This window comes from Streptomyces flavusporus (genome assembly GCF_046267975.1).
Lineage (GTDB): Bacteria > Actinomycetota > Actinomycetes > Streptomycetales > Streptomycetaceae > Streptomyces > Streptomyces flavusporus.
This window is the reverse complement of record NZ_CP176503.1, coordinates 7,712,672-7,826,858: the sequence shown is the minus strand read 5'-3', so window position 1 is coordinate 7,826,858 and position 114,187 is coordinate 7,712,672. Positions and strand designations below refer to the sequence as shown.

General features: G+C 71.3%; 93 protein-coding genes, 1 tRNA gene and 4 pseudogenes (2 of these 98 cut by a window edge). 44 read left to right on the top strand and 54 right to left on the bottom strand.

Annotated elements, in window-relative coordinates:
* Window positions 1–961: the 5' portion of a M20/M25/M40 family metallo-hydrolase gene (locus ACKTSN_RS36855; RefSeq protein ID WP_409473063.1), read on the bottom strand. Its footprint begins 365 nt before the window's first position; the window shows 961 of its 1,326 coding nt (coding positions 1–961); it begins with the start codon at window positions 959–961; the stop codon falls past the left edge of the window.
* A gap of 197 nt (window positions 962–1,158) precedes the next feature.
* Between ACKTSN_RS36855 and ACKTSN_RS36850 the strand changes: the two genes are divergently transcribed.
* The 3 genes from ACKTSN_RS36850 to ACKTSN_RS36840 all read left to right on the top strand — a co-directional run bounded on the left by ACKTSN_RS36850 (window position 1,159) and on the right by ACKTSN_RS36840 (window position 6,851).
* A tRNA-Leu gene (locus ACKTSN_RS36850) sits at window positions 1,159–1,246 on the top strand.
* Window positions 1,247–1,539: 293 nt separating this feature from the next.
* Window positions 1,540–5,406, top strand: a complete 3,867-nt coding sequence (locus ACKTSN_RS36845) for a Pls/PosA family non-ribosomal peptide synthetase (RefSeq protein ID WP_409473062.1) — start codon at window positions 1,540–1,542, stop codon at window positions 5,404–5,406.
* A 65-nt stretch (window positions 5,407–5,471) separates the two neighbouring features.
* Window positions 5,472–6,851, top strand: coding sequence for a M1 family metallopeptidase (locus tag ACKTSN_RS36840; RefSeq protein WP_409473061.1), 1,380 nt, complete (start codon window positions 5,472–5,474; stop codon window positions 6,849–6,851).
* Window positions 6,852–6,864: 13 nt separating this feature from the next.
* Here the strand turns inward: ACKTSN_RS36840 and ACKTSN_RS36835 are convergent, their stop codons facing one another.
* From ACKTSN_RS36835 to ACKTSN_RS36740, 20 genes are read right to left on the bottom strand one after another with little or no spacing between them, the layout of a single operon-like run.
* A complete protein-coding gene (locus ACKTSN_RS36835; RefSeq protein WP_409473060.1) occupies window positions 6,865–7,749 on the bottom strand; it encodes a peptidoglycan-binding protein in 885 nt (294 codons plus the stop codon).
* Complete coding sequence (locus ACKTSN_RS36830) at window positions 7,749–9,299, bottom strand: DUF6519 domain-containing protein (protein WP_409473059.1); 1,551 nt, start codon at window positions 9,297–9,299, stop codon at window positions 7,749–7,751. Before ACKTSN_RS36830 ends, ACKTSN_RS36835 begins: the two co-directional genes overlap by 1 nt.
* 54 nt (window positions 9,300–9,353) lie before the next feature.
* Window positions 9,354–11,618: a hypothetical protein gene (locus ACKTSN_RS36825; protein ID WP_409473058.1), complete on the bottom strand. Its 2,265-nt coding sequence runs from the start codon at window positions 11,616–11,618 to the stop codon at window positions 9,354–9,356.
* Entirely contained in the window at window positions 11,618–15,379 is a 3,762-nt protein-coding gene (locus ACKTSN_RS36820; protein WP_409473057.1) for a putative baseplate assembly protein, read from the bottom strand. Before ACKTSN_RS36820 ends, ACKTSN_RS36825 begins: the two co-directional genes overlap by 1 nt.
* Window positions 15,376–18,510: a putative baseplate assembly protein gene (locus tag ACKTSN_RS36815; RefSeq protein WP_409473056.1), complete on the bottom strand. Its 3,135-nt coding sequence runs from the start codon at window positions 18,508–18,510 to the stop codon at window positions 15,376–15,378. The genes ACKTSN_RS36820 and ACKTSN_RS36815 overlap by 4 nt, the downstream gene beginning before the upstream one ends.
* Window positions 18,507–18,884 (bottom strand): GPW/gp25 family protein, encoded by a 378-nt coding sequence (locus tag ACKTSN_RS36810; RefSeq protein WP_385513029.1) that lies wholly within the window; start codon window positions 18,882–18,884, stop codon window positions 18,507–18,509. The genes ACKTSN_RS36815 and ACKTSN_RS36810 overlap by 4 nt, the downstream gene beginning before the upstream one ends.
* Entirely contained in the window at window positions 18,881–19,216 is a 336-nt protein-coding gene (locus tag ACKTSN_RS36805; protein WP_409473055.1) for a hypothetical protein, read from the bottom strand. Before ACKTSN_RS36805 ends, ACKTSN_RS36810 begins: the two co-directional genes overlap by 4 nt.
* A 20-nt stretch (window positions 19,217–19,236) precedes the next feature.
* On the bottom strand, window positions 19,237–19,773 hold the full coding sequence (locus tag ACKTSN_RS36800) for a phage baseplate assembly protein V (protein ID WP_409473054.1): 537 nt from the start codon (window positions 19,771–19,773) through the stop codon (window positions 19,237–19,239).
* A gap of 30 nt (window positions 19,774–19,803) precedes the next feature.
* Complete coding sequence (locus ACKTSN_RS36795) at window positions 19,804–20,943, bottom strand: hypothetical protein (protein WP_409473053.1); 1,140 nt, start codon at window positions 20,941–20,943, stop codon at window positions 19,804–19,806.
* Window positions 20,936–21,301: a hypothetical protein gene (locus ACKTSN_RS36790; protein ID WP_409473052.1), complete on the bottom strand. Its 366-nt coding sequence runs from the start codon at window positions 21,299–21,301 to the stop codon at window positions 20,936–20,938. The genes ACKTSN_RS36795 and ACKTSN_RS36790 overlap by 8 nt, the downstream gene beginning before the upstream one ends.
* Before the next feature lie 10 nt (window positions 21,302–21,311).
* Entirely contained in the window at window positions 21,312–21,998 is a 687-nt protein-coding gene (locus ACKTSN_RS36785; protein WP_409473051.1) for a hypothetical protein, read from the bottom strand.
* 18 nt (window positions 21,999–22,016) lie between these two features.
* Window positions 22,017–22,697 carry a hypothetical protein gene (locus ACKTSN_RS36780; protein WP_409473050.1) on the bottom strand — a complete coding sequence of 227 codons (681 nt, stop codon included), beginning with the start codon at window positions 22,695–22,697 and terminating at the stop codon, window positions 22,017–22,019.
* Window positions 22,698–22,719: 22 nt separating this feature from the next.
* Window positions 22,720–29,553, bottom strand: a complete 6,834-nt coding sequence (locus tag ACKTSN_RS36775; RefSeq protein ID WP_409473049.1) for an eCIS core domain-containing protein — start codon at window positions 29,551–29,553, stop codon at window positions 22,720–22,722.
* Entirely contained in the window at window positions 29,550–29,828 is a 279-nt protein-coding gene (locus ACKTSN_RS36770) for a DUF4424 domain-containing protein (protein WP_224738386.1), read from the bottom strand. Before ACKTSN_RS36770 ends, ACKTSN_RS36775 begins: the two co-directional genes overlap by 4 nt.
* Window positions 29,819–31,789, bottom strand: a complete 1,971-nt coding sequence (locus ACKTSN_RS36765) for an ATP-binding protein (protein ID WP_409473048.1) — start codon at window positions 31,787–31,789, stop codon at window positions 29,819–29,821. The genes ACKTSN_RS36770 and ACKTSN_RS36765 overlap by 10 nt, the downstream gene beginning before the upstream one ends.
* Window positions 31,790–31,822: 33 nt before the next feature.
* The gene (locus ACKTSN_RS36760; protein ID WP_409473047.1) at window positions 31,823–32,686 is read right to left on the bottom strand and encodes a DUF4255 domain-containing protein; all 864 of its coding nucleotides are present in this window, start codon (window positions 32,684–32,686) and stop codon (window positions 31,823–31,825) included.
* Between the two features lie 46 nt (window positions 32,687–32,732).
* On the bottom strand, window positions 32,733–33,470 hold the full coding sequence (locus tag ACKTSN_RS36755) for a hypothetical protein (RefSeq protein ID WP_409473046.1): 738 nt from the start codon (window positions 33,468–33,470) through the stop codon (window positions 32,733–32,735).
* Complete coding sequence (locus tag ACKTSN_RS36750; RefSeq protein WP_409473045.1) at window positions 33,463–34,185, bottom strand: hypothetical protein; 723 nt, start codon at window positions 34,183–34,185, stop codon at window positions 33,463–33,465. Before ACKTSN_RS36750 ends, ACKTSN_RS36755 begins: the two co-directional genes overlap by 8 nt.
* Window positions 34,186–34,208: 23 nt before the next feature.
* On the bottom strand, window positions 34,209–34,733 hold the full coding sequence (locus ACKTSN_RS36745) for a phage tail protein (RefSeq protein WP_004003113.1): 525 nt from the start codon (window positions 34,731–34,733) through the stop codon (window positions 34,209–34,211).
* A gap of 40 nt (window positions 34,734–34,773) precedes the next feature.
* Window positions 34,774–36,639: a phage tail sheath C-terminal domain-containing protein gene (locus ACKTSN_RS36740; protein ID WP_409473044.1), complete on the bottom strand. Its 1,866-nt coding sequence runs from the start codon at window positions 36,637–36,639 to the stop codon at window positions 34,774–34,776.
* Between the two features lie 362 nt (window positions 36,640–37,001).
* Between ACKTSN_RS36740 and ACKTSN_RS36735 the strand changes: the two genes are divergently transcribed.
* Window positions 37,002–37,439 carry a YchJ family protein gene (locus ACKTSN_RS36735; protein ID WP_409473043.1) on the top strand — a complete coding sequence of 146 codons (438 nt, stop codon included), beginning with the start codon at window positions 37,002–37,004 and terminating at the stop codon, window positions 37,437–37,439.
* Here ACKTSN_RS36735 and ACKTSN_RS36730 read toward each other — a convergent pair.
* Window positions 37,436–38,717: pseudogene (locus ACKTSN_RS36730) on the bottom strand (RNA-guided endonuclease InsQ/TnpB family protein). The gene ACKTSN_RS36735 and the pseudogene ACKTSN_RS36730 overlap by 4 nt on opposite strands.
* 225 nt (window positions 38,718–38,942) lie before the next feature.
* On the opposite strand from ACKTSN_RS36730, the gene ACKTSN_RS36725 reads away from it, so the two are divergent.
* On the top strand, window positions 38,943–39,140 hold the full coding sequence (locus tag ACKTSN_RS36725) for a hypothetical protein (protein WP_409473042.1): 198 nt from the start codon (window positions 38,943–38,945) through the stop codon (window positions 39,138–39,140).
* A gap of 76 nt (window positions 39,141–39,216) precedes the next feature.
* Here the strand turns inward: ACKTSN_RS36725 and ACKTSN_RS36720 are convergent, their stop codons facing one another.
* Window positions 39,217–40,614: a GntP family permease gene (locus tag ACKTSN_RS36720; RefSeq protein ID WP_409473041.1), complete on the bottom strand. Its 1,398-nt coding sequence runs from the start codon at window positions 40,612–40,614 to the stop codon at window positions 39,217–39,219.
* 66 nt (window positions 40,615–40,680) lie between these two features.
* Window positions 40,681–41,208, bottom strand: coding sequence for a gluconokinase (locus tag ACKTSN_RS36715; RefSeq protein WP_129797016.1), 528 nt, complete (start codon window positions 41,206–41,208; stop codon window positions 40,681–40,683).
* A 141-nt stretch (window positions 41,209–41,349) separates the two neighbouring features.
* Between ACKTSN_RS36715 and ACKTSN_RS36710 the strand changes: the two genes are divergently transcribed.
* Window positions 41,350–42,051 (top strand): FadR/GntR family transcriptional regulator, encoded by a 702-nt coding sequence (locus ACKTSN_RS36710; RefSeq protein ID WP_129797015.1) that lies wholly within the window; start codon window positions 41,350–41,352, stop codon window positions 42,049–42,051.
* Between the two features lie 10 nt (window positions 42,052–42,061).
* Here ACKTSN_RS36710 and ACKTSN_RS36705 read toward each other — a convergent pair.
* Together ACKTSN_RS36705 and ACKTSN_RS36700 are read right to left on the bottom strand one after the other, a co-directional pair.
* Window positions 42,062–42,684: pseudogene (locus ACKTSN_RS36705) on the bottom strand (cytochrome b/b6 domain-containing protein).
* Window positions 42,668–43,393 carry a molybdopterin-dependent oxidoreductase gene (locus ACKTSN_RS36700; RefSeq protein ID WP_409473040.1) on the bottom strand — a complete coding sequence of 242 codons (726 nt, stop codon included), beginning with the start codon at window positions 43,391–43,393 and terminating at the stop codon, window positions 42,668–42,670. Before ACKTSN_RS36700 ends, ACKTSN_RS36705 begins: the two are co-directional and overlap by 17 nt.
* Before the next feature lie 122 nt (window positions 43,394–43,515).
* Between ACKTSN_RS36700 and ACKTSN_RS36695 the strand changes: the two genes are divergently transcribed.
* The 8 genes from ACKTSN_RS36695 to ACKTSN_RS36660 all read left to right on the top strand — a co-directional run bounded on the left by ACKTSN_RS36695 (window position 43,516) and on the right by ACKTSN_RS36660 (window position 50,521).
* Window positions 43,516–44,031, top strand: a complete 516-nt coding sequence (locus tag ACKTSN_RS36695) for an NUDIX hydrolase (RefSeq protein ID WP_409473039.1) — start codon at window positions 43,516–43,518, stop codon at window positions 44,029–44,031.
* 31 nt (window positions 44,032–44,062) lie between these two features.
* A complete protein-coding gene (locus ACKTSN_RS36690) occupies window positions 44,063–44,455 on the top strand; it encodes a YidH family protein (protein ID WP_409473038.1) in 393 nt (130 codons plus the stop codon).
* On the top strand, window positions 44,452–44,775 hold the full coding sequence (locus ACKTSN_RS36685) for a DUF202 domain-containing protein (RefSeq protein WP_409473037.1): 324 nt from the start codon (window positions 44,452–44,454) through the stop codon (window positions 44,773–44,775). The genes ACKTSN_RS36690 and ACKTSN_RS36685 overlap by 4 nt, the downstream gene beginning before the upstream one ends.
* 61 nt (window positions 44,776–44,836) lie before the next feature.
* Window positions 44,837–46,099: an IS701 family transposase gene (locus ACKTSN_RS36680; protein ID WP_409467247.1), complete on the top strand. Its 1,263-nt coding sequence runs from the start codon at window positions 44,837–44,839 to the stop codon at window positions 46,097–46,099.
* Between the two features lie 185 nt (window positions 46,100–46,284).
* The gene (locus ACKTSN_RS36675) at window positions 46,285–47,547 is read left to right on the top strand and encodes an IS701 family transposase (protein WP_409467247.1); all 1,263 of its coding nucleotides are present in this window, start codon (window positions 46,285–46,287) and stop codon (window positions 47,545–47,547) included.
* Window positions 47,548–47,806: 259 nt separating this feature from the next.
* Window positions 47,807–48,103, top strand: coding sequence for a hypothetical protein (locus tag ACKTSN_RS36670; RefSeq protein ID WP_224734082.1), 297 nt, complete (start codon window positions 47,807–47,809; stop codon window positions 48,101–48,103).
* A 174-nt stretch (window positions 48,104–48,277) separates the two neighbouring features.
* On the top strand, window positions 48,278–49,300 hold the full coding sequence (locus ACKTSN_RS36665) for a phosphotransferase family protein (protein ID WP_409473036.1): 1,023 nt from the start codon (window positions 48,278–48,280) through the stop codon (window positions 49,298–49,300).
* Between the two features lie 6 nt (window positions 49,301–49,306).
* Window positions 49,307–50,521, top strand: a complete 1,215-nt coding sequence (locus ACKTSN_RS36660) for an acyl-CoA dehydrogenase (protein ID WP_409473035.1) — start codon at window positions 49,307–49,309, stop codon at window positions 50,519–50,521.
* Between the two features lie 54 nt (window positions 50,522–50,575).
* On the opposite strand, the gene ACKTSN_RS36655 is transcribed toward ACKTSN_RS36660, so the two are convergent.
* The 3 genes and pseudogenes from ACKTSN_RS36655 to ACKTSN_RS36645 form a co-directional block, all read right to left on the bottom strand.
* Complete coding sequence (locus tag ACKTSN_RS36655; RefSeq protein ID WP_409473034.1) at window positions 50,576–51,169, bottom strand: TetR/AcrR family transcriptional regulator; 594 nt, start codon at window positions 51,167–51,169, stop codon at window positions 50,576–50,578.
* A 26-nt stretch (window positions 51,170–51,195) separates the two neighbouring features.
* Window positions 51,196–52,827 (bottom strand): annotated as a pseudogene (locus tag ACKTSN_RS36650) (class I adenylate-forming enzyme family protein).
* Window positions 52,824–53,588: an SDR family oxidoreductase gene (locus ACKTSN_RS36645; protein WP_409473033.1), complete on the bottom strand. Its 765-nt coding sequence runs from the start codon at window positions 53,586–53,588 to the stop codon at window positions 52,824–52,826. Before ACKTSN_RS36645 ends, ACKTSN_RS36650 begins: the two are co-directional and overlap by 4 nt.
* 188 nt (window positions 53,589–53,776) lie before the next feature.
* On the opposite strand from ACKTSN_RS36645, the gene ACKTSN_RS36640 reads away from it, so the two are divergent.
* Window positions 53,777–55,015, top strand: a complete 1,239-nt coding sequence (locus ACKTSN_RS36640; RefSeq protein ID WP_409473032.1) for an exo-beta-N-acetylmuramidase NamZ family protein — start codon at window positions 53,777–53,779, stop codon at window positions 55,013–55,015.
* 57 nt (window positions 55,016–55,072) lie between these two features.
* Here ACKTSN_RS36640 and ACKTSN_RS36635 read toward each other — a convergent pair whose 3' ends face one another.
* Window positions 55,073–57,871, bottom strand: a complete 2,799-nt coding sequence (locus tag ACKTSN_RS36635) for a penicillin acylase family protein (RefSeq protein ID WP_409473031.1) — start codon at window positions 57,869–57,871, stop codon at window positions 55,073–55,075.
* Between the two features lie 230 nt (window positions 57,872–58,101).
* On the opposite strand from ACKTSN_RS36635, the gene ACKTSN_RS36630 reads away from it, so the two are divergent.
* Window positions 58,102–58,704, top strand: coding sequence for a hypothetical protein (locus ACKTSN_RS36630; RefSeq protein WP_409473030.1), 603 nt, complete (start codon window positions 58,102–58,104; stop codon window positions 58,702–58,704).
* A 102-nt stretch (window positions 58,705–58,806) separates the two neighbouring features.
* Here the strand turns inward: ACKTSN_RS36630 and soxR are convergent, their stop codons facing one another.
* Complete coding sequence (soxR, locus tag ACKTSN_RS36625) at window positions 58,807–59,316, bottom strand: redox-sensitive transcriptional activator SoxR (protein WP_409473029.1); 510 nt, start codon at window positions 59,314–59,316, stop codon at window positions 58,807–58,809.
* 105 nt (window positions 59,317–59,421) lie between these two features.
* Between soxR and ACKTSN_RS36620 the strand changes: the two genes are divergently transcribed.
* Window positions 59,422–59,883: a MaoC family dehydratase gene (locus ACKTSN_RS36620; RefSeq protein WP_409473028.1), complete on the top strand. Its 462-nt coding sequence runs from the start codon at window positions 59,422–59,424 to the stop codon at window positions 59,881–59,883.
* Between the two features lie 3 nt (window positions 59,884–59,886).
* Here the strand turns inward: ACKTSN_RS36620 and ACKTSN_RS36615 are convergent, their stop codons facing one another.
* The 3 genes from ACKTSN_RS36615 to ACKTSN_RS36605 form a co-directional block, all read right to left on the bottom strand.
* Window positions 59,887–60,531 (bottom strand): TetR/AcrR family transcriptional regulator, encoded by a 645-nt coding sequence (locus ACKTSN_RS36615; RefSeq protein WP_385512998.1) that lies wholly within the window; start codon window positions 60,529–60,531, stop codon window positions 59,887–59,889.
* A 130-nt stretch (window positions 60,532–60,661) separates the two neighbouring features.
* Complete coding sequence (locus tag ACKTSN_RS36610; protein ID WP_409473027.1) at window positions 60,662–60,949, bottom strand: YiaA/YiaB family inner membrane protein; 288 nt, start codon at window positions 60,947–60,949, stop codon at window positions 60,662–60,664.
* Window positions 60,950–61,008: 59 nt separating this feature from the next.
* A complete protein-coding gene (locus ACKTSN_RS36605; protein ID WP_409473026.1) occupies window positions 61,009–62,160 on the bottom strand; it encodes an acyl-CoA dehydrogenase family protein in 1,152 nt (383 codons plus the stop codon).
* 87 nt (window positions 62,161–62,247) lie between these two features.
* Here ACKTSN_RS36605 and ACKTSN_RS36600 point away from each other — a divergent pair, with 87 nt between their 5' ends.
* Window positions 62,248–62,889, top strand: coding sequence for a TetR/AcrR family transcriptional regulator (locus tag ACKTSN_RS36600; protein ID WP_409473025.1), 642 nt, complete (start codon window positions 62,248–62,250; stop codon window positions 62,887–62,889).
* A gap of 46 nt (window positions 62,890–62,935) precedes the next feature.
* A complete protein-coding gene (locus ACKTSN_RS36595) occupies window positions 62,936–63,649 on the top strand; it encodes an ArsR/SmtB family transcription factor (RefSeq protein WP_409473024.1) in 714 nt (237 codons plus the stop codon).
* Between the two features lie 63 nt (window positions 63,650–63,712).
* Here the strand turns inward: ACKTSN_RS36595 and ACKTSN_RS36590 are convergent, their stop codons facing one another.
* The 8 genes from ACKTSN_RS36590 to ACKTSN_RS36555 all read right to left on the bottom strand — a co-directional run bounded on the left by ACKTSN_RS36590 (window position 63,713) and on the right by ACKTSN_RS36555 (window position 74,186).
* Window positions 63,713–65,032: an MFS transporter gene (locus tag ACKTSN_RS36590; RefSeq protein WP_409473023.1), complete on the bottom strand. Its 1,320-nt coding sequence runs from the start codon at window positions 65,030–65,032 to the stop codon at window positions 63,713–63,715.
* A 192-nt stretch (window positions 65,033–65,224) separates the two neighbouring features.
* Window positions 65,225–66,310 (bottom strand): Zn-dependent alcohol dehydrogenase, encoded by a 1,086-nt coding sequence (locus tag ACKTSN_RS36585; RefSeq protein WP_409473022.1) that lies wholly within the window; start codon window positions 66,308–66,310, stop codon window positions 65,225–65,227.
* A 14-nt stretch (window positions 66,311–66,324) separates the two neighbouring features.
* Window positions 66,325–67,713 (bottom strand): aldehyde dehydrogenase family protein, encoded by a 1,389-nt coding sequence (locus ACKTSN_RS36580; protein ID WP_409473021.1) that lies wholly within the window; start codon window positions 67,711–67,713, stop codon window positions 66,325–66,327.
* A gap of 118 nt (window positions 67,714–67,831) precedes the next feature.
* On the bottom strand, window positions 67,832–69,076 hold the full coding sequence (locus ACKTSN_RS36575) for an MFS transporter (protein ID WP_409473020.1): 1,245 nt from the start codon (window positions 69,074–69,076) through the stop codon (window positions 67,832–67,834).
* A 28-nt stretch (window positions 69,077–69,104) separates the two neighbouring features.
* Complete coding sequence (locus ACKTSN_RS36570) at window positions 69,105–70,508, bottom strand: CitMHS family transporter (RefSeq protein ID WP_409473019.1); 1,404 nt, start codon at window positions 70,506–70,508, stop codon at window positions 69,105–69,107.
* Between the two features lie 133 nt (window positions 70,509–70,641).
* Entirely contained in the window at window positions 70,642–72,894 is a 2,253-nt protein-coding gene (locus ACKTSN_RS36565) for a molybdopterin oxidoreductase family protein (RefSeq protein WP_409473018.1), read from the bottom strand.
* A gap of 114 nt (window positions 72,895–73,008) precedes the next feature.
* Window positions 73,009–73,626, bottom strand: a complete 618-nt coding sequence (locus ACKTSN_RS36560) for a TetR/AcrR family transcriptional regulator (protein ID WP_224734104.1) — start codon at window positions 73,624–73,626, stop codon at window positions 73,009–73,011.
* The gene (locus ACKTSN_RS36555; RefSeq protein WP_409473017.1) at window positions 73,623–74,186 is read right to left on the bottom strand and encodes a hypothetical protein; all 564 of its coding nucleotides are present in this window, start codon (window positions 74,184–74,186) and stop codon (window positions 73,623–73,625) included. The genes ACKTSN_RS36560 and ACKTSN_RS36555 overlap by 4 nt, the downstream gene beginning before the upstream one ends.
* 165 nt (window positions 74,187–74,351) lie before the next feature.
* Here ACKTSN_RS36555 and hmgA point away from each other — a divergent pair, with 165 nt between their 5' ends.
* The 3 genes from hmgA to ACKTSN_RS36540 are packed head-to-tail and all read left to right on the top strand — an operon-like array spanning window position 74,352 to window position 77,618.
* A complete protein-coding gene (hmgA, locus tag ACKTSN_RS36550) occupies window positions 74,352–75,668 on the top strand; it encodes a homogentisate 1,2-dioxygenase (RefSeq protein WP_409473016.1) in 1,317 nt (438 codons plus the stop codon).
* A gap of 28 nt (window positions 75,669–75,696) precedes the next feature.
* Window positions 75,697–76,446: a GntR family transcriptional regulator gene (locus ACKTSN_RS36545; protein ID WP_409473015.1), complete on the top strand. Its 750-nt coding sequence runs from the start codon at window positions 75,697–75,699 to the stop codon at window positions 76,444–76,446.
* Between the two features lie 26 nt (window positions 76,447–76,472).
* Window positions 76,473–77,618 (top strand): type ISP restriction/modification enzyme, encoded by a 1,146-nt coding sequence (locus ACKTSN_RS36540; protein ID WP_409475007.1) that lies wholly within the window; start codon window positions 76,473–76,475, stop codon window positions 77,616–77,618.
* Between the two features lie 170 nt (window positions 77,619–77,788).
* On the opposite strand, the gene ACKTSN_RS36535 is transcribed toward ACKTSN_RS36540, so the two are convergent.
* Both ACKTSN_RS36535 and ACKTSN_RS36530 read right to left on the bottom strand, forming a co-directional pair.
* Entirely contained in the window at window positions 77,789–78,235 is a 447-nt protein-coding gene (locus ACKTSN_RS36535) for a lipoprotein (RefSeq protein WP_409473014.1), read from the bottom strand.
* 1 nt (window position 78,236) lies between these two features.
* Window positions 78,237–79,169 carry a trypsin-like serine protease gene (locus ACKTSN_RS36530; protein WP_409473013.1) on the bottom strand — a complete coding sequence of 311 codons (933 nt, stop codon included), beginning with the start codon at window positions 79,167–79,169 and terminating at the stop codon, window positions 78,237–78,239.
* Window positions 79,170–79,403: 234 nt separating this feature from the next.
* Between ACKTSN_RS36530 and ACKTSN_RS36525 the strand changes: the two are divergent.
* Window positions 79,404–81,031 (top strand): annotated as a pseudogene (locus ACKTSN_RS36525) (IS200/IS605 family accessory protein TnpB-related protein).
* A 91-nt stretch (window positions 81,032–81,122) separates the two neighbouring features.
* Here the strand turns inward: ACKTSN_RS36525 and ACKTSN_RS36520 are convergent.
* Window positions 81,123–81,836 carry a TetR/AcrR family transcriptional regulator C-terminal domain-containing protein gene (locus tag ACKTSN_RS36520; RefSeq protein WP_409473012.1) on the bottom strand — a complete coding sequence of 238 codons (714 nt, stop codon included), beginning with the start codon at window positions 81,834–81,836 and terminating at the stop codon, window positions 81,123–81,125.
* A 63-nt stretch (window positions 81,837–81,899) separates the two neighbouring features.
* Here ACKTSN_RS36520 and ACKTSN_RS36515 point away from each other — a divergent pair, with 63 nt between their 5' ends.
* The 3 genes from ACKTSN_RS36515 to ACKTSN_RS36505 are packed head-to-tail and all read left to right on the top strand — an operon-like array spanning window position 81,900 to window position 83,798.
* Window positions 81,900–82,838 carry an ATP-binding cassette domain-containing protein gene (locus tag ACKTSN_RS36515; RefSeq protein WP_409473011.1) on the top strand — a complete coding sequence of 313 codons (939 nt, stop codon included), beginning with the start codon at window positions 81,900–81,902 and terminating at the stop codon, window positions 82,836–82,838.
* Entirely contained in the window at window positions 82,835–83,617 is a 783-nt protein-coding gene (locus ACKTSN_RS36510) for an ABC transporter permease (RefSeq protein WP_409473010.1), read from the top strand. The genes ACKTSN_RS36515 and ACKTSN_RS36510 overlap by 4 nt, the downstream gene beginning before the upstream one ends.
* On the top strand, window positions 83,598–83,798 hold the full coding sequence (locus ACKTSN_RS36505; protein WP_409473009.1) for a hypothetical protein: 201 nt from the start codon (window positions 83,598–83,600) through the stop codon (window positions 83,796–83,798). Before ACKTSN_RS36510 ends, ACKTSN_RS36505 begins: the two co-directional genes overlap by 20 nt.
* A gap of 39 nt (window positions 83,799–83,837) precedes the next feature.
* On the opposite strand, the gene ACKTSN_RS36500 is transcribed toward ACKTSN_RS36505, so the two are convergent.
* The 3 genes from ACKTSN_RS36500 to ACKTSN_RS36490 form a co-directional block, all read right to left on the bottom strand.
* A complete protein-coding gene (locus ACKTSN_RS36500; protein WP_129797053.1) occupies window positions 83,838–84,107 on the bottom strand; it encodes a hypothetical protein in 270 nt (89 codons plus the stop codon).
* Between the two features lie 116 nt (window positions 84,108–84,223).
* A complete protein-coding gene (locus ACKTSN_RS36495) occupies window positions 84,224–85,036 on the bottom strand; it encodes an anti-sigma factor (RefSeq protein ID WP_409473008.1) in 813 nt (270 codons plus the stop codon).
* Window positions 85,033–85,575: a sigma-70 family RNA polymerase sigma factor gene (locus ACKTSN_RS36490; protein WP_409473007.1), complete on the bottom strand. Its 543-nt coding sequence runs from the start codon at window positions 85,573–85,575 to the stop codon at window positions 85,033–85,035. Before ACKTSN_RS36490 ends, ACKTSN_RS36495 begins: the two co-directional genes overlap by 4 nt.
* Window positions 85,576–85,780: 205 nt before the next feature.
* Here ACKTSN_RS36490 and ACKTSN_RS36485 point away from each other — a divergent pair, with 205 nt between their 5' ends.
* The 4 genes from ACKTSN_RS36485 to ACKTSN_RS36470 all read left to right on the top strand — a co-directional run bounded on the left by ACKTSN_RS36485 (window position 85,781) and on the right by ACKTSN_RS36470 (window position 92,293).
* Complete coding sequence (locus tag ACKTSN_RS36485) at window positions 85,781–87,310, top strand: DUF4331 domain-containing protein (RefSeq protein ID WP_409473006.1); 1,530 nt, start codon at window positions 85,781–85,783, stop codon at window positions 87,308–87,310.
* 102 nt (window positions 87,311–87,412) lie between these two features.
* Window positions 87,413–88,954 carry a tetratricopeptide repeat protein gene (locus tag ACKTSN_RS36480; RefSeq protein ID WP_409473005.1) on the top strand — a complete coding sequence of 514 codons (1,542 nt, stop codon included), beginning with the start codon at window positions 87,413–87,415 and terminating at the stop codon, window positions 88,952–88,954.
* Window positions 88,951–90,591 carry a nickel transporter gene (locus ACKTSN_RS36475; RefSeq protein WP_409473004.1) on the top strand — a complete coding sequence of 547 codons (1,641 nt, stop codon included), beginning with the start codon at window positions 88,951–88,953 and terminating at the stop codon, window positions 90,589–90,591. Before ACKTSN_RS36480 ends, ACKTSN_RS36475 begins: the two co-directional genes overlap by 4 nt.
* Before the next feature lie 58 nt (window positions 90,592–90,649).
* A complete protein-coding gene (locus ACKTSN_RS36470) occupies window positions 90,650–92,293 on the top strand; it encodes a serine/threonine-protein kinase (protein WP_409473003.1) in 1,644 nt (547 codons plus the stop codon).
* Window positions 92,294–92,296: 3 nt separating this feature from the next.
* Here the strand turns inward: ACKTSN_RS36470 and ACKTSN_RS36465 are convergent, their stop codons facing one another.
* A complete protein-coding gene (locus ACKTSN_RS36465; protein ID WP_409473002.1) occupies window positions 92,297–93,100 on the bottom strand; it encodes an SGNH/GDSL hydrolase family protein in 804 nt (267 codons plus the stop codon).
* A gap of 315 nt (window positions 93,101–93,415) precedes the next feature.
* Between ACKTSN_RS36465 and ACKTSN_RS36460 the strand changes: the two genes are divergently transcribed.
* The 7 genes from ACKTSN_RS36460 to ACKTSN_RS36430 all read left to right on the top strand — a co-directional run bounded on the left by ACKTSN_RS36460 (window position 93,416) and on the right by ACKTSN_RS36430 (window position 102,939).
* A complete protein-coding gene (locus ACKTSN_RS36460) occupies window positions 93,416–94,624 on the top strand; it encodes a S8 family peptidase (RefSeq protein WP_409473001.1) in 1,209 nt (402 codons plus the stop codon).
* Window positions 94,625–94,877: 253 nt separating this feature from the next.
* Window positions 94,878–95,222 (top strand): hypothetical protein, encoded by a 345-nt coding sequence (locus ACKTSN_RS36455; protein WP_385512972.1) that lies wholly within the window; start codon window positions 94,878–94,880, stop codon window positions 95,220–95,222.
* A 1-nt stretch (window position 95,223) separates the two neighbouring features.
* A complete protein-coding gene (locus tag ACKTSN_RS36450; RefSeq protein WP_409473000.1) occupies window positions 95,224–96,324 on the top strand; it encodes a GNAT family N-acetyltransferase in 1,101 nt (366 codons plus the stop codon).
* Between the two features lie 323 nt (window positions 96,325–96,647).
* Window positions 96,648–97,469, top strand: a complete 822-nt coding sequence (locus ACKTSN_RS36445) for a glycosyltransferase family 2 protein (RefSeq protein ID WP_409472999.1) — start codon at window positions 96,648–96,650, stop codon at window positions 97,467–97,469.
* A complete protein-coding gene (locus ACKTSN_RS36440) occupies window positions 97,466–98,455 on the top strand; it encodes a glycosyltransferase family 2 protein (RefSeq protein ID WP_409472998.1) in 990 nt (329 codons plus the stop codon). The genes ACKTSN_RS36445 and ACKTSN_RS36440 overlap by 4 nt, the downstream gene beginning before the upstream one ends.
* Window positions 98,448–99,248 (top strand): polysaccharide deacetylase family protein, encoded by an 801-nt coding sequence (locus ACKTSN_RS36435; protein WP_409472997.1) that lies wholly within the window; start codon window positions 98,448–98,450, stop codon window positions 99,246–99,248. Before ACKTSN_RS36440 ends, ACKTSN_RS36435 begins: the two co-directional genes overlap by 8 nt.
* On the top strand, window positions 99,241–102,939 hold the full coding sequence (locus ACKTSN_RS36430; RefSeq protein ID WP_409472996.1) for a polysaccharide biosynthesis C-terminal domain-containing protein: 3,699 nt from the start codon (window positions 99,241–99,243) through the stop codon (window positions 102,937–102,939). Before ACKTSN_RS36435 ends, ACKTSN_RS36430 begins: the two co-directional genes overlap by 8 nt.
* Window positions 102,940–102,944: 5 nt before the next feature.
* On the opposite strand, the gene ACKTSN_RS36425 is transcribed toward ACKTSN_RS36430, so the two are convergent.
* Window positions 102,945–104,357, bottom strand: coding sequence for a GH39 family glycosyl hydrolase (locus ACKTSN_RS36425; RefSeq protein ID WP_409472995.1), 1,413 nt, complete (start codon window positions 104,355–104,357; stop codon window positions 102,945–102,947).
* Between the two features lie 168 nt (window positions 104,358–104,525).
* Between ACKTSN_RS36425 and ACKTSN_RS36420 the strand changes: the two genes are divergently transcribed.
* A complete protein-coding gene (locus tag ACKTSN_RS36420; protein ID WP_409472994.1) occupies window positions 104,526–105,620 on the top strand; it encodes a DUF5925 domain-containing protein in 1,095 nt (364 codons plus the stop codon).
* Between the two features lie 39 nt (window positions 105,621–105,659).
* Complete coding sequence (locus tag ACKTSN_RS36415) at window positions 105,660–106,433, top strand: DUF72 domain-containing protein (protein WP_409472993.1); 774 nt, start codon at window positions 105,660–105,662, stop codon at window positions 106,431–106,433.
* A 56-nt stretch (window positions 106,434–106,489) separates the two neighbouring features.
* On the opposite strand, the gene ACKTSN_RS36410 is transcribed toward ACKTSN_RS36415, so the two are convergent.
* Window positions 106,490–106,858, bottom strand: a complete 369-nt coding sequence (locus ACKTSN_RS36410; RefSeq protein WP_409472992.1) for a GntR family transcriptional regulator — start codon at window positions 106,856–106,858, stop codon at window positions 106,490–106,492.
* Between the two features lie 71 nt (window positions 106,859–106,929).
* On the opposite strand from ACKTSN_RS36410, the gene ACKTSN_RS36405 reads away from it, so the two are divergent.
* Together ACKTSN_RS36405 and ACKTSN_RS36400 are read left to right on the top strand one after the other, a co-directional pair.
* The gene (locus ACKTSN_RS36405; protein ID WP_409472991.1) at window positions 106,930–107,856 is read left to right on the top strand and encodes a GNAT family N-acetyltransferase; all 927 of its coding nucleotides are present in this window, start codon (window positions 106,930–106,932) and stop codon (window positions 107,854–107,856) included.
* Window positions 107,837–108,337: a DUF402 domain-containing protein gene (locus ACKTSN_RS36400; RefSeq protein ID WP_409472990.1), complete on the top strand. Its 501-nt coding sequence runs from the start codon at window positions 107,837–107,839 to the stop codon at window positions 108,335–108,337. The genes ACKTSN_RS36405 and ACKTSN_RS36400 overlap by 20 nt, the downstream gene beginning before the upstream one ends.
* 11 nt (window positions 108,338–108,348) lie before the next feature.
* On the opposite strand, the gene ACKTSN_RS36395 is transcribed toward ACKTSN_RS36400, so the two are convergent.
* On the bottom strand, window positions 108,349–108,966 hold the full coding sequence (locus tag ACKTSN_RS36395) for a class I SAM-dependent methyltransferase (RefSeq protein ID WP_409472989.1): 618 nt from the start codon (window positions 108,964–108,966) through the stop codon (window positions 108,349–108,351).
* Window positions 108,967–109,105: 139 nt separating this feature from the next.
* On the opposite strand from ACKTSN_RS36395, the gene ACKTSN_RS36390 reads away from it, so the two are divergent.
* The 3 genes from ACKTSN_RS36390 (at window position 109,106) to ACKTSN_RS36380 (ending at window position 112,101) form a co-directional block, all read left to right on the top strand.
* Window positions 109,106–109,240 carry a hypothetical protein gene (locus ACKTSN_RS36390; RefSeq protein ID WP_263493943.1) on the top strand — a complete coding sequence of 45 codons (135 nt, stop codon included), beginning with the start codon at window positions 109,106–109,108 and terminating at the stop codon, window positions 109,238–109,240.
* A 420-nt stretch (window positions 109,241–109,660) separates the two neighbouring features.
* A complete protein-coding gene (locus ACKTSN_RS36385) occupies window positions 109,661–110,884 on the top strand; it encodes an IS110 family transposase (protein ID WP_409467819.1) in 1,224 nt (407 codons plus the stop codon).
* 236 nt (window positions 110,885–111,120) lie between these two features.
* Complete coding sequence (locus ACKTSN_RS36380) at window positions 111,121–112,101, top strand: lytic polysaccharide monooxygenase auxiliary activity family 9 protein (RefSeq protein WP_409472988.1); 981 nt, start codon at window positions 111,121–111,123, stop codon at window positions 112,099–112,101.
* A gap of 734 nt (window positions 112,102–112,835) precedes the next feature.
* On the opposite strand, the gene ACKTSN_RS36375 is transcribed toward ACKTSN_RS36380, so the two are convergent.
* On the bottom strand, window positions 112,836–113,708 hold the full coding sequence (locus tag ACKTSN_RS36375) for an esterase/lipase family protein (protein WP_409472987.1): 873 nt from the start codon (window positions 113,706–113,708) through the stop codon (window positions 112,836–112,838).
* 146 nt (window positions 113,709–113,854) lie between these two features.
* Window positions 113,855–114,187, bottom strand: partial view of a MarR family winged helix-turn-helix transcriptional regulator gene (locus ACKTSN_RS36370; protein WP_409472986.1) — the 3' portion only. 111 nt of this gene lie beyond the right edge of the window; the window shows 333 of its 444 coding nt (coding positions 112–444); its start codon lies off the right edge, out of view — the gene reads right to left on this strand; its stop codon occupies window positions 113,855–113,857.

Genomic DNA, 114,187 nt, shown 5'->3' with positions numbered 1-114,187 from the left:
GGAACCGTCCGTCGACGTGGGCGGTGGCCTGGCCGGGGATGACGTTGACCTTGTAGCCGGCGCCGAGCATGGTGGGCGCGGCCGAGTTGCGCAGGGTGGCGCCGATCATCTTGGCGATGCCGCCGAGCTTGGCGAGGGTCTCGTCCATGTTCTCCGGGTCGAGCTCGGTGCCGAGCGCGTCGGAGAGTTCGTCGAGGAAGGACCGCACGGTCTTGGTGACCCGCACCGGCCACTTGTGCCGGCCGAGCCGTCCGACGGCCTCGCACAGTTCGGTGATCGCGTTGTCGTCATTGGTCATCGAGCCGTGGCCGGCGGTGCCGTCCACGGTGAGCCGCATCCAGTGCATGCCCTTCTGGGCGGTCTCGACGAGGTAGAGCCGCAGTTTCTCGTTGACGGTGAAGGAGAATCCGCCGACTTCACCGACGGCCTCGGTCACGCCCTCGAACAGGTCGGGGTGCTTGTCGACGAGGTGGCGCGCGCCCCAGGTCCCGCCGGCCTCCTCGTCGGCCAGGAACGCCAGCACGATGTCCCGCGGAGGCTTGCGGCCGGTGCGCAGCCGGTCGCGGACGACCGCGAGGGTCATCGCGTCCATGTCCTTCATGTCGACGGCCCCTCGGCCCCACACGCATCCGTCGGCGATCTCGCCGGAGAACGGGTGGTGGGTCCAGTCGGCCGCGTTGGCCGGTACGACATCGAGGTGCCCGTGGATGAGCAGCGCGGGCCGGGACGGGTCCGCACCCTCGATGCGGGCCACGGTGGAGGCGCGGCCCGGGTGGGATTCCAGGATCCGCGGTTCGAGGCCCACTTCGGCGAGCTTCTCGGCGACGTACTCGGCCGCCTTGCGCTCGCCCGGACCCGAGTGGTCGCCGTAGTTGCTGGTGTCGATCCGGATCAGCTCGCGGCAGAGGTCGCCGACCTCGTCCTGGCCGGTGACGCCTTCGGTCGTGCCCGTCTGGCTCACGCTGTTTCCTCCCGCAGTCGCCGCTGGTGGTCCCCCTCATCCTCCCCCCGAGGCGGGTCGCGCCCCAAGACCGGTCCCGGCCCGTCACACGGCGTTCACGACGGCCAGGGGACGCACGGGGTGTGATCGGCCACCCTCGAAGGCCTGGTAATGTTTACGTCGTCGCCGCGGGGGAAACCCAGCGCGACAGACACCTTGTCCGGGTGGCGGAATGGCAGACGCGCTAGCTTGAGGTGCTAGTGCCCTTTATCGGGCGTGGGGGTTCAAGTCCCCCCTCGGACACCAACGAGACCCCTGTTCACCAGGGGTCTTTTGCTTTGCCGGAGGCACGGGCCGACGGTGTGCACCGCCCGCTGTGTGGGCCATCTCTCCCCCGGCGGAAGATCCCGAGGTCATGGCATACGCCAGGCTGCCCATGAGTACCCGAACGACCACCCCAAGTGGCCGACAAGCAACGTGAAACCTGACGTCGTACTAAAATTTCCGGCTTGTTACGGAGCTGGAGCCGGACAACCCCAGGCAGACCTGCGGGCCCGCCAGCGCCCCGGAGGCTTCCGGGATCGAGACGCGAGGACCCGATGGCAGCCATACAGGAGAGCAGTGCTCTCGGCCTGCTCGACGAAGAGATCCGCGAGCGGCTCGGTGACACGGCACGTTTCTCCGGGGGGCCGGCGGCCTCCCCGCGCACCCTCGTCGACGTCTTCGACGCGTCCGTGCGGGCCTACCCGGACGAACTCGCCCTGGACGACGGCACCACGCGTCTCACCTACCGTGCGCTGGCCGTGGAGGTGGAGCGACTGCGGGGCCGGCTCGCGGCGGCCGGGGTGGGGCTCGGGGACCGGGTGGGAGTGCGGGTTCCGTCCGGCACGAACGGTCTCTACGTGGCGATTCTCGCCGTGCTCACGGCCGGTGCCGCCTACGTCCCGGTGGACGCCGAGGATCCGGACGAGCGGGCCGAGTTGGTGTTCGGGGAGGCGGACGTACGGGCCGTCATCGGGGCCGGGCACGAGGTGACCGTGAGCGGGCGGTCCGGGACTCCCGCAGGCCGGCCCGGCGTCGAGCACGACGCGTGGATCATCTTCACCTCCGGGTCGACCGGGAAGCCCAAGGGCGTCGCCGTGAGCCACCGCAGTGCCGCCGCCTTCGTGGACGCCGAGGCCGCGCTGTTCCTCGCGGAGGATCCCATCGGGCCCGGGGACCGGGTCATGGCGGGGCTGTCGGTGGCGTTCGACGCGTCCTGCGAGGAGATGTGGCTGGCGTGGCGGTACGGGGCCTGTCTGGTGCCCGTGCCCCGGTCGCAGGTGCGCAGTGGTGCCGATCTCGGGCCGTGGCTGGTCGAGCAGGAGATCACCGTCGTGTCGACCGTGCCCACGCTGGCCGCGCTGTGGGAGCCGGAGGCCCTGGGCGACGTACGGCTGCTGATCTTCGGCGGTGAGGCCTGCCCGCCCGAGCTGGTGCAGCGGCTGGTGACGGAGGGGCGCGAGGTCTGGAACACGTACGGGCCGACCGAGGCGACCGTCGTGGCCTGTGCGTCGCTGCTGGGCGGCGAGGAGCCGGTGCGGATCGGGCTGCCGCTCAGGGGGTGGGAGCTGGCCGTCGTCGACGAGGCCGGGGAGCCCGTGCCGATGGGTGGCAGTGGGCAGTTGGTGATCGGCGGCGTCGGGCTCGCCCGGTATCTTGACGCCGAGAAGGACGCGGAGAAGTACGCGCCGCTTCAGTCGCTGGGGTGGGAACGGGCGTACCGGAGCGGCGATCTGGTGCGGGCCGAGCCCGAGGGGCTGGTCTTCCTCGGGCGGGCCGACGAGCAGATCAAGCTCGGCGGGCGGCGGATCGAGCTCGGTGAGGTGGACGCCGCCCTGCAGGCGCTGCCCGGGGTCGCGGGTGCCGCGGCCGCCGTGCGGACCGCGCGGAGCGGAAACCAGCTCCTCGTCGGCTATGTCGTCACCCAGGACGGATGGGACGCGGGAGCGGCGGTGGAGCGGCTGCGGGCCGAGCTGCCCGCGGCGCTGGTGCCGCTGCTCGCGCCGGTCGACGACCTGCCGACCCGCACGTCCGGCAAGGTCGACCGGAACGCGCTGCCGTGGCCCCTGGAGGGGCTGGACACCGGTGGCAGGGCGGAGCGGCTGTACGGCACCGAGGCCTGGCTTGCCGAGCAGTGGACGGAGGTCCTCGGCATCCCGGTCGGCGCGGCCACCGACGACTTCTTCGCGATCGGCGGCAGCAGCCTGGCCGCCGCTCAGCTCACGACGCGGCTGCGCACCCGTTATCCGAGCGCGGCGGTGCTCGACATCTATCAGCAGCCCACGCTGCGCAAACTGGCCCGTCGGCTCGAGGAGTCCGCGCAGGAGGACGGCGCCGCGCGGGTCGTGGCGCCGGTTCCGCGGCGGGCGCAGACCGTCCAGCTGCTGCTGCTCGTGCCGCTGTTCACGCTGCTCGGGCTGCGCTGGACCGTCGTACTCGCCGCGCTCGGGAACGTCCTGACCGCCTACTCCTGGCTGCCGACCGCCCCTTGGTGGCTCGTCGGGGCCGGTGCCGTGCTGTTCTTCAGTCCGCCGGGGCGGCTCGGGATCGCCGCGGGCGGGGCGCGGCTGCTGCTGCGCGGTGTGCAGCCGGGGCGGTATCGGCGCGGTGGGAGCGTTCATCTGCGGCTGTGGGCCGCGGAGCGGCTGGCGGAGGTCAGTGGGGCGACCTCGCTGACCGGTTCGTGGCTGGAGCGGTACGCGCGGGCGCTGGGCGCCAAGGTCGGACCGGACGTGGACCTGCACTCGCTGCCGCCGGTCACCGGCATGCTCAAGCTGGGCCGGGGCGCGGCCGTGGAGTCCGAGGTCGATCTGTCCGGGTACTGGCTGGACGGCGACCGGCTGGAGATCGGGCCGGTCAAGGTCGGTGCGCATGCCGTCGTCGGCACGCGCAGCATGCTCTTTCCGGGCGCCCGCGTGGGCAAGCGGGCCGAGGTGGCACCCGGTTCGGCCGTCGCCTGGCAGGTTCCGACCGGGCAGCGGTGGGCGGGTGCGCCCGCGGTCAAGCTCGGCAAGGCCAAGCGCACCTGGCCGAAGGGGCGGCCGGGGCGGGGTGCGTACTGGCGGGTGATGTACGGGGTGACCGGCGTCGCGCTGAGTGCGCTGCCGGTGGTCTCGGCCGCTGTCGCACTGCTGGTGGCGGGCCTGTTCGTCGGCCCGGACGCCGGGCCGGCCGAGGCCGTGCGCGGGGCCGCGCTCGCGCTGGTGCCGGCGACGCTCGCCTTCGGGCTGGCGTATGCGCTGCTGATCCTGGTCGCCGTACGGCTGCTGAGTCTGGGGCTGGGCGAGGGGACGTATCCCACGCACAGCCGGACCGGCTGGCAGGCGTGGACCGTCACTCAGCTGATGGACCGCTCCCGGGACACGCTGTTCCCGCTGTACGCCGGGCTGGTCACGCCGGTGTGGCTGCGACTGCTCGGGATGCGGATCGGGCGCGGTGCGGAGGTGTCGACGGTGCTCGCGCTGCCCAGCCTGACCACGGTGGGTGAGGGCGCGTTCCTCGCCGACGACACGCTGACAGCGCCGTACGAGCTCGGTGGTGGCTGGATGCGGATCGGGCGCGCGGAGATCGGGCGGCGGGCGTTCCTCGGCAACTCGGGGATGACCGCGCCTGGGCGCAGCGTGCCGGACGGCGGTCTGGTGGGCGTGCTGTCCGCGACACCGAAGAAGGCCAAGAAGGGCAGCTCGTATCTCGGACTTCCGCCGGTGAAGCTGCCGCGCAGTGCGGCCGACGGGGACCGGAGCCGGACCTACGATCCGCCGGCGCGGCTGCTGTGGGCGCGTGGGCTGGTGGAGCTGTGCCGGATCGTGCCGGTGTTCTGCTCGGCGGGGCTGGCCGTGCTGACGGTGGCGGCGCTGTGTGCGCTGGGCGGCTGGGCGTGGCTGTTTGGCGGGCTGGTGCTGCTCGCGGCGGGCGTCGTGGCGGGTGCGGTCTCCGTCGTGGCGAAGTGGGTGCTCGTGGGGCGGCACCGCAGCGGGGAGCATCCGCTGTGGAGCGGGTTCGTGTGGCGCAACGAGCTGGCGGACACGTTCGTGGAGGTGCTGGCCGTGCCGTGGCTGGCGGGGTCGGTGCCGGGTACGCCGGTGATGACGGCCTGGCTGCGCGGGCTCGGGGCGCGGATCGGCAGGGGTGCCTGGGTGGAGAGCTACTGGCTGCCCGAGGCGGATCTGGTGACGCTGGAGGACGCGACCACCGTGAACCGGGGCTGTGTGCTGCAGACGCACCTCTTCCACGACCGGATCTTGCGGACGGATACTGTGGTTCTCCGTGAGGGCGCGACACTGGGTCCTGGCGGAATCGTCCTGCCCGGCAGCACGATCGGGGCCCGTACGACGCTGGGTCCCGCGTCGTTGGTGATGGCTGCGGAGTCCGTTCCCGACGACACCCGCTGGCTGGGCAACCCGATCGAGGCATGGCGCCGCTGAGTGCTCTTACGGCGACGGGGGGCGAGGGACGTCGTACGAGCACAGCGCAGGGAGCAGACGCAGCAGTGGCAGTTCAGCAGTCCGTGGGAGCGGACCCGTACTTCCCCGGCAACGGTGATCCCCGTTACCGGGTGCACCGCTATGAACTCGCGCTGGACTACCGCCCGGGACCCAACCGGCTGGCCGGCACGGCACGGATCAACGCGATAGCGGGGCGGGCGGCGCTCGCCGAGTTCCAGCTCAACCTGGCCGACTTCAGGATCGGCCGGGTTCGGGTGGACGGGCGGCAGGCGCACTACACCCACCGGGGTGGCCGGCTGCGGGTCCGGCCCGCCAAGCCGCTGCGGGCCGGGGCCGCGTTCACCGTGGAGGTGCACTGGTCGGGCAACCCCAAGCCGGTGAACAGCCCCTGGGGCGGGCTCGGCTGGGAAGAGCTGGCGGACGGGGCGCTCGTGGCGAGCCAGCCGGTCGGGGCGCCGTCCTGGTACCCGTGCAACGACCGGCCGGCCGACAAGGCGTCGTACCAGATCTCGGTCACCACGCCGTCCGCGTACGCGGTGGTGGCGGGCGGGCGGCTGCTCACCCGGACGACGAAGGCCTCGACGACCACCTGGGTGTACGAGCAGTCGGCGCCGACGTCCAGCTATCTGGTGGGGCTGTCCGTCGGGAAGTACCAGACGGTGCTGCTGGGCGATCCGGGGCCGGGCGGTGTGCCGCAGCACGGGCACATTCCGGCGCATCTGCTGCCGGAGTTCTCGCGGGACTTCGCGCGCCAGCCGGCGATGATGGAGCTGTTCCAGGAGCTGTTCGGGCCGTATCCCTTCGACGAGTACGCGGTCGTCGTGACCGAGGAGGAGCTCGACGTCCCCGTCGAGGCGCAGGGGTTGTCGCTGTTCGGCGCCAACCACGTGGACGGGGCGCGGGGTTGGGAGCGGCTGGTGGCGCACGAGCTGGCGCATCAGTGGTTCGGGAACAGTGTGTCCATCGCGGACTGGCGGCACATCTGGCTGAACGAGGGGTTCGCGAAGTACGCCGAGTGGCTGTGGTCGGAGCGGTCGGGCGGGCGGACGGCGCAGCAGCACGCCGCGGCCGCGCACCGGTTGCTCGCCGGGAAGCCGCAGGATCTGAAGCTGGCCGATCCGGGGCGCAAGCTGATGTTCGACGACCGGCTGTACCAGCGGGGCGGGCTCACCGTGCACGCGGTGCGCTGCGCGCTGGGCGACGAGGCGTTCTTCCGCATGCTGCGGGGCTGGGCGGGGCTGCATCGGGGCGGTGCCGTGACGACGGCGACGTTCACCGCGCACGCGGCGCGGTTCGCCGCCGAACCACTGGACGACCTGTTCAGGGCGTGGCTGCAGGAGACGGCACTGCCTGCGCTGCCTGAGCAGGAGATACGGATTCCGGTGCGGCCGGCCCATCCACCGACCGGCACCGGCCCCGCGTAGCTCGTCCAGGTTCCTACGAGTTGGGCACCTTCAGCTTGTCCCAGCTCACCTTCCCCGGGATGCCGTCCGCGTCCTTACCCGTGAAGCCGAGTTTCTGTTGCCAGGCCTGGTAGGAGCGGCGGTCGGCCTCCGTCCACTCGGGGCCCGGGCCCTCCTCGTAGCGGCTGCAGCCCTCGGCGACGAGACGGCGGCCCATGGCGGTGATGATCGGGGAGTTCTGGCCGACGTGGAAGAAGCCGCTGCCGGGGAAGGGCTCGTACGTCGGCTTGGGCTGCGGTTGCGGCTTCGGGTCGGGCGCCTGGGGCTTGCCGCCGAGCCGCTGGGCGATGCGCCTGCGCATGCTGTCCATCGTGAAGCCGCGCGGGTCCACCTTGCCCGGCTGCCACTCCTTGTGGCCGATGACGGAACGTTCGGACCAGCCGTGGTGGCGGCAGATCGCGGCGGCCACCTTCTCGATGGCCTCCTTCTGAGCCTCCGGCCAGGGGTCCTTGCCATTGCCGAGGTTGATGCACTCGAAGCCGTAGAAGTGCCGGTTGCCGTCGGTGTCGGCCTCGTTGTCGGGCGGCAGTTTCGTCTCGTTGATCACCGCGCGCAGGACGTCGCTGTCGCCGAGCCCGGCGTGGTTGGCGCGGCCGTTGCCGACGAGGTGGATGTGGCCCTTCTTGTCGATGACGCCGTGGCAGAGAGGGCCGGGGAGGCTGGAGTAGCCGTCGTAGCAGATGTCGACGGACGCGGCGGTGCCGGAGGTGACGGTGTGGTGGATCATCACGCCGTTGACCGGGCCCCAGGGGCCCTTGCTGTTGCGGTTGTGGTTGCGCCAGTTGCGGACCTCATGGACCGTCAGGCCCTCCGCGCGCAGGATCTCCACCATCTTGGACGCGCTCAGTGGCTTTGCCATCACTCGTCTCCTTCCACGGCGGCCTCCGCCTGTGCTGTGGTCTGCGACCGTCCGCCGGAGGGGTCGGACTCGGCCGCCAGTTCCTCGCGGCGGGCCTGGTCCTCCGCCGCGAGCGTCGCCTCGTCCGCCGCCGGCATGCTGCTGGCCAGCGGGCCGAAGGCGAGGCGCAGGTCGACCGCGCTGCCCTCGCCCTTGATCAGGGCCAGCGGGGCGTGGTGGCGGGCGATACCGGCCGGGGCCTGGAGCAGGGGGCGGCGGGCCGGGTCGGCGGGCCACTCGACGCTGCCGGTGGCGGTGCGGGCGGGGATGATCCAGTGGTCGCCGGTGCGGTAGCTGCCGCCCTTGGCGAAGTAGACCTCGACGCCGTCCTCCAGGGGCAGCCACTCCCCCTCGGTGACCGGAACGGCTCCGCCGCGCAGGGCGGTCGTACGGCCCTTGCGCCTCGGGCCCTCGTGGTGGTCCCAGCGGCGCAGGAAGGGGTGGAGGTGGGGCAGGCGGCCGACGCCCGGTGCCGGTTCGGCGGAGAGGCGGACGCGGCGGCCGGGGAGGTCGAGTTCCTCGACACGGAGCAGAGGCAGGGGTTCCAGGCGGGAGGCGTGGGCGGTGTCCGTGAACTCGACGTGGTCGCCGACGTCGAGGTCCAGCTTCTCGTCGTGGCCGAGGGACGCCAACTGCACCCAGGTACCGTCGAGTTCGTCCACCGGGAAGACCACGGAGCCGTTCTCCCGGGACCACTTGAAGGTGGCGTCCTTCGCCTCGCCGCCGGCGTGTACCTCGACGCGGTACAGCTGGTTCTCGGGGCCGCGGTAGCGGGCGTCGGGTTTGACCAGGCAGGGGTCCTCGTCGGCGTGGTCGGGGCGTTCGCTGCGGGCGGCGAGGTGGGCCGAGGGGGAGGACCGGCGCTGCGCCCAGCGGGCGAAGGCGGCGCGGACGACCTCCTTGGACGGGTCGGCCTCCTCGATCTCGAGGGCGGCCAGGGACAGCGGCAGGACCTGCCAGACGACCTTGACGCGGGCGGCGGTGTCGGGCATCGCCGCGCCGAGCGCCACCTCGCGCAGCGCCGGGTCCTCGGCCGCGGTCACCGAGCGCTCCCAGACGTGCAGGTAGACCACGAACGGGGACTGTGCGGGCGAGGGCAGCCGGTCGCCGGGCTTCTCCGGGTCCCGGAAGCCGTCGGGCTGGTCCCAGTACGTCCAGTGCGCGGGCGGCTGCTCGCTCTCCTGCCCCTGGGAGTCCTCGTCGGGCACCGGTGTGCCGGGAGCCGGGCGGCTCGCGTCGCACAGGATGCCGTCGACGTAGTAGCGGCCGCCGTGGATGTGCAGGGTGTCCAGGTCGTGCTTGCCGCCCACGTACTCGATACGGAATCCGGCGGCGTCGCGCGGTCCGCCGTGCGGTCCGATCAGGTCGGCGGCGAGGGTGCGGGCCTGGTGGAGCTGGATCGCGGTCTGCTCGTTGGTGTCGGCGTCCAGCTGGACGCGGCCCTGCTGGGCGACGACCGCGGAGTAGTGCCGTTCCGGGCGGAACGTGAGGCGGGAGAGGTCAGCGTGCATGAAGGGGGTCCCCCTGGTTCAGGAATGTGCGTGTCAAGTCGGTGGCGGTGCGGCTCACGTCACGAAGAAGATCCCGACGTCCGTGCCGGCGGGCGTGTACTCCGCGAGGCGAGCGCGCAGGCCGTCCTCGCGCTGCGGCCGGTACAGGTCGTGGAAGGCGCCCATCTCGGCGCCGTCGTCGGCGCCGCGCCGGATCTCCTCGGCGATGGGGGTCCCCCCGCTCATGGGGGTCCCCCCGCTCGAGCGAAGCCGAGAGTGGGGGAGAAGCCGAGAGTGGGGGAGGTCGGCCAACTGCCCGTACCAGGGCGTCCCGTAGCGCTGGGAGACGAACAACGGCCGCACCTGACCGGTCAGATCCGGCTGGCAGCGGTACCTGCGCGGCGTACGCGACCCGCTGGGGACGTACGAGAAGCGCAGACAGCCGATGCCGCGGCGGGCCACGTGCAGGCGTCCGGTGAAGAGCGAGTTCTCGGCGATGCGGACGGCGTGCGTGTGGATCTCGCCGATGACGGTCGTGCGGTGCAGATGGAGCACCGCGTGGGCGTGCCGGCAGTCCGGTGCGGACAGGGCCTCGCGGTCGTCGGCGGTGGCGTCGAGGATGCTGTCGCGCAGATGGATGTCGAGGGGCTCCTCGGTGACCTCGTCGCCGATGACCTCGATGGTGCCGAGGATGCTGTGCTCGACCTGGAGGCAGGCGGTGGTGCGCTCCAGGACGATGCTGGGCTCCTCGGGCGAGTGCGGGTCGCACTCGGGTTCCAGGGACCAGCCGGGGACCAGGGTGCTGTGCCGGACCACGACGGCGCCCATGGGGCCGGTGACGTTGATGCCGCGGCCGGAGACGAGGAGCCCGTCGAGGGTGACGCGGGGGCGTTCGTGCGGGGCGCAGTCGTCGGACACCGCGCGGATGTTGAGGGCGTCGGGGCGGTTGCTGTACCAGTCGAGCAGGCGGATGACCGGGCGGGTGCCCTCGGCGGCGCGCAGCTCCAGCCGGTCGCCGGGGTCGAGGTCGAAGTCCAGCTGCTCCTGGTAGGCGCCGCTGTGTGTGATCTCGATGATGCCCTCGGGGCCGGTGCGATCCGCCCGGCGGTCGTGCTGCCAGGCCCGGTAGGCGTCCATGATCTGCCGGTACGGCTGCCCGGGCCCGACCCGGTAGAAGGTCGCGTCGGGGCGGGGCACGCGGTCGTCCCGGGTGTACTCGCCGCCGCCCAGGTCGGCGCCGGACGCGTAGTGGTAGTCCACCCAGACGCCCTGGCGGGGCGCGGAACGGGAGCCGAAGGCGATACGGCCCAGCTCCGGGTCGACGGCCACCTGGCCTCGCCTCGGCCGGTAGCGCCAGTCGGACAGGTCGGCGACGACGATGTCCGAGGGCGGCACAGGCTTGTCCTCGCCGTCGCGCCGGATGACGAAGCTCTTGCCGGGGCCGTAGTGGTCCAGCAGCCGGTCGTGGAGCTGTCGGCGGCGGATGAACGCCGGGACGTTGTCGACGGTGGCGGTGGGGGTCCCCCCGCTCGAGCGAAGCCGAGAGTGGGGGAGGGTGGGCGACGGCTCCGGGAAGGGCTTGGTGACCAGCGGGGTGTCGTTGCCGAGGATCGAGAAGGTGTAGAGGTTGCGGGCTCGGTCGACGCAGTAGGCCGGGGCGGACGTGAGCGAGTGCGCCTTGAGCCGCCAGACGAAGAGGGCGACTCCTGCCGGGGTCCAGCCACCCTGTCGGTGAGCGGAGTTCGCCCGTCGTACGTCCGCCGTACGGGCCGTCAGGGAGAACGGTCCCGGAAGGTCGAGCGCGGCACCGTCGCGGACGTCGGCGAGACGGCCGCGCTCGATGCGGTGACCCGCGCCGAGCTTCACGGGCTGGTGGTGGGCCACGAGCCGGGACAGCTCCACCGCCCGCGCGGGCCAGTCGGCGACCTGCTCGGACAGCTCCTCCAGCAGGTGCAGCGTGCCCTTGCGGCGGCGGCTCGCGACGGTCGCCGCCACGTCGCGGCGCGGGGCGACGGCCTCGGCGAGCGCGGGGCGGCCCCCGTCGTGCAGGCCGGTGGTGAGCACGCGTTCGTAGCCGGGCAGGGTGCGGTAGCCGACGAGGTCGCCCAGGTACGGCAGCACCCAGGGCGCCGCGGTCTCCACGAACAGGTCCTCGTAGCTCTGCTCGACGCCGTCGCGGACGCGGTCCAGCTGCTCGGCCATGACGGCGAGCAGGGCGCGCAGAGGTCCGCCCTCCTCGGCGTCGCGCAGCAGGTGCCAGCGGGGCAGCAGCGCGGCGAGCGCGTCGGGATCCCTGGATGCCGCCGCTCCCGTGCTCTCGAACTCGACGTCCGGGGACATCACTTGACCTCCGTCAGTATCAGGGTGTCCGCGGCGCGCGGCGACAGCAGGGCGAGCTGGGCCGGGCGGATGCCGCGGAAGACGTACACCGACCGGCCCCTGGGCAGGCGCCGGGTGTCGGTGATGTCGGGGTTGAGGCGCAGGAGTTCGGCGAGCGGGATGCCGTGCCGGGCGCAGATCGCGGAGAGGGTCTCGCCGCCGGCGGCGCTCACGGTGTGGATCCGCTCGTCGTAGGTCGCCGGGTGGGCCGACACGTGGGGTTTGGGTGTGCCGGGGTGGGCGAACAGCTCGGTGAGCTGTTCGGGGGTGGCGGACGCGGGGACGCCGGTGAAGACGTCGACGTCCACGTAGTCGACTCCGGGCACGGAGTGGGCGGCGGCGAGGACCTCCGACAGCCGCGCCGGCTGTCCCAGCTCCCGGCCCTCGAAGCCGAGCCGGCGCAGCAGGGCCTGGCGCAGGCGCGGTGCGACCGTCTGCCAGGCGTGGTCGGGGGCGACCTTGACGCGGGCGGCGAGGAGCAGCAACACCAGTTCGCGGACGTCCACGCGGACGGGGAGGTTCGGGTCGCCGTACTCGGTGAGGGCGCTCCGCAGGGCGCGGAGCGTGTCCGAGTCGTCGGCGATCGGCACATCGTCCGTGCCGGCGACCGTGACGTGCAGGACGCGCCGCCGGCCGTCGAAGAGTTCGCGTGCGGCGGCCCGGCCGATGCCGGCGCGGGAGCGGGCGAAGTCCTCGTAGTCGCCGACCGAGACGAGCCGGTCAAGGGCGGAGACGGCAAGGGGGATGGTACGGCGGGTCAGGCCCGGTCCGTCCCCGTCCGAACCGCCGGTCGCCGGGCGCGGGTTGGTGACCGCGGTGACGCCCAGCGGTCGGGTGAGGGGCTGGGTGATGCGATCGGCGGCGACGTTGGCCGCGCGGCCGGTGCCGAAGCGGTAGCGGGCGCGGACGTTCTCGTGGCCGGTGGGCAGCCGGGCGCCGTTGATCCCGTCGCCGAAGGTCACCGTCGTACGGCCGTCGGCGGTGCTGCCGGTGATGTAGACGCGCTCGCGCGGGCCGCGTCCGGCGAGGCTGTCGACCTCGTGCCAGAGCACGCCGTCGATGCGGATCTCCAGGACCGGTGTGGCGCCGAGAGGGTTGTCGTCGGCGAGCCAGGTGAGCGGGGTCTGCCAGAGGGCGAAGGTCTGGTTGACGCGGTCGGAGTCGCCGCTGCCGATGGCCTCCTCGCGGCTCTCGCCGTGGGTGGCCTCGACGACGTTGCCGAGGATCCGGACGGTGTCGCGGCGGTAGCGGTGGGCGAGGTCGGCGGTCAGGGTCAGCCGGGTGTGGACGTGGTCGCCGGGGAGCTGCGGGTCGACGGCCGGGTCGGCGGCGGCGATGGTCACGACCTCGGCGGCGGTGACGCCGGCCGCCCCGGGGATGTCGCTGCGCTCGCCGGCGACGACGAGGGTGCGGCCGGGGTGCAGTCCGTCGTACAGCTCGGCGAGTTCGATCTCGTTGCCGTGCACGTCCTCGCCGAGCGGTTCGTCGGCCAGGCGCAGCGGTTCGCCCGCCGCGTGCACGGTGGTGTCGCGGATGTGCGAGAGGAGGACGTCGAACTCGTCCAGCCAGGGGTCGGCGAGGGTGAGTTCGGTGCCGCGGCCGGTGATGCCGTAGTTGGTGTACGCGGCGGTGCGGGCTGCGACGACCTGGGTGGTGACGAAGGCGAGCTTCGCGTCGCCGGGTATGCCGCCCTGGGCTCCCTTGGCGGGGCGCCGGATCGCCACCCAGCTGCCGACGGTGATGCCGTGGTGGACGGTGTCGAGCTGGAGCACACGGCGGTTGACGGGCTGCGGTTTGCTTGCGATGACCACCTCGACGTTGGGCTCGGCGCTGCCCACCGTGTACCGGATGCTCACCTCGTACTCGCCGTGCGTGAACTGCTCCGCGCCGCCCGGCCGCAGGGCGATCTGCTCGGAGGTGCCGTTGTGCACGCCGACGTGGACCAGACCGTCCGCGTCGGGCCGGGACACGAACAGGGTGCGCTCGGGCAGACCGGAGTGCAGACGGGCGGTGACGCCGGGGTCCTGGGAGTCGGTGGGGCGTCGGTTCAGCCAGCTCAGGTCGCGGTCCTGGCCGGAGCGCACGGACAGGTCGACCTGGCCGGTGCCCAGCGGGAAGGTGATGAACTGCGGGACGGGCAGGTTCTCGGCACGCTGGTCGGAGCTGCTGCCCTCGACGTACTGGAACTCCGCCCGGACCGGGACCTTGCCGCCGGTGTCGTACACGACGCGCAGGGTGACCAGCGCCGCGCCGGTGAGCGGCCAGTCCGCGGTGCGGATGACGCGGCCGCGGTTGTCCTGCACCGGCTTCAGCGGGGCGGTGGCGCCGAAGGGGGCGGCGGCGGTGCGCATCGCCAGCAGCTCGCGCAGGAGCTGCGGAGTGCCGGGGGCGGCGGCGGTGCGCCAGGCCGGGTAGAGGGTGCCGAGGTTCGGGTTGAGGACGGTGAGGAGGCGGGCGGTGTCGGTGCCGGGGTGGTGGGGGCGGGCGCGGGTGGCCGGCCCGGGGGTGGGAGTGGAGGTGCGCAGGGCGGGGAGGACGGCGGACAGGGCGCGGAGGGCGGCTTCCTGAGGGCCGGGGGTGGCCTGTGCCTTGGCCTCGGAGGGCTCGTCGGGTTGGGCCGGTGCCAACTCCATTGCCCGCTCCGCGAGTTCCGCGAGCACCGCCTCCAACTGCTCGAACCACGCCGCCACGTCCTCGTACGGCTCCGCCAGCACCTGCGCCTCACCGAGTCGTGCGACGGGCTCCGCGAGGCGGGCCGCGAGCCGCTCCGGGGTCGTGAGGTCATCCAAGTCGGCCCTCAACGGGGCGAGTACCTGGTCCTCGAAGTCCTCGATGAGGCGGCTGACCGGCCGCGGATTGGGCACCTCGGATGTGGGCGGCTCGTCGCCGGGCTCGCCGGGGGTGGCGGGCTCCGCGCTCCAGCGGCGTACCTCGTCGATGAGCTCCTTCAGCGTCGGCGGGGCCGACCTGGGCAGGGAGATCGCCGTGATCCCGTCCTCCCGGTCGACGCGGGCCGTGGCCACGGGCAGCAACGTCCGCTCTCCGCCCGCCTGTTCACCGAAGACGAAGAGGAGCTGGTCCCCGGTCTGCAGGGAGTTGGCCGTGCCCTCGACGAACAGCTCCGAGCGGCGCTGAAGGTCCTCGGGGGTGACCAGGGAGGGGCGCCGGCGCCTGACCTTCAGCTCGTTGAAGTCCCAGCGGGCCGTCAGGTCGTGGCTGGTCTCGAAGGTCAGGGACTCCTCGTCGGCGGAGGCGGGCACGCTGTGGCTGCGTGCCCCGCGCGGGATCAGGACCGGCAGGGTCTCGGCACGCGGGTCGCGTTCGAGGGTGTACGCGAGATGGGTGGCCGCGGCCGCCCCGGGGCGGGGCCGGTGGCCGACGAGCCGACCGAGCAGCACCAGGGAGCGGTGCTCGTCGGCGGTGCGGATGTAGGCCTCGTCGGCGATGCGCTCGGAGTGGAAGGTGAGCAGGTCGCCGAGGACGGCGGTGGCGTCGAGCAGGCCGATCGCCGGGTCGTCCGGGGTGCGGACGGTGAGGCCGCCGAGGGCCGGGTACGCGGGCGAGGCGAGCCGGTCGAGCAGGGCGGTGAGGAAGGAGCCGTACTCGCCGACGCGGTAGTCGAGGGCGGTGCGGCCGGGAGGATTGTGCAGGGGGGCCGGGGCCAGGCGCTCGGCGTGGCCGCCGCGGCAGGCGCCGCCGCAGGTGCATGCGTCAGCCGTCATCGGGCGCCTCCCAGGGAAATCGCCAGCCGGCCGTTCTCCGGCCGGTCGGGGTCGTTGTCGCAGGTGGCGATCTCCAGCGGGCCGAGCCGCAGCACGCCGTCCTCCCTCTCTCCTCGGTCCTGCTCGAACAGCCGGCGCAGCCGGGTGACGTGCACGCTCTCGACGCCCGGGACGGCCGCGGCGACGGCGACCAGCCGGCTCAGCCGGACCGGTTCGCCGAATGTCAGCGCGTCCGGGTGGAAGAAGCCGCGGGGGCCGGCGCCGAGCACCCGGTACAGCTCGGCCAGGATCTGCCCGTGCTGGTGTCCGGGCGCGGCGCACACGGTGAGCGCGATGTCGAGCGGCACCAGCCGGGCGGGGCCGACGACGAGGTCGTGGCCGATGCGCCGGTACGTCTCCAGGGACTGGGCCACGGCAGCGAGCAGCTCGTCCGACGGGGTGCCGTCGCCGCAGGCGTCGACGGCGATGTGCGCCTCCTGGACGCTGCCGGTCCAGCGCAGCTCGGCGGCCGCGCGCTGCACTCCGGGCAGGGCGGAGGCGAGGGCCGCGTAGTCCTCGGCGGTCACCGCGCGCAGGCGGGTGCGGCGCAGGTCGAGCGGGGCCAGCTGGCGTACCTGTTCGACGGGTTCGGGTTCGGTGCCGCCGGTGGCGGGCAGCGGGTTGCGGACCACGGCGGCGGGCGGTTCCTCGCAGTCGTCCGCGACGACGATGTGGTTGATGGCCTCCGCGCCGACGTTGCCCGCGCTGCCGCCGCCGAGACGGTAGTGGATCCGCAGGCGGGCACCCGGGGTGGGGCGGGCGCCGTGCCGGCCGTCGCCGAACCGGAGGGCCAGCCGGCCGTCGTCCTCGAGTTCGCCGACGAAGTGACGGTCGCGGGGGGCGCTGTCGAGCAGGTCGCGGCGGGGCTGCCAGATCTCCTCCCCGTCCTGGATGCGTACGGCGGGCAGGGCCCGGCGCGGGTCCTGGGTGAGGGCGCCGATCGCGGAGCCCCGCAGCACCGGCTCGTCGGGGTGCAGTCCGGCCGCGTACGCCGGTCCCCAGCTGTGCGCGATCTCCCACGCGATGTGCCCGTCGAGAACCGTGCCCGCGCGGGCGCGTGCGGCGAGGACCTCGGTGCGGCGGAGCTTGGCGTCGAGCAACTGGTCGCTGCGGTGCAGGAGTTCGCGCAGCGCCCGGACGGGATGGAGGCGCAGTTCGAGGCGCTCCAGGATCTTCAGGCCGTAGATGACGGCGAGTTCGGAGATCTCCTCGTCGCCGAGCCCGTCGCGGTCGCGGGCGCTGCGCCACAGCTCGACGAGTCGCTGTCGGACCCGCCCCGGGATGGCGGCGATCCGCTCGGCCTGGCCCGCGGCCACGGTCCGGGCGTCGGGGAACGGCACGGCCTGGGCGACGGGGGCGCGGCCGAGGACCGGGCGGAAGCGGGGCCGGATGCCGGGGTAGAGGGACTGCGCGAGCAGTGTCCGCAGGGCGGCGGCCTGGGCGTAGGCCGTGCCCGGCACGACACGCTCGTGGCGCTGTCCGGCGCGTTCCAGGCCGAGTCCGGCGCGGGTGGTGGCGGCGAGTCCGACCACGTCGTGGAGTTCGCGTACGTCGTCGGGGGTGAGGGCGTCACCCGACTCCGCTCTGTTCGTGAGGAAGTTGATGAGCCGCGCGGGCGCGTTGCCCTCCGTCCGGTCGGCGCAGCCGAAGGCGAGCGAAGCGAGATGGGGGTACCCCCGGCCGGAGGCGGGGGGAGGGTCGCAGGGGGCGACGACGGCGGGCTCGGGCGGCACAGTGGCTGTCTCCGGGACGGGCAGGGAGCGGCCGTGGTCGACGAGGACGACGTTGCCGCGGGCGAGGGTCACGTCGTCGACCGGGAGGCAGTCGCGGCCGCCGCGGGTGCTGAGGCGGAACGGGAAGCTCAGGGCGTCCTCGGCCGCCCAGGTGACCTCCAGGACGGGCTGGTCCTCGATGCGGTCGACGGCCGGGAGCACGGAGGTCAGACGGACGGCCTGCCGGTGGCTCGGGTCCGCGTCGCCGGGGGTGCCGGTGCGCGGGCCCTTCACCTCCTCCAGGACGAGCAGGTCGCCGGGCTTCAGGTCGAGCCGGCGTTCGCGGCAGGTCTCCGGGTCCACCCACTCGTCGCGCAGGGTGGCCGAGGTGGCGCCCTTCGGCAGGGCGCACACCTCGCCGCCCCACGTCCACAGCCGGATCGCGTTGTGCGCGACGCGCAGCTCCAACTGGTCGGCGGTGACCACCGGTTCGAAGACCTCAACCGAACCGCGCTCGTCGAGGTCGGCCAGGTCGCCGTCCCCGATGACCGTGCCGGGTTCGGGGCGGTCGTGCGGGTCGAGGGCGCGGACGTCGACGGAGGCGAAACGGTAGGTGCCGGGAGCGAGCGTGTGGTCACCGGCGGTTTCGACGGTGACGTAGGCCCGGGCGGTGCAGCCGTCGTGCATCGCGTAGTCGATGAGCCGCATATGGCGGCGTACGGAGACCCGGCGGCGGGCGGTGTCGAGGTAGGCCTCGGTGGCCACCGCGTCCTGCTGGTAGCTGATCTGGTCGCCGGTGTACGCCAGCAGCTCGACCAGGGTCATGCCGAGGTCGGCGGGGTTGCGTTCGGCCCAGTCGGGGGTGGTGAGCGCGAGGCGGTCGAGGAGCAGCTTGCGGATGGTGTCGTAGTCGCGCGCCGTGTAGTCGATGACGGGCGCGGCCGGGAAGGCCGGTTCTTCGGAGTGGTCGTCCTTGCAGTCGAAGGGAGTCGGGCAGTCGGGCCGGAAGGAGAAGGACGCGCTGTGGTAGCGCTGGTCGAAGCCGCGGAAGGGCTCGGTGCCGGGGCGGCCGTACGGGTCGGTCTCCACCAGGGAGAGGCGGTAGCGGGAGGTGTCGCCGGCCCGGTCGAGGGTGACGTAGAGCCGGTCGTCGAGCTCGGGGTCGTCCTCGCGTTCGATGCTGACGTCGATCGCGGTGATGCCGGTGATGCGGCGGCCGCCGTCGATGCGGACGTTCTCCGGGGTGAGGCCGTGCGGGGCCTTGCCGAGGAAGGTGACCGTCAGGAGCAGTCCGTCGTCGCTGACCTCGACGGCGTCGACTCCGTTGAGCTGGGCCGCTCTCACCTTGTTCCGGCGGGATGCGGTGGCGCCGGTGGTCATGCGGCCCTCCCTGCGAAGACGTCGTCGCGGCGGGTGCCGGTGGCGCGGACGACGTACGACAGGTACACACGGACGACGGTGTCCTCACTGACCACGTCGAGGGCCTCCACCTCGATGAGGTCGCCGAGCCAGCGCTGCAGGGCGGCCTGGACGGACAGTTCGAGGGTGTTGATCAGCTCGGGGCTGTTCGGGGCGAAGACCAGGTCGAGGAGTCCGCAGCCGAAGTCGGGGCGCATGACGCGCTCGCCGGGGCTGGTGAACAGGAGTTGCTCGATCAGGTCGTGGACGTGGTCGCCGTGCCGGGCGTGGGCGGTGCGGCCACGGCGGTCGGCGCGGAAGGGGAAGGCGATGTCGGTGGTTTTCGTGGCGCTCATCGGACGGTGACCTTTCGCTGCGCGGCCTGGACGACGGGCGGTCCCTGCGGCATCAGGGCCGCGGTGAAGCACTGGGCCGCGGAGGTGTCGAGCAGCACGGGCGCGCCGTCGACCGTGACGCCGGTGCTGTCGGCGGTCCAGCGGACCGAGACGCAGGGCATGGGCACACCGTCGACGGTGTGCGGGCAGCCGGTGACCACATAGCTGTGGGCGGCTGTGGCGACGGGGACACCGTCGCTGAACACGGCCCCGGTCGGTGTGGTGGCGGCGGTGACGCGACCGCCGTGCGGGCAGCCGATCACGGCACCGGCGTCGAGCAGACTCGCGGACAACGTGTTTACTCCCCCGTCTTCTATCGCTTCGAGAGCACGGTCAGCTGGCCCTCGTTGATGGTCACTTCACGGCCGCGCAGAACGATCTCGGCGCCCGCGCCGGTCGCGATGACCACGGCTTCCTCGGTGATACGGATGTAGGCGCCGCCCTTGGCCTGGAGCAGGATCCCCTCGTCGGTGCCGGGCGTGTCGCTCATGACGAGCTTGTGCGCCAGGGGCGTCTGGACGACGACCGGCTTGTTCGCCGCGTTCGCCCGGAGCTCGCGGCGCGCGTCGGGCGGCAGTTCCTCGGCGGCACCCCACCAGCACCCGGTCCACACCGGGAAGCTCGGGTCGCCCTGTTCGAACTCCACCCACACGCCGGTGCCGGGCGGCGGTACGACGAACTGTCCCGACTCGGGCCCGGTGAACGGCAGACAGGGCAGCGCCCACGTCGACGGCTCGCCGCCGAGGACGTCCGGGACCTCGACGGTGATCCGGCCGATGCGCAGCGGGTCGTCGTTGTCGACGACCCGGCCGCGGTACTTGCCGAGGTAGCGATTGCTGGGTGACGCCATGGGGGACTGCTCCTGCTGGTGTCTTGGTGGTTACGGCCGGACGTAGGCGCTGCGGGCTTCGAGGCCCTCGCGGGAGAGGGTGAAGTTCTGCTGGAACGAGCCCGGGCGCAGGTTGTGCGTCACGGACTTGACGTAGTAGTCGCCGTCGTACGCCCGTCCCGCGCCGCGTACGCCGACGAGCTGGCGCGGCTGGAGGATGTAGCCGTGCCGGTTGACGTCGAGGGAGCCGGAACCGGAGACGACGTCGGCGGAGGTCGCGGCGCGGGCGAGCAACTCCGCCTCGGCCTGGCCGCGTTGCTGCTTGGCGGTGCCGGACAGGGTGCGGCGCTTGAGGGCCGGGGTGGGCCGCTTGCCGAGGGGCGGGCGCAGCGGGCTGATCGGCGGCTGCGGGAGGAGGGTGGACAGCCGGGTGTCCGGGTCCTGCCAGCGGGCCTGCGGCTCCTCGCGGGCGGTGCCGTCGTAGGCGAAGGTCAGCTGGTCGACGGTGGAGTTGGCGTCCATGTTGACGTTGAGGGCGTGCTGGCGGATGCCGAGGCGGACCTCCGGCCCCCAACGGGCCGAGGACTGACCGGGGTTGGGCCCTGGCTCCAGGTAGAAGGTGTAGCCGTTGGCGCGGGCGAGCTCGGTGACGTACTGGAGGTCGGTGCCGGTCTGGTAGTGGACGCGGAGGTCCTGGTGCGGGGGCTGGGCCACCTTCTCCGTGTAGACGTCCGGGCGGATGCCGTAGTCGGAGTAGCTGCGCAGGATGGCCAGCACCCGCTCGGAGGGCCGCAGATTGGGGTAGCGGGCGGTCCGCTCCTCCAGGTCCATGAGCAGGGTGAGGTCCTCGCCGGTGACGGTGAGGGTGGAGTGGCCGGGCTGGTTGCTGGCGCCGACCTCGTGCCGTACGACCAGGCCGTCGAAGAGCACGCCGGGAGTGCCTTTGACGGTGACGGTGACGATGAGGCGGGTCTTCGGGTCGAAGAAGCCCTCGGGCAGCAGCCGCCGGCTGATGATGCCGTTCTTGGTGAGGTCGAAGGCCAGCTGGAAGCCGCTGCGCTCACCGGCGGTGGCGGTGATCTGGGCGGACAGCAGGGCCTCGGTGACCTCGGCGGGGACGGGCCGGGCGAGCTTCGGCCCCATGAGGAGCGTGATGTGCACGGGGCCCTGCCCCACGGGCAGGTCAAACACGCCGGTCCCCCCGGGGGAAGCCGCCCGCGAGCGGCACGTCGATGGTCCGGCCCGCCTCGTCGGTCAACTCGCGTGGATCGAGTACGGGGTTGGCGTCGGCGATCTGCCACCACTGGGCGGGGTCGCCGTAGTACCGCTGCCCGAGCAGATCAGGGCGGTCGCCCGCTGCGACGGTGCGCTCCTGCGTGTCGCCGCCGTCCAGCGGTGGCAGCAACCGCCGCTTGGTGTACCGGACTTCGGTCCCGTCGGGCCCGCGATGGATCCCGATCTCGGCATCGTGGTAGCGGCTGGTGCGCGGGTACGGGTGGGCGCCCGGTATCGCGTCCAGTGCGCTCTCGTACGGCTCGATGTCGGCCATGATGTGCGGGTCAGCCCCTTCCGATCACGGCGTTGGTTCCGGTGAGCGCGAGCGAGCCCGGACTGCCCCCGCGTGCGGCGGCGGCGAGACGCTCCTTCTGCGCGAGGTGCGCCATGTAGAGGTCGGCGCCGCGGTGTCCGGCGGGCAGGTCGCTGACGGTGAGGATCTTCATGCCGATGCTGAGGGAGGCGCGGATCGGGTTGAGGTTCACGTCGAACGCGGACTCGTTGACGGAGAGCTCGGTGAGGCGCACGGGCATGACCCGCTTGCTCCCCCACGTGAACAGCGTCAGCGGCATCTCGATCGGACTGATCTCGATGGTCCCCTGCTGCGACAGCCGGCTCGCGGCACGCAGTTGGGCGGTGGTCGGCTGCACCAGCATTTCCAGCGTCGCGAGCTGCGGGTGGATCCCGTCGGGCGCGGCGATCTCGAACTGGTCGGTGGCGTCGATCTCCGCGGTGAACTTCCAGGTCTCCTGGGCGGGACCCTTGAGCCGCAACGCCTCGTTCCGGTCCCCGCTGCCGGTGCCGCCGCCTCCGGCGTCGCCGCTGTCGCCGGCCGACTGGGGGGAGACGCTGCGCTCCAGGGTGTCCGGGTTGAACTGCAGCACGATGATGCGCTGGGGGGCGCCGGTGTCGGGGTTGACGACGACGATGCCCGAGCGGATGGGTTTGGGGATGTCGGCATAGCGGGTCATGGGTTCCTGTCCCTGTGTCTAGCGGAGGCGTTCCGCGAGCCGTGCGTGCAGGGGCGCATAGTCGTGGTCGGGAAAAATGCGCGGCAGGACATCGAGCATATTCCTCAACCGTTGGGCAGACTTACTGAATTCTGCAGATTTCAGTGGCGCATCCGTGAAAAGATGCTGCCAATCGAAGCACCCCTTCGTCACGGTCAACGTCCTCATATATTCGCAGTAATTGAGATCCATGCGCCACAGGCCCTGCAAGTGATGGGCGAACCAAATCTCAGGATCGGCAACCCTAGGCTGGACCCTGAGTGCGGCATAGGAACCCGAACCGGTGTAGGGAGCCTCGTCGATGATGCGGAGCTGGGATCCCACCGCGCGCTCGGTTTCCGTGTGGAGGGACGACGAGAAATCAGGAGCTTCTTCTCGAACGGCCTGCAGGACAGGCGTGAGAAAGAACTCACCGGACACGAGAGTATGCGGTGTGACAGTGCCCCATTGACACCCGATTTCAGAGAAGCGTGGACTGCACTCGACAAGTTCCGGATCCAGGGACACGCCCATCGCGCCCCCACCCGCAGCAAGGCTCTCGAGCTCCGCTTCAGACTCCAGGTGACCCAGCACTTCATTGCTGACGTCCACCCCGGACGTCGTGCGCAGTTCGGCCAGCACCTTGATCCACGCCTCGTCCTGTGCACGCATGTCAGTCATCCGGTCAGCCGACCCCTCACGATCAGAAGAACAACTTTCCACTGCTTTCGGCGAGCTTGAGTTTGGCGACCACCGAGGTACGCGCCTGTGGCAGGCCCGCGTTCGCCAGAGCGTTCTCAAGATCGGTCATACTGTTGAAGGTCTTTCTCCGGGCTTTACGGTTGAGCTTCGTCAGGCCTGCGATCAGGTCGGCAAAATAGGGAGAGATCCCTGTGGCCCTTCTGATGGTTGCCGATTTGTCGAAGTTCACGTTGGCCCTGGCGGGCCCGGGTCCGCCGCCACGAGCCCACGGCGGCGGATCGAACTGTCCTTCTGACCAGCGACCGGATCGCTCGCCACCGGCGTACTCGCGCTCCCACGAGCCGTTCCGCTCGCGATAGCCTCCCCAGCGCACAGTCATTGAGGCCGGAAATCCGGGATAGCTGTTCCTGAGTGTGATATCGACGTCGTACCAGAGCATCCTGCTGGGCTCACCCGAACCTCCCCACCCCTTTCCGTTCACCACGTGGCCGAGTGAACGAGCGGCCGGGTGCTCCACAGCGCCGGCGGCGTTTTCATTGTCCTCCTTGGTCGCCGGCACGAGGTTGGAAGTCGAGGCGTGGCCTCCGATACGGGCCGGCAGCAAATGCATCCGCACCCACTTCGCACCCCTGCTGTAGGTAGGGGTGATCTTCTCCCAACCCAGCGGCCACGCGTCCCTGCGGTCCACCGCTTCCGTGCCCTCGGGCGTCGTCTTCTTGATGTAGTGACTCTTGAAGCTCCTCGCCAGAGTGTCGTCGGAGAAGGGCGGGAGTACGGTCGGTGGCAAACCCAATGGATTCTGCGGGGAATAGCGCCGCTCCAGCAGATCCGCCAATATCTCCATCTGGGTCCTCAGAGCCTCCAACTGGCGCCGGAACTCCATGTTCCCCTTGTCCGGGAGAATGATGGGCGTTTTATGGCCGCCGGGTGCTCGCTCAGGCAGCCGCTGGTGCGCAGCGTCCACAAGCTTTCGCCTCAGGTGAGCCCGCCGCACAAATTGCTCCTGCTCCGCGAAGCGTTCCGGATCAGAGCTCTCCAGCTCCTTGTTACTCCTTCGCCAGTCGTCGAGGTACTCCTGGACGTTCTCCAACTCGCTTCGTACAGAAAGTTCGGCGCCTCTGCCCCTGCCGCTGAAGAGCAAGGTGTGCGCCTCATTGGCCACGGTGCGGAAGTGAACCTGTGGCAGGTCGTAATGCCTCTGGCCCTCGGGCTCCCGCCGCCGGTCCCTTTGGTCATTCCGGCGATCCCTCGACCGATCCCGGTCGTTCCGGCGCCGCCACTGGTCCCGCAGCCTGCGCAGCCGGTCGTTCAGCCTGTTGCCGAGTTTGCGGCGGGCCTTGCCGACGAGCTTGCCGGTGGCTCGGCGGGCCCTGTTGACAGCCGACTTGATGGTCTGGCGGGCGCGCCGGACCAGGCTGTGGGTGCGGCGGCGGTCGCGGTCCTTTTCGGTGTCGCGACGCCTGTCTTCCGCACGCCTGCTGTCCGGATGGCGGTCGTCCGTGCGCTTGCCGTCGTCCTTTCGGCGGCTGTCCTCAGGACCGTTCCTGGCGGGGCCCCGGCCGTCCGTACGGTCCGTGTCGGACCGGCGGCGGTCCGGGCGGAGAGTGTCGCGGGCCGGGCCGCGGCGCGACGGGGCGTCGGAGCCGTCGTCCTTGTCGGTGCGCGTGCGCTGCTCCGCGTCCCGCATCCGCTTCCGCGCAGCGTTGACCTCGCGGCCCTCCTCGCGGCGCCGCTCGTCGTCGCGGCGCTTCTTCGGGCGGGTGGTGTGTGAGGGGCGCTTCTTCTTCTCCGGGGCGGAGCGCTTGCCGGGGCGTGGCCTCGTCGGCGGGCGGGACTTGTTGTCCGTGGAGGGCTTGCGCGGCGTCGGGCGGTCGTCGTCGCGGTCGGTCGAGCGGGCCGGGTCCGGTGACCGGTCGTTGGTCGTGGGCACGGAGTCCTGGTCCTTGGGCTTGCCCGGAGCGTTCGGCTGTGCGGGCGGTGCGTCGGAGCCGTCCGGCTTGTCCTTCTTCTTGCGGAGGTTCTTCAGCATGTCGCCGAGCTTGTCGGCCACCTTGCCCATGAACCTGCCGACGCCCTCGATCAGGAACTCGTAGATCAGCTCGAGCAGGGCGACGACACCGGCCGCCACCGCCTTCGCGAAGGGCAGGGCGCCATTGCCGCTCTTGACCGACTTCAGGAAGTCCATGAACAGGCCGAAGGCGGCGAGGATCTCGCTCAGCGCGCCCCATGCCGTCTTCAGGGCGTCGATGATCGCCATGACCCAGCCGGCCCCGGGGATCAGCTTCGCGACGACCTTCTCCACCACCAGCACACCGATGATGACCGGGAGTTGGGGCAGCGCCTCGTCCCACGCCATCCGAGCCATCTGCTCGACCGTCACCCCGCCGGAGATCAGCTCCTGGAAGTCCTCCATCGGGATGCCGATGATCTCCTGGACCTTCTGGTTGAACCAGGCCTTCACCGCGCTGGTGACCTCGTTGAAGAGGTGCTCCCTGGCACCGGTGTCCGCGGCGGCCCCCGCCTTGCTGATCCAGTCGCCGGGGTCGGAGACGATGTCGTTGAAGATGGCGGCCCATTCACCGAGGCCCTCCACCACGGCGGCGCCGAACTCCAGCGCACCGACGGTGGCGGTCTCGGCGACCTCGACGGCCGCCAGCATCCCGGTCTCCAGGACGTCGAGCCCCGCGAGCAGCGCCCCGCACAGGCCGTCGAGCAGCTTCCCCGCGATCTCCTTGAGGCCGTCCGCGATCTGGTTGACCTTGTCCACGGCCCAGTCGCGCGCACCGTCGATGGTGTTGCGCCACTTGTCGCGCATCGCCGGGTAGTCGGCGAGGAGTTCGTCACCGAGGGCGATCAGCGCGTCCGCGAACTTGTTGATCTTGTCGATCACCCAGTTGCGCGCGTCGTCGATGAGCTTGAAGACCTGCTGCTTGAACTTGTCGATGAGGTCGGTGACGATCTGCCGCGCCTTCTCGAAGACGCTCTTGATGGCGTTCTTGAGCTCCTCGAAGAACTGCTTCAGCTTTTCGATGGCTTCTTCGAGCCAGTTGTCGGCGTCGTCCTTGCCCTCCTCCTGCTTCTTCTCGGCCTCCTTCTCGGCGTTGGTCTGCTCGTCGGTGATCTTCTTGTTGTCGTCCTGGGTCCGCTTGTCGACGTCCTTGTCGGTCTGCTCTTCCTTCTCCTTGATGTCCTTGCGGACCTCGTCGTACTTCCTGCCCTTCTTGCCGTCGATCTCCGTGGTCTTGTCGTCCTGTTCCTTGCGCCACTTGTCGCGGGAGTCGGCGATGTCGGAGCGGCCCTTGTCCCGGGCGTCGGCCTGCTGCCTGCTGCTTCTGTCGACCTCGCGCTTCAGGTCCTGATCGTGCTTCTGCCGGTCCGCCTGCGCCTTGTCGTCCTTGGCCCTGCGCTCCTGCGTCATCTTCTGGCGGCCCTCGGAGAAGCCGGCCTGGATCTGCGGACCGCGGTCGTGCTCGGCCACGGCGGACGCGGACTCGATCGGCACCCCGGCGCCGGACATCGTGCGCCCGGCACCCTTGGCGTTCTTGCCGTTGCCGCCGGGCACCTTGCCGGTCAGGGTCTCCTTGGGCACGTCCGGGTAGATCTGGTCCTCGCCCATCGGGCGGGCCGCGTCCTCCCGGCCGGAGCGGTGCAGCTCCGTCTTCCGCTCGTCGAGCTTCCGGCCCTGCTCGTCGGTGCGCTGCGGATCGGAGTCGTTCTCCAGCGGCAGCCGCGGCGCGTCGCCCACTTTGGCGTTCTGCAGGCCCTCGTCCTTCGTCGGGAGCCCCAGGATCGAGTCGATCAGGTCGTCGAGCGGCAGGATCTCCTTCAGGAGCTTGCCGAAGAGCTGCGCGCCGATGGTGACGGCGATGTCCCACCAGCTCGGCTCGGGCACATTCGCGCCCGGTACCTCACCTTCCGGTTTCTGCTCGCCGGTGATCTCGGGCGTTTTGCCCGGTGCGGCCTCGGTACGGGCCACCTTGGCGTTGGTGTACGTGCCCGGGGCCGCCGGCGTCGGACCGCCCGGCACCGTCCGCGGGGAGCCGGACGGGCGCTGCTCCTTCGGCGGCGCCTTGCGCAGCGCCGTACGTTCCTTGTCGACCGAACGGCCGACCGCGCCGTTCACGCCCTTGAGCGTGTCCAGCATCTGATGCGGCTTCAGGCCTGCGGCCGTCGCGAGTCCCGCCTCGGGCGTGGCGTTCGAGACGTCCGGTGCGGCGGCTTCCTTCTTGGGCTTCGCCGGGGCGGATGCGCCTGCGCGTCCGCCGCCGGCCCGCGTCGGCGCGGGAGCCGAGGACGAGCGACCACCGCTGCCCCCGCCGCCTGAGCCACGGCGGGCGCTCCGCGCGACCTGCCGTGCGGCCTGCCGCTTGCTGCCCGACGGCTTGGACCGGGCGGCGGATCCACCGCCGCCGGAACCCGAAGTGCCGGATCCTTTGGGGGTGTTGGTCCTCGCCTCCGAGGCGGACATGGGTGAGGGGCCGTTGCCCGGCGCCAGTTGCGGAGCGGAGCCGGGCCCCGGTGTGGAGACCTTGTCCGGGCCGGTTTCCGGTCCGGGGGAGGTGGCGTGGCCGTTGCCCTCGGTGACGCCCTGGTCGTCGGGGGTCGGGGTCGGCTTGGTGCCGGGAGTGCTGCCCTGGCCGGTGCCGGTGCCGCTGCCGCCACCGCCCGCCGTGTCCTCGCCCTTGTCTGCCGGCTTCGCGGCCCCCTTGTCCGCTCCGGCGCTCGGCTCCGTCTCGCTCTTCGCCGGGGCGCCCGCCGACTGCGATCCCTGCTTCGCGGTGCCTTCGGCCTGGCCGCCGCCGTCCGCCGGCTTACCGGACGCCTGGGACGGACCGGCTCCCTGGGTACGTGCGTCCTCGTCCGCCTTGGCGAGTCGCTCGGGCCCGGCCGGCTCACCGGGCGGCGGGGTCGCGCCGGCTCCCGCACCATCAGCGGTGCGGGCCTCCTCGTCCCGCCGACGGGCCTCGGCGTCCTCCGCACGCTGCTCCGTCTGCATCTTGTCGCCGATGCCTCCGGCGGAGTCCGCCGAGGCCGTCGTGGTGAGCCCGGACGCATCGGCTCCGGTGCCGGTCGCCCCGCCGGCTCCGTCCGGCCCGAGGTCCTGCTCTGCGGACGCGCCGGTGAATAGGTCCTGGTCGGTGAGTCCCTGGGGCTCGTCGTCCACCCCAGAACGTGCGGGAGCGCCCTGCGGTGCGGGAGACGCGTCCGCCACCTCTTCCGGCGCCGGTCCGGCATCCGTGGACGGAAGGGAAGGCCGGGAGGCGTTGCCCTTCTTCCGCTCCTCGACGATGCCCGGGTTCTTCGCCGCCTCCGTGTAGCCGACGAGGTCGATGTCGGGGACGGGCTCGTTGCCGCGGGCCGCGGGCGTGTCCTCGTCGGCGCCCGGCTCCTGCTCCGCGGGCTCCGAGTCCAGCCCCAACGGCTCGTCGTCCGCGTCCTGCTCGTTCTCCGGATCGCCCGCCGAGCGGATCGGGCCGGTGTCGCCGCCGGTCCGGGGCTTCTCGCCGGGCTCGGCGCCGCTCCTGTCGACGGGCGACGGGGCGGCCGCGGTGTTCGCGGCGACCGCCGGGCCCTCGTCCTGGCGCGTCTGCTGCTCGCCCGCCTGCCGCTCCGGCTCCTGCGGGGCCTCCTCCTGGCTTCCGGCCTCTTCCCGCTCCTTCTCGGCGGCGGCGTCGTCCTGCTTCGCCTCGTCCTGCTGCGCGCCGTCGTCCTCGGCCTTGCGCTGCTCGTCCTGCGCGGAAGCGTTCTGGTCCTCGCGGGCAGCGGCGTCCTTGTCCTCCTGCCCGGATTCCGACCGGTCCTGCTCCCGTGCCCCGGCCTCCTCCTTGTCCTGCGCAGCGGCCTCTTCGGGGGACGTGTTCCCCTTCCCGTCGCCGGCCGCTCCCTCACCGGGCTTTTCCTGCTCGCCCTCCCCGCCGGCTTCCGGCCCGCTTTCGGCGCCCTCCGGCCGCTCGCGCGCGTCCGGGCGTTCCCCGGCGGTCTCGTCGCGCCGGCGCTCCTCGGCGACCTCGTCCGCCGCCCCGGGCACGGCCGAGGGCGCCGCCGCCGCATCCAGCGGCAGCGGCCCCGCCTGTTCCGCCTCCTCGACGAGGCCCAGCACCCGGTCGAGTACGGGCGCGGGCAGCCGTACCTCCAGCCGGTCGAGGACGAGGTCCTGCATCTGCGGTGCCAGCCGTGCCAGCTGGAGCCGGACCCGGCCCGACCGGTCCTCCGGGTCACCGCGCAGGGAGCGCAGGACTCCGTTCGCGACGCGGTCGACCAGGGTCGCCGGGTCCAGCTCCTCCATGCGGCGACGATCGGCATTCACGGTCGCGTACCGCAGCCATCCCGGTGTGGCCTGCCCCGGCTCGATCTCCGGAGCGGACTCCTCGCCCCGTACGAGATCCTGGGCCGCCCCCTCCGCCTCCCGCTCGATCCGCTGGTGCGGCAGGCTCACCGCGCCGAGGTCACGGCCGACGCGCAACGTGCCCAGGCCGTGCGGGTTCTGGATGGTGTGCAGGAGCTCATGGGCGAGCAGGCGCCGGCCGTCCGCCGTGCCGGGGCGGAAGGCGCCCTCGCGGAAGAAGATGTCCTGGCCGACCGCGACCGCGTCCGCGCCGAGCAGCTCCGTCAGCTGTCCGGCGTCGCGGCCGGTGTGCAGCCGTACGCGTCCGAGGTCGTGGCCGAGCCGCTCCTCCAGCTCCCGTCGGACACCGGGGTCGAGGGGCTGGCCCGCGCCGCTGACGATGTCCTTCGGTTCCGGTGTACGGGACTTGGCGGCACGCTCCCTGCGTTTGCGGCGGCGCTGCTCGGCCAGCTGCTCGGAACGGTCGTCCTGGGTGTGTGCGTTGCTCACCGGGTCACCTCCCCGTGGCCGCTGAGCCCTTCGTGCACCGCGCGCGCCAGCTCCTGCCCCAGCCGCCGGGCGGACAGACCGGCGGGCAGGGGCGGCAGTCCGGACAGGGCGTCCACGGTCAGCGGGCCGTCCGTCGCCAGCGGTACGCCGTGGGTCCGGATCAGGCGGGTGAGCTCACGCTCGAACGCGGCCGAGACCCGCTCGGGGTCCACCCGGAAGCCGCTGAGGGCCAGTTCGCCCACGTCCACTCGGATCTCACGCGGTGTCACACCCATCCGCGCACCTCCGTCGGCGTCAGGGACCGCTCGAGCTTCAGGTACTCGGTGCGAGCTGCCGCGAGCATGTGCCGCATCTGGAGCCGGTCACCCTCCTCGGCGGCGAGGAACGCTCCGGACAGGGCGATGTTGCGGATCGAGCCGCCCGCGACGGTGAGCTGGGCGAGCAGGTCGCAGTCGATGTCCTTGACCGGGGCCTGTGGCGGCAGGACGCGGCGCCAGATCTCGGCTCGTTCGTGTTCGGCCGGGAAGGGGAAGTCGACGACGAAGCGGATGCGGCGCAGAAAGGCGGTGTCGAGGGCCTTCTTCATGTTGGTGGTGAGGATGGCGAGGCCGCGGTAGGCCTCCATCCGCATGAGCAGATAGCTGACCTCGAGGTTGGCGTACCGGTCGTGGCTGTCCTTGACCTCGCTGCGCTTGCCGAACAGCGCGTCGGCCTCGTCGAAGAGAAGCAGCGCGCCGCCGCGCTCGGCGGCGTCGAAGACACGGCGGAGGTTCTTCTCGGTCTCGCCGATGTACTTGCTGACCACCTGGGAGAGGTCGACGACGAAGAGGTCGAGGCCGAGTTCCTTCGCCATGACCTCGGCGGCCAGCGTCTTGCCGGTGCCGGAGCCGCCCGCGAACAGCGCGGTCACGCCGAGTCCGCGGCGCAGCGTGCCGGCGAAGCCCCACTCCTGGTGAACGGTCGGCCGCTGCCGTACATGGGCGACGATCTCGCGGAGCACGCCGACCTGCCGCTCGTGCAGCACCAGGTCGTCCCAGCCGGCCTGCGGTTCGATACGCCGGCCCAGCTCGTCCATGCCGATCCGGGCCTCGGCCAGCCCGGCCCGCCACGCGAGTCGGGCCGCGTCCAGCTCGTCCTCGGTGGGCAGGTCACGGCGTACGGTGGCGGCCGCGGACCGTACTACATGCGGGGGCAGCTGGAACTGAGCCACGAGTGAACGGAGTTCGAGTTCGTCCAGGTCGATGTCCGCGAACGCGTCGGCCCACAGGGCGAGTTGTTCGTCGTCGTCGAGCCGGGGCACGCTCACGCGGGCGCCGTGCGGCCGGTCGGAACGCAGCGGGTCCTCGCTCGACACCACCATGGGTACGGCCGCCTGGACCAGGAACGCCTCGGCCGCCGCCCGCTGGTCGCGGTCGAGTTCGCCCACCTCGACGAGCAGCGCGGCGGGCAGCAGGATCGCCTCACGCTGCCAGAGCCGGGCGAGCCGGTCCCGTTCGGCGGGGTCGGTGGGCAGGTCCTCGGCGCTGATCGCGTAGAGGCCGAGCCCGGAGCGGGCGGCCGCGGCGGCGGCGATATCGGCCCGGCTACGCCGGTCCCCGCCGGTCAGCTCGACCAGCAGGGGCGCATCAGGGGTCGCTCCCGCCGTCCAGCCCGCGGCGACCCGGTTCGCAGCCAGGTCGTACGAGGGTGGCAGCCGGTCCGGCACCGGGGTGCGCCGCAGCCGGCCGTGCAGCCGGGCGTCCAGGTAGGGCGAGCCCAGCAGGAAGTGCAGGATGCGTTCGTCGAGCCGCAGCCGGGAGGTGGTCAGCCGGGACTCGTCGTCGAGCTCGACGATCCGCCAGCGCCGCAGCGGCGCGACGGGGGTGAGCGCGCTCCAGTGCGGCTCGGCGAGGGCTGCCAGGGCGAGCGAGAAGGTGGGGTACGCCCGCTCCGGGTCACCGCTCGCGGCGGCGCACCGGACGGCCGTCGTGGGGTCCAGGTCCTGGGCGGCGATGAGCAGGACGAGATCGCGTTCGAACGGGGTGAGTCCGAAGCAGGCGATGAGTGCGTCGAGGGGTGCGGCGGGCTGCCGTACAGGAGCGGGGGCGACGTCGGGCTCGGGTTCCGCCCGCTGTGCGCCCGGCTCGGCGGCGCGTGCCGCGTGGGCGTCGACGCGGGCCAGGACGCGCCCGATCTCCGCGATCAGCGTCGCGCCGCTGTCCCGCTCGCCGGCCGCGTTCGGCTCGTGTGCACCCATGTCCTCACCTGCCCCCCTCGCGCTCATCCCGTGTCACTTCTCCGTGTTCTCGCCCGCGCCGTCCGAGTTCCGTGGGCCGGGGCGGGCCGGCCGAGGGGTGCGGGTGGTCGCCTTACGGGTGCGCGCCGACGTCTTGGCGACGGCCTTCGCGGCCTTCTTGGCGACAGGCTTCTCGGTCTTCTTGGCGACGGCCGGTGCTTCGTCCTTCGCATCCTCCGTCGTCGGAACAGGGACTGACGGCTCGTCACTGCTCCGCTCCACCCCCGGAGGGACCGGCGCCCCCGGCGCCCCGAACGGCAGCACCCGTACATCCGTCCGTTCGACCGGTTTCCGCGGCACCGGCGTCTCACGCCCGTCGATGAAGACCAGCGCCGCCTGATAGACGACCGACAGTGCGTACGGCGTCTGGTGGAGCATCCCCCACAGCTTCGACGTCTCGTCGACGTCCATCACCGTCGGTGTGAACCGCACCCGCTGCGCCGCCTCGACGAGGTCGCTGCCTGCCAAGTACGGCTTCTCACCGGCGAGTTCGATGACTCCCTTCGGCAGAATCGGGGTCTCGTGCAGGGTGCGCACCACGGAGCCGATCAGACGCTGCCCGACGAGTTCCGTCTCGTCGCCGTAGGCGCTGATCAGGTAGTGCAGGTCGAGTGCGGCAGCGGGCCGTTTGACCAGAGTGCCGTCGGCGGCGCGGGTGGGCAGGTCGTTGTTGCGCTGTGAGGTGTTGGGCGTGACCTGGTAGAGGAACACCGAGATGGTGGGCTGGTCGGTCGGCGGGTCGGCCGGCGGCTTGCGCGGTTCGACCTTCACCGCCATGTCGATCTCGGGCCCGATGTTGGACTCGATGAGCAGGGCGAGGGCCTGGGTCACATGGGCGATGGCAAGTGCGTTGCTCATGGCGTGAGTTCCTCGGTCCCTGTCGTCCTGATGCTTCCTGTGCCGCTCATTCACGCCCCCGGGCCAGGTACTCCGCGAGGCTCACCGCTGCCCCCGGCCGCTCGGTCCCGGGCGTCCGCTGCCGGGCCCCGCCGGACGGCGACGGTGCCGCGGTCACCTCGAGCCGCCCGATCTGCACCTGCACCACCTGCTCGGACGCCCGCACCGTACGGCGGGCCGCGGCCTGCCGTACGGCCTCGCGTGCCGCCGCCGTGTCCGCCGCCCTGGGCCGAGGGGCGGCCGGCGCGGCGGGGAGAGCGGCGTCCGTACCCGAAGGGGTGGGTACGGACGCCGCGGTCGGGGCGGCGCGCTCCGGGCGGCCCGGCGTACGCCGCCCGGCATCCGGGGCCGGTCGGGGGCCCGGCAGCACCGGCGCCACCGGGCGCAGCAGCGGCGCCTCGGCCACGGCCGGTGGCGCGGGGGGCTGCGCCGGGTCGGCGAGCAGTCGTTCGGTGCGTACGACGGTCCGCTCCCGTTCCGTGTGCAGCCGTGCCGCCCGGGCGGCCGGAGCCGCACGCGGGGTGTCCGGGCGGAGTGCGGCGGAGGGCGTCGAAGAGGGCCACACCGGCTCGGCGTCCTCGCCCGCGTTCCGCGCCCGTACCGCCTCGATCCGTTCGAACGGGCCGGGCAGCCGAGGCCGTACGCGCACCGCATCCGGGCGCGGGCCGGTGGCGGCCGGCGCGTGCCGGGCGATCAGCCGGTCGAGGAAGTCGGGCACCTCGGAGCCGGGCGTGGACTCAGACATCGGCGCACATCTCCAGGTAGTAGCGGCGCCGCAGCGGGCTGAGCGCCAGGATCTCCGGCTCACTCCAGCCGTACGCGGTGGCGAGCAGGTGAACGTCGAGGAGCAGGTCCCTCGCCCAGGAGTCGAGTTCGGTCCACAGGTACGAGGCGATGTCCAGCTCGGCCCGGGTGGCCCGCCCGCACTCGGGGCAGGCCACGTTGAGGGTCACGTCGGCCCCCGGGTCGGCGGCCTCCACCGCCTCGGCGATCCGGCGCTGCACGGGCGCGGGCAGGGCGTCGGCGGTGACCGCCGCCCCGTCGTGCACCGCCGAGACGAGGCACCGCGCCAGCAGCGCCCCCCGCGGATCCACGTCCCGCGCCGCTGCGGTCAGGTCGCCGGAGCCGGGCAGCCGGAACTCGACCTCCCACCCGTCGTGCGCGACCCGTACGACCGTGTCACCGCGGACTCCGACCGAGCGGGCGAACTCCCCGGCGTCCAGGTCGAACTCCATGTCCGCCCCGCACTCCGCGCAGTCGAGCCGCACCTGCATGCGCTCGCCGAACAGGGCCCGGCGCAGTGCGAACAGGTCCGCCTCGCGCTCGCCCACCGGAAGGGCTGGCAGTGCTCGGGCATCGAGGTCCGGGCGCGCGGTGCGGTGCAGCAGCAGCGCGCGCCCGGCGGATGCCTCGGCGAGTCCCGCCTCCCAGGTGGCCAGCAGATCGGCCGCCCCAGCCATCAGCTCCCCCAACCTCCTTCAGTTCAGGCCGGGTTCAGGAACGAGGGCTCCTCCGGCTCGGGCACCTCGTAGTCCCGCTCCCAGCCCTCGCACTCGAGCTTCAGCGACTGTATGGCCACCGCGTTGGCGTTGGCGTCCAGCTCGCCCAGCACCTGGTACTCGCTGGGCCAGGTCCGGTACAGCTTGTGCGAGACGGCGACCTGGCCCGCCTCGTTGAGGACCTGGATGACGATGTCCTTGCGGAAGTCGGCGAGCGACACCTCGGAGCCGAGACCGGCCCCGACCTGCCAGACCTTGTTGGCCCAGCGGTCGAACTCGGGGTCGTGGGTGACCCCGCGCTCCAGGGTGATGCCCTCGAACTCCGAGCGGCCCGGCGACTTGCGCGGCGAGGAGGGGTCGCCGCCGTGCCGGTGCTTGACCACCTCGGTGGTCCGCTTCAGGGGACTGATCTTGCTGATGCCCGCGACCGTACGACCGTCCCACAGGACCAGGAACTTGAAGTTCTTGTACGGGTCGAAACGATGGGCGTTGACCGTGAACTCAGCCATCGAAATTCCTCGGCATTTCTCGGTATTCCTACGAGCGCGATCAGAGCGCGAACTGCCCGGACGTCTGCTGGATCCTGACGATCACGAACTCGGCCGGCCGCACGGGCGCGATGCCCACCAGCACGTTCACGACGCCGCCTGCCACGTCCTCGTCCGTGGTGGTCTCGTGGTCGCACTTGACGAAGTAGGCCTCGCGCGGCGTGCTGCCCTTGAACGCACCCTGACGGAAGAGCGTGTGCAGATACGAGGAGGCGCTCAGCCGGATCTGCTGCCACAGCGATTCGTCATTGGGCTCGAACACGACCCACTGCAGGCCGCGTTGCAGGCTCTCCTCCACGTGCAGCGCGAGCCGGCGCACGGGCACGTACTTCCACTCGCTGTCGAGCGCGTCGGAGCCGGCGAGGGTGCGCGCGCCCCACACCAGCGGGCCGGTCAGCGGGAAGGTACGCAGGCAGTTGACGCCGAGCGGGTTGAGCAGCCCCGTCTCCCGGTCGGTCAGCTCGACGGTGAGCGAGTGCACGCCCGCGAGCCGCGCCTCGGTGCCCGCCGGCGCCTTCCACACACCGCGCTCGGAGTCGGTGCGGGCGAAGACGGCGGCGACCGCGCCGGACGGCGGGAAGGAGCGCAGCCGCCCGGTGAGCGGGTCGGTGAGCTGGAGGTGCGGGAAGTACAGGCCGGCGTGGTCGCCGCGCACGGCGTCGAAGGCGGCGAGCCCCGCGCGGGCCGTGTCCACACTGACCCAGGTGCTCGGGGCGTCGACGAGCAGGAAGATCCGTCGCTCCTGGCACAGCCGCTGGGCCGCCGAGACGACGGTGAGCATGTCCTCGGTCTTCTCGTACGACGCCAGCTCGGGCAGCGCCAGCAGGTTGACGTCGGCGACGCCGCGCAGAGCCTGGATGCCGGTCTTGTCGGCCTCGGAGCCGATGAGGTCGCGCGGTCCGGGCGCCTCGCCGTCCTCGCCGCCTTCCAGCGGGAACACCGGCGGGTTGACGGAGGCCTCCAGACCCAGGTCGTTGGCGCACTCGCCGAGGAAGCGGACGACGTCCTCGGGATCGGTGGAACCGGCGACGACCTGGATGCGCCGGCCGAAGGCGGTCACCTCGGCGCCGGCGAAGGCGTGCTTGCCGGGCGCGTCGGGCAGGGCGCGCAGCTTGCGCTCCAGCAACAGCGCCAACTCGGCGACACTGGACGGGGCTTCGCCGTCGCAGTCGGGGTCGTGGAGCCGGAACTCGCGCTCCACGTCGCCGATCTTGACGGTGAGTTCGACCTCCAGGTTCGGCAGCTCGTCCCCGAACGGCTTGGAGACGGTGCCGGACGGGTCGGGGCGGCCCTCGCCGACGGCCTCGACGCGGATGAGGCGCGAGCCCGCGTTGATCACCGTGGGCGCGTAGCGGCCGTGCCCGGCGTCCATGGACAGGCCGGTGAAGCTCTCGCGGGTGTCGCCCTTGGCGTCGTACACCCGCAGGTTGAAGGTCTCGTCGGGTTGAGGCGTGTCGTAGTCGACGGCGACGCGCAGGCCGTTGCCCCAGACGCCGGGTTCCTTGGCGTGGACTTCGAGAACGCGGCTCTCGCTGTGGCCCTCGGTGGACTCCAGGACGACGCAGGCAGCCTTTCCGCTGCCGGCCTTGGCGACCCGGACGATCACGGCGACGCTGCCGCCGCCCGCGAAGAACTGGTGCACCGCGTAGGCGACGGCGCTCTGCGAGCCGAGCCCTCCGAAGCGGCGCTCGAACTCGGCGAAGCCGGTGACGCGCACCGGTTCGTTGAGCGGACCACGCCGGGTGTGACCGACGAACGCGGTCACCGACGTGGTCACGGCGGAGATGGTGCGGCTGCTGCTGGGAAGCTCTTCGACGTAGACGCCGGGATACGTCGGTCGGGCGGCGCTCACTGCATTCGTCGGCATTCCCCCTCCAATCCCTGTCTCGGGCACCAGACGAAGGCACCAAGAGATGACAGAGGGAGACTTTCCGGACCGATGCGCACGAACGCCACCCACACGGGCGACGGTGATCACGCGCACCGCATCGGTTCCCCCGTCAGCACGCCGGGCGGTCGGTCGCCCGGCCAAGCGCACGCTTGTGACTCCTGATGCTCGAGTGCTCGATCCACCTTGGTGAGTGGGGAGTTGTCGAGCAAGACGTGTTCACGCCAGCCCTGGGGGAGGTTCGATGAAGGGTGGCGAACACAACTCGCACACGATGTGCGCGTGTCGGGGCGGGTGATCCACCACTTCTGCACAGCCGGTGTTGCAGCAGAATGGAGCGCATGTCCCGACGCCCCGCCCGGCCCCGCCGGCCACACCCCGCCACCCCTTCGCACAACCCTTCGTGCCCTTGCGGTCTTGCGGAGACATACGAGATGTGCTGTGGCCGATTTCATCGGGGTGCCGCCTCGGCGCCGACCGCCGAGGCGCTCATGCGGTCGCGTTACAGCGCCTTCGTGAAGCGGGACGAGGGGTATCTGCTGCGGACCTGGCATCCGCGGACGCGCCCACCGCGGGTCGAGTTCGATCCCGGTATGCGGTGGACCGGGCTGGAGATCCTCGACACCGGCGACGGGACCGCGTTCCACACGACCGGGACCGTGACCTTCCGGGCGTCGTTCAAGGGCGGGGCGGTGCACGAGCGGAGCCGGTTCGAACGGGTCGACGGGGCGTGGGTGTACGTCGACGGGGAGTTCCTCGAGTCAACTACCCGGTACTAAAGCGCCAGGCTTGCACAACGGGCATCACTGGCGGTGATGCTGCGTTTGCGTCCAGCCCCACCCCGGCGCGTGCGCTCCGGAGGTGAGGCAGGGGCCGTTGACTGGGCCCCGCGTCGCCACAACTCCCACGCGCGGGCGCGGATGTTGCGGGAGCCTCCCCCACTCTCGGCTTCGCTCGAGCGGGAGGTGCCCCCATCGGTCCGCGTGCGCAACGACGCCGCAGTTCCGGCACGCGAACCAGGCCTGAGAGACCCGGTTCGCCTTGTCCACGTGGCCGCACTCGGCGCAGGTGCGCGAGGTGTACGCCGGATCGACGTGCACCACCGGCACCCCGGCCCGGCGGGCCTTGTACGCGATGAACCCTCCGAGCTGGGCGAAGGACCAGCTGGTGTGGGCGGCCCGTTGGGGTTTGCGAAGCCGTACCCGTTCGCGGATGCCCGTCAGGTCCTCCAGGGCGATCCCGCGACCGGTGCGTTCTGCCTCGGCCACCACATGTTTCGCGATCTTGTGGTTGATGTCCTTCGCCCGCCGCGCCTCCTTGCGCCGCCGCTTCTTCAAGCGGCGCCTGGCGGACGGGGTGTTCTTCTTCTGCAGCTTGGTGCGCAGCGTGCGTTCCCGCAGCCGCGTGCGGTTCAGCTCCCGCCCGGCCATGATCTCGCCGTCGGAGGTGGTGGCGATGTTCACGATGCCCAGGTCGATACCGAGGAAGTCCGCCGGATCGGTGTTGGGCTCGGCCTCGGGGACCTCGCAGGTGGCCAGCAGGAACCACATGCCGTCCCGGCGCACCAGGTCCGACTCTCCCCGCCGGTGCAGGGCCAGGGTGGCCAGCTGCTCTCTGGAGGCGGTGAACGCCACGTCCTTCATCCGTCCCGACACGGTCCAGATCGAGATCCGTCGTTCGGCGATCTGCCAGGACAGCATCCGGTCGTCGTAGGGCTGTGCCCCGTCCGGTCGGAAGGCGATCGGTTTCTCGGTGGCCCTGCGGTACCGCTTCGAGCCGGGTTTGCCGAGGTTCCCGGCCTTCAGGTTCGCCGTCAGCGTCGCGTAGGCGTCACAGGTCTTCTTGATCACATGCTGGGCGGCCTGGGCTCCCAGGCTCCACCGCGCCTTCACCTCGTCATAGATGAGCCTGCGCAGCGCGAAGTTCTTCTTCACATCCTTTTCGAAGGCCACCTCACTGGCCCAAGTGGCCGCTTGGTTGCAGGCGTGCAGGGTCGCCTCAAGCGCCGCCGCCTGCACGGGCGTCGGCAGCAGCTTCACCTGCACCACGAGCTTCACACCCGCGACGCTAGCCGGAACTCCCAGGTCTCACATTCGAACACAGGAAATTCCCCCGTCATCCCGGACCGCCTTCCCGGCGCTCCGCGCCGGATGCCACCGCGGTGCTCCGCACCGCTCACCCCAGGATGCGATTCCTCCCGGGCGTGAACGCCCGGGTACTTCAACCAGGACACCGCCAGTGTCCCCGACACCAACGAAACGGGCGACGGCTTCGGCTGCGAGGTGAAGCTGACCGACGTCACCGGTGACGGCAGGGCCGACCTGACGGTGGGCGATTGCTGGGAGAACACCAACGGCGCGGCGTTCTACCTGCCGTCCAACGGTACGAAGATCACCCCCGGCGACCGGGAGATCTTCGCCTCCTCGGTGGGCGTGGACTCCGAGGGCTACCCCAACTTCGGCGCCAACGCGGCGAACTGAAAAACACCCGGGCCGGGGCGGTTGCCCGGGCCCGGGTTGGTGGTTCGACTGTTTGCGACTGTCCCGGAGACAGCCTCTATATGACCAGGGACAACAGCAGCACCAGCGCCCCCGCGACCACCGAGATGATCGTCTCCATGATCGACCAGGTCTTGATCGTCTGGCCGACGTTCAGCCCGAAGTACTCCTTCACCAGCCAGAAGCCGGCGTCGTTGACATGGCTGAAGAAGAGCGAACCGGCGCCGATGGCCAGGACCAGCAGGGCGGCGTGCGTGGTGGACATGTCGGCCGCGAGCGGGGCGACCAGTCCGGCCGCCGAGATGGTCGCGACGGTTGCCGAACCGGTCGCCAGCCGGATCGCCACCGCGATCAGCCAGGCCAGCAGCAGGGCCGGGATCGACCAGTCCTCGGAGATGTCCAGGACCATCTGGCCCACGCCGGAGTCGATCAGCGTCTGCTTGAAGCCGCCGCCGGCGCCGACGATCAGCAGGATGCCCGCGATGGGCGCGAGGCCCTTCTCGACGATCCCCGAGATGCGCTCCTTGGAGAACCCGGCGGGGCGGCCCAGCGTGAAGATGCCGACGAGCACGGCGGCGAGCAGGGCGATCAGCGGGGAGCCGACGACGTCGAAGACGCGCTGCACGGTGTTCTCGGGGTCGTCGACGATGATGTCGACGAGCGCCTTGGAGAGCATCAGCACGACCGGCAGCAGGATGGTCGCCAGTGTGGCGCCGAAGCTGGGCCGCTTCTCCAGTTCCTCGGACGCCCGCTGCGGGATCATCCGGTCCGGGGCCGGGACGTCCACCCAGCGGGCGGCGTACTTCGAGAACACCGGACCGGCGATGACCACCGTCGGGATCGCGACGAGCACACCGAGAGCCAGGGTCACACCCAGGTTGGCGCCCAGCGCGTCGATCGCGACCAGCGGACCGGGGTGCGGCGGGACCAGGCCGTGCATGACCGACAGGCCCGCGAGCGCCGGGATGCCGATGCGCATCAGGGAGTAGTTGCCGCGCTTGGCGACCATCAGCACGACCGGGATCAGCAGCACGACGCCGACCTCGAAGAACAGCGGCAGACCGATCACGGAGGCGATGAGGACCATCGCCCACGGCATCGAACGGCCGCTCGCCTTGGCGAGGATCGTGTCGACGACCTGGTCGGCGCCGCCGGAGTCGGCGAGCATCTTGCCGAGGATCGCACCGAGGGCGATCAGCACACCCACGCCGGCGACCGTGGAGCCGAGGCCGGTGGTGAAGCTGGTGATGGCCTTGTCGAGCGGTGCCCCGGCGAAGGCGCCGAGCGCCAGCGACCCGATGGTCAGCGCCAGGAAGGCGTGAAGCTTGAACTTGGTGATCAGCAGGACGATGAGCGCGATACCCGCCAGCACGGCGATGCCCAGCTGGGCGTGGCCGGCCGAGGTGATCGGCTCGACGGTGTCCGCTGCCAGCATCTCGACGCTGAGTCTGGTCACGGGGGTTCCCTTGTCAGTGGAGGGGATGGGGAGGGGAGGGGAGGGGAGGGGAGTGATGCGGGAGTTCTACGAGGTCTGCGGGGCCGTCTGCTCCAGCCCGTCCAGCGCGGCCAGGGCGCGCTCGGTGATCTCCTCGGGCGTGCCGGAGACGTCGACGGCGACTCCGGTCTCGTCCGGCTGGAGCGGCTGAAGCGTGGCGAACTGCGAGTCCAGCAGGGCCGTCGGCATGAAGTGACCCTGCCGGTGCGCCATCCGGTCCTCGATGAGGGCCCGGTCTCCGGTGAGGTGCACGAACACGATGTCGGGGGCCGCGGCCCTGAGCCGGTCGCGGTACGACCGCTTCAGCGCCGAACTGCTGACCACCCCGCCCAGCCCGGCCCGCCCGTGCGCCCAGGCGCCGATGGCGTCCAGCCAGGGCCACCTGTCGTCGTCGTCGAGCGGGGTACCGGCCGACATCTTGGCGATGTTGGCCTGGGGGTGGAAGTCGTCGCCCTCGGCATAGGGAACGCCGAGCCGGGCGGCGAGCAGCGGACCGATCGTGGTCTTGCCCGTTCCGGCGACGCCCATCACCACGACGACGTGGGGGGTACGCATGTCTGCCTCGCTGTCTTCCTCGACATACGACGTCGCATCCGACGTCGGCCAAATGAAACCTTTTAGGTACGACGAATTCAAGAGCCTGTGACAAATAAGTCTGACTTTTTGTTCCCGTGATCCGGCACGTACGCTGAGTGCATGAGCACACCGGGCCGGGGGCTGCACGGCCAAGTACTGGACACCCTCGGCCCCGAGATCACCGCGGGTGAGTACCCGCCGGGCAGCGTTCTGCGCACCGACGAGCTGGCCCAGCGCTTCGACGTGTCGCGCTCCGTGATGCGCGAGGCGGTCCGCGTGCTCGAGTCCATGCACCTGGTCGAGTCCCGCCGCCGGGTGGGCGTCACGGTCCGCCCCAGGTCGGAGTGGAACGTCTACGACCCGCAGGTCATCCGCTGGCGACTGGCCGGCGCCGACCGGCCCCACCAGCTGCGCTCGCTCACGGTGCTGCGTTCGGCGGTCGAACCGGTCGCCGCTGGGCTCGCCGCCAGGAATGCCACCGCCGAGCAGTGCAAGGAGCTCACCGAGTGCGCCCTGGGCATGGTCGCGCACTCACGCGGTCACCAGCTGGAGGGCTACCTCTTCCACGACATCGCCTTCCACCGGGTGATCCTCAACGCCTCCGGCAACGAGATGTTCGCCCGCCTGGGCGATGTCGTCGCCGAGGTGCTGACCGGTCGTACCCAGCACGACGTGATGTTCGAGGATCCCGACCCGGCCGCCGTCACCCTGCACGTCAAGCTCGCGGAGGCGGTCCGGGAGCGCGACGCCGCCCGCGCGGAGGAGCTGACCCGGGAGATCGCGGTGGGCGCGCTTCAGGAGCTGGACATCCTGGCGCCCTGACGGCCGCTCTTCAGCGTCGCCAGAGCGGATGCTCCCGCTCCGCCCACTCCCCGCTCACCGACCCGGTCCGCATCCCCCGCCGGGCCTCCGGATCCGCCAGCGCCATGCCGATGTGCCCGGCGAGGACGATGCCGATGGTGAGGGCCAGCCAGTCGTGGACGAAGGTCGCGCTGGTGCGCCACACCAGCGGGGTGAGGTGGGTGAACCACATGATCAGGCCGGTGCCGAGCATCACCAGCGTCGCCCCGGCGATCCAGGCCGCGTAGATCTTCTGCCCGGCGTTGAACTTCCCCGCCGGACGCGCCGCGTGCCGTCTGTCCCGGCGCAGGGCGGCGCGCAGCCAGACCCGGTCGTGCGGGCCGAAGCGGTTCAGCAGCCGCAGGTCACCGCGGAAGGCGCGGGAGGCGAGGCCGGCCAGCACGGGCACGGGCAGGGCGAGCCCCGCCCACTCGTGGACGGTGACGACGAGGGCACGGCGGCCGACCAGCTCCGCGAGCTCGGGGATGTACAGACAGGCCGCGGTCAGCACGCACACGCCCATCAGCGCGGCCGTCGTGCGGTGCACCCACCGTTCGGCCCTGCTGAACCGGCGGACCTCGGTCGCGGTGGCGGGGCGTCAGCTCGTGGGCTCATCGTCCCGTCCGTTCGAACGGCCCACCCAGGCGTCGATGTCGTAGCCCCGCTTCTCCCAGTAGCCCGGCTGCACGTCCTCGGTGACGGTGATGCCGGAGAGCCACTTCGCGGACTTGTAGAAGTACATGGGGGCGACGTAGAGGCGTACGGGTCCGCCGTGGGCGTGACTGAGATCCTCGTCCTGCATGCGCAGGGCCACCAGGACGTCGGCGCGGCGGGCCTGGTCGAGGGTGAGGCTCTCGGAGTAGGTGCCGTCGAAGCAGGTGAAGCGCACCGCCCCGGCCGACGGGCGCACTCCCGCGGCGTCCAGGAGCCGGGACAGGCGCACCCCCTCGAACGGCGTGCCCGGGACCCGCCACCCGGTGACGCACTGCACGTCGCGCACCATCCGGGTCTGCGGCAGGGCGCGCAGGTCGGCCAGCGTGTAGGTGTGCGGTCGGTCCACCAGTCCGTCGACGGTGAGGCGGTAGGTCGTGGCGTTCTTGTGCGGTACGGAGGAGGCGACCGAGTAGTAGCGGAAGCCGCCGCCGTTGGGCAGCAGGCCGGTCAGGCCGGTGGGGTCCTTGTCCGCGGCGCTGCCGAGGAAGGACTCCAGTCCGCGCTGCAGGGTGGGCGCGGCGACCACGCCGAGGGCACCCAGGCCGAGGGTGCCGAGCAGGACGCGACGGCCGATCGGCCGGCCCTCCTGCTCGGGTTGTCCGGTGTTCACCCAGCCATTCGAGCACCCGGGACCCCGCCGCGGCCAGGGATCGCGGACGCCCGTCAGAATTCCGTAACCACCGCTGACCACCGCTGCCGAAACCACCGTTCCCGCCCTGCTTGGATGGCCCCATGAGCGCTGCTGACGAGATCCTCGACATCGTCGACGAGCACGACCGCGTCATCGGGCAGGCCCCGCGCGGGGAGGCGTACGCGCAGGGTCTGCGTCACCGGTGCGTGTTCATTCAGGCCCGGGACGCGGCGGGCCGGATCTTCGTCCACCGCCGCACGCCGACCAAGCTCGTCTTCCCCTCCTTGTACGACATGTTCGTCGGCGGCGTCGTCGGCGCGGGCGAGGCCTACGACGATGCGGCGTTGCGCGAGGCCGAGGAGGAACTCGGCGTCACCGGGCTCCCCCGTCCCGCGTACCTGTTCAAGTTCCTGTACGCCAACGGCGCCGGCCACAACTGGTGGTCCGCCGTCTACGAGGTGCGCTGCGACCTGCCGGTCCAGCCGCAGGCGGAGGAGGTCGCCTGGCACGACTTCCTGCCCGAGCAGGAGATCGAGCGGCGTCTCGCGGAATGGCAGTGGGTCCCGGACGGCCTGGCGGCCTACGCGCGCCTGAGCGCCTACCGGTCGGCGGGCTGATCCACCCGCGCACCCCGATAGGGTCGTGCACGTGATCGAACTCGTACGGAACGTCCGGCTGTGGTTCGCACCCCAGCGGATCCGGGCGGAGGGCGTCACGCCCGACTACCGGTTCTCGCTGGCGAACGAGCGCACGTTCCTGGCCTGGTTGCGCACCGCGCTCGCGCTGATCGGCGGCGGGTTCGCGGTGGACCAGTTCCTGCCGGACCTGAGCCGGGGCTGGCGGGTCGGGCTTGCGCTCGCGCTGCTCGCGGCGGGCGTGCTGTCCTCCCTGCGGGCGGTCAACCACTGGATGCGCTGCGAGCGCGCCATGCGCCGGGGCGAGGACCTGCCGGTGTCACGGTTCCCGGCGCTGCTGAGCCTGGTCGTCGCGGTGGTGGCCGTCGCGATGGTCGCCGTCGTGCTGGTCGGGTGGGAGGGGTGAGCGCCGTCGCCGCCCCGGAGCGGGATCCGGGACTGCAACCGGAGCGGACCCGGCTCGCCTGGCGGCGCACCACGCTGTCGGGCACCGTCGCCGCCGTACTCGCCGTGCGGACCGCACTGCACGGCGGGACGTCGGCCACCCGGCTCGTCGTCGGTGCCCTGTGCTGTGCCCTCTGGCTGGGCTTCCTGCTGGTCGCCCACCGCCGGATCCACGCGCTCGCGGCGACCGACCGCCCCGCGGCCCTCACACCCCGGTACGCCACGGCCGCGGCCCTGTGCACGGTCGCCCTGGCCGCCTGCGCCTCGGCGCTGGTCCTCTAGTAGGGCTTTGTTAGGTACCCCGATTGATCATCGTCAGGTAGATTGTGATGTTCTGTCAGGTGTGACACCTGAGGAGATGGAGACGGTCCGCCCGCGCCTGGAGGCGTTCGCGGCGGAGATGCTCGGTTCGCTGGCGCGTCGGGACCAGCGGGCCAAGGGCGAGCTGTATCTGCGCGGGCTGATGCTGGACGGCAAGCGCAAGTCCATGCAGCCGATGGCCGAGCGCCTGGGCGTGGACCACCAGCAGCTGCAGCAGTTCGTCTCATCGTCCACCTGGGACTACTCCAAGGTCCGTGAGCGGCTGGCCCGTTGGGCTGCCGCGCACATTTCTCCCGAGGCGTACGCGATCGATGATGTCGGCTTCCCCAAGGACGGCTACGACTCACCGGGGGTGGCGCGGATGTACTGCGGCGCCCTGGGTAAGCGCGGCAACTGCCAGGTCGGCGTCAGTGTGAACCTGGTCAGTGACCGTGCGTCATCGGCTGTCGACTGGCGCCTGTTCCTGCCCGAGAGCTGGGACGACACCAAGTACGGCGAGGACGCGCTGATGGCCGAGGCGATCCGGCGCCGCCGCGCCAAGGCGGGAATCCCGGACACCGAGCGGCACCGGGAGAAGTGGCGCCTGGCGCTGGACATGCTCGACGAGGTGCGCGACAACTGGGAGTTGCCCGACCTTCCGGTCGCCGCCGACGCCGGATACGGCGACGCCACCGGCTTTCGCGAGGGCCTGACCGAGCGCGGCCTGACCTACGCGGTCGCGGTCAAAGCCACCACGACCGCGCACCCCGGCAATGCCACACCCCAACGCCCGCCGTACTCCGGGCAGGGCCGCCCTCCCGTGTCCGCCTACCCCCAACCGCACACCACCCTGCGCGCCCTGGCCCTGGCCGTCGGCCGAGCGGCCACCCGCACCGTCACCTGGCGCCAGGGCAGCAAGGCCACCAGACGCAACCCGAACGCCGAGATGCGCTCGCAGTTCCTGGCCCTGCGGGTCCGACCGGCCAACCGCACCATCCGCCGCGCCGCCGACGGCTCCCTGCCCGACTGCTGGCTGCTCGTCGAGTGGCCACCCGACTCCGCCGAGCCAACCGACTACTGGCTCTCGACGCTTCCCGCCGACACCCCACTGCGCGAACTGGTACGAATCGCCAAGATCCGATGGCGAGTTGAGCACGACTACCGCGAGCTCAAGGACGGTCTGGGCCTGGACCACTTCGAGGGCCGCAACTACCTCGGCTGGCACCGCCACGTCACCCTCGCGTCCCTCGCCCAGGCCTTCTGCACCATGCTCAGGCTCGACCCAAAAGCCCCTGCGCCGGCCTGACCCTCTACGCGGTCCTCCGCGAACTCCAGGCCCTCCTGGCCACCTGGACCGGCGCCTGCTCGATATGCGGCCAACCCGCACCAGCACCCGAACCCCACCACAGGACCTAACAAAGCCCTACTAGTAGGGCTTTGTTAGGTACCCCGATTGATCATCGTCAGGTAGATTGTGATGTTCTGTCAGGTGTGACACCTGAGGAGATGGAGACGGTCCGCCCGCGCCTGGAGGCGTTCGCGGCGGAGATGCTCGGTTCGCTGGCGCGTCGGGACCAGCGGGCCAAGGGCGAGCTGTATCTGCGCGGGCTGATGCTGGACGGCAAGCGCAAGTCCATGCAGCCGATGGCCGAGCGCCTGGGCGTGGACCACCAGCAGCTGCAGCAGTTCGTCTCATCGTCCACCTGGGACTACTCCAAGGTCCGTGAGCGGCTGGCCCGTTGGGCTGCCGCGCACATTTCTCCCGAGGCGTACGCGATCGATGATGTCGGCTTCCCCAAGGACGGCTACGACTCACCGGGGGTGGCGCGGATGTACTGCGGCGCCCTGGGTAAGCGCGGCAACTGCCAGGTCGGCGTCAGTGTGAACCTGGTCAGTGACCGTGCGTCATCGGCTGTCGACTGGCGCCTGTTCCTGCCCGAGAGCTGGGACGACACCAAGTACGGCGAGGACGCGCTGATGGCCGAGGCGATCCGGCGCCGCCGCGCCAAGGCGGGAATCCCGGACACCGAGCGGCACCGGGAGAAGTGGCGCCTGGCGCTGGACATGCTCGACGAGGTGCGCGACAACTGGGAGTTGCCCGACCTTCCGGTCGCCGCCGACGCCGGATACGGCGACGCCACCGGCTTTCGCGAGGGCCTGACCGAGCGCGGCCTGACCTACGCGGTCGCGGTCAAAGCCACCACGACCGCGCACCCCGGCAATGCCACACCCCAACGCCCGCCGTACTCCGGGCAGGGCCGCCCTCCCGTGTCCGCCTACCCCCAACCGCACACCACCCTGCGCGCCCTGGCCCTGGCCGTCGGCCGAGCGGCCACCCGCACCGTCACCTGGCGCCAGGGCAGCAAGGCCACCAGACGCAACCCGAACGCCGAGATGCGCTCGCAGTTCCTGGCCCTGCGGGTCCGACCGGCCAACCGCACCATCCGCCGCGCCGCCGACGGCTCCCTGCCCGACTGCTGGCTGCTCGTCGAGTGGCCACCCGACTCCGCCGAGCCAACCGACTACTGGCTCTCGACGCTTCCCGCCGACACCCCACTGCGCGAACTGGTACGAATCGCCAAGATCCGATGGCGAGTTGAGCACGACTACCGCGAGCTCAAGGACGGTCTGGGCCTGGACCACTTCGAGGGCCGCAACTACCTCGGCTGGCACCGCCACGTCACCCTCGCGTCCCTCGCCCAGGCCTTCTGCACCATGCTCAGGCTCGACCCAAAAGCCCCTGCGCCGGCCTGACCCTCTACGCGGTCCTCCGCGAACTCCAGGCCCTCCTGGCCACCTGGACCGGCGCCTGCTCGATATGCGGCCAACCCGCACCAGCACCCGAACCCCACCACAGGACCTAACAAAGCCCTACTAGGGCCCTGACCGCCGGACGGGCCCCGGTCAGCCGCGGGTGGGGGTACTCGGGCGCCACGCATGCCGGATGCCCGGATATGTTCCGTTCGCGTGGCAGCCTGTCCGTCGTCATCACCCGCACCCGAAGGTGAGCGCCATGACCACCCTGCACCAGGAACACACCTCCCACACGCACACCCACGGCCCCGCCTGCGGGCACGCCGAGGTGCCGCACGGCGACCACATCGACTACGCGCACGACGGCCATCTGCACCGCGCCCACGACGGCCACTGGGACGAGTGCGAGCCCGCCGCGCACACCGCCCACGAGGGGCACGACCACCGGCACGGCGAGGACTGCGGCCACATGCGGGTCCAGCACGGCGACCACGTCGACTACCTCCACGACGGCCACCGGCACGCCGCGCACGACGATCACTGGGACGACCACTGAGGTCCTGACGCCCCGGCACTGGCCGACAATCACTCCTCGACAGCTCCCCGCCGACCCGCGCGGGGAGCTGTCGGCCTATCGTGGCTCCGATCACGTTCGGGCGGCCCTCTGGACTACATACCGACCGGTCGGCATCATAAGTCGGGTCCTGTTCACACGTCCGTAGGAGCGACGATGGTTGCCGACCACCCGCCAGGCCTCGATCCCGACCGGCTGCGCGGCCTGCTCGACCGTGAGCGGCCCGGCCTGGTGCACGGCCCGCTGACCGGCCGGCTGATCGAGGGCGGACGGTCGAACCTCACGTACATCGTCTCCGACGGCGTGTCGCAGTGGGTCGTACGACGGCCGCCGCTCGGTCATGTCCTGGCCACCGCGCACGACATGAAGCGCGAACACCGGGTGATCAGTGCCCTGTACCCGACGAAGGTGCCGGTGCCGCGTCCGGTGCTGCTGTGCGAGGACGAGGAGGTGCTCGGGACGCCGTTCTACGTCATGGAGTTCGTGCCCGGCACCCCGTACCGCACCGCCGAGCAGCTCGCCCCGCTCGGCCCGGAGCGGACCCGGGGCGCGGTGCTGTCGCTGGTGGACACGCTCGTCGACCTGCACGCGGTCGACCCCGACGAGGTCGGGCTCGCCGACTTCGGCCGGCCCGAGGGCTTCCTGGACCGGCAACTGCGCCGCTGGGGCAAGCAGCTGGACGCCTCCCGCAACCGCGACCTGGCCGGCATCGACGAACTGCACGCCGCCCTCGGCCGGGAGCTGCCCCGCTCCGCCGCGCCGGCCGTCGTGCACGGCGACTACCGGCTGGACAACGTCCTGATCGGCGAGAACGACCGGATCACGGCGGTGCTGGACTGGGAGATGTCCACGCTCGGGGATCCGCTGACCGACCTGGGCCTGCTCGTGATGTACAGCATGCCGCTGGGCATGTCCGACTCGCCCGTCTCCACCACCGCCGAGGCCCCCGGGCACCCGGATCCGGCCGAGATCGTCGAGCGGTACGCCGCCCGCTCCGGGCGCGATGTCTCGGCGATCTCCTGGTACACGGCGTTCGCCTGGTTCAAGCTCGCCGTGATCCTGGAGGGCATCCACTACCGCTACACCCTCGGCCAGACCGTCGGGCGCGGCTTCGACCGCATCGGCGACCTGGTTCCCGTCTTCATCGAGCACGGCCTGACCACCCTTCAGGAAGGCTGATCCGCCATGGACTTCGCGTTCGACGCGCGCACCGAGGAGCTGCGCGCCAAGCTGCTCGCCTTCATGGACGAGTACGTGTATCCGGCCGAGCAGGTCGCCCACGAGCAGCGCGAGCGACTCGCCTCGCCGTGGGACACCCCGCCGATCGTCGAGGAGCTGAAGGCCGAAGCGCGCCGCCAGGGCCTGTGGAACCTCTTCCTGCCCGACTCCGAGTACGGCGCCGGTCTGACCAACCTCCAGTACGCCCCGCTCGCCGAGATCACCGGCCGCTCCCCCCAGCTCGCGCCGACCGCGACGAACTGCGCCGCGCCGGACACCGGGAACATGGAGGTGCTCGCGCAGTTCGGCGACGAGCAGCAGAAGAAGCAGTGGCTCCAGCCGCTGCTCGCCGGTGAGATCAGGTCGGCGTTCGCGATGACCGAGCCGGAGGTGGCCTCCTCGGACGCCACGAACATCACCACGCACATCGAGCGGGACGGCGACGAGTACGTCATCACCGGCCGCAAGTGGTACATCTCCGGGGCGATGAACCCGGACTGCAGGATCTTCATCGTGATGGGCAAGACGGACCCCGACGGGGCGGACATCCGCCGTCAGCAGTCCATGGTCCTGGTCCCGCGCGACACTCCCGGCGTGACCGTCAAGCGCGCCATGCAGGTCTTCGGCTACGAGGACCACTACCACGGCGGCCACGCCGAGGTGGTCTTCGACCACGCGCGCGTGCCGGTGTCCAACCTGATCGGCGAGGAGGGCGGCGGCTTCGCCATCGCCCAGGCCCGGCTCGGTCCCGGCCGGATCCACCACTGCATGCGGTTGATCGGCATGGCCGAGCGGGCGATCGAGCTGATGTGCCGACGGGCCGTCTCCCGCACGGCCTTCGGCAAGCCGCTGGCCCAGCAGGGTGTGGTCCACAACTGGATCGCGGACGCGCGGGTCGCCGTGGAGCAGCTGCGCCTGCTGGTACTGAAGACGGCCTGGATGATGGACACGGTCGGCAACCGGGGCGCCCACACGGAGATCCAGGCCATCAAGATCGCCACGCCCCGCACGGTCGTCGACATCCTCGACAAGGCGATCCAGCTGCACGGTGCGGGCGGTGTGAGCCAGGACTTCCCGTTGGCCGAGCTGTACGCCGGCGCACGGACGCTGATGATCGCCGACGGCCCCGACGAGGTGCACCAGCGGTCGCTGGCGCGGCGGGAGCTGAAGAAATACCTGTGAGCGCATGGGTAAGGGGCGGCCTCCATGGGAGGAGGCCGCCCCTTACTTCCACGTTCAGGGCCGCAGCGCACGCAGCAGCAGATCCGCCAGCTGGTCGGCGACCTCCTGCGGGCCGAGCGGGCCGTCGGGCCGGTACCAGGTCGACAGGTGGTGGACGGACCCGAAGTGGTAGTCCACCACCAGGTCGGCCGGGGTCGCCTTCGAGAAGACGCCCTCCTCCTGGCCCTCCTCGATGAGCGCACGGAAGCGTTCGTGGTAGCGGCGCCGCTCGGCGCGCACCTGCTTGTTCTTCTCCGGGCTCAGGTGGTGCATGGACCGCCAGAAGATCATCGCGTCGTCGAGGTTCTCGATGGTCGTCACCACGACGTCCGCCGCCGCGTCCCGCAGTCGCTTCTCCACCGGCTCGTCGGCCTGCGCGAAGGCGTCCAGACGCTCCTGCTGGAGGCGCAGCACGCGCGCGTACACCTCGTGCAGGAGGTCGTCCTTGGAGCCGAAGTAGTGGTACAGCGCCCCCTTGGTGACGCCGGCCGCCTCGACGATCTCCTGCACCGAGGTGCGGTCGTAACCCCGCTCCGCGAAGAGCCGGGTGGCGGCGGCCAGCAGCCGCTGCGGCACAGGAGCCCCGTCTCCGTCCATCGTCCTGGGCACTGCCGCCACCTGCCTTCCGTGATGTCCTACTGACTTTCGTGCGAACGGGAACGCAATTCCCGACGGAGGATCTTCCCACTCGCCGTCTTCGGCAAGTCGGGCAGGATCTCCACCTGCCGCGGGTACTTGTAAGCGGCCAGTCTCTCCTTGCAGTACGCGGCGAGCGCGTCGGGGTCCGGATCGGCCCCCGGGCGGAGGCTGATGTAGGCCTTGACCGTCTCGCCGCGGTACCCGTCGGGGACGCCGACGACGGCCGCCTCGCGTACCGCCGGGTGGGTGTAGAGCACGTCCTCGACCTCGCGCGGCCACACCTTGCTGCGTTTTCTGGGGGACACCCCCAGACCCCCGGCGGACGCGTTGATCATGTCCTTCTTGCGGTCGACGACATACAGCCAGCCCTCGGCGTCCATGAACCCGATGTCCCCGGTGCGCAGCTCGCCGTCGGGGAAGGTCTCGGCGGTGGCGTCGGGGCGCCGCCAGTAGCCGGGCACGACCTGGGGCCCACGGACGACGATCTCACCCTGCTCCCCGAACGGCATCTCCGCCCCCTGGTCGTCGACGATGCGTACGACGGTGTCCGGCCCCGGCACGCCCACGGCCAGCGTCCCCGACGCCGGGTCGACGGGCGCCTCCCGGCCGGGCGGGACGGAGGCACAGGGGGCGGTGCACTCGGTGAGCCCGTAGCCGTTGCGGATGTACGGACCGAAGCCGGCGCGGAACTTCTCCACCAGGGCGGGCGGCAGCGGGGCGCCGCCGGAGGAGATGATCCGGAAGGACGAGAAGTGGTCCGGGGTGACGGACGGGTGGGCGGCCGGCGCCATGAAGGCGGTGGACGGGCCGACCGTGTAGTGCGGCCGGTGCGCGGCGAACGCGTCGAGCACGACGCCCGCCTCGAACCGGTACGCCAGCACCAGCGTGCCCGCACTGTTCAGGCACGCGCCGAACTGGCAGGCCCCGGGGATCACATCAGGAGGCCCGCGCTGGTGCCTGAATCCCCTGAACCAGGCCGACGGCATCACTCGTTCGGGTGAGCAGTCGCTGATGCACGCCTGTGGACGGTGCGGCGTGCATAGGTTGCTGAGTGCGACCTGGGGCGCCAGGTGTGTTGCCAGCGTGTGGGGCCCCCGCTCCACCAGAGAGATGGTCCGGGGCCTCTCCGCCGCCTCTGAGCACGCCCCGAGGCCAGGTCGTGAGGGAATCCGCCCGCCGGGAACGGACCGCGTACGGGATACGCGTCGCCGACCACGGTGCGAAAGCGGAGGACCAGTGCGTCCAAGACCGTTCGGGACGTGCCGGTGAAGCAGGACTTGGTCCCGCTCGCTGCCAAGGAACGGTTGACCGGCACGACGATTGCCCCTGCGCTTCCGGCGCCAAGCAGGGACAGCCCCATAGCCGCACCGCGCGATCAGCAGGATCGCGACCCGGTCGCCGCGCTCCAGACCGCGCGCGGCGAGGTGCCCGGCGACGGAATCGGTGAGCTCGTCGACGTCGCGGTACGTCAGGCGCCCGTCGAAGTAGGCGAGGAACGTACGGTCCGGCGCTTCGCCCATGACCCTGCGCAGGGCGTGCACCAGGGAGTCGGCGGGGTCGATCGGGGCGCGCTGGGCGTCGTCGAGCAGGTCCAGCCAGGGTTTGGCCTCGTACCTGGAGCCGGTCATCGGGCCGCCTCCCACTTCTGCTGGATGTGGTTCATGTTGGTCAGCCAGCGGTCCGGGTCGGTGGCCCGGGCCTGGTAGTACCCGGCGACCTCGGGGTGCGGGAGGATCAGGAAGCGGTCCTCCTCGATGCCCTTGAAGAGGGCGTCCGCCACGTCCTCGGGCTCGATCGCGGTCGGCACCAGCACCAGGTCGCCCGCGCTGCCGGTACCGGCCAGCATGTCGGTGCGCACGCCCTGCGGGCAGATCGCGTGGACCTTCAGGCCCCGGTGGCGGTAGGTCAGGGACAGCCACTCGGCGAAGGCGTAGGCGCCGTGCTTGGTGACGGCGTAGGGCGCGGCGCCGATCATGGTGAGCAGCCCGGCGGCGGAGACGGTGGACACGAAACGCCCGCTGCCGCGCTCCAGCCAGTCCGGCAGCAGCGCCTGCGCTGCACGGACGTGCGCCATCACGTTGACGTCCCAGGCGAGCGCCCAGACGTCCGCACCGGCCGCCTGGGAACCGCCGGAGGCGACGCCTGCGTTGGCGCAGTAGACGTCGACCGTGCCACCGAGCGCGTCCCGCGCGTCGGCGACGATCGCGGAGGCGTCACCCGGGACCGCGATGCCGCCGATCTCGCCGGCGACCGCCTCGGCCTTGTCGGCGTCCAGGTCGTTGACGACGATGCGAGCTCCCTCGGCGGCGAAGCGGCGGGCAAGGGCCGCGCCGATGCCACCCCCAGCCCCGGTAACGACGACTCCGGCACCCTGAATGGCTTCCACCATCGCTCTCCTTCGACTGCGGCTCTCCCAGGACGGCCAGACTAACCGGTCGGTATGTCACTGGGAAGGGCGACTGCAGCCAACCCAGGGGCGCGGGGCTGTGTCGATATGCGGCTCCGCCGCGCGGGCGCGACAATCCACGAACCACCAGCACCTTCCCCACGACCTGCGGGAGCAATACCGTGCCCCCCATGCGCCTATCCAGACGAGCCCTACTCGCAGCGACCATGGCAGCAACCTCCCTCACCGCCGCATCTCCCGCCCACTCGGCCGAGCGCCGCAGGCAACTCCGTACCGGCTTCGAGAACCTCGCCGCAACCGGATACGCAGCCCTGCGCGGCCGGCGCACCGGCATCGTCACCAACCCCACCGGCATCACCCGCGACGTACGCCACATCGTCGACGTCATGCATGCCGACGACCGGGTGAATCTGACCGCCGCCTTCGGCCCCGAGCACGGTTTCCGCGGCACCGCCCAGGCCGGCGGCTCCGAGGGCCGCTACGACGACCCGGCGACCGGCCTGCCGGTGTATGACACGTACCTCAAGAGCGGTCAGCCACTCGCCGACATCTTCACGGCGTCGAACGTGGACACCGTCGTCTTCGACATCCAGGACGTCGGCGCACGCTTCTACACCTACATCTGGACCCTCTACGACTGCATGGAGGCGGCCAGGCTCGCGGGCAAGCGGTTCGTCGTGCTGGACCGCCCGAACCCGGTGACCGGGCGTTCGGCCGAAGGACCGGTGCTGCACAAGGAGTTCGCGACGTTCGTCGGCCGGCAGCCGATCTCCCAGGCGCACGGGATGACGGTCGCGGAACTGGCGCGACTGTTCAACGAGGAGTTCCTGACCGCGCCGGTGGAGCTGGACACCGTACGGATGACCGGCTGGAAGCGGTCGGAGTTCTACGACGCCACCGGGCTGCCATGGGTGCCGCCGAGCCCCAACATGCCGACGCCCGACACCGCCCTCGTGTACGCGGGAACGTGTCTCTTCGAGGGCACCAACCTCTCCGAGGGGCGCGGCACCACCCGCCCGTTCGAACTGCTCGGCGCCGAGGGCATCGACGGGCGCTGGGCCGCCGCCGCGAACGAACTGGCCCTGCCGGGCGTGCACTTCAGGGAGGCGTACTTCGCGCCCACCTTCTCCAAGTTCCAGGGGAAGACCGTCGGAGGCGTGCAGCTCCATGTGCACGACCGGAACGCCTACGACCCGGTGCGCACCGGAGTCGCCCTCCTCATGACGGCCAGGAAGGTCTGGAGCGGATTCGCCTGGCGCTCCGACAACTGGATCGACAAGCTGACCGGCTCCACCCTCGTCCGCACGATGATCGACGCCGGCGCGAGCGCCGACGAGGTGGTGGCGGGCTGGCAGGAGGAACTGGCGGCGTTCCGGCGGGTACGCGGGGAGTACCTGCTCTATCGCTGAGCCGCGGTGCTCCGGCGCGGCAGGCCGTGTCGGCCGGTCCGCCGCGCCGGACGAGGGTCACCGGTGTGAGGTGAACTCCACGACCTGCTGGTACGTCGGCCGGTTCTGCCAGCTGATTCCGCGGTGGCCGATGCCGCCGAGCGCGCGATGGACGACCGAGTCCGCACACCACTGGTCGCCCGCCGAGCATGCGTCGTCACCGGGGTAGACCTGGGCGGCGGTCCTGCCGGCCGCCTCCTTCAAGGTGCTGATCAGGGTGTCCCTGCAGGCGCCGAGGCTGCCGTCGCCGCAGTACGTCCTGGCCAGCGGTCCCTGCACCTGCTCACCGAGCACCGACCGGATGTCCTTGTCGACATAGCTCCACCACCCGTACTGGTAGGCGCTTCCGGCGTGTGCGCCGGTCGGGCCGTGGGCGGCCGACGGGGACTCGTCGACCGGCAGGTTGGCGGTGAAGGCGCTGTACAGGTCGCTGCCGAGGCCGGGTTCGAACTCGGCCTTCACCAGCAGCGGCCACCAGGCGTCCAGGATGCGGATCGCGTCGGCGTGGGCGTAGGTGTGCGAACCGGCCGAGGTCTCCGTACGCCGTGACCCGGCCGACACCCACGCGGACAGCTCGCCGACCGCCGCCGCGGCCGCCGGGTCCGTCACCGGCGAGCTGTTGATCACCTTCAGCAGCTTCGGCAGCACGTCCTCCGCGCGCAGGTCCGCGAGCCCCGCCTCGGCCATCGCCTTCACCAGCGAGGCGCGCGTCACGCCACCCGTGTCCACCAGCTTCTTCACCCGGTCGTCCAGCAGATTGCCGCGGTGCACCGACCCGTTGCCCCAGGGCGCGGCGGCGTAGCCCTCGGCCTGCTTGTTGTTCCAGGAGATGTAGTAGTCCTGGTCGATCGAGTTCGGGTGCTGGGAAGGCGGTGTGTAGGAGGCGGTGTTGGTGTCCGGGTTCCAGTTCCGCCATTCGTACGCCGGCTGCGCCCAGGCCGGGAACTCGGCGTCGACGCCGTTCGCGCGTACCGGGTTGTCGCCGCTGTTGTAGTACGCGGTGTGCTCGGAGTCGGCGTAGAACCAGTTGAAGGTGTAGTTGATGTGCTGCACCGCGTTCTGGAAGCTCTCCGGGCCCTTGACGTGGTCGGGGTCGTTCAGCATCTGGAAACCGATGATGGAGTCGGCCTCGTGCAGGAAGGAGGAGCGCAGGGTGGTGTAGGCGACCTTCTTGCCGTCGACGGTGGCGCGATGGGTGACCGGGCCGTATTTCGTGCGCCAGACGCGCATCGTGTACGAACCGGCGGCGGTGCCGTCGGCCACGGTCGGCTTCCAGGCGTTCTTCTGCTCCACCTTCTGCATCGGCGTGCAGGTGCCGCGGTACAGGTAGTGGTAGTCGTCCTGGCAGAGCTCGACGGCGTACGTGTCGATGATGTCCTGGCCGGAAGTGGTCGCGCTCCAGGCGTAGTCCTGGCCGCGGCCGAGTTCGACGTAGAAGCTCAGGCCCGCGAAGGAGGCGCCGCGGGCGCTGATGCCCGGGCCCTGGATCTCCTGGAGCATCAGCAGCTGCGGGGCGAAGTAGCCGGTCTGCGGGCCGAAGACGGCGACCGGGTGGCCGCTCGCGGTGTGCTCGCCGCTCACCACGAGGGCGTTGGACATACCGCGCTTGGCGGAGGTGACGGCGTTCGCGGCGGCGTCGGCCGAGGCGCCGGTGGCACCCGGGGAAGCCGCGCTGCCCGTACGGTCGAAGACGAGCTCCTCGCGGGTCACCGAACCGGCGTCGGGCAGGGCCTCGCCCTGTGGGTCGGCGGGCTTCCGGCCGTACGGGAAGCTGCCGTCGTGGACGGTGAGGACGGCCTCGGGGTCGTTGCGCTCCCGGAAGGACTCCCACACCTTGGTGCCCTCGGTGACGCCGTACTTGGACTGGGCGGCGAGCAGCGAGAGCGCGTTGCCCACTTCACCGCCGCCGCCGGAGCCGAACAGTGCGCCGATGACGGAGGCCAGCGCGACCAGGTCGGTGGGCTTGAAGTGCGCGATCGTGCCGGCGTTGGTGACGGAGTCCTTGTGGCCGGTCAGGACGTACTCGCCGGGGAAGTAGCGGCCGCTGTCGGAGGCGTCGATGTAGGCGTTGATGCCGTCGACGTAGGCGTTGACGTCGGCGAGGGCCTGCCGGCCGCGCTCGCCGTTCGAGGCGACGGCGTTGTCTATCTGCGCCTGCAGATCGGCCTCGGTGTACGGCGCGTTGCGCCAGAACTCCTGCTCAAGGCCCTGGTTGGAGGCGGCGCCGCCCGCGAAGGAGGTGAGCTGGCCGCGCCCGACATGACGGAAGACGTCCATCAGCCACAGCCGGTCCTCAGCCGCCGCATAGCCGGCGCCGAACTCCGTGCCGTACCGAGTGGTACCGGTGATGTGCGGCACTCCCGTCTTCTTGTCGCGGACGATCGTCACGTCGCTGCGGCCGGCGGGCTTGACGGTGGAGGCGACCTGATCGGCGGGGATCCCGAACGACGCGTCGTTGAAGAAGGTGTTGATCGTGGCGTCGGTGAGCGTGGGGTAGCCGGTGGCCAGGGAGGCGTACGGACCGAGTTGGTCCTCGGCGTGGGCGGGCTGGGTGCCGAAGGCCTGGTGGAGGAGGATCTGCGCAAGGGTGGCGTTGCCGTTCTGGCCGGGCGGCAGGATGTCCGAACACTGGTTGCCGCAATGGTCGGTGACGGCCGCGGCATCAGCGGCAGGCGCCTCGGGGGCAGCGGCCGCCTGGGAAAGCGGGGACAAAAGCCCGGCAATCAGGACGCATACGGATGCGGTCTTCAGGAACCCGAGGGATCTCTGGGGAGTTCTCAGTCTGTCGAGCGCGTTGCGTGGGGTGCGCCGTGGCATGGCAGCTCCTCCCGACGGGGGTGGGCGGGATGTTACCGCCGGTTATCCCCGAGTTTGAAGATGAACATGCGTCACTTTTGGAGTCGAAAGGACCGGCCAGGAGCGGCAGTTGGAGACGGAGAACATCGGATGGAGCCGATTCGCTTGTCGATACGTCTATTCGGAGACGTCCGTACGACGACGCCGAAGTGACCGAAGTACAGGTGCAGGTGTGACGGAGGTGCAGGGCGATGGCCGGTTTCCGGAGTCTGGCGAGACAGGCACGCGACCCTCGGTGCGATCTGGCGCTACGGCGCTATTCGCTGCGCAAGTGCCTTGAACGGTTCGCCCCCTACGGGCACAGGGCGACCTGGGACCACTTGTGCTCCCGGGCCGGATTCGGCCCGGAGGACCGATCTCCCGAACCGGCGCGGCTCGTGGCCGCGTTGGAGGAGTTGGAGGAGGCGCGGGCGGTGTGGCTGGCCTACGAGGTCGAGTTCGCCGAGCGCCGCAAGAAGGAGAAGCACGACGGGCTGCGCAGGCCGGGCACGGTGGACGACTGGCACCGGCTGACCTGGGGCGGTTTCGGTGTCGCCTGGTGCGACGACCCGCGGCTCCACCCGGTCGAGCCGCTGGCGGAGGTACTGCGCCGGCTGATCGCCGCGTTGGAGCGCGAGCCCGGATCGGCGTGCCCGGTGTGCGGCGGGGAACGCCTCGTCTGGAAGTACGACCTGGACCACGAACCGTCGTCGGGTCCGGTCTGCACGGACTGCGGGATCCTGGTGCCGCGTCCCGTGCTCACGCCTGAGGCCCTGGCGTATGCCAGGCGCGAACGGCTGCTGATGTCCGCCTGAGGATACAGGTACTCACCTGAGGATACAGGTACTCAACGGGGGCAAAGAGGGGACAGTTGGAGGCGGTGAGACGCACCCGAACCACCTCCCGTCGGCAGCCCCTCAGCTACAGTCCCCGGACTGCCGCTGCCGCGGCCTGCCCTGCGGCCGGCCTCTCCCTCGCTCCACCATCAGGCGGGAGCCCGACTGGCGTTCACCGAAGGCGTCATCGGGGTTGGACAGGATGCAGGTGTCCAGGGAGAGGCAGCCGCAGCCGATGCAGTCGGTGAGGTGGTCGCGGAGGCGGTTGAGCTGCTTGATGCGCTCGTCCAGTTCAGAGCGCCAGGCCTCGGAGAGGCGGGCCCAGTCCTCCCGGGTGGGCGTGCGTTCCTCGGGGAGCTCGGCGAGGGCCTCGCGGATGGTGACGAGCGGAATGCCGACGCGTTGCGCGGCGCGGATGAAGGCGACACGGCGCAGCGTGTCACGGGTGTAGCGGCGCTGGTTGCCGGCGGTGCGACGGCTGCTGATCAGGCCCTTGGACTCATAGAAGTGCAGGGCGGAGACGGCGGCGCCGCTGCGCGCGGAGAGCTGGCCGACCGTGAGCTCGTGGATCTTCTCGGGAATCTTGGGCACTTCTCCGACCCTACCGACCCGCCATGACCGACCGTCCGTTGACATGGGCTCCCGATCGCACCATGCTAAGCAGTCGCTTAGACAAGCTACGCGAGAGGCCGGGACATGGCAGAGCCGAGGATCTTCACGTCCGTCGACGAGCTGAAGGCGGCGGTGGGCGAGCAGCTGGGGTACACGGACTGGCTGGAGGTCGACCAGAAGCGGATCGATCTGTTCGCCGACGCGACCGGTGATCACCAGTGGATCCATGTCGATCCGGAGAAGGCCGCCGCAGGTCCGTTCGGTACGACCATCGCGCACGGCTATCTCACGCTGTCGCTGCTGCCGTTGTTCGGCCCGCAGCTGATCGCCGTCGAGGGCGTGAAGATGGGCGTCAACTACGGCACCAACAAGGTCCGTTTCCCCTCCCCCGTCCCGGTCGGCTCCCGGCTGCGCGCCACCGCGCGGATCACCGGCGTCGAGGACGTGCCGGGCGGGGTACAGGTGACGGTCGCCTTCACCGTGGAGCGCGAGGGCGGGGACAAGCCGGTGTGCGTCGCCGAGTCGGTGTCGCGGTACTACGGCTGAGGTCTACTTCTCGGCGCCCGGCGCCCGCTGCGCCCCCACCATCCGCAGCACGAGGTCGGCGTACATCGCGCCGACCTCGTCGGGCGTCCAGGGGCCCTGGACATTGAACCAGCGGGCCACGTCGATGCAGAGCGAGAGCACGGCGAGGGTCGTGCCCCGCACGTCGAGCACGTCGAACTCGCCCGCCGCGAGGCCGTCCTCGATGATGCCGCGCACCTCGGCGTCGCACTGTCGCCGCAGTGCGACGATCTCGGCGCGGGCCTCGGGTCCGAGGGAGTCCAGTTCGTACTGAACCACGCGCGCTGTCGTGCGGCCCCCGGCATGCCAGCGGACGAAGGAACTCACCGCGTCGGCGAGCCGCTCGGTCGCGCTGCCCTCACGCCGGGCCGCCGTGCGCAGGATGTCGAGGGCTCTTTCGTGGCCGATCCTGCTGATGCGGTGCAGCAGCTCTTCCTTGGTCTTGTAGTGGATGTAGAGCGCGGCCGGGCTCATGCCGGCGCGGCCCGCGATGTCACGGGTCGTCGTGGCGTGATAGCCGCGTTCGGCGAAGGCCTCCACGGCGGCGATCAGCAGTCGCCGGGCCGCGTCAGGGGTGACCTCGGCCCACGGCTGCATCTCGCCGCCGGCCGTCTCCTCCGCCGTACTCATCGCTCGTTCGCCCCTCTCGCCCGCCCGTCTCCCACCGCCGCCCTCAACGGAGGCCCTTCGGGCCGCACCTTTTGATCGGTCGAAGCACCACCATACCGCCGAAGGGTGAGCGAGCGCTTAGCGAGGCCGCTCAGAGCTTCTCGAAGGGGTCGTGCTCGGCCAGCAGCTTCTCCAGGCGCGCCTGGTCGACCCGGCTGACGATCTGCCCGGCCTCCTGCCGGTCGCGGATGACCTTGGCGAGCGTGAAGGCGGACGTGACGAGATAGAGGACGGCGATGCCGAGGAAGCCGCGCACCCAGGGGTCGGCGTCCAGCTGGAAGATGCCGACGGCCGTGGCGGCGAGGGCGACGGCGAACGACGCGACGGCCTGACCGTAGAAGGCGGCCGTGCTCTGCTGCTTGACCGGTGTGTCACTCATGGGGACAAGCGTCCGCAGATGTGGCGCGGCCCACATCCGCTCAGGTACTCAGAAGGTACTCAGAACGCCGGAACCCCGGTCAGCGCCCTACCGATGAGCAGCTTCTGGATCTGGCTGGTGCCCTCGTAAAGGGTCATCACGCGGGCGTCACGCAGCAGCTTGCCCACCGGGTACTCGTCGATGTAGCCGTAACCGCCGAAGACCTGGAGGGCGTTGTTGGCGGCGCGGACGGCCGCCTCCGAGGCGAAGAGCTTGGCTTTGGACGCCTCGGTGGCGAAGGGCAGGCCGCGGTCGATCAGGTCGGCCACCCGCCAGGTCAGCAGCCGGGCGGCGTCGACGTCCACGGCGATGTCGCTGAGGAGCTCCTGGACGAGCTGGTGACGGGCGATGCTCCGGCCGAACTGCTCGCGCTCGCCGGCGTACCGCACTGCCACGTCCAGCGCGGCCTGCGCTATACCGACACAGCCCGCCGCGACCGACATCCGCCCCTTGGCGAGGGCGGACATGGCGACGGAGAACCCCTTGCCCTCCGCTCCGAGCATCGCGGAGGCGGGGACGCGGACATCCTGAAGGAGCAGCTCGGCGGTGGCCTGGCCGCGCAGGCCGAGCTTGCCGTGGATGGTGCGGCGGGTCAGGCCGGGAGCGGAGGCCGGCACGAGGAAGGCGGAGACGCCCTTGTGGCCGGGGGCGTCCGTGGAGCGGGCGAACAGCAGGACGACATCCGCCCAAGTCCCGTTCGTGATGAACATCTTGGTGCCGTTGATCACGTAGTCGTCGCCCTCGCGGACCGCGCGGGTGGCGAGGTTCCCGGCGTCGGATCCGGTGCCCGGCTCGGTGAGGCCGAAGCAGCCGACGCACTCCCCGGAGGTGAGCCCCGGCAGCCACCGCCGCTTCTGCTCCTCGCTCCCCCAGGCGGCGATCGTCTTGGCGACCAGGCCCAGCGAGACGGACACGATCCCGCGCACGGACGAGTCCCCGCGGCCGAGTTCCTCCGTCACCAGGCAGTACGCGAGATGGTCGCCGCCCGAGCCGCCGTACTCCTCGTCGACGGTCAGCCCGAGGAACCCGACCTCACCGAGCTTCTTGACGATGCCGCGGTCCACCTCCTCGGCGCGGTCCCAGGTGATGACGTTCGGGGCGATCTCGCGGTCCACGAAGTCCCGGGCGAGCTGCCGTACGGCGGTCTGCTCCTCGCTGAGCTCGAGGTTCATGACGGGTCACCCCACAGATCGAAAGTCGCACAGTTTCCATTTAAATTAGCACTGCTAGTTTCCAGTCGCAGCCCTACTATGTGCGCCATGGCCCGACCGCGCAAGCCCCTGCTCAGCACCGAACGGATCGTCGAGACGGCCCGCGCGCTGGTGGACACGGAGGGCCTGGCGGCCGTCTCCACCCGCCGGCTCGCCGCGGAGCTGGGAGTGAGCGGGCCCTCGCTCTACAACCACTTCCGCACCAAGGACGAGATCCTGGAGGCGGTCGCGGACTCGGTGAGCGCCCAGGTCGATCTGTCGATGTTCGAGGACGGCCGGGACTGGCGGACCGCGCTGCACGACTGGGCCGTCTCCTACCGGGCCGCGCTGCGCGACCACCCGAACATCGTCCCGGTCCTCGCCCGCGGCCCCGGCCGCCGCCCGGCCGCGCTGCGTCTCGCGGACGCGGTCTACGGCGCGATGGTCGAGGCCGGCTGGCCACCCGCGCAGGCCACCTCCATCGGCGCGCTGATGCGGTACTTCATCATGGGCTCCGCACTGGGCTCGTTCGCCGGGGGTTTCGTGGACGACGTGAGCGCATACGACCCCGCCGACTACCCGCACCTCGGGCAGGCCCATCTCCTGGCCGAGCGGCAGGAGAAGATCGACGAGCGCGCCTTCGAGACCGGCCTCGCGGCCCTGCTGGACGGGTTGGCGCAGCAGTACGAGCAGGTCGCCCGGCCTACGTAGGGACGGTTCGGTGGGCACCGAAAGGTGAGTGCACCATGCTGGGTGCATGACCTCCAGGGACCCCCGGGCGCCGGAGCTTGCGCGGCTCGCCGGACTGATCGCCGACGAGACGCGCGCCGCGTGTCTGCTGGCGCTGCTCGACGGGCGGGCGTGGACCGCCGGCGAGCTGGCGCGGCATGCGGGGGTGGCCGCGTCGACGGCGAGCGAGCATCTGCACCGGCTGGTCGCGGGCGGGGTGCTGGCCGAGGAGCGGCAGGGGCGGCACCGGTACGTGCGGCTGGCCGACGCGCGGGTCGCGCAGCTGGTGGAGGATCTGGCCGCGCAGGTCGCGCCCGGTGCCGTGGTCCGACGGCCGCGTGGGCTGCGCGAGACGAGTGCCGGGTCTGCCATGGCCCGCGGCCGTACCTGCTACGACCATTTCGCCGGGCGGCTCGGCATCGCGGTCACCGATGCGTTGACCGCACGCGGACTGCTGCTGCAGGACACCGGGTTCGCGCTCACGGACGCCGGACTGAGGTGGTTCGACTCCGCGGGCATCGCCCTCGACCGCACGGGCCGCCGCCCGCTGGCCCGCGCATGCCTGGACTGGACCGAACGCCGCCCACACCTCGCCGGCGTCGCGGGCGCGGCCCTGTGCCGACACGCCCTCGACGCCGGCTGGTGTGTGCGCATCGGCTCGGAGCGGGCGGTGAAGGTGACGCCGGAAGGTGAGCGCGCCCTGTCCGAACTGCTCGGCATCGAGGCGGGAGCGCTGCGCTGAGCGCCGGCCGCGGGCTGCGGCGCCGTTTCCAAGAAGGCGCCGCAGCCCGCGGCCGGATCGGGGTCAGCGTGAACGTGCCCTGTCCGCAAGGACCTTGATGGACAGCAGCGCGATCACGGCGAGGCCGATGATGTAGGCGGACACCGCCATCGACGTGTCCGTCGTCTCCAGGAGCAGCACCATCACGAAGGGGGCGAGGCCGCCGCCGAACACGGCCGCGATCTGGTAGCCGAGGGAGGCGCCGGTGTAGCGCATCTCGGGCGTGAACAGCTCGGCGAACAGGGCGGCCTGGGGACCGTACATGATGCTGAGGAAGCAGCTGGCGACGAACGTGCCGACCGCGAGCCACAGCAGGGATCCGGTGTCGATCAGCAGGAACAGCGGTACGGCCCACAGCGCGATGCCGGCCGCGCCGAGCGCGTAGATCCGGATGCGGCCGACACGGTCGGACAGCGCGGCGGAAGCCGGGATGAGGACGAGCTGGGTGAGGCTGACGCAGAGGGAGACGGTGAGCACCGCGCCGCGTTCCATGTCGAGTTCGCGGGTCGTGTAGTCGAGGACGCCGGTGATGAGGATGTAGAACGTCGCGGTGTTCACGGCGAAGGAGCCGCCGGCGAGGAGGACCGTGCCGAGGTGGTGGCGCAGGATCGTGCGCAGCGGGGAGCTCTGCTCCGACTTCTCCTTCTCGGCCAACGCCCTCTCCGCGGCGCGGAACTCGGGGGTCTCCTCGACGCGGGTGTGGATGTACCAGGCGAGGGCGAGGACGAGGATGCCGACCAGGAAGGGGACGCGCCAGCCCCACGCCTCGAACGCGGACTCCGTGGTGAGCGCGCCGGCCAACAGGAAGACGGTGTTGGCGGTGACCACGCCGATGGGGACGCCGAGTTGGACGACGCTGCCGTAGACGCCGCGTTTGCCCTCGGGGGCGTATTCGGTGGCGAGCAGCATCGCGCCGCCCCACTGCGCGCCGACCGCGACGCCCTGGGCGACGCGGAGGGCGACGAGGAGGATCGGGGCTGCCACGCCGATCGTCTCGTACGTGGGCAGCAGGCCGATGCCGGTGGTGGCGACGCCCATCAGGGTGAGCGCGAGGACCAGCATCGGCTTGCGGCCGCGCCGGTCGCCGAGGTGGCCGGCGACGATGCCGCCGAGGGGACGGGCGAGGAAGCCGACGGCGAAGGTGGCGAAGGCGGCGAGTACTCCGGCGGTGGGGCTGCCGGCCGGGAAGTACAGGTCGCCGAGGACGAGGGCGGCGGCGATGCCGAAGACGAAGTAGTCGTACCACTCGACGGCCGAGGCGAGGGCGGCTGCGGTGGCGACCCGACGGCGGTTGGGGGTGGCCGGGGCGGTGGTGAGCGGCTGGGCGGAAGGTGCCGTGTCCATGCGTGCACACTCCGGTGGGTGCGGGGACGGAACAGGGGGTGGCTCGGGTTCCGGGAACGTACTGACCGGACGGTATGGCCGTCAACGGGTCATGCAGCAGGAGTTTTGCCTGTGCATGGCACGGAGAACGACGTGCGGGCATACCGAAGCCCCGGCCCGCCCACAGGGGCCGGGGAGCGCGGGGCGGCCGGGCTAGAAGACCACCAGGGCCCGGCCGCCCTTCCCCGCCGACATGTTCTCGAAGGCCGCCGGAATGCCGTCCAGGGCGATGTGTTCGGTGACCAGCGCTGTCAGGTCGAGACGGCCGGAGCGGACGTGGTCGGCGAGGACGGGGAGGTCGTGCTCGGGGTCGGAGTTGCCGTAGACGCAGCCGGAGAGGGTGCGGCCCCAGTGGAAGATCTCCAGGGCGTTGAAGGTGACCTGCTGGTCCTTGCCGCCGATGCCCACCACCGTCGTACGGCCGCCGCGGCGGGTCGACTCCCACGCCGCGCGGATGGTGACCGCGCGGCCCACGCACTCGACGGCGACGTCGACGCCCTGCTTGGCGGTGCGGGCGCGGATCTCGCGGGGGGTGTCGTCGGAGGCGAGGACGTAGTCGGTGGCGCCTGCCGCGCGGGCCAGTTCCTCTTTGTGCGGGGAGACGTCCACCGCGATGATCCGGGACGCGCCCGCGATCCGGGCCGACTGGAGGGCGGCCAGGCCGACGCCGCCCACCCCGAACACGGCGACCGTCTCGCCGGGCCGGACCCGCGCCGAGTGGTGCACGGCGCCATAGCCGGTGAGCACCGCGCAGCCGAGGAGGGCCGCGTCGGTGAGCGGGACGCCGGGCGGGGCGGGCAGGGCGCAGGACGTGGAGACCACCGTCTCCTCCGCGAACGCGGCCACGTTCAGCCCGGGGTACAGCTCCGCGCCGTCGCGGGAGCGGTGGGCGTGGACGTCGGCCGCGCCGTTCAGGGCGTTGGCACACAGCCAGACCTCGCCGAGCCTGCAGGCGGGGCAGGTGCCGCAGGACGGGGCCCAGTTGAGGACCACGCCGTCACCGGGCGCGAGGTGCGTCACCCCTTCGCCGACCGCGACGACCGTGCCGGCGCCCTCGTGGCCGAGGACGGCGGGGACCGGTACCCGCAGGGTGCCGTTGGACAGGGAGAGGTCGGAGTGGCAGACACCGGCGGCGGCGAGGCGGACCCGGACCTGGCCGGGGCCGGGATCGGGCAGGTCGATCTCGGTGATCTCCAGCGGGGAGCCGATGGCGGGCAGTACGGCGGCACGGACGGTCATGTCGGGGAACTCCGTCAGAACTGGAGGGACTTGGTCTGGAGGTACTCGGCGAGGCCGTGCACGCCCAGTTCCCGGCCCACGCCCGACTGCTTGTACCCGCCGAAGGGCGCGAGCGGGTTGAAGCGGCCGCCGTTGATGTCGACCTGGCCGGTTTCCATACGGCGTGCGAAGGCGACCGCTTCCGCCTCGTCGCCGGCCCAGACGGCGCCGGCGAGCCCGTACACCGTGCCGTTCGCGATGCGCAGGGCGTCCTCCTCGTCCTCGTAGCGGAGGATCGACAGGACCGGGCCGAAGATCTCCTCCTGCGCGACGGTCATCTCGGGGGTGACGTCGGCGAAGACGGTCGGGCTGATGAAGTAGCCGCGCTCACGCGGGGGTTCGACGCCGCCCGCGACCAGGCGGGCGCCCTCGGCCAGGCCCTTCTCGATGTAGCCGCGCACCCGGTCCCGCTGCCTGGCGTTCACGACGGGGCCGATGCGGTCGCCGTACTTGGCGGCCGCCCGGGCGGCCAGCTCGACGGCCGCGTCGTACTGCGCGGTGTGGACGAGCATGCGGGTCCATGCGCTGCACGTCTGGCCGGAGTTGGACATCACGTTGGCGACGCCGACGTTGACCGCCCGGGCCAGGTCGGCGCTCGGCAGGATGACGTTGGCGGACTTGCCGCCCAGCTCGAGGGCGACCTTCTTCACGGCGGCACCGGCCGTGGCCGCGATCCGACTGCCGACGGCCGTGGAGCCGGTGAAGGACACCAGGTCGACGTCCGGGTGCCCGGCGAGGGCCTGCCCGGCCACCGGGCCGAGGCCCGTGACGAGGTTGAGGACGCCGGCCGGGACGCCCGCCTCGTGCACCGCGTCCGCGAAGGCCTGCGCGGTGAGCGGGGTGTCCTCGGCGGGCTTCAGGACGACGGTGCAGCCCGCGGCGAGGGCCGGGGCGACCTTGGCGACGATCTGGTGCAGGGGGTAGTTCCAGGGCGTGATGGCGCCGACCACGCCGATCGGCTCGTGGTAGACGGTCGAGTTGCCGACCTTCTCCTCGAAGGCGTACGTCGCCGCCAGCTCGGCGTACGAGCCCGCGACCGCGATCGGCGTACCCATGTGCACCGCCTGCGAGAACGCCAGTGGCGAGCCCAGCTCCGCGGTGATCGTCCCGGCGATCTCGTCCTTGCGTGCCACGAGGACGTCCCGCAGGGCGGCCAGTCGGGCGGCCCGCTCGGCCGGCGGTGCGGCGGCCCAGGCCGGGAGCGCGGCGCGGGCCGCCCGGACCGCGTGGTCCACGTCCTCGGCGGTGCCCGCGGGAACCTGCCCGATGACCTGCTCGTCGACCGGGTTCACGACGTCGATCGTGTCCCGGCCCTCGGCGGGGCACCAGACGCCGTCGATGTACAGGGCCTGCCGCGCCTTCATGATCTGTCTGCCTCCCGAGCCTGTGCGTCGCCCGGCACCCAAACTAGCGGTGTTAGTTTTCCGGCGCCAGGGGTGCCCCCGAAGCCTCCGGCACCAGAGGTACCCCCAGCGCGTGGCGTCAGGCGTCGCTCTTGCGCTGCGCCGCCTGGTGAGCTGACGGACGTCTGCCGGCGGACGCGGTGTCCTCCTCGGCGGGCCTGGCCGGGGAGCGCAGTGCCACGCCCGCCGACAGCAGCAACAGCCCGCCGAGCATCACGAACGGCGCGGCCACGCCCGCGATCCCGGCGATCAGGCCGGCCGTGGCGGGAGCGGCGACCTGGCCCAGGCGGTTGCCGGTCAGCCGCAGGGCGAGGGCCGTGGAGCGGGCGCCCTCGGGGGCGGCCTGGACGACCGTCGTCATGGACAGCGGCTGGCCGACGCCCAGGCAGAAGCCGAGGGCGGCGAGGATCAGGGCCAGCGCCCACACCGGCACCGGCAGGGCGATGCCCGCGCACAGCAGGGCCGCCAGCAGGCAGGTCACGGTGAGCAGCAGGGTGCGGCCGACCAGCCGCAGCAGGGGCGTGAGGACCAGACGGCAGGCGATGGTGGCCGCCGCGCGCAGACTGAGCAGCAGGCCGATCACGGACGGTGCGATGCCCCGTTCTTCGCCGACCACCGGAAGGTAGGCCGTGAGGACGTCGGTCGCGGACAGTACCGAGAGGCTGATGAGGATGCCCGCGGGCACGCCCCGCGCGCGCAGGATGCGGTGGACGGGGATGCGGTCGCCCTGTCCGGTACGGGACGTGGGCGTCGTACGACGATCCTCTATGCGCCACAGCGACGTGAACGCCACCGCTGCACCCGCGCCCGCGACGAGCAGGGCGAGCGCACTGGTGCCCGCCATGTCGTGGCCGCCGATCAGCGCCCCGGCCGCGATCGGGCCGACCAGCTGGCCCAGCGAGGCGCCGATGGTGAAGTGGCCGAAGTTGCGGTCCTGTTCGTGCGGGGCGGACTGGCGGGCGACCAGGGACTGGGCGCCGATCACGAAGCAGAGGTGCCCGAGGCCCATGACACCGCTCCAGATCGCCATCGCCCAGAGGGAGTCGACGAGGCCGCTGAGCGCGCAGCCGCCGGATATCAGAACGACACCGGCGGGCAGCAGGGGCGCACAGCGGCCGTGGTCGGTACGGCGGCCCAGGGGGACGGCGGCGAACAGGGGGAGCAGGGCGTAGACACCGGCGATCACACCGACCGCCCGCTCGTCGGCGCCCAGCGCGAGGGCCCGGTAGGAGACCGCCGGCCGGGCCATCGACACCGCCCCCTGCGCGAAGCTGAAGGCGATGACGAGACGGAGCAGCCAGCCGCGGTTCCTGCCGGGCCTCACGATGAGCGAACCTCCACCGGTCAACGGGTCAGATGATCCCGAACAGGATGCCTGCCCCGAGGATCACGAGGCATGTGAGGACGGCCCACTTCACCACGAACCGCGTGTGGTCGCCGAATTCGACCTTCGCCATGCCGACCAGCACGTACACGGCAGGGACGAGCGGGCTGGACATGTGCAGCGGCTGGCCGACGAGCGAGGCGCGGGCCATCTCCAGCGGCGAGACACCGTGCGCGGCGCCGGCCTCGGCGAGGACCGGGAGGACGCCGAAGTAGAAGCCGTCGTTCGACATGAAGTAGGTGAGCGGCAGGCTCAGGATGCCGGTGACGAGGGCCATGTGCGGGCCCATGCCCTCGGGGATGACGTCGACCATCCACTTGGCCATGCTGTCCACCATGCCGGTGCCCTGGAGCACGCCGGTGAACACGGCGGCGGCGAAGACCATGCCGGAGACGTTGAGGACGTTGTCGGCGTGGGCGGCGAGCCGGGCCTTCTGGTCGGGAAGGTGCGGGAAGTTGACGGTGAGCGCGAGGGCGGCACCGAGCAGGAACAGCACCGGGATCGGCAGCAGCTCCATGATCATGGCGGTGAGCAGGCCGACCGTGAGCAGCGCGTTGAACCAGTACAGCTTGGGGCGCAGGGTGGGCCGGTCGGGGTCGAGGCCCTGGAAGTCGTCGTCCTCGGGAGCATCCGTGCCGGTGCCGGAGCCGGAACCGCCGGTGCTCGCGACGCCCTTGCCGGTGCCGGAGCCGGAGCCGCTCGCGACCAGGACCGTCTCCTTCTCGCTCTCCTCCACCAGCACCTCGTCCAGCGTCAGCACGCCGAGCCGCTTGCGCTCGCGCAGACCGAGGACGTACGAGAGGACGATCACGAAGAGCAGACCGACGGCCAGGGCCGGGATCATCGGCACGAAGATGTCGCTGGCGTCCAGCTTCAGGGCGGTGGCGGCGCGCGCGGTCGGGCCGCCCCACGGCAGGGTGTTCATCACACCGTTGGCCATCGCCGCGACACCGGTCAGGATGACCAGGCTCATCTTCAGGCGCTTGTACAGCGGGTACAGGGCCGAGACCGTGATCATGAAGGTGGTCGAGCCGTCGCCGTCCAGCGACACGATCGCGGCGAGCAGGGCCGTACCGACGACGATCCGCATCGGGTCGGCCTTGCAGAACTTGAGGATCCCCCGGACGATCGGGTCGAAGAGCCCGACGTCGATCATCACACCGAAGTAGACGATCGCGAACATGAGCATCGCCGCGGTGGGGGCGAGGCTGGAGACCCCGTCGATGACGTAGTCGCCGAGATGCGCGCCCTTGCCGACGAAGACACAGAACAGTGCGGGTATGAGCACGAGCGCCGCAATGGGCGACATCTTCTTCATCATGATCAGGACCAGGAAGGTCGCGATCATGGTGAAGCCGAGGATGGTCAGCATGAGTGGATACCTAACGTTCGCCCTTGAACTCCCACCAGGGCCGGCGGTGCGACGACGTTAGGTCCCGTCAAGCGGCGTTAACAAGACGTTGACGTGCGAGCAATAAGCGCAAAACTGCTGGTCACAGCTTTACTCAGGTCAGCGGGGTGAGCTTTTCGGTCACGGCGGAGACTTCCACGGGCACTCCGTTGAGGACCGCGTTGCCCGACAGCGGGTCGAGCAGGCTGCCGTCGAGGAGCTGGTTGACGTTGACGCCGGGATCGGTGGCGGCGTGGGTGAGGCGGGTGCCGGGGCGGTCGTGGCCCCAGCCGTGCGGCAGGCTGACCACGCCCCTGCGCACACCGTCGGTGATCTCCGCGGGTGCGCTCACCTCTCCCCCGGCGCCCTTCACGCGCACGGGTGCCCCGTCGCGCACACCGAGGCGTTCGGCGTCCTCCGGGTGGATGTGCAGGGTGCAGCGGTTGGTGCCGCCGGTGAGGGCGGGCACGTTGTGCATCCAGCTGTTGTTGGACCGCAGATGGCGGCGGCCGACGAGGACGAGCCCGTCGGGTCGTTCCCGCAGCGCCTCGCGGAGCCGGGGCAGGTCGTCGGCGATGGGCCGCGGGAGCAGTTCGACCTTCCCGCTCACGGTCTTCAGCGGCTGCGGGAGCCGGGGCCGCAACGGGCCGAGGTCGATGCCGTGCGGGTGGGCGAGCAGTTTCTCCAGGGTCAGGCCGTCCGGTCGTACGCCGAAGCCGTCGCCGTAGGGGCCGAGGCGCAGCATCATGTCGAGCCGGCGTTCGGGGCCGTTCGCACCGGTGAGCTGTGCGGCGAGCTCCTTCGGGTCGCGGCCGTGCACCGGCGAGTGAGGTTCCCCGACCGCCTTGCCGAGGGTCTGATCGACGACCATCGCGTCCACGGCCGCCGGGTCGGCGCCGTGCATGCCCGTGGCGGCCAGGACCAGGCGGGCGAGGATCTCGGTCTCGGCCATCCTGCCGGGCTCCAGGGGCACGGCGGGGCGGGTGTAGCGGACCTGGTTGCGGATGGCGAGGGTGTTGAAGGCGAAGTCGTGGTGGCCGCTCTGCGCGGGCGGGGGCGGCGGCAGCACGACGTGGGCGTGCCGGGAGGTCTCGTTGAGGTAGGGGTCGACGCTGACCATGAAGTCGAGCGAGTCGAGGGCCTTGTCGAGGCGGTCGCCGTCGGGCGCGGAGAGCACGGGGTTGGCGGCCACGGCGATCAGCGCCCGGACGGACTCGCCCTCCTCGGTGGCGGTGTCGATCTCCTCGGCGAGCGCGGACAGCGGCAGCTCACCCTTGGCCTCCGGGTGGCGGCTCACCCGGGAGTGCCAGCGGCCGAGCGTGAACCCGCGGCCGGGTCCTGCGGGCCGGGGCGTCCGGTCGGTGGCGGCTTGCGGGAACAGGGCACCACCCGGCCGGTCCAGGTTGCCGGTGAGGATGTTGAGGACGTCGACGAGCCAGCTGGCGAGCGTGCCGTGCGGGACGGTGCAGCTGCCGATGCGGCCGTAGACGGCGGCGGTGGGGGCGGCCGCCAGTTCGCGGGCGAGCGTGCGGATCGTGCCGGCCTCGACATCACAGGCCGCCGCGACGGCTTCGGGACTGAAATCCCGTACGGAGTCCCGGAGTTCGGGCAGGTCCTGGACATGCGGCGCGAGGTCACCGAGGTCGACCAGGTCCTCCGCGAAGAGGGCATACGCCATCGCTGCGAGGAGCAGGGCGTCGGTGCCGGGGCGGACGGCGATGTGCCGGTCGGCGAGTCCGGCGGTGCGGGTGCGGCGCGGGTCGATCACGGTGAGGGTGCCGCCGCGCGCCTTGAGCGCCTTGAGCCGGCCGGGGAAGTCGGGGGCGGTGCACAGACTTCCGTTGGATTCCAGCGGGTTGGCGCCGATGAGCAGCAGGTGGTCGGTGTGGTCCAGGTCGGGCACGGGGATGGCGTTGGCGTCGCCGTAGAGCAGCCCGCTGGAGACGTGCTTGGGCATCTGGTCGACCGTGGACGCGGTGAACAGGCTGCGGGTGCCGAGCCCCGCGACCAGGAGCGGCGGGTACAGCGCGCCGGCCATGGTGTGCACGTTGGGGTTGCCGAGGACGACGCCGACGGCGTTCGGCCCGTATCGCTCGACGACCGGCCGGATCCCCGCGGCCACGGCGTCGAACGCCTCCTCCCAGGTGGCCTCGCACAGCTCCCCGTCCCTGCGCACGAGCGGGGTGCGCAGCCGGTCGGGGTCGCCGTCGACGGCCCCGAAGGAGGCACCCTTGGGGCAGATGAAGCCCTGACTGAACACGTCGTCGCGGTCACCACGGGCGCCGGTGATGCGGGTTCCCTCGATGGTGAGCGTCAGCCCGCAGGTGGCCTCGCACAGGGGGCAGATACGCAGGGCGGTGCGAGACACGGGTCCTCCCGGAGGTCTGGCGGCAGCGGTGACGCACGGACTGCGCCGAGCATACCGACCGGTATGCATGGAGGGGAGGCCTCACCGCGAACGGGGGCCGGAAATCGTCGGCCCTCAGTCCAGTACGCGCGCCAGATACGCCCGCAGCATCTCCCGCATCTCCCCGATGATCTTCTCGTCCCCTTCCGGGTCCACCCGGAACGCCAGATGCACCAGGGTGTCCGCTGTCTCCACCGCGATCAGGAAGGAGCGACGCAGTTCCTCGTCGGGGGTGCGGTCGAGGTGGCCGGAGAGCAGGTCGGTGAGACGGTCGGCGACGCGATGGTTGGGCTCGCCGTGGCGGACACCGACCGGGATCTGGTTGCCGAAGTCGACCAGGGAGAAGCCGGGTGCGGTGCGCTTCATGGCGAGGTACTCGTCGACCACGGCGTCCATGGCGGTCCGCCAGTCGCCCCGTTCGGCATCCTTCAGCCGCTCGGTGACGCGCTCGGCGTAGCGTTCCAGGTTGCGTTGCGCGAGCGCGTCGGCCATCTGGCGCTTGTTGCCGAAGAAGCGGTAGACCGAGCCGATGGGGACACCGGCGCGCTGGGCTACCGCGCGGGTGCTCAGGTCGTCGTAGCCGACCTCGTCGAGGAGGTCGGCGCAGGCGTCCAGGATCCGGGTCAGCCGTTCGGCGCTGCGCTGCTGCACGGGCGCACGACGGAGCGTTGTCGCATGGGGCACGGGCTTCATGATGCCCGGTCGGCGTGATCCGGTGAACCGGCGGGTCCCTTGGTCGTGGGCGCCGGCTCGGTTCCCGAGGCGGTGATGTCGGCCGTGCACTCGACGGGTTCGCCGTCGACCGCCCAGACGGTGCCGTCGTCGGCGTACAGCCGCGCGGTGACCTGGTGGGTGCCGCGGGGGACGAGACCGGCGGCCAGACGGTACTCGGGCGTGCGCAGTCGGGCGACCGGGCGGCCGTCCACGAAGAGGCGGGCGACCCCCTGGCCGGGCACCGCCTTCGGCCGCGTACCGGCCGACGAGAAGCGGAAGTCACGGACGGTCAGCCGTACGTCCCAGCCGCCACCGGAGGCGTCGGGCTGGACCTCGACATCGACCTCGGGGGCGCGCTCCTCGTCCACCTCGCGGTAGAGCTGCCCCTCGTCGTCGGTGTCGTCGAGGAGTCTGCCCACCGGCGACGGCGACTCCCCGTTCTTCTGCCCTCCCGCAGCACTGGTGCCGCAGCCCACGGATCCGGTCAGCAGCAGGACACAGACCGCGAGCGCGGCGAGGGGTCGGCGCGTACACGACATGCCCGGGAGACTAGAACACCTGTCCGACACTCCGAATCCCCCTGGAGTCTGGTTCTCGTCATCCTCCGGGTCGTCCGTGGAGAGGAGGCCGTACGGCCTCTTGCGTCCCCCGAGCCGCAATCCTACGGTGAACCATAGGAATCAGCGTGCAAGGGAGCACCGATCATGAGCGGGGACGCGCGGAAGACCGCCGAAGGACTGGCCCACCTCCACGGGTTCGGCAACGAGCACAGCTCCGAGGCCGTCCCGGGCGCACTGCCCGAGGGCCGCAACTCACCACAGCGCGCCCCCCTGGGCCTCTACGCGGAGCAGCTCAGCGGGACGGCCTTCACGGAACCGCGGGCGCACAACCGCCGCTCCTGGCTCTACCGGATCCGCCCCTCGGCCGCCCACCCGGTCTTCACCCGCACCGACAACGGCACACTGCGCACAGCGCCCTTCACCGAGACCGTGCCCGACCCGAACCGGCTGCGCTGGAACCCCCTGCCGGAGCCGGCGCCCGGCACGGACTTCCTGGCCGGCCTGTGGACCCTGGGCGGCAACGGCGACGCGACCCAGCGCGCCGGCGTGGCCGTGCACCTCTATCACGCCGACGCCGACATGGACCGCGTGTTCAGCGACGCGGACGGCGAGCTGCTGATCGTCCCGGAGCGCGGCGGGCTGCTGCTGCGCACCGAGTTCGGGCTGCTGGCGGCGGAACCGGGACATGTGGCGCTGATCCCTCGCGGGGTGCGCTTCCGGGTGGAACTCCTCGACGATTCGGCCCGGGGCTACGTCTGCGAGAACTACGGCGCCCCCTTCCGCCTGCCCGACCTCGGCCCGATCGGCGCCAACGGCCTGGCCAACCCCCGCGACTTCCGGGCACCGGTCGCCGCGTACGAGGACGTCGAGGGCCCGGTCGAGGTGGTCAACAAGTTCTGCGGCAACCTCTGGACGGCCACCTACGACCACTCGCCACTCGACGTCGTCGCCTGGCACGGCAACCATGTGCCGTACGCCTACGACCTGCGCCGGTTCAATGTGCTCGGCACCATCAGCTACGACCATCCCGACCCGTCGATCTTCACGGTGCTGACCTCACCGAGCGACACCCCCGGCCTCGCGGGCGTCGACTTCGTGGTCTTCGCGCCGCGCTGGCTGGTGGGCGAGGACACCTTCCGGCCGCCGTACTTCCATCGCAACGTCATGTCCGAGTACATGGGCCTTGTCGAGGGCGCGTACGACGCGAAGGCGGAGGGCTTTGTGCCGGGCGGCGGCTCGCTGCACAACATGATGTCGGCGCACGGCCCGGACCGGGAGACGTTCGAGCGGGCCGGCGCGGCCGAGCTGCGGCCGCAGAAGGTCGACGACGGGCTGGCGTTCATGTTCGAGACCCGGTGGCCGGTGACCCTGACCCCGCAGGCGGCCCGCGCCGAGCACCTCCAGCAGGGCTACGACGACGTGTGGCAGGGCCTGCAGCGGCACTTCGGCCCCTTGCACTGAACATTCCCCGGCCGGTACGGATGGCCCCGTGACCTCCTTCGCCCCGGACTCCATCGTCCTGAACCGCAAGCTGCCGCTCTGGTACCAGGTCTCGCAGTCGCTGCGCGCCTCGATCCTCGGCCGCTCGCCGCGGGACCCCCTGCGCCTGCCCACGGAGGAACAACTGGCGGTGCACTACGGCGTGAGTGTGCTGACCATGCGGCAGGCGCTGAAGGAGCTGGAGGACGAGGGCCTCATCACCCGGCACCGCCGGCGCGGCACGTTCATCGAGCCGAACGCCCGCCGTGGCACCCCCGTACGGCTGCTCGGTTCGGTGGACGCGATCGTGGCCCAGCAGTCCGGCATGACGACCGAGCTGCTGGACCACGGCCACGCGCGGGTGCCCGCGGAACTCGCCGAGTTCTTCCCGGATCTGGCCGAGGTGGCGACGTACCACCGGCTGCGCAGCGACGAGAAGACGGGCGAGCCGACCAACCACGCCCACAACTACGTCCGTCCCGAACTGGCCGACCGCATCGACCTGGACGACCTGGTCCGCTGGCCGATGACCAAGGTGCTGCGGGACATCGTGGGCGCGGACATCAGCCGCATCACGGACACCGTGGAGGCCCGCCTCGCGGACCCGGAGACGGCCCGTCTCCTCAACGTCCCGCTACTCAGCCCGATCCTGCACTACACGGGTATCACCTACGACATGGCCGGGCGCGTGCTGGACGTGGCCGTCATCCACTACCGCGGGGACCGCTTCTCCTTCACGGTGACCCTGGACGCCACATGACCCCGGTGTCGGAAGCCCGTCGTACGATGCCCGGCGTGACGCACGACGACGCTCCGCTGCTCGCGGACCTCATGCCGTGGTCCGTCGCACCGCCGCGACTCGGCCGGGGGTGGTCGACGGCCCCCGATCCGTCCTCCCTCAAGTCCCGCTGGGACGCCCTGATGAAAGCCGAGGGCGCGGACCGGGAGGCCCTGTTCGAGCCCACGCGCTCACGCACGCTGCACTCGGCGGTCGGGCAGTTGCCGGGCCGGTCCACCGGCACGGAGAAACTGCTGCGCGCGCAGGGCCCCTGCCCCGAGCCGGTCCGGGTCCTGTTGTCCCCCTTCGACGAGCAGTGGCTGATTCCGGACCACCGTCTGATCGACGCGGCGCGACCGGAGTTGTGGCGGGTGGCCGACGAACGGCAGGTGTTCGTGGTCGAGAACCCGGAGGGCGGCGGCCCCCACCTGCTGGCCACCTCCCTGCTCCCGCTGCTCCGCCCCGGCCGGATCCGCCCCCTGTACCGCCGCCCCGGCGGCGCGGAACCCAACCTGGCCCCGGGCCTGCTGGAGCACCTGGCCACCCGTCTCGGACAGGCCCCCGACCCGGTCGACGTGCTGGCCTGGATCCTGACCGCGGTACGGGCGGACCTCACCGTCCCGCTCACCGACGACCCCGGCCTCTGGTCGCACGGCGTCGAGACCGGCCGCCGCATGCTCTGGCTGCTGCGCCGCGACGGCGACCGCCCCAAGCTCCCCGGCGGCCGCCGCCCCTACGTCCGCGCCCCGCTGCCCGCCCGCCCGCGCACGCTCCACTACGACCGCGACGAGGAGACCCTGCACCTCGACGAGGGCCGCATCTCCCCCGTGCCGTCCCCGGCCTGGGACTTTGAGGCGGGCGGTGTCCGGGTCCTGGAGCAGTGGTTCGCGGCACGGACGGCCGAGGGCGAGCCCGGCACGCTTCTCGCGATCCGCCCGGCGACCTGGCCCCAGGCGTGGACGTCGGAGCTGCTGGAGCTGATCACGGTCCTCACGCTGCTGGCCGAACTGCCACCGGTGCAGGCGGAGTCGCCCCTCACCGCGACCGACCTGCGCGACGCCGGCGTCCTGCCGGTCCCCGCGGCGGCCCGCCGCCCCGCGTCGGTCCTGGACGCCCACGAGGAGGGCCCGGAGGGGCAGTTGGCGCTCCTCTAGACCTCCTCCACCAGGACCTGTGCCGTGTAGTCGGCGCCGATGGTGGGATCTGTCAGGGGTGGGGCGGCCGATGCTGAAGCTGTTCGCGATCGAACAGCCACGAGCGGGGGTGGAGGCACGAAGCGCCCGCTCCCGGTGGTACTTGGGAACGGGCGCTTGCGAAGGGCTCCCTACTGGAGCTTCATGCCCTTCGGCGAGGTCAGTCCCTTGTCGGGGTCGGCTCGGAAGGTCGCCGTCCAGACGGTGGGCGGGCAGGACGTGCCGTTGGGGTGCTGCTCGGTCAGTCTGGCCCGGGTGCTGTCCATGACCACCGGATCGCCGGTCTCCGCCGACGTCACGGTGAGCTTCACCGGCACGGTGGACGCGCCGATGTCGTCGGGCAGGCGGACCGACACCGAGCCGAACGGGTCGTCGGGGTCGCCTGACGCCCGCTCCCTGCACGTGTCGTCCACGCACAGCTTGATCGTCGCCGCGTCCCGGCCGCCGAAGTCGGACGGCCGCCACACGAGGGAGACCGCCGAGTCCGCGTCGGCCTGGGCGCACGGCGTGTCCTGACCGACGAACGAGCATCCGGTCAGGGCCAGGGCGAGGAGCGTTGTGAGCACAGTGCGGCGCATGTCAGTTCCTCGCAACCGTACCGGGGAAGGCGCTGTTGGCCAGTCCGATGTCTGTGAAATACAGCCAACACGGGTCGAAAAGGCCGCCGCTGTTGTCGCCGCCACCGCCGCCTCCACCTGAGATGATGCCCTTGGCGTAGGCGCGGCCGCTGCCGTCGACGGTGTACGTCGGACCACCGGAGTCGCCCTTGACGGTGCAGGAGCCGGACGTCTTCTTGGCCACGACCATGTTCCTGGCGACGGATCCGTCGTCGTCGTACTTGACGGTCGCCCTGGTGGACTTGACCTTCCAGCCGCACTTCTCGCCGGTCATCATGCCTCCCGTGCAGAACTGGTCGCCGCTCTGCGCCCAGCGCCGCCAGTAGTCCTTGACGGGGCGGGATGTGCCAGACGTCTTGCCGCCCTTGTAGATGCGGGCCGAAGCGGAGCTGTCGCTGTTGATCCGGTACAGGGCCAGGTCACCCGAGTAGTAGCTCTGACCGGACAGCTTCACCGACCCGTACCCGTTCTTCCAGTTGTCCCGGACCACGGGTCCGATGTAGTCGCTCTCGCTGGGGTTCATGACGGCTCCGTTGCCGGAGGTGCAGTGGCCGGCAGTCACCATGTACCACTTGCCGTCGTACCGCCAGGGGAAGCCGGCGGTGCACCACTTGGACGACGTTCCGGTCACGTACGACTTGATGCGCGCCCCGCCGTAGTAGGGCGAGGTGTCGTACTGACGGTTGGCCTGCGGCTCCGCCGTGTCGACACCCGGCGTGACCTCCAGGGCCACCGTGTCCGTGCCGTACCGCTCGCCCAGGGCCGTGACGAGGGCCGGCTGGGCCGACTCGGACTCCACGACGACACGGTTCTCCACGGCGTCCACGAAGGCGACGTTCAGGCCGCTCACACCGGGCAGTTCCGCCTCCGACAGCCTCAGGACCTCGTCGCGCACGGATTCCAGATCGGAGGATCGGAGGCAGGGATGACCTGCCAGGGGTTGTGAGCTGCTGCCGCATGGCAGCGCATGAGTGTGTTCTGGCGTGTGTGAGTGAGTGTCCGGCTGTCTCCTGTGGCGGGCCTGGCGCCGGGGAACGGGAGTTCTTGTGCCGAATGGGTGACCTTTCCCGGAGGTGGTCGTTGGGTGAGGGGATGGGATTCTTCGGCCCCGGAGGGGAGGGTGATCGGGATGGATGGGCTGCGGGAGGTGGCGCCGCCGTTCGTGGTGCCCGGCCCCACCGGTGTGGCGATCCGTGACAGGCTCAAGCACCTCACCCCGGAGGATGAGAAGGTGCTGCGTCTGGTCGGCGCGCATCTCGGCTCTCTCGCCTCGAAGGACCTCAAGACGCGCTGCGCTGACGGCCTGGAGCACTCCACGGACACGTGGGCGGCCCGTAAGCGAGAGCTGACCGCCGCCTCGTCGTCCCGGTGGGCGGGCAGTATCACGAAGGCCACACACGATCAGTGGGCACTCGCCCGGCGCGGCCAGGCGGCGCATGTCCAGTCTCTCGAAGCCGGTATCGAGACCATCGAGCACAGGCTGTCGCTGCCGGTCGGCCAGAAAGGCTCCAAGCGGGCTCCGGGCGGCTATCGTTCGACGCACGAGTGGTTTCACAAAAGGCGCCGCCTGCACGCTCTTGAGGACCGGCTCGACCAGGTCCGCACCGACCGCAAAGCGGGCCGGGTGCGTGTCGTACGCGGTGGCAAACGTCTGCTGGGCACCCGCCACAACCTCGCCGCCGCAGGGCTGAGTGAGGACGAGTGGCGGCAGCGGTGGGAAGCGGAGCGCTGGTTTTTCGCCGCTGACGGCGAGTCGGGCAAGAGGTTCGGCAACGAGACGATCCGCGTCAGCCCCGGGGGCGAGATCAGCATCAGGCTGCCCGCCCCGCTCGCCGGCCTGGCCAACAGTCGGCACGGCCGGTACGTGCTCACGGCGAAGGTGCGGTTCTGGCACCGTGGCCAGGAGTGGGCCGACCGCGTGGAGGCCAACCGTGCCGTGGCCTACCGCATCCACCACGACGTGCAGCGCGGGCGCTGGACCTGACCGCCTCCTGGCAGATCCCGCCGTCGATGACCATCCCGCTCGAAGCCGCCCTCGCCGAGGGTGTGATCAGCGTGGACACCAACGCCGACCATCTCGCCGCCTGGCGCCTCGACACCCACGGCAACCCGATCGGCAACCCACGCCGCTTCCGCTACGACCTGTCCGGCACCGCCGACCACCGCGACGCCCAGATCAGACACGCCCTGTCCCGGCTGCTGAACTGGGCCAGGACCTGCGGTGTGAAGGCCATCGCCGTGGAAGACCTCGACTTCGCCGCGGAGAAGACCCGCGAGAAGCACGGACGCCGACGACGGTTCAGGCAGCTGATCTCCGGCATGCCCACCGGCAGGCTCCGCGCCCGGCTCACCTCCATGGCCGACGCCACCGGCATCGCGATCATCGCCGTGGACCCGGCCTACACCTCCAAGTGGGGCGCCCAGCACTGGCAGAAGCCCCTCACCTCGAAGAACCGCACGACCACTCGTCACGACGCGGCTGCCGTGGCGATCGGACGACGCGCCCAAGGGCACCCGATCCGGCGACGGACGACACCGCCCCCTGCTCACCGGAGCGATGGGCAGGGGCATCGGACCGTCCAGGCCAGACCGGGCGCTGTTGGGTGTGAGGGACCCCGCCCCCGCATTCCCGGACCACACACAGGATGCGTGCCACCGGACGCGGAGCGTACGCGGGCGACCAGGACATCCAAAACCGTTCGGGATGTCCGCAGTGGCCAGGCATGGGTACAACACTCACTCCTGCTCACTGATTAGGAACGGTGCTTCCGGTGGCGGAGGCGGCACGGAAGCCGGCCTCGGTTCTCGATCATCACGAAGAGGGCCCCGAGGGCCAGTTCGCACTGATCTAGTTCCGGGACTCGAAGGCGTCCAGGATCCGGCTCAGCATCAATTCAAAAGCCCCGTCGAGATCGATCGGCCCAGGATCCTCCGCGAACGCCGCCGCCAGCCTGGGATACGCCCCGCCGGCCACCTGACTCCCGAGGTAGGCGATCCGTACCGCGTTCTCCTGCTCCGCCGACCACGGCAAGGACCGGGTCCGCTCTGCGTTGGCGAGCTCCGTCGCGACATACGACGTCACACACCCGTTCAGCATCCCGATGAGCTGCATCTTCATGCCGTAGGGCGCCTCCAGGGGGTCCAGGCAGGCCAGGCAGTGCTCCAGGTAGCGCAGGGCGTTGGGGCTGAAGCCGTAGACCGGTGACATCAGCCGCGTCATCCAGGGATGCCGGTGCATCAGCGAACGCGTCTGGTGAGCGACCCGGGCCATGTCGGCCCGCCAGTCCTCGCTCGGCTCCCGCAGCTCGTGCTCCCCGCTGACCATGTCCACCATCAGCTCGTACAGGTCTTCCTTGCGGGGGACGTAGTTGTACAGCGACATCGTCCCGCAGCCCAGCTCGCCCGCGACGCGCCGCATCGACACCGCGTCCAGCCCCTCCGCGTCCGCGATCCGCACCGCGGCCGCCGCGATGTCGGCACGGGTGAACGCCGGTTTCGGCCCTCGCCCCGTCCGCTCAGGTCGCGCCCAGATCACCCCGGGTTCGGCCGCTCCGCCCGCCATCGATCATCACCTCGGCCACCATCCTAGTTACGTACACCGTACGTAGTGCGCTATGGTCGGGCCATGACTACTACGTACGCTGTACTTAGTGAAGGTCTGGAGAAGCGGTTCGGTGAGGTCCACGCCCTGCGCGGACTGGATCTGGCCGTCGCGCAGGGCACCGTCTGCGGACTCCTCGGCCCCAACGGCGCGGGCAAGACCACGGCGGTACGGCTCCTCACCACGCTCCTGCGACCGGACGCCGGCTCGGCCCGCATCGCCGGGCACGACCTGCTCCGGGAGCCGGCAGCCGTCCGGCGCCGGATCGGCGTCACCGGCCAGTACGCCTCGGTCGACGGCGATCTCACCGGCCGGGAGAACCTCCGGCTGTTCGCCCGGCTGCACCGGGTGCGCGGGCCGGCCGAGCGGGCTGGCGAGCTCCTGGACCGCTTCGGGCTGGCCGAGGTGGCCGACCGGCCGGCGTCCACGTACTCGGGCGGGATGCGGCGCCGCCTCGACCTGGCGGCGAGTCTCGTCCGCCGCCCCGACGTGCTGTTCCTGGACGAGCCCACCACCGGCCTCGACCCGGCCAGCCGCAACCGCATCTGGGACGCCGTACGGGAGCTGACCGCCGACGGTACGACCGTGCTGCTGACCACGCAGTACCTGGAGGAGGCCGACCAACTCGCCGACGACATCGCCCTGGTGGACCGGGGGCGGGTCGCGCACACGGGTTCGCCCGCCCAGTTCAAGGCACTCATGGGCGCACACGTCGAGGTCGTCGTCACGGACGCCGACGTCATGGTGAAGGCGGCGGCCGTACTGGATCAACTCACCGGCGCCGAGCCTTCGTTCGACCACGAGCGGTGCGCCGTCGGCGCGGTCACCAGGGACGTCACGCTCACGCTCCCCCGCCTGGTGCGCGAACTCGACGCGGCGGGCGTGCCGTTGCTCGACGCGAGCCTCAGACCACCGACCCTGGACGACGTCTTCCTGCGGCTCACCGAGGAGCGTGCGGCATGAGTACGTTGGCGTACGACGGCGGCGCGATGCTGGGCCGGCAGCTGCGGCGGATCCGGAACAATCCGGGGCTGCTGATCCTGACCCAGACCATGCCGGTCACCATGCTGCTGTTCTTCGGCTACGTCTTCGGCAGCGCCCTGGCGATGCCCGGCGCGGAGTACCGGTCCTTCCTGGTGCCCGGTCTGCTGGTGGCGACCGCCGCAGGCGGGATCATGACCGGCATGTTCCAGGCCGCCCAGGACACACACCGGGGCGTGATGGACCGCTTCCGGACGCTGCCCGTGAGCCGGGCCTCCGTGCCGCTGGGGCAGGCGGCCGCGGATCTGGTCGTGACGGCCGTCGGGACGGTGCCGTTCCTGCTGGTCGGGCTCGCGGTGGGGTGGCGGATCGAGGGGTCCGCGCTGGGAGCGGCGGGCGCCGTGGGGCTGTTGCTGCTGTTCCGGTTCGCGACGACGTGGGTCGGGATCTTCCTGGGGCTGCTCACGCGGAACGAAGAAGCGGCCGGTCAGCTGGGCGGAGCGACGTTCATCCTGCCGCTGCTGTCCAACGCGTACATCCCGACCGACGGTCTGCCGGGCTGGCTGCGCACCCTGGCCGAGTGGAACCCGATCAGCGCGGTCACCACGGCCCTGCGCGCCCTCTTCGGCAACGCGCCCGTACCGGCCGGCGCCGCCTGGCCGGTCGCCCATCCCGTCGCCGGGTCGCTGGCATGGTGCGCGGTACTGCTCGCGGTGTTCGCTCCGCTCGCCGTACGCCGGTATGCGCACGGCGAGCGGTGACACGCGCGGACACCACGGTGGGACACGGGCGGGCGCCCAGCACTGCCGGGTGGGGGCGCGGCGCGTGGCGGCCAGGGGGGACGTACCCGCGCTCGAGCAGTACACCGGGGCGTTGCCGCGTGCCGTGGGGATGATGGACGGCGGTGTCGCGGCGCTGCGCCGGGACGGTGTGGCCGGCTGAGCGCGGGTCCTCGAGGCGTCGAGGAGACGCAGGTGTCGGTCAGCGCCCGCCGAACAGCGTGCGGCGCAGCCGGCGCAGCGGCGCGAAGAGCGAGACCCGGCTCACTCGCGCACCCCTGGCGCTGGGGGTGTGTGCAGGCTCACGCGCGGTCAGCTCACGCATCAGCGAGGTCGCCTCGGCCGTCTCCCTCTGGGGGACCGCAGGGCCCGCCAGCACCGAGAGATGGCGGTCGAGGCGCGAACTGGTCGCGCTGCTCCCGCAGGTGATCGCAGGGACCCTTGCCCTGCTGCGCACTGTTATCTGTTCCATGTCACTCCCCACCCGTACGAGTCCACCCGGCCCGGGCAGGGTAACCCTATCGCCCCCTTTGGGGCACGCGTGTATCGCGGGCACAGGATTCACCTTCCCCGTAAGGGTGTTGACGGTCACTCTCCGAATCCAACAGATTTCAGGGCGAGTTGAACAACTGGCTGGCTGGTGGGCTGCGCTGAGCCACCGTCGGGTTCGACGGTCACGGCGAGTGACGTGGCGGACCGGTCGAGCCCGGTTGCGACCAAGGGCGTGTCGCCGTCGAAGAGGCCCAGGGAGCGCGGTTGCTCCTGGGGGCGCATGAGCCACAGCTGGTGCACCCGGTCGTCCGGCAGCTCGCCGTATCCGCTCAGGGTGACCACCGCACGCCCCTCAGATGCGGAAGCGATCACTCCGATACTTCGGCCCTCGCTGTCCCGGCCGGTCGTCGCCCGTGCGTCGGGAGCGGCCAGGACGTGGGCGATCTCACGTGCCTGGGCGCGCTCGGCAGCCAGTTGCTCCTGGGTCCGGTTCGCCTGGACGGCGAACAGCGAGGCGACGACGAGGGCCGCCGCGGCGGTCGCGGTGGCGAACGGGACGAACAGGGGGCGCGGCCGGGGCGCACGGGTGCGCGCCGGGGGCGGCTGGGTCCCCCACACATGGGGCGGCAGCGTGGGGGTGTGCCCACGCGCCGGGGCGGGTTCCTGCGGAGTGGTCCGTACGGCGGCCAGGACCCGGTCACGCAGCGCGGCCGGCGCCGGGGCGGCCGTGGACCAGGCGAGGCGGACGGCGTCCTCGGACAGCGCCCGCACCTCGGCGGCGCAGCGGTCGCAGCGCGCCAGGTGTTTCTCGAAGCGGCGCCGCTCGTCGGGTTCGAGTGCGTCCAGCGCGTAGGGCGCGGCGAGGCTGTGCTGGTCCTCGCGGCCCAGCAGTCGGCCGAGGATGCTCACGCGACTCCTCCCAGGCACTCGCGCAGCCGGGTCAGTCCGTCGCGCATCCGGGTCTTGACCGTGCCCAGCGGCAGGGAGAGCCGCTCGGCCACTTCACGGTAGGTGTAGCCGTCGTAGTAGGCGAGGGTGACGGACTGCCGTTGGAGGGCGGTGAGCCGGTCCAGGCAGCGGCGTACCCATTCGCGTTCGAGCTGGGCCTCGACCTCCTCGGAGACCTGGTCGAAGGCGGGGTGGTGGGCGCGCCGGGCCTCGCGCTCCTCGCGTTCGCCGGCCGCGCGGGCGCTGCGCACCCGGTCGACGGCGCGGCGGTGGGCGAGGGTGAGGACCCAGGACAGGGCGCTGCCGCGGGCCGGGTCGAACCGGGCGGCGGACCGCCAGAGTTCGAGCAGTACTTCCTGGGCCACCTCCTCGGACTGGGCCGGATCCCGCACCACCCGCTTCACCAGTCCGAACACCGGCCCGGACACCAGTGCGTAGAGCTGCTCGAAGGCCTTCTGGTCGCCGTCCGCGACGCGCACCAGAAGTTCGTCCGCCCCCACTCGGTCCCCCTCTCTCCGGCCGCACAGGGCCGGTCCCGTCCCATGAGGCATTCGCAACGATCCCACCTCCGGATGGGGTTACGGATCAGCGGGCCGAAAGCGCGGGTCGAGCAGCGAGGAAATGAGTTTTCAGGTTCGACCAATCCGGTCCGGGCGTGGCTCCGAATCCCCGGCGTCAGGCAAGTCGGCACTGAGGACGGACGGCATGACAGCTATCTCCAAGCGCGGCGCAGGACTCAGGAGCGTCGCCACCCTCGTCTGTGGTGCGCTGGCCGCCGGAGGGCTCGCAGCCGCCGGCGTGACCGCGCTGGAACCGGGGGAGGCGGAAGCCTCCAGCCACCGGGAGGCCCCGCTGATCTCGGGGACCCCGCAGTACGACAACATCGACGTGTACGCGTTCGTGAGCCCGGACAAGCCGGACACGACGACGATCATCGCCAACTGGATCCCGTTCGAGGAACCGGCCGGCGGTCCGAACTTCTTCACCTTCGCCGAGGACGCCCAGTACGACATCCACATCGACAACAACGGCGACGCGCAGGGCGAACTGCTGTTCCGCTACACGTTCAAGACGCATACGAAGAACGAGAAGACGTTCCTCTACAACACCGGTCCCGTCGAGAGCCTCGACGACCCGGACCTCAACGTCACCCAGACGTACGACATCGAGCTGCTGAAGCTGAAGGACCAGCACCTGCAGTCCCGGACGAAGATCGCCGACGATGTGCCGGTCGCGCCGTCGAACGTCGGCAAGGCGTCGATGCCGGACTACGCGGGGCTGCGCAAGCAGGCCGTCCATGAACTGGCCGGCGGCTCGACGACGTTCGCCGGGCAGGCCGACGACCCGTTCTTCCTGGACCTGCGCGTCTTCGACCTGCTGTACGGCGGGAACCTCTCCGAGGTCGGCAACGACACGCTCAAGGGCTACAACGTCAACTCCATCGCCCTGCAGGTGCCCAACGAGATGATCCAGGAGTCGGCGGACCAGCCGATCGTCGGCATCTGGTCGACGACCCAGCGCAAGAACGCCCAGGGCCACTTCACGCAGGTCTCCCGGCTCGGCAATCCGCTGGTCAACGAGGTCGTCAACCCGATCGAGGACAAGGACACGTTCAACGCGTCCGCGCCGTGGGACGACGCGCAGTTCCTGGAGAACGTCACCAATCCCGAACTGCCGAAGCTCATCGAGGCGATCTACAAGATCAAGGCGCCCGCCGAGCCGCGCAACGACCTGGTCGACGTCTTCCTCAAGGGCGTGAAGGACCTCAACCAGCCGCCGCACGTGACACCGTCGGAGATGCTGCGCCTGAACACCTCGATCAAGCCGACGGCCGAACCCAAGCGACTCGGCGTCCTCGACGGCGACAACGCCGGCTTCCCGAACGGCCGTCGCCTCACCGACGACGTGATCGACGCCTCGCTCCAGGTCGTCGAGGGTGAACTGCTCGGCCAGAAGAACGACCTGGGCGACGCGGTCGACAAGAACGACAAGGAGTTCGAGAAGGCCTTCCCGTACGTCGCCCTGCCGACGGAGGGTTCCCGCGGACCGCTCGCCAAGGGCACCTCGGGCGGCAACGACGTGCGCAACCAGATCGGCGACGCGCTGCAGCCGGCCGGGTCCTCCGACGACAACATGACGCTGATCGCCGCCTCCGCGGGCGCGGGCGCGGCGGGGATCCTCCTGATCGGCGCCGGCCTGATGTGGTGGCGCCGGATGCGGGGCCGCGCGTACTGACGCGCGCCCCCTACCGACTGGCGCGGCCCGTCCCTCCCCATCCTCCACGGCACGGGCCGCGCCGCCTCACTATGACGACCCTTTTGTGTACGAGGAGAGGGCATGGTCCCGCGTACGAACGACAACGAGCCGGAGCACGAGACCGACCGGGGCCCGGCCACCGAGGGAACCGCGGCCCCCATGGCCCCCATGGCCCCCGCGGCCACCGCGGACACGGCCACCGAGACGACCTCGGGCGCGGCGGACGCCGGCCGTAGCGCCGCGGGCGTCGACGAGCGGGTCGCTGCTCTGCGGCGGGTTGCTGCGGCCGGGCGGCGCCTGCGGGGCGGGCGGGTTGCCGGGTGTGCCGCCCTGTTGGCCGTGGCCTTGACCGCCGGTTCGATCGCCGTGGGGAACATCCGGGACGGCGACGGTCGGGGCGTTGCCGCGGCGCCCGGTGCCGTCGCTCCGGCCGTGCTGGCGAGCGGCGACCTCGACTCGAGCATCGGCACCCTGCAGGCGCATCTCCGCGCCCAGCCAAGGGACTTCGGCGGCTGGGCCACCCTCGGCCTCGCCTACGTCGAACAGGCCAGGGTCGACGGCGACCCCTCGCGCTACCCGCAGGCCGAGCGGGCACTGGACCGTTCCCTCGCTCTCGAACCCGAGGGCGACCAGGCCCTGGCCGGCCTGGCCGCCCTCGCCGCGGCCCGGCACGACTTCACCGGCGCCCTCGACTTCGTCGGCCGCGCCCTGAAGCAGAACCCCTACAACGAACGCGCCCTGGCCACCCGTATCGACGCCCTCGTCGAACTCGGCCGCTACGACGCCGCGTCGAAGGCCGCCGACACCGCCGACACCCGCCGGCCGGGGATCCCGGTCTTCACGCGGTACGCGTACGTGCGCGAACTGCGCGGCGACGTCCGCACCGCCCGTCGGGTCATGGAACAGGCCCTCGACAACGCCGTCGCACCCGGCGACGTGGCGTACGTCGCGACCGCACTCGGCCAACTCGCCTGGAGCCAGGGCGACTACACGACCGCCCTGGATCACTACGCCCGCGCCCTCGCCGCCGACGACACCTACCTGCCCGCTCTGGAGGGCCGCGCCCGCGCCCAGGCCGCGAGCGGTGAGCTCGCCGAGGCCGTGCGGGGGATGGAGGCGGTCGTCGCCCGCGCCCCGCTGCCCGGCGCGCTCGTCGCCCTCGGCGAGCTGTACGAGGAGCGCGGCGCGGAGGGCGACCGGGACAGGGCCCGCGACCAGTACGCCCTCGTCGACGCCTGGACGGCGCTGGCCCGCGCGGGCGGCGTCAACCCCGACCTCGACACCGCGCTCGCGGCCGCCGACCACGGCGACGCGGACCTGGCCCTGCGCGCGGCCCGCGCCGAGTGGTCCCGCCGCCACACCGTGCACACCGCGGACGCCCTCGCCTGGGCGCTGCACGTGGGCGGCCGCGACGAGGAAGCCCTGCCCTACGCCCGCCGGGCCACCGCCACCGGCTACCGCAACGCCGCCTTCCTGCACCACCGCGGCATGATCGAGCTCGCCACGGGCCGTACGAAGGACGCCCGCGCCTCCCTGACGGCGGCACTGGAACTGAACCCCGGGTTCTCCCCGTCGGCCGCTCGCGAGGCCCGCGCGGCGCTGAAGTCCCTGGGGGCCGAGTGAGGCCCCGTCGTGTTCTCGCCTCCGCCGCGGCCGTCCTGGGCGTCGCCGGCGCGATCGTGCTCGTGCCCGCCACCGCCGCAAGCGCGCACCCCTTGGGCAACTTCACCGTCAACCACTACGACGGTCTCGTCGCCGTCCCCGGCGAGCTGCGCGTCGAGCATGTCGAGGACCTCGCCGAGATCCCGGCGACCCAAGCCGGACCGGACGTGGCACGGCTCGGCGTCACCGCGTGGGCTCGCCAGCGGTGCGCGGACGCCGCGCGGGACAGCGAGGCGACGGTCGACGGACGCACGGTCAGGCTCGATGTCGCCGACAGCCACGCGCGTGTGCTGCCTGGTCAGGCAGGGCTCGACACCTTGCGGGTGGAGTGCCGGCTGACGGCTCCGCTGCCCGAGGCCGACTCCGTGACGGTCGGATTCCGCAGCGCGGGCGCCGACTCCGGCCCCGGATGGCGGGAGATCACCGCGCGGGGGGACCGTATGACGCTCACCGCGTCGGACGTGCCGGAGAGGTCGCCGTCGCGCCGACTGACCGCCTATCCCGAGGAACTGCTGTCCTCCCCGGCCGACACGACGTCCGCGTCCCTGCGCGTGCGCCCCGGCGGTCCCGCCCTGGCCGAGGAGCAGGGCGACGCGCCCGCCGCGGCCGTCCTGCCACGCGGCGCCGACCGCTGGACCCGGGCCCTGGAGTCCCTGGTCGCCCGGCACGACCTCACCGTCGGCTTCGCCGCCCTGGCCCTGCTCATCGCGGTCGGTCTCGGCGCGATGCACGCGCTCGCACCGGGCCACGGCAAGACCCTCATGGCCGCGACGGCGGCGGCCCACGGCGGCCGCGCCCGTATGCGGCATGTCCTCCCCCTGGCCGCCTCGGTGACGGTCACCCACACCCTCGGCGTGGTCGCCCTCGGCCTCCTCGTCACGGCCGGCTCCGCGGCGGCACCCTCGGTGATCGCCTGGCTGGGCATCGCGAGCGGGGTGCTGGTGACACTGGCGGGAGCGGGCCTGGTACGACGGGCGTTCCGCCACCGCGAAGAGGCCCATGGCCACGCCCACACGCACACCCATGACGACGAACACGAGCACGCCCACGACCACGACCACGACCACGCACACACCCACGACCACCACGAGCACAGCCACGGCGCTTCCGAAACCGACGGGCACGGCCACGCCGTACACGGTCTTGCGCACCACCACCCGCACCCTCACGACCACAGCCACCCTCGACCGAACGCCGGTCACGCTCACCTACGTCACACCCATGGCGGCCACACCCACTCCCACCCCATCGCCCCCACCCTCCGCGGCACGATCCTCATGGGCTTCGCCGGCGGGCTCGTGCCCAGTCCCTCGGCCGTCGTCGTGCTCGTCGGCGCGGCCGCGCTCGGGCAGGCCTGGTTCGGGCTTCTGCTCGTCGTCGCGTACGGCGCCGGGCTCGCGCTCACCCTCACCGCGGCCGGGTTCGCCGTCGTCCGGTTCGGCAGCGGCGTCACCCGGGCGCTGGTCCGGCGGCCTCGCTGGACCGCCAATCCGCTGGCCGCCCTGGTCCGCCGTACCGCGCCGGTGGGTTCCGCGTTCGTCGTCGTGGCCCTCGGGGCCGGATTGGTGCTCAGGGGGGCGGCATCCGCATTCGGGTGAGCTACTTTTGGGGAGAAATCAGGCGAGACATCACTCGCGGATGCGAATGGGGGCGCCCGTGTCCGTAGATCCGGGCAGTGAACGCGTGATCGCCGGCCGCTACCGCCTGCTGTCCCCGCTCGGCGAGGGCGGCATGGGGACGGTGTGGCTCGCCCGCGACGAGGTGTTGCGCCGCGAGGTCGCCGTCAAGGAGGTGCGGGCTCCGGCCGGGTTGCCGGCCGCCGACGTGGAGCGGATGTACACCCGTCTGGAGCGGGAGGCCTGGGCCGCCGCCCGGGTCGCGAACCGCAATGTGGTGACGGTGTACGACGTGGCCACTGACGAGGACCGGCCGTGGATCGTGATGGAGCTGGTCCGCGGGATCTCCCTCGCCGAGCTGCTGGACGCCGAGGGCCCGCTGTCCCCGCAGCGCGCGGCGCACATCGGCGCCGAGGTGCTGTCCGCGCTGCGCGCCGCGCACGAGGCGGGGGTGCTGCACCGGGACGTGAAGCCGGGCAACGTGCTGCTGTCGAACGACGGCCGGGTGGTGCTCACCGACTTCGGTATCGCGATGGTGGAGGGCAGCTCCGCGCTGACCATGACGGGGGAGGTGGTCGGCTCGCCCGAGTTCCTCGCGCCGGAACGCGCGCTCGGCCGCACGCCGGGTCCCGAATCGGACCTGTGGTCGCTCGGCGTGCTGCTGTATGCGGCGGTGGAGGGCAGTTCCCCGTTCCGCCACGACACGCCGCTGAGCACCCTGCGGGCGATCGTCGACGAGGAGTTGCCGCCGCCGCGCCGGGCGGGTCCGCTCACCCCCGTGATCGAGGGGTTGCTGCGCAAGGACCCCGCCGAGCGGCTGTCGGCGGCGCGGGCCGAGCAGGACCTGCGGCTGGTCGGCGCGGGTGGCGCGCCGCGCGCGGACACGGCCCCGACGACGCCCTACACCCCGTACGCCCCGGCCTTCGCGGCCCACCGGCAGCCGCAGCCGCCGACTCCACCCCAACCCGCCCCCGCTGCCGCTGCCCCTGCCCCTGCCCCTGCCCCTGCCCCTGCCCCTGCCCCTGCCCCTGCCCCTGCCCCTGCCGCGACAACCGTCAACGAACCGCGCCGCGACCGCCGCACCGCCGTCGTCCTGATCGCCGGCGTCACCGCCCTGGCGCTGGCGATCGCCGGTCTCACGTACGCGCTGCTGAACCGCGACGACGGCGGCGACCGCACCGCAGCGGGCGACAACACCCCTACGGCGGGGGCGACTTCGACGGCGCCCGAGGAGGAGACCACTCCGGGCACCACCGCTCCCACCACCCCGACCCCGAGCAGCAGTCCGACGACCGCTCCCCCGCCGCAGTCGGTGACGGTGACCCTCGCCGGCGCCCGCACGGAGTACTCGGGCACGTGCCCGCCGCCGAACGACCAGGCCCCCGCGTTCACGGCGACGTTCACGGTGGGACGGCTGCCCGCGGAGGTGGACTACCGCTGGGTGACCAAGGACGGCGAGGTCGAGAGCTGGAAGACGCTGTCGTTCCCCGAAGGGGGCGAGCGGACCCGGCAGGACCAGGTGATCGTGACGACGTACGCCGACAGTGGGACGTATCAGAACGAGATCAGTGTCGAGGTCCGCGATCCGGTCCGGACGACGTCCGATGCGGTGGCGTTCTCGGTGACCTGTGTGACGGAGACCCCGACGGGCGGGGCCTCCCCTTCACCTACGCCGACTCCCTGAGGATCACGCGGCGTTGTTGAACACCGGCAGATAGCCGCCGGACTGGCCGTTCGCGGTCGGGTGGTACGACTCGCCGATGTTGAGCCAGTTGACGCTGTGCAGCCAGGAGTTGCCGGAGCAGATCTCGTGGCCGGTGAAAGTGCCGCGCACGTCGCCCCAGGTGAAGCCGTGGTTCAGGGCGCGCTTCTGGATGGCGGTGTTGAGGTGGTCGGAGGCGTCGTTGATGGCCTTGCGCTTGGTCTCGGACAGACCGAGGCACGCCTGGCCGAGCTTGTAGAAGCGGGGGTAGCCGAGCACGACGACCTGCGCCGCGGGTGCCTTGCTGCGGATCGCCGAGTAGACGCTGTCGAGCTTGCCGGGCAGCGTCGTGTCGACGTACGCCTTGGCGGTGTTGATGCGGGAGATACAGGCGCTGTCGGACTGGAGTACGCACGTCGTCATGACGTCCGCGAAGCCGGCGTCGTTGCCACCGACGCTGATGGACACCACACCTGTGCTCGCGTTGAGCGGGGCCAGCTGACCGGCGAGAACTTCATCCGTTCGGGCGCCGGAGCAGGCCGTGAAGGCGAACGACGAGGGTGAGTTGGCGGCGGCCCAGAGGTACGGGTACGCCTTCGTGCTGCGCTTGCAGTCGCCGCTGGAGCTGATGTAGCTGCCCGCGCCGACGCCGGAGGAGTAGGAGTCGCCGAGCGCCACATAGCCGGTGGCGGCGGCTTCGGACGCCTGCGCCGAAGCGGCACCGGTGAGGGCAGCCGATGCGGCGAGGAGGAGAGAGCCGAGTAACACGACAAGTCGGGAACGTCTCATGGAACCTCCCTTTAGCAGGATCTCTGCCTCAACCGTCGTACCAACTACGCGTGTTGAACGGAAGTGTCCATGCCAAGACTTTTCACCCATCCTCCACATGAACCCTGCGCGTTCACCCTGGAGTTGATTACGTGCCCATGACAGATTTGTTGACAGGTGCTCAACTCCCTTGTTCTACGCACGTAGCTCACCCACGCTTTACCGCAGCCCGGGTGGTACGCGACACCCCGGGCCGTGTGCGCGAAGACGCGCGCACCCCCCACATGCGCACGCCCCCACCCGGGCGGGCGCCGCCTGGAGGAGGACTCCCCCGTAATGGCACAACTGCGTAGCAAGAAGGCCCGGTTCGCCGCGACAACCAGCCTGGCGACCGCCGCCCTCCTGGGCGGGCTCACCGCACTCCCCGCCCAGGCCGCCCCGGCCGAGGGCAAGGTCCTGGCGGCCGGCTCCCCCACCGCCGTCAAGGACAGCTACATCGTCACCCTCAAGAAGGGCGCCGGCTTCAAGGCCGCGTCCAGCGAGGGCAAGGGTCTGATCAAGGAGTACGGCGGCACGGTGAAGCAGACGTTCGGCAAGGCGCTGAACGGCTACACCGCCAACCTCTCCGCGACCGAGGCGAGGAGACTGGCCGCCGACCCCGCGGTGGCCTCCGTCGAGCAGAACCAGCGCGTCCGGCTCGCCGACACCACACAGTCCAACGCCCCCTGGGGCCTGGACCGGATCGACCAGACCTCGCTTCCGCTTTCCGGCACCTACACATATCCGGACAGCGCGGGCAGCGGCGTGACCGTATACGTCATCGACACCGGCGTCCGTATCAGCCACTCGCAGATCAGCGGCCGGGCCACCTACGGCTACGACGCCGTCGACGGCGACACCACCGCCTCCGACGGCAACGGCCACGGCACCCATGTGGCCACCACGGTCGCGGGTTCCACTTACGGCGTCGCCAAGAAGGCGAAGATCGTGGCGGTCCGGGTGCTGAACAACAGCGGCTCCGGCACCACGGCGGGCGTGATCGCGGGCATCGACTGGGTGACGCAGAACCACTCGGGTCCCTCGGTCGCCAACATGTCGCTCGGCGGCGGCGCTTCGGCGTCACTGGACACGGCGGTCCGCAACTCCATAGCCAGCGGCGTGACCTACGCCGTCGCGGCGGGCAACAGCAGCACCACCGCCTCCTCGTCCTCCCCGGCCCGGGTCTCCGAAGCGATCACGGTCGGCGCCACCACCAACACGGACGCCAAGGCCGGCTACTCCAACTACGGCTCCGTCCTGGACATCTTCGCGCCCGGCTCCTCCATCACGGCCGGCTGGCACACCAGCGACACCGCGACGAACACCATCTCCGGTACCTCGATGGCGACTCCGCATGTCGCGGGCGCGGCGGCGGTCTACCTCGCGAACCACACCTCGTCCACCCCGGCGCAGGTCGCCTCGGCACTGACGAGCGGAGCGACCACCGGCAAGGTCACCAGCCCGGGCAGCGGCTCCCCGAACCGGCTGCTGAAGATCGTCCCGTGACACCTCTGAGCCTGGTGTGACAGGCAGTTCCCCGGGGGCGGACCGCCGCCTCCGGGGAATGTCCGCATGTGCCACAGGAAGCGCATTCCGCGTCTTGACGGCCCGGGCGGCACTGCGCGACATTGAAGCCCGGCATCCGGCGCTTCGGGGGGCAAAGTCGCCAATGCAGACCATCCGCATCAAGACCGATGCATCAGACGCATCAGACGGTGTCGAGGGGACGCGGCCGGGTTCGGGGAGGGACCTGTGGCCCGTGCTCGCGGGCGCCGTGACGGCCGTCGGGGGGATCGGCGCGCTGCTCGCGCTCACCGACTCGGGCTCGCCGCTGCGCGCTCCGTTCACGCTGTTCTTCCTGCTCGTGGCGCCGGCCGCGGCCATCGCCGCCGCGCTCAGCGGGCTGGATCCGCTCAGTCGCGCACTCGTCTCGCTCGCGGGTGCGATCGTCGTCGACATGCTGGTGGCCCAGGGCCTGCTGGCCCTGCACCTGTGGTCGGTACGCGGCGGGATCGCGGCCGTGACCGCCATCAGCGCCCTCACTCTCCTGCTGGTTCTGGTACGGCGCCGCGGCGGCCGTACCGTGAGAAGACAGGGCTCGTGACGTGGACATCAGTGTGTACCGCCCCGGCGAACTGACCGCCGCCGACCGGGCGGCGTGGACGGCCATGCAGGCCAAGGCCCATCTGCACGGTTCGCCCGAGCTGGCGAACCCGTTCCTGTCCCCCGAGTTCGCGCTCGCGGTGGGCCGGTGCAGACGGGGCGTACGGATCGCGGTCGTCCGCGAGGGCGGCGAACCGGCCGCGTTCTTCCCGTTCCAGCGATCGGCGACCGGCGTCGGCCGGGCCATCGGGCTCGGTGTCTCCGACGCCCAGGGCGTGGTGCACCGGCCCGGGTTCGCCTGGGACGCCCGAGAGCTGCTGCGGGCCTGTGGGCTCGCCGTATGGGAGTTCGACCACCTGGTGGAAGGCCAGCAGCCGTTCGAGGCCGAGGCCTCCGGCACCTTCTTCCCGTCCCCGGTCATGGATGTCGACCAGGGCTATGAGGCCTATCTGAGCCATCTGCGTGCCCAGTCACCGAAGTTCACCAGGACCACGCTCGCCAAGGAGCGCAAGCTGGGCCGGGACGCGGGTGAGGTCGTGTACGTCCACGACGAGCGCGATCCCGCCGCCCTGCGCACGCTGATGGACTGGAAGTCCGCACAGTACCGCAGGACGGGGCGCAGCGACCGCTTCGCGCACGACTGGATCACCCGGCTGGTGGAGCAGCTGTTCCACACCCGCTCCCAGCCGTTCGCCGGGATCCTGTCCGTGCTGTACGCGGACGGCAAGCTGATCGCCGCGCACTTCGGGCTGCGCTCCGAGCGGGTGCTCGCCTGCTGGTTCCCGGCGTACGACCCGGCGTACTCGAAGTACTCCCCGGGGCTGGTCCTGCATCTGCGGATGGCCGAGGCGGCCGCCGCCGACGGCATCGCCTATCTCGATCTGGGCCGGGGCCAGAAGGCATACAAGGACTCCCTGAAGACCCGTGAAATTCAGGTGTCGGAGGGGTGGGTGACGCGACGTCATCCGGTGGCGATCGGGCACCGGGCCCGACGTGCGCCGGTGCGCGCGCTGCGCAATGTCGTGGTGTCGCGGCCGGAGCTGTTCGAGCCCGCCGACAGGCTGCTCAAGAAAATGGGCAAGATCCGGTCAGGTCGCAGGTAACGGCCAAACCAATAAAAAGGTGAGGTCAGGTTCCAGGTCTTGCCATAAGGAGTGATAGGTCAATACCGTCATACATCTCACCCGCATCGGACCATCACCAAGCGGAACCAGGGGAGGGCTCAGGGGCCGCGGTGGTGCCGGCGCGGGGCGCGGTAGGGGGGTGCCGTGCTCGGTGGCGTGCCTGTGACCGAGACGTGCCGCGCAACCGGCTGCCGCTTTCCGGGGCCGGTGAGCTTTTGCCAGTGACAACCCCCCTTTCGAACCGGACAAAGAGCCGGGCCGCCCGGGGGTGGGCGGCCCACCGGACGAGAGGGACCAGACTCATGAGCTCTGTTCTGGGCTCGGCAACCACGAGCCAGAATCCGTCAACAGCCGGCGCATACCGGCCGATCTCCTCTCACCTGGCCATTGCGCCACCGGTGAGCGTGGTGATTCCCGCCATGAACGAGGCGGAGAATCTCCCCTACGTCTTCAAGACACTTCCGGGCTGGATACACGAAGTGGTTCTTGTGGACGGCAATTCCACCGACAACACCGTCGAAGTCGCCCGTGACCTGTGGCCGGACGTGAAAGTCGTCGGACAGCGCGGCAAGGGCAAGGGCGACGCGCTGATCACCGGGTTCGAGGCCTGCACCGGCGACATCATCGTGATGGTCGACGCGGACGGGTCGGCCGACGGCAACGAGATCGTGTCGTACGTCTCCGCCCTCGTGTCGGGCGCGGACTTCGCCAAGGGCTCGCGTTTCGCCAACGGTGGCGGCACCGACGACATGACCTTCATCCGCAAGCTCGGCAACCGTGCCCTGTGCGCGGTCGTCAACCGCAAGTTCGGCGCCCGCTACACCGATCTGTGCTACGGCTACAACGCGTTCTGGCGGCACTGCCTGGACAAGATCGACCTCGACTGCACCGGCTTCGAGGTCGAGACCCTGATGAACATCCGGGTGGTCAAGGCAGGGCTGAAGGTGCAGGAGATACCGAGCCACGAGTACCTCCGCATCCACGGCACCAGCAATCTGCGTGCGGTGCGCGACGGGCTGCGGGTGCTGAAGGTGATCCTCAAGGAGCGCTCCAACCGGCGTGCCCTGCGCCGCCGTTCGCACCCCTCTCCGATGCTCGACACGGTCCGGGGAGAGGTGTCTTGAGCAGTCCCGACATCTCCGTCGTGATCTGCGTCTACACCGAGGACCGCTGGGAGGACATCCTCGCGGCGGTCGCCTCGGTGCGGGCGCAGTCCCGGCCGGCTCTGGAGACGCTCCTGGTCGTGGACCACAACCAGGCGCTCCTGGACCGTCTGGCCGGGGAGTACAAGGAGGCCGAGGACGTGCGGGTGCTCGCCAACGCGGGCCCCCGCGGTCTGTCCGCCGGCCGCAACACCGGCATCGCGGCCTCCCGCGGCGACGTCATCGCCTTCCTCGACGACGACGCCGTCGCCGAGCGCGACTGGCTGCGCCACTTCGCCTCGTCGTACGCCGACCCGCGGGTCATGGCGGTCGGCGGCCGTACCGAACCGATCTGGGCCTCCGGACGCCGGCCCGCCTGGTTCCCGGCGGAGTTCGACTGGGTGGTCGGCTGCACCTACCGGGGCCTGCCGCGCGGACTGGTCCAGGTGCGCAACGTCCTCGGCGGCAACGCCTCCTTCCGCCGCAGCGCGTTCGACGCGGCAGGCGGCTTCGCCACCGGCATCGGCCGCGACGGCGACAAGCGCCCGCTGGGCTGCGAGGAGACGGAACTGTGCATCCGCCTCACCCGCGCCCTGCCCGAGGCGGTCCTGCTGATCGACGACCGTGCGGTGATCCACCACCGGGTGCCGAAGGCGCGTGAGCACTTCCGGTACTTCCGTACGCGTACGTATGCCGAAGGTCTGTCGAAGGCGTTGGTGGCCCGAAGTGTCGGCGCGGACAAGGGACTCGAGTCGGAACGCCGGTACACGACCCGGGTGCTGCCCGCCGGTGTGGCGCGCGGGCTGCGCGACGCCGTGCTGGCCCGGCCGGGCGGTGCGGGGCGGGCGGGTGCGATCGTCGCGGGCGTGTTCGCGGCGGCCGGTGGGTACGTCGTGGGGAGTGTCCGGGCGCGCAGGGGCGGCACCACGTTCTCCGTGGCGCCGATCGAGGGGGGTTCCGGTGGCTGAGGTGCGCGTACCGATCCTCATGTACCACGCGGTCGCGACCGATCCGAACGACGCCACCCGCGCCCTGTCGGTCACGCCCCATGCGTTCGCCCAGCAGATGGCGGTCATCGGCGACCTGGGCCTGACCCCGGTGACCACGGCCGACCTGGCGGCGCGGTGGCGCACGGGCCGCCCGCTGCCGCCGCGCCCGGTGCTGGTCACCTTCGACGACGGCTACGAGGGTGTGCACCGGCACGCCCTGCCCGCGCTCGCCAAGCACGGTTTCCCGGCCACGCTGTTCGTCTCCACGGGCTGGCTCAGGGGCGCGTACGACACCGGCGGCGGCCTGGACCGCATGCTCGACTGGGACCAGGTGCGGGAGCTGGCGGACGCGGGCGTCGAGATCGGCGGCCACAGCCACAGCCACCCGCAGCTCGACCAGCTCGACGACGACGCTCTGCGCTTCGAGCTGACCCGCTGCCGGGACATCGTGGCCGGTGAACTGGGCGCCCTGCCCGTGTCGTTCGCCTACCCCTACGGCTACTCCAGCCGCCGGGTGCGACAGGAGGTGCGCGCCACGGGGTACGCCCAGGCGCTCGCCGTCGGCAACGACCTGGCCCGCCGCCACCAGGGGCCGTACGCCCTGCGCCGTGTCACCGTGCGCCGCAGCACCGGTCTCGAGGAGTTCGAGCGGCTGATCGAGGGCCGCGCGATCGCCCGCACCTTCGCCAGGGACCGCGCCCTCACCAAGGGGTACGCGATGGTCCGCAGAGCACGACAGGTCCGCCGGAAGGCCACCAGAACCCGTGTCTGACACGACGACCACAGCAGAGGCCGAACCCACCACGAGGCAGACCCCGGAGCAGCAGCCCCGGCGCCGGCTGCGCCTGCCCGGACTCGACCGGTCGCCGGGCGGCGGTCAGCTGTTCCGAAACGCCTACGCGCTGATGCTCAACACCGGCATCTCCGCCCTCCTGGGCCTCGGCTACTGGCTGGTGGCGGCCCGCTACTACTCCGAGGCGGCGGTCGGCCAGGGATCGGCCGCGATCGCCGCGATGAAGCTCCTCGCGGGGCTCACCGCGGTGACGCTCACCGGTGCCCTGGCCCGCTTCATCCCGGTCGCGGGCCGCACCACCGGGCGGCTCATCCTCCGTACGTACGCGGGCAGTTCGCTGGTGGTGGCGCTGGCCGCGGGTGTCTTTCTGCTGACGCTGGACGTGTGGGGGCCGTCGTACCGCTTCCTGCACGGGCCGCTGCCCGCGGCCGGTTTCGTCGTGGCCGTCGTCGCGTGGAACCTGCTCACCCTGCAGGACGGCGTGCTGACCGGGCTGCGCAGCGCGCTGTGGGTGCCGGTCGGCAACACCGTGTTCTCCGCGGTGAAGCTGGGGCTGCTGGTCGCGTTCGCGGTGGCGATCCCGATGACCGGCGTCTTCGTGTCCTGGGTCGCGGCGATCGCCACCTCCGTACTGCCGTTGGGCTGGCTGGTGTTCCGGCGGCTGGTGCCCCGGCATGTGAAGGCGACCGAGGAGCAGTCGACCCCGCCGACGCTCGGGGAGGTCGGCAGGTTCCTGGCGGGCGACTACACCGGGTCGCTGTTCTCGCTCGCCGTGGTCTATCTCGTGCCGGTGATCGTGGCCGCGCAGGTCAGCTCCGAGGACAACGCGTACTTCTACATCACCGCCACCATCGGCGGCACGGTCAACCTGCTCGCCATCAACATGGGCGCCTCGCTGACCGTCGAGGGCTCGCACGACCCGGGCCGCCTCGCCGCCAACACCCGTGCCGCGCTGAAGCGGATGGCGCGGATCATGCTGCCGGTCGCCGCCGTGCTGTTCTTCGGCGCTCCGTGGATCCTCGGTGTCTTCGGTGCCGGCTATGCGGACGCGGCGACGCCGCTGCTGCGCTGGTTCGCACTCGGCGCGGTACTGCGGGTCGTGATGGAGACGTACCTGGCGGTGCTGCGCGCGCAGAGCCGCACCGCCGGACTCGCTTGGCTGCAGGGCCTGTTGTGCGTGCTGGTGCTCGGGCTGACGCTGCTGCTGCTCCCCCGCATGGGGCTGACCGGCGCGGGCGTCGCGGAGATCGCCAGCCTCGCGGTGATCGTGGCGATCGCCGCGCCCAGGCTGTACAAGATCGTCAGGGCTCCGTCCGTCGACGTCGTCGAGGGCACGGCACCCGACGGGGACCTCGCCGACCTGGGGGCGCGCGAGGTCCCGGCGGCGCCCGGGCCGGTGCGCAAGCGCGGGCCGGCCTGGGCGCTCGACGGCGACACCCTCGCTCTCGGCATCCACGTCGACTTCGACCACCTCGAACGCCGCCCCGACGTGCGGCCGGGGCCGGGGACACCGCCGACGGGCGTGCCCGTGCTGCCGGAGCCTGAGGTGGACGCGCCGTTCGAGCCGGAGGCCGGCGTGGCGGCCGTACCGGAGCCGATGCCGATACCCGCCCCGGAAGCGGATGTTCCCCGTCCGGAGCCGTCGCTGCGACGCCTGTTCCCCACCCGCCTCGGTGTGATCCTCGGCTGTCTGCTGATCGCCGCCCTCCTGCTGTACTGGGTCCCGGCCCTGCGGCTCGGCGAAGCCGACCTGGACCGGATGGGCGGGCTCGGCCTCATCTCCGTGCTGCCGGCCCCGACCCTGGTCGGCGCCGCACTGCTGGTCGTGGTGTTCGCATCGCTGCTGTGGCTCGGTCGCGAGCACCGGACGCTGCTGCTGGTCACCCTGCTGGCGACCGTCGTGTCCCTGCACGCGCTGCCCGCGGTGATCGAGACCGAGCCGCGGTTCGCGACCGCCTGGCAGCACCTCGGGTTCCTCGACCACATCGACCGGACCGGCGTCGCGGTGCCCGACCTGGACGCGCGCTGGAGCTGGCCGGGCTTCTTCGCGGCCGCCGCGTTCGTCGCCCAGGCCTGCGGGATCACGGACCTCACCGAGGTCATCCGCTGGTGGCCGCTGACCATGCAACTGCTCTATCTGGCCCCGCTGTTCCTGCTGACCCGCTCGCTCCGGGCGAGCTGGCGCGCCAAGTGGACCGGCGTCTGGATCTTCGTGCTGAGCGGCTGGGTCGGCCAGGACTACTTCTCCCCGCAGGGCTTCACCTATCTGCTGTACCTCGTCTTCGTGGCGATCCTGCTCGTCTGGTTCCGCGCCCCGCGCGTGATCTGGGCCAAGGCCCGTCCCGGCGAGACGGAGGTCGAGCCGACGAACCGACGGCAGCGGGCCGTGCTGCTGCTGGTGGTGACCGGTCTGTTCGCGGCGACCGTGCCGGCCCACCAGCTCACCCCGTTCGTGATGCTGGGCGTGCTCGCGGTCCTCGTCCTGATCGGCAGGTCCGAACTGCGCGGCCTGCCCGTCCTGTGCGGGGTGATGGTCGCCGCCTGGATCGGCTTCCTGGCCGAACCGTACTGGTCCGGGCACTTCGCCGAGCTGTTCGGCGGGGTCGGCGGCGTCGGCGGCAATGTGTCGTCGTCGGTGTCCGGCCGGATCGAGGGCGGCAGTTCCACCCACAAACTCGTGCTGTACGCGCGCGTGGCGCTGGCCGGCGGGGTGATGGCCTTCGCCTGCTGGGGCTGGTGGCGGCGGCGCGAGCACAAGTACCGGGAGCGTTCGCTGCTGGTCCTCGCCTTCGTGCCGTTCCTGGGCTTCGGCATGCAGTCGTACGGCGGTGAAATGGCGCTGCGCGTCTTCATGTTCGCGCTGCCCGGCGCCGCCCTGCTGGCCGGACTTGCCCTGTTCCCGCGTACCGGCGTCACCGCCGAGGAGCGCGACAAGGACCGGGTGAGTCTCGCCCCGCTGGCCGCGCTGATGGCCGGGCTGGTGCTCATGGGCGGCTTCCTGGTGGCCCGTTGGGGCAACGAGACCTTCGAGCGGGTACGGCCCGGTGAGGTCGCCGCGATGGAGTACGTGTACGCCCATGACGACCCGAGCGTCCGGCTGCTGTGGCTCAGCGACGACCCGCTGGAGACCGTGACGCCGGCCATGCCGTGGGGCGCGCGGGACATGGAGAAGGTGCAGTACGTGCCGACGCAGGCGCCGACCGACCCGGTGCTGGTGTCGGGGCTGGTCAAGGCGCTGAAGGACGCGGGGCCTAACTCGTATCTGATGATCAACCGGAGTCAGGTCACCTTCCTGCGCATGGACGTGGGCTACTCGGCGACCTGGGAGCCCCGGCTGATCCGGAACCTGGACCGGCGGCCGGAGCTGCGGAAGGTGTACGTCAACGAGGACGTCACCATCTACTCCCTGGCCCGGCAGCCCAGGGGTCCCGTGCCGGAGGCGGACCCGGGGCCGGCCGGACCGCTGGTGACCTGGACACCCTGGTCGGTGGTCGGGGCGCTCGCGGCCGTCGCGCTGATCGTGCTGCTGACGGCGCGGGAAGTGGTCCGGGTGGCGGTGCGGCCGAGCGTGCGGCAACTGCGGTGGCTGCAGAGCACCTTCTGGTTCTCGCTGCCGCTGCTGGCGGTGCTGCTCGCCTCGCTGGTGCAGCGGTTCCTGACGATGAAGTGAGCGGCCTACCGCTTGAGCCACTTCACCTCGTACGCCTGCATGTCGAACTGCTTGCCGTCGACCTCGGTGCTGATCGCCCGGTCGAGCGTGTTGACCACCAGGAGGGTCCTGTCGCCGGCGAGGACACATACGTCCGCCGGGGCGGACACCGTCTCGTACGCCGTACCCGGCGGGAACTCGGCGTTGAAGCGGGCGACCAGGTCGTACATGGGCAGCCTGCCGCCCCCGTCGCCGGTCTCGGTCGGCGTCCACAGGCAGCCGGGGCAGTCGGGGCCCGTCTCCTCCTCCGGGTTCCAGTAGAAGCCGGAGGAGGCGCCGCCCTTGACCATGGCGATCATTCCGGCGGCCTGGACGGCACCGCGGCGGGCCTCGGACCAGCCGTGCCGGTCGTCGTTGCCGTCGGACGGCTCGACGTAGTACTCGGCCCACCACAGCGGCAGATCGCCGCCGGTCTGCCGGCGCACCCACTGGCCGACGGCCGTGAACTTGTCCGTCGCGGCGAACTCGTCGGGCAGCAGATCGTCGTCCTTGGTGTAACTGGAGCCGTCCACGACGACGAAGTCGGCGCCCGCCTTGTGCTCGTTCCAGTAGCTGAAGGCGTCCAGGACCCGCTGGTCCATGGCGCCCCAGGGGCCCTTGAGGGTGCGGGAGGCGTTCTCGGTCTGGCGCGGGTCGACGCTGTCCATCACGAGGTACGGGCCGCCGACCATGATGTCGGCGTCGACCTTCTTCAGGGCCCGGTGAACGAGGTTGTACAGCTTGGTGTAGCCCTCGTGGTCCCAGCGGTGCTCCGCGTCGTTCCAGAACCCCTTGAACTCGTTCCAGACGATGAAGTGGCGCACGTCCGGATAGCGCTTGGCGACTGTCGCGGCGAGCGCGGCGAAGTCGTCGTAGTGCTCGGGGTCGGGGGCCGTCTCCAGGGCCGACTGGCTCCAGTCGGTATTGTCGGCGCCTGCCTCGCCGCCCTTCATCCAGTCCGGGGCGCAGCACAGCGTGATGACCGGCGTGCCCCCGGAGGCGCGGACGAAGTCGACCCGGCGGTCCAGTGCCGCGAAGTCGTAACGCCCCTTCACCGGCTCGGGGTTGTCGGCTCCCCAGCCCATGATGTGCTGGTTCTGCGGCAGGCTTGTGTTCTTGAGCAGGCCTTGGACACGCGCGGTGGCGGCGGCGCTGCCCTCGTCGGCGCTGAACTGGGTGTGGGTGAAGCCCCAGCCGACGTCCGGCTGCGGCTCCTGCGGCGGGGTGGCGGGCGTGCCGTGCACCCTGTCGCCGTCGGGCGAGGTGCCCTCGGTGCTCGCGCCGCCGTCGGGAAGCGTGCTGACCAGGGTCACCACCAGGGCCACGACGGCCGCCGACACACCGAGCAGCGCGGTGAGCCGCCACCGCCGTGCCCCCGAATCCCACCCATGACGTCCCATCGAGGGCAACAGTAACGGCGGGCAGGGCGGTTGGGGCAGATGTCGTGGATGTACGACCCGGTAACGGGACGGAGAGGGACACAACAGGAAGAGGAGCGTGCAGCCGACACTCCACGCGCACCGCGGAAACCGGGTGCACGCGGCGCCCGTGTGCCCGATCATGGCGGCATGTCTGCGAACCCACACGACGCTCTGCCGATCCGGCTCAACGTCGACGACAGCGACTCGCCGTCCGACGTCGTCGACGCGCTGTTCCTCGGCCGCTTCGCGACGGGCGAGCAGCCGTACTCGCACGCGGCCAACATCGACCGCGTACGGTCCGGGGCGACACTGCTGCCACCGGACGCCCGGGTGCTGCGCGCGGCCCGCGACGACGACCGCAGCGCCACGCTGGCGGAGGGCGACGGCTGGACGCTGCTCATCTCCCGCTGGAACCGCGGCGCCGACATCACGGTGACGGCGACCAGCCCCGAGCTGGCGCAGCAGGTCCTCGACCAGGCCACGGACGGCGCGGTGGACGAACCCGAGCCGCAGCCGGAGAACGTCACGATGGGCTTCTGGTACGTCTCCCCGAGGCGCGGCCCGCACCGTACGACACGGCAGATCTCGGCGGGTACGTGGGACGAGGTCCGGGCCAACTACACGGCACCGGTCGCGGACGCGATGGACCGCCTGATGAAGACGACCCCCGAGGACATCGCAGGCCGGCTGCTGCTCCTGCACGGCCCGCCCGGCACCGGCAAGACGTCGGCGCTGCGCACGCTGGCCCGCTCGTGGCGGGACTGGTGCCAGGTGGACTGCGTCCTGGACCCGGAACGCCTCTTCTCCGACGTCGGCTACCTCATGGACATCGCCATCGGCGAGGAGGACTCGGCGGGCAAGGGCCGCTGGCGGCTGCTGCTGCTGGAGGACTGCGACGAGCTGATCCGCGGCGAGGCCAAGCACACGGCCGGGCAGGCGCTGTCCCGCCTGCTGAACCTCACCGACGGCCTGCTGGGCCAGGGCCGCAACGTCCTGGTCGGCGTCACCACCAACGAGGACCTCGAGCGCCTCCACCCCGCCGTCGTCCGGCCGGGCCGCTGTCTGGCCCGTATCGAGGTGGGGCCCCTGACCCGGCGGGAGGCGGTCGGCTGGCTGGGCAGCGAGGAGGGCGTGGGCCGCGAGGGCGCGACGTTGGCGGAGCTGTACGCGCTGCGCCGGGGCACGTCACCGACGACGCTGCCGGAGCCGCGGGACGGGTCGGATGCGGGGCTCTACCTGTAGGGCTGCGGCTTCGGCTTCGGCCGGTGCTTTGATGGACGTATGACCCTGTTCGTCGGCACGTCGGGGTGGCAGTACAAGGACTGGCGGGGGCTGCTCTACCCGGAGGGGTGTCCCACGCGTCTGTGGCTGGAGGAGTACGCGGAGCGGTTCGCCACCGTGGAGATCAACAACGCGTTCTACCGGCTGCCGACACGGGAGAACTTCGAGGCCTGGCGGGATCGGGTGCCGGGGGATTTCGTCGTCGCGGTCAAGGCGAGCCGCTACCTCACCCACATCAAGCGGCTGCGGGACCCCGAGGAACCGGTGAACCGCCTGATGAGCCACGCGGAAGGGCTGGGCGACCGTCTGGGCCCGGTTCTGCTGCAACTTCCACCGACGCTGCGCGCCGATGCCGACCTGCTGGATGCCTGCCTCGCCTGCTTCCCCGCCGGCACGCGCATCGCGGTCGAACCGCGTCACGACTCCTGGTGGACGCCGGAGGTGGAGGCGGTGCTGCGCTCCCGGGGCGCGGCCCTGTGCTGGGCCGACGTCCAGGCCCGCCCGGTGACGCCGCTGTGGCGCACCACCGACTGGGGCTACGTCCGTTTCCATCAGGGCCGCGCTCAGCCGTGGCCGCGCTACGGTCGGCAGTCCCTGCGGACGTGGGTCCGGCGGATCGCGGACACCTGGTCCGACGGGCACGACGTGTACGCGTACTTCAACAACGACCCCGGCGGGGCGGCGGTGGAGGACGCGGTGCTGTTCGGGGAGCTGGCGGCGCGGGAGGGGCGGACGGTCACGCGGACTCCGGGGCGGCTGGAACGTACGGCGTGACACCTGGTTCCCGCCGTGGCTGCTCGGTGTGATCCGCACATCTGATTCCCGGCGGGCTACTCGGCGTACGCCGCCCGCAGGGCGTCCCGAACCACATCGAGCGCCGCCCCCTCGCCGAGCCCGAGCCGTCGGACTCGCTCGGCATAGGCCTGCGCAGCCGACGCCGCCTCCCGCTCAGCCGCCGAGCCCGCGGCGGCGACGAACGTCCCGTGCCGCCCCCGCGTCTCGATCACCCCGTCCGTCTCCAGCGCCCGGTACGCCTTGGCGACGGTGTTCGCAGCGAGGCCGAGCGACTCGGCCAGCCCACGCACGGTCGGCAGCCGGTACCCCACCGGCAGCGCCCCGGACCGCGCCTGCTCGGAGATCTGCGCCCGCACCTGCTCGTACGGCGGGGCACTGTCGTCGATGTGGATCTTCAAGGTCACGGGGCGATTGTCCCGTACCCGGCGGAAAATGAGAGGCATCCCGCACTCGTCCCCACGTAACGTGCGCATCCATGACCGTCATCGTGCGCGACCTCCGGCCCGAGGTCCGAGCCGACATCGAGGGCTTCGCCCGCGTCAGGCGCCTCGCCACGCCGTTCCTCCTGATGACGCCGGAGTCCCTCACCCACGACCTCACCCACATGCGTCCCGAGGCCCGTTACCGCCCCCTCGTCGCCGTGGACGACGGCGAGGTGATCGGCACGGCCCAGGTGCACCTGGCCCACGACAGCCCCGAGCCCGGCCAGGGCAACGTCAATGTGTACGTGCACCCGGAACGCACGCACCGCGGCGCCGGTTCGCTGCTGGTCCGGGCCGCCGAGGAGCATCTGGCCGCCCACGGCGCGACCAGGCTGTTCACCTGGGTCCTGGACGAACCCGGCAACCGCGCCTTCGCCGAACGGCACGGCTACAGGGCGAGCCGCTCTGCCCACTTCCTCCGCCTGGACCTGGCGAACGGCACGCTGCCACCGCTCCGGACCCCGCCTCCGGGCGTCGAGTTGTGCACGGCCGCCGACTTCGCGGACGACCCACGCCCGATGTTCGAACTGGACGCGGAGACGACGTCGGACGAGCCGAGCGACATCGACACCGAGTTCACCGACTACGAGGCCTGGATCGAGGAGACCTGGAAGCGCCCACTGCAGAACCTCGAACTGACCACGGTCGCGGTCGTCGACGGCCGCCCCGCCGCCTTCAGCGTGGCCTACACGGACGGCACCAGTTACGCCACCGCCATGACCGGCACGGCCCGCGCCTTCCGCGGCCGGGGCCTGGCCAAGCTCGCCAAGAACGACTCCCTGCACCGCGCACGCGCCGCCGGGTACACGGAGGCGTTCACCGGCAACGACGCCGACAACGGCCCGATGCTTGCCATCAACAAGTGGCTGGGGTACGAGGTCTGCGCGACGGAGGTGCGCTATGTCCGCGAACTCGGCTGAAGCCGCACGCATGGTGGACGTCGTCCTCGTCAAGGGCGGCCGGACGAAGATCCGTTACCCCGCGGAGCTGCTCCAGGACGACGGCGTCCGGATCTCGGTACGCGCCCCCTGGGCAGGCGACACCGCCCGCGACTTCGGCTTCGTACGCTTCGAGCAGGGCGACGTCTTCACGGAGCACTACTGGCGGGACCGCTGGTACTCGGTGAAGGAGGTCCGCACAGCCACGGGCACCCTCAAGGGCTGGTACTGCGACATCACCCGCCCGGCCGTGCTCACCGGCACGGAGCTGGTCGTCGAGGACCTCGACCTGGACCTGTGGCGCTCCGCCGACGGCACGGACGTACGCCGACTGGACGAGGACGAGTTCGCGGAGAGCGGCCTGGCGGAAACGGACCCGGCAGCGGCCGCCACCGCCCTCGCCGCCCTGGACGAACTGGAGACCCTGGCCCGCGACGCCGAGTTCGACGCGCTGCTCAAGTAGCGCAGCCGGCCTCACACCAGGCACACGACCGCGTACCGCTCGTCATCCACGCGTCTCCCCCACAGCCCGGCGTCCTCCGACAACGGCTCCACCCGCACCCGCCCGCCGAGCGGCGCGAGCAGCACGCGAAGCCGCTCGGCCGGTATGCCGACCGGGCTGATGCTCCCCCACACGCCCTCGACCAGCACGAGCCTTCCTCCGGGCCGCACCAGTCCCCGCCAGTGCCGCAGGACGCGGCCGGGGTCGGACAGCGTCCACAGGACGTGCCGTACGAGGACGACGTCGAATCGCTGCGCCCCCACCGGCGGTGCCGCCGCGTCACCGACCAGGAACGCGGCGTCACGCCCGGCGAGCTTCGCACGGGCCCGGTCCACCATGGCCGGGGACAGATCGACGCCCGTGACACGGTGTCCCTGCTCGGCGGCGAGGAGCGACAGGCTGCCGGTGCCGCAGCCGAGGTCGAGGACGTCGCAGGCGCTGCCGGGCAACCAGGAGCGCAGGCGCGTCGCCCAGGCGTCCCGGACGTCGGGATCGCGCAGCCCGTGGTCCGGCTCGTCGTCGAAGGTGGCGGCCGACGCGTCCCAGTCCGCGTCGTCCGCCGAGGTCATTCCGTCCCGGTCATCCGTCATGCGCCCAAGAGTGACAGCCACCACTGACAGTCGAATCGTGACAGCCGCCACTGACAGACCCGTACCGATGAGGAACTCTCACCGAAAGGGTCTACCTCCGTGACACCACGGGACCCGGTAGGCACTGAAGGAGGCAGCCATGCGCCGCGTAACCGTGCAGAAGCCCCTGAAGAAGACGGACGCCCGCCAGGTCCGCGAGGAGACCGACGAGCGCCCCGCAGGGCGCCCGGAGGTGCGCAAGGACATCGCACGAACGTGGTGGCCGGACGGCTGACCGGGCCGGGTACCGGCGTACGGCGCCGCAGAGGCGCGAACCGTACACCTCAGCGCAGCATGAGCACTCCCTTAAAGGGACCATAAGGATCTCCATCACCCGCCTCCAGCAGGCGATTTCACGGTTTCTTGGGGCTAGCTTCTGATCAGCCCCGTTACCTTTTTCGTGGCCCCGCAATGGGGCGCCTGGCCCCCGGGTCCGGTATGGCTGTGTGCCCCCTGTCGTACGGATGACCTGGGGGGTGTTGCCGCCGGGCTTCGGGGCACCGCTTGACCGCTGATGAGGGGCCTGACGACCGCCTGGTCCGGCGCAATGCCGGGCCGCTTCACGGGCGGCATGTCTGCGTAACGTGGTTGCCGGCGTGTGGTGCCGCAGGGACGGCCGGGAGCTGAGGAGACGAGTGGCGAGGGGCACGCGCACATGGTCGACACGACCGCGATAGATCTCTTCCTCGGCCTGGACCTGGGCAAGGAGTTCCACCACGCCCACGGCCGGACCGCGGACGGCAGAACCGTGCACGACAAGCGGCTGCCCAACACCGAGCCGAGACTGCTGGAGCTGTTCACCAAGCTGGTGGCGAAGTTCGGCACCGTTCTGGTGATCGTGGACCAGGTCGCCAACATCGGCGCGCTGCCGTTGACGGTGGCCCGCGCGGCCGGCTGCCGGGTGGCCTACCTGCCCGGGCTGTCGATGCGGCGGGCCGCCGATCTGCACCCGGGCGAGGCCAAGACCGACGCCCGCGACGCGTTCGTGATCGCCGAGACCGCCCGCACCATGCCGCACACACTGCGCGCGGTGGACCGCGACGACGAGGTGCTGGCCGAGCTGACCATGCTCACCGGCTACGACAACGACCTGGCCGGCGAGGTCAACCGCGCCACCAACCGGCTGCGCGGCCTGCTCTCCCAGATCCACCCCTCTCTCGAGCGTGTGCTCGGCCCGCGCCTGGCCTACCCCTATGTCCAGGCCCTCCTTCAGCGCCACGGCTCCCCGGCGAGACTGAGGAAACTGGGCCGGGCCCGCTGCGAGGCCCTGCTCAAGGTGCACGGTTCGCGCAAGGCCCACCACCTGACCGCAGAGATCTTCGACGCGCTCGCCGAGCAGACCCTGGTCGTTCCGGGCACCGAGGCCAGCGCGCTGATCGTGCCAGGACTTGCCGCCCAGCTCGCCGCCGCCCACACCCAGCGCCGCCAGGCCGAGCAGGAGATCGCCGCCCTGCTGGAGGCCCTCCCTCTTTTCCACCTCTTGACGTCCCTGCCCGGCCTGGGCGTCAGGACCACGGCGGCCGTGATCGTCGCGATCGGTGACGGCACCGGCTTCCCCACCGCCGGGCACCTCGCCTCCTATGCCGGACTCGCGCCCGCCACGAAGTCCTCGGGCACCTCCATCCGCGGCGAGCACGCACCCCACCGCGGCAACCGGCTCCTCAAACGCGCCCTGTTCCAGGCCGCGTTCGCCGCGATCGGCTGCAAAGCCGACCTGTCCTCCCGGATCTACTACGACCGGCAACGCGCACGCGGCAAGACCCACACCCAGGCGATCCTCCGCCTGGCCCGCCAGCGCGTGAACGTCATCCACGCGATGATCCGCACCGGGGCCCTCTACGAAGCACGCACCCCGGGCGACGTCGACCTCGCCGCCTGACGACTCCACCGCCCTACCCTCCAGGCCCCATCACGCCCGCGTACCGGCACGGCCAATCCGGCCCTGCCGGCCACCGGGCTGCCCATCAGCCACCCGATCCGCCGGGAACACCCCGATCCGCGGGACGTTCCCGAAAACCACGATCAACCCCTACAAGCCGACCCCACCGGGGTTGACGAAACAGATAGGGGCACCCCCCGGGATTCACCCCAGTGACCGTTACGAGGAGTTCCCCCATGCCCGCACGCCGCAAGGCCGCCGCCGTCGCCACCCTCGGCCTGGCCCCACTCGCCCTGACCGCGCTCACCGCCGCACCCTCCTCCGCGCACGGCTCGATGGGCGACCCGGTCAGCCGGGTCTCGCAGTGCTACGCCGAGGGCCCCGAGAGCCCCCGGTCGGACGCCTGCAAGGCGGCGGTCGCGGCCGGCGGCACGCAGGCGCTCTACGACTGGAACGGCATACGCATCGGCGACGCGAACGGCCGCCACCAGGAGCTGATCCCCGACGGCAAGCTGTGCAGCGCGAACAACGACGAGTTCAAGGGCCTCGACCTGGCCCGCACCGACTGGCCCGCGACCGCCGTGAGCAGCGGCTCGTACACCTTCAAGTACCGCGTGACCGCCCCGCACAAGGGCACCTTCAAGGTGTACGTCACCAAGCCGGGTTACGACCCGTCCCAGCCGCTCGCCTGGGACGACCTGGACCTGGCCGACCCGGTGGCGACGGCCACCGACCCGGCCCCCGTGGGCGGCTTCTACACGTTCTCCGGCACGCTCCCCGAGCGTTCCGGCAAGCATCTGTTGTACGCCGTCTGGCAGCGCTCGGACAGCCCGGAGGCGTTCTACTCCTGCTCGGACGTCACCTTCGGCGGCGGCAACAGCGAGGAGAGCGGCACGGAGAACGCCGGTGGCACCGACGCCTCCCCGGCGCCCACCGCGTCCGCCCCCTCCGAGGAGCAGATCGACGCCGGTACCGACAAGTCGACCGTCGAGAACCACGGCCACGGCGACAACGACGCCGGTACGTCGGCGGAACCGGCCGCAGCGGCCAACCAGCCCAAGGCCGCCGGCGCCACCGAGAACCTCGCCGAGACCGGCGGCGACAGCAGCACGCCGTACATCGCCGTCGCCGGCGCGGCCGCGCTGGCGCTCGGCTCGGCGGCCCTGTTCGCGTCGGTACGACGGCGGGCGGTGGGCGGCGGCCGGACCGGCCGCTGAACCGGACTCCGGGGCCTGACCGGCGGCTCAGGCCGGTCAGGCCCCGGCGATGGCGGGGTGCGGGTGAGCAGCTGTTGGTTGGTTCATAGGTCGTAGTTGGCCGATGCTTCCCTCGTATGAGCGACCTGATCGCTCTTGCCCGCGCGCACAGCTGCGCCGGGATCGCTATCGAAAACCTCGGCTTCGCCGACGCCCGGGCCACCGGCCGGGAGACGATGGGCCGGGGCAGGCGCGGCAAGACGTTCCGCAGGACGGTGGCTGGCATCCCCACCGCCCGCTTCCGCGAACGCCTGCGCGGCATGGCCCACCACGCCGGACTCGTGGTGGTCGCGGTCGACCCGGCCTACACCAGCCGCTGGGGCGGACAGCACTGGACCAAAGCACTCCAAGACCAGTCCAGGAAGACCATGGTCACCCGGCACCACGCAGCCGGTGTGGCCATCGGCAGGCGCGCCCTCGGATACGGGATCCGGCGTCGGCCAGGTGTGACCGCCCGCCACCAGAGGATGGCGGCGCGGAGAGCTGCCGGCCAGACCGTATCCCTGCCGCGGGCGTGCGGGACCGCGAGCCCACCCAGGACAGCGGGCACGCCCACCCAGGGCGGCAAGACCCGACTGCGCCGAGGTGACCAGCTCGCGTTGTTCCCCGGCCCTCAGGACCGTTCGGAGGGCCACCGGACCATACATCCGGATTGCGGCGAGTTGGCCAGCCTTGGCCAACAACGCCAGGAACGGTCAACTGAACACCGACGCGCAGGTGGTGGGCTTCGCCCGCGCAGGATCCAGGGAGTTGACCACCTCATGGAAGGCGATCCGGTCGAACAGCCCGATCGCCAGGTGCTCGGAGAGGTCGACCGGGCACAGGTCCTGGAGCAGGACGTTGCGCACGTTCGCCCCGTCCAGGTACTGGCTGCGGTACGGCGTGGCCACCTGGTCGTACTTGGTGGCGATGACCGTGTACCGGACGCCGGGCACGGTGTCACCGCCCTCGTTGAGCTTGGTGAGGAAGGCGGAACCGGGGATCTGGTCGGCGAGGCCGGGGGTCGCAGTGGAGAGCAGGTCCTCGGCGCCCGGGAAGTACGGCAGCAGATGGGTGAGCCCACTGAGGGTGGCCCCGTGATTGTCGGGCGCGAGGCCTATGAGGGCGTTCACCTCGGCTGCTCCGCCGAGGAACTTCAGGTAGTAGCGGGGCATCATGCCGCCCTGTGAGTGACCGACGAGGTCGGCCTCGGCGGCGCCGGTCGCGGCGAGCACCTTGTCGACGAACGCGTCGAGTTGCTCTGCCGACTTGTCGATCGGACCGAGGCCGTGGAAGAACGGGACGCCCGGCAGTTGGCCGTAGTCGAGCGAGAAGACGCAGTAGCCGCGCTGGGTCAGATACGGGGCGAGGCCCAGCCAGTTGTCGACAGAGTTGCCGAAGGTGCCGTGCACCAGGACGACGGGGCGGGGGTGGGTGGCGGACGGCTTGCAGGAGTAGTCGTTCCAGCCACTGTCCGAGGTCACTGTGGCGTCGGCCGCGTGAGCGGCGGTGGCGGCGGGGAGGGTGGCGACCGCGGCGGTCAGCAGCAGCGCGGCCGCCGATCTGAGCACGCGTTTCCAGGGCAGCATCGGGTGATCTCCTTGCGGCTCAAGGGAGTAGCGATTGCCTTACGCCCTGTGATCCGGATCACGAGGATGCTGTTCACTTGTCAAGTTACGGACGAGTAGTTCAAGTGGGAAGTTACGCGTCAGTAAAAACTTCCAGTGATAACCAGTCACCAGGAGGGACGCAAGGGGTCGTTGGGCGCGAGACGCAGCAACTGGCGGTGCAATGCGCGGACTTCAGCCTCCCCCACCAGACCACTCCACTCGCGCACGACGTCCGCAGCCGCCTCCTCCGCGACCCGCGTACAGGCCCACCCGCGCCGGGTCAGCACGACGAGCCGAGCACGCGCGTCCTCCGGATGCGGCCGCCGCTCGACGTACCCCTTGCGCACGAGCTCGTCCACGAGCTGGCTGGCGGCCTGCTTGGTGATCCCCAGGTGAGCCGCGAGGTCGGTCACCGTCGCACCGTCCGGCGCGAGCCGGGCGAAGGCGAACCCGTACGC

Bases quoted from the DNA above. Each gene is read 5' to 3' on its own strand.
- ACKTSN_RS36595 (WP_409473024.1), top strand. From the start codon at position 62,936: ATGACCTCCAGGGACCCCCGGGCGCCGGAGCTTGCGCGGCTCGCCGGA.
- ACKTSN_RS36420 (WP_409472994.1), top strand. From the start codon at position 104,526: ATGTCTGCGAACCCACACGACGCTCTGCCGATCCGGCTCAACGTCGAC.
- ACKTSN_RS36605 (WP_409473026.1), bottom strand. From the start codon at position 62,160: ATGAACCTCGAGCTCAGCGAGGAGCAGACCGCCGTACGGCAGCTCGCC.
- ACKTSN_RS36735 (WP_409473043.1), top strand. From the start codon at position 37,002: ATGTCCCGACGCCCCGCCCGGCCCCGCCGGCCACACCCCGCCACCCCT.
- ACKTSN_RS36460 (WP_409473001.1), top strand. From the start codon at position 93,416: ATGGCACAACTGCGTAGCAAGAAGGCCCGGTTCGCCGCGACAACCAGC.
- ACKTSN_RS36660 (WP_409473035.1), top strand. From the start codon at position 49,307: ATGGACTTCGCGTTCGACGCGCGCACCGAGGAGCTGCGCGCCAAGCTG.
- ACKTSN_RS36820 (WP_409473057.1), bottom strand. From the start codon at position 15,379: ATGACGGCTGACGCATGCACCTGCGGCGGCGCCTGCCGCGGCGGCCAC.
- ACKTSN_RS36620 (WP_409473028.1), top strand. From the start codon at position 59,422: ATGGCAGAGCCGAGGATCTTCACGTCCGTCGACGAGCTGAAGGCGGCG.
- ACKTSN_RS36380 (WP_409472988.1), top strand. From the start codon at position 111,121: ATGCCCGCACGCCGCAAGGCCGCCGCCGTCGCCACCCTCGGCCTGGCC.
- ACKTSN_RS36670 (WP_224734082.1), top strand. From the start codon at position 47,807: ATGACCACCCTGCACCAGGAACACACCTCCCACACGCACACCCACGGC.
- ACKTSN_RS36505 (WP_409473009.1), top strand. From the start codon at position 83,598: ATGCGCACGGCGAGCGGTGACACGCGCGGACACCACGGTGGGACACGG.
- ACKTSN_RS36560 (WP_224734104.1), bottom strand. From the start codon at position 73,626: ATGAAGCCCGTGCCCCATGCGACAACGCTCCGTCGTGCGCCCGTGCAG.
- ACKTSN_RS36780 (WP_409473050.1), bottom strand. From the start codon at position 22,697: ATGACTGACATGCGTGCACAGGACGAGGCGTGGATCAAGGTGCTGGCC.
- ACKTSN_RS36590 (WP_409473023.1), bottom strand. From the start codon at position 65,032: ATGGACACGGCACCTTCCGCCCAGCCGCTCACCACCGCCCCGGCCACC.
- ACKTSN_RS36445 (WP_409472999.1), top strand. From the start codon at position 96,648: ATGAGCTCTGTTCTGGGCTCGGCAACCACGAGCCAGAATCCGTCAACA.
- ACKTSN_RS36845 (WP_409473062.1), top strand. From the start codon at position 1,540: ATGGCAGCCATACAGGAGAGCAGTGCTCTCGGCCTGCTCGACGAAGAG.
- ACKTSN_RS36385 (WP_409467819.1), top strand. From the start codon at position 109,661: ATGGTCGACACGACCGCGATAGATCTCTTCCTCGGCCTGGACCTGGGC.
- ACKTSN_RS36395 (WP_409472989.1), bottom strand. From the start codon at position 108,966: ATGACGGATGACCGGGACGGAATGACCTCGGCGGACGACGCGGACTGG.
- ACKTSN_RS36415 (WP_409472993.1), top strand. From the start codon at position 105,660: ATGACCCTGTTCGTCGGCACGTCGGGGTGGCAGTACAAGGACTGGCGG.
- ACKTSN_RS36745 (WP_004003113.1), bottom strand. From the start codon at position 34,733: ATGGCTGAGTTCACGGTCAACGCCCATCGTTTCGACCCGTACAAGAAC.
- ACKTSN_RS36765 (WP_409473048.1), bottom strand. From the start codon at position 31,789: ATGGGTGCACACGAGCCGAACGCGGCCGGCGAGCGGGACAGCGGCGCG.
- ACKTSN_RS36400 (WP_409472990.1), top strand. From the start codon at position 107,837: ATGTCCGCGAACTCGGCTGAAGCCGCACGCATGGTGGACGTCGTCCTC.
- ACKTSN_RS36555 (WP_409473017.1), bottom strand. From the start codon at position 74,186: ATGTCGTGTACGCGCCGACCCCTCGCCGCGCTCGCGGTCTGTGTCCTG.
- ACKTSN_RS36790 (WP_409473052.1), bottom strand. From the start codon at position 21,301: ATGGCCGACATCGAGCCGTACGAGAGCGCACTGGACGCGATACCGGGC.
- ACKTSN_RS36760 (WP_409473047.1), bottom strand. From the start codon at position 32,686: ATGAGCAACGCACTTGCCATCGCCCATGTGACCCAGGCCCTCGCCCTG.
- ACKTSN_RS36645 (WP_409473033.1), bottom strand. From the start codon at position 53,588: ATGGTGGAAGCCATTCAGGGTGCCGGAGTCGTCGTTACCGGGGCTGGG.
- ACKTSN_RS36715 (WP_129797016.1), bottom strand. From the start codon at position 41,208: ATGCGTACCCCCCACGTCGTCGTGGTGATGGGCGTCGCCGGAACGGGC.
- ACKTSN_RS36485 (WP_409473006.1), top strand. From the start codon at position 85,781: ATGACAGCTATCTCCAAGCGCGGCGCAGGACTCAGGAGCGTCGCCACC.
- ACKTSN_RS36755 (WP_409473046.1), bottom strand. From the start codon at position 33,470: ATGTCTGAGTCCACGCCCGGCTCCGAGGTGCCCGACTTCCTCGACCGG.
- ACKTSN_RS36815 (WP_409473056.1), bottom strand. From the start codon at position 18,510: ATGACCACCGGCGCCACCGCATCCCGCCGGAACAAGGTGAGAGCGGCC.
- ACKTSN_RS36520 (WP_409473012.1), bottom strand. From the start codon at position 81,836: ATGGCGGGCGGAGCGGCCGAACCCGGGGTGATCTGGGCGCGACCTGAG.
- ACKTSN_RS36405 (WP_409472991.1), top strand. From the start codon at position 106,930: ATGACCGTCATCGTGCGCGACCTCCGGCCCGAGGTCCGAGCCGACATC.
- ACKTSN_RS36750 (WP_409473045.1), bottom strand. From the start codon at position 34,185: ATGGCTGGGGCGGCCGATCTGCTGGCCACCTGGGAGGCGGGACTCGCC.
- ACKTSN_RS36835 (WP_409473060.1), bottom strand. From the start codon at position 7,749: ATGGCAAAGCCACTGAGCGCGTCCAAGATGGTGGAGATCCTGCGCGCG.
- ACKTSN_RS36740 (WP_409473044.1), bottom strand. From the start codon at position 36,639: ATGCCGACGAATGCAGTGAGCGCCGCCCGACCGACGTATCCCGGCGTC.
- ACKTSN_RS36810 (WP_385513029.1), bottom strand. From the start codon at position 18,884: ATGAGCGCCACGAAAACCACCGACATCGCCTTCCCCTTCCGCGCCGAC.
- ACKTSN_RS36375 (WP_409472987.1), bottom strand. From the start codon at position 113,708: ATGCTGCCCTGGAAACGCGTGCTCAGATCGGCGGCCGCGCTGCTGCTG.
- ACKTSN_RS36500 (WP_129797053.1), bottom strand. From the start codon at position 84,107: ATGGAACAGATAACAGTGCGCAGCAGGGCAAGGGTCCCTGCGATCACC.
- ACKTSN_RS36570 (WP_409473019.1), bottom strand. From the start codon at position 70,508: ATGCTGACCATCCTCGGCTTCACCATGATCGCGACCTTCCTGGTCCTG.
- ACKTSN_RS36580 (WP_409473021.1), bottom strand. From the start codon at position 67,713: ATGAAGGCGCGGCAGGCCCTGTACATCGACGGCGTCTGGTGCCCCGCC.
- ACKTSN_RS36770 (WP_224738386.1), bottom strand. From the start codon at position 29,828: ATGGGTGTGACACCGCGTGAGATCCGAGTGGACGTGGGCGAACTGGCC.
- ACKTSN_RS36610 (WP_409473027.1), bottom strand. From the start codon at position 60,949: ATGAGTGACACACCGGTCAAGCAGCAGAGCACGGCCGCCTTCTACGGT.
- ACKTSN_RS36585 (WP_409473022.1), bottom strand. From the start codon at position 66,310: ATGACCGTCCGTGCCGCCGTACTGCCCGCCATCGGCTCCCCGCTGGAG.
- ACKTSN_RS36390 (WP_263493943.1), top strand. From the start codon at position 109,106: ATGCGCCGCGTAACCGTGCAGAAGCCCCTGAAGAAGACGGACGCCCGC.
- ACKTSN_RS36480 (WP_409473005.1), top strand. From the start codon at position 87,413: ATGGTCCCGCGTACGAACGACAACGAGCCGGAGCACGAGACCGACCGG.
- ACKTSN_RS36425 (WP_409472995.1), bottom strand. From the start codon at position 104,357: ATGGGACGTCATGGGTGGGATTCGGGGGCACGGCGGTGGCGGCTCACC.
- ACKTSN_RS36800 (WP_409473054.1), bottom strand. From the start codon at position 19,773: ATGGCGTCACCCAGCAATCGCTACCTCGGCAAGTACCGCGGCCGGGTC.
- ACKTSN_RS36825 (WP_409473058.1), bottom strand. From the start codon at position 11,618: ATGTCCCCGGACGTCGAGTTCGAGAGCACGGGAGCGGCGGCATCCAGG.
- ACKTSN_RS36710 (WP_129797015.1), top strand. From the start codon at position 41,350: ATGAGCACACCGGGCCGGGGGCTGCACGGCCAAGTACTGGACACCCTC.
- ACKTSN_RS36635 (WP_409473031.1), bottom strand. From the start codon at position 57,871: ATGCCACGGCGCACCCCACGCAACGCGCTCGACAGACTGAGAACTCCC.
- ACKTSN_RS36830 (WP_409473059.1), bottom strand. From the start codon at position 9,299: ATGCACGCTGACCTCTCCCGCCTCACGTTCCGCCCGGAACGGCACTAC.
- hmgA (WP_409473016.1), top strand. From the start codon at position 74,352: ATGAGCGGGGACGCGCGGAAGACCGCCGAAGGACTGGCCCACCTCCAC.
- ACKTSN_RS36785 (WP_409473051.1), bottom strand. From the start codon at position 21,998: ATGACCCGCTATGCCGACATCCCCAAACCCATCCGCTCGGGCATCGTC.
- ACKTSN_RS36640 (WP_409473032.1), top strand. From the start codon at position 53,777: ATGCGCCTATCCAGACGAGCCCTACTCGCAGCGACCATGGCAGCAACC.
- ACKTSN_RS36695 (WP_409473039.1), top strand. From the start codon at position 43,516: ATGAGCGCTGCTGACGAGATCCTCGACATCGTCGACGAGCACGACCGC.
- ACKTSN_RS36515 (WP_409473011.1), top strand. From the start codon at position 81,900: ATGACTACTACGTACGCTGTACTTAGTGAAGGTCTGGAGAAGCGGTTC.
- ACKTSN_RS36465 (WP_409473002.1), bottom strand. From the start codon at position 93,100: ATGAGACGTTCCCGACTTGTCGTGTTACTCGGCTCTCTCCTCCTCGCC.
- ACKTSN_RS36510 (WP_409473010.1), top strand. From the start codon at position 82,835: ATGAGTACGTTGGCGTACGACGGCGGCGCGATGCTGGGCCGGCAGCTG.
- ACKTSN_RS36665 (WP_409473036.1), top strand. From the start codon at position 48,278: ATGGTTGCCGACCACCCGCCAGGCCTCGATCCCGACCGGCTGCGCGGC.
- ACKTSN_RS36600 (WP_409473025.1), top strand. From the start codon at position 62,248: ATGGCCCGACCGCGCAAGCCCCTGCTCAGCACCGAACGGATCGTCGAG.
- ACKTSN_RS36615 (WP_385512998.1), bottom strand. From the start codon at position 60,531: ATGAGTACGGCGGAGGAGACGGCCGGCGGCGAGATGCAGCCGTGGGCC.
- ACKTSN_RS36540 (WP_409475007.1), top strand. From the start codon at position 76,473: ATGCCCGGCGTGACGCACGACGACGCTCCGCTGCTCGCGGACCTCATG.
- ACKTSN_RS36535 (WP_409473014.1), bottom strand. From the start codon at position 78,235: ATGCGCCGCACTGTGCTCACAACGCTCCTCGCCCTGGCCCTGACCGGA.
- ACKTSN_RS36630 (WP_409473030.1), top strand. From the start codon at position 58,102: ATGGCCGGTTTCCGGAGTCTGGCGAGACAGGCACGCGACCCTCGGTGC.